122 protein-coding genes, 4 tRNA genes, 1 riboswitch and 1 other annotated feature (2 of these 128 only partly in view) are annotated in these 115,343 nt (G+C 36.9%); of the genes, 95 read left to right on the plus strand and 31 right to left on the minus strand.

Going from position 1 to position 115,343, the window contains the following annotated elements:
• The 9 genes from LEGAS_RS01980 to LEGAS_RS02020 all read left to right on the plus strand — a co-directional run.
• Positions 1–146 carry the final stretch of an anti sigma factor C-terminal domain-containing protein gene (locus LEGAS_RS01980; protein WP_013231246.1) on the plus strand. The gene continues 880 nt to the left of window position 1, outside the view, so 146 of the gene's 1,026 nt are visible here — the last part of the coding sequence; its start codon lies beyond the left edge, outside the window; it ends in the stop codon at positions 144–146.
• A gap of 51 nt (positions 147–197) precedes the next feature.
• Positions 198–908, plus strand: a complete 711-nt coding sequence (gene tsaB, locus LEGAS_RS01985; protein ID WP_010386334.1) for a tRNA (adenosine(37)-N6)-threonylcarbamoyltransferase complex dimerization subunit type 1 TsaB — start codon at positions 198–200, stop codon at positions 906–908.
• Complete coding sequence (rimI, locus tag LEGAS_RS01990; protein ID WP_010386336.1) at positions 892–1,449, plus strand: ribosomal protein S18-alanine N-acetyltransferase; 558 nt, start codon at positions 892–894, stop codon at positions 1,447–1,449. Before tsaB ends, rimI (LEGAS_RS01990) begins: the two co-directional genes overlap by 17 nt.
• Positions 1,424–1,846, plus strand: coding sequence for a ribosomal protein S18-alanine N-acetyltransferase (rimI, locus tag LEGAS_RS01995; protein WP_010386337.1), 423 nt, complete (start codon positions 1,424–1,426; stop codon positions 1,844–1,846). Before rimI (LEGAS_RS01990) ends, rimI (LEGAS_RS01995) begins: the two co-directional genes overlap by 26 nt.
• A 24-nt stretch (positions 1,847–1,870) precedes the next feature.
• Positions 1,871–2,887: a tRNA (adenosine(37)-N6)-threonylcarbamoyltransferase complex transferase subunit TsaD gene (gene tsaD, locus LEGAS_RS02000; protein WP_010386339.1), complete on the plus strand. Its 1,017-nt coding sequence runs from the start codon at positions 1,871–1,873 to the stop codon at positions 2,885–2,887.
• A 162-nt stretch (positions 2,888–3,049) separates the two neighbouring features.
• Positions 3,050–3,700, plus strand: a complete 651-nt coding sequence (locus tag LEGAS_RS02005; RefSeq protein WP_010386341.1) for a redox-sensing transcriptional repressor Rex — start codon at positions 3,050–3,052, stop codon at positions 3,698–3,700.
• 5 nt (positions 3,701–3,705) lie between these two features.
• Positions 3,706–4,743 carry a lipid II:glycine glycyltransferase FemX gene (locus LEGAS_RS02010; RefSeq protein WP_013231247.1) on the plus strand — a complete coding sequence of 346 codons (1,038 nt, stop codon included), beginning with the start codon at positions 3,706–3,708 and terminating at the stop codon, positions 4,741–4,743.
• 68 nt (positions 4,744–4,811) lie between these two features.
• Complete coding sequence (locus LEGAS_RS02015) at positions 4,812–5,240, plus strand: GtrA family protein (RefSeq protein WP_010386285.1); 429 nt, start codon at positions 4,812–4,814, stop codon at positions 5,238–5,240.
• Entirely contained in the window at positions 5,230–6,048 is an 819-nt protein-coding gene (locus tag LEGAS_RS02020) for an HAD-IIB family hydrolase (protein WP_013231248.1), read from the plus strand. The genes LEGAS_RS02015 and LEGAS_RS02020 overlap by 11 nt, the downstream gene beginning before the upstream one ends.
• A gap of 19 nt (positions 6,049–6,067) precedes the next feature.
• Here the strand turns inward: LEGAS_RS02020 and LEGAS_RS02025 are convergent, their stop codons facing one another.
• Positions 6,068–6,550 carry an FUSC family protein gene (locus LEGAS_RS02025; RefSeq protein WP_013231249.1) on the minus strand — a complete coding sequence of 161 codons (483 nt, stop codon included), beginning with the start codon at positions 6,548–6,550 and terminating at the stop codon, positions 6,068–6,070.
• Positions 6,551–6,673: 123 nt separating this feature from the next.
• Here LEGAS_RS02025 and LEGAS_RS02030 point away from each other — a divergent pair, with 123 nt between their 5' ends.
• The gene (locus tag LEGAS_RS02030) at positions 6,674–7,414 is read left to right on the plus strand and encodes a nitroreductase family protein (protein WP_010386288.1); all 741 of its coding nucleotides are present in this window, start codon (positions 6,674–6,676) and stop codon (positions 7,412–7,414) included.
• 20 nt (positions 7,415–7,434) lie between these two features.
• Here the strand turns inward: LEGAS_RS02030 and LEGAS_RS02035 are convergent, their stop codons facing one another.
• Together LEGAS_RS02035 and LEGAS_RS02040 are read right to left on the minus strand one after the other, a co-directional pair.
• Positions 7,435–7,869 (minus strand): ImmA/IrrE family metallo-endopeptidase, encoded by a 435-nt coding sequence (locus tag LEGAS_RS02035; protein ID WP_013231250.1) that lies wholly within the window; start codon positions 7,867–7,869, stop codon positions 7,435–7,437.
• A 2-nt stretch (positions 7,870–7,871) separates the two neighbouring features.
• Positions 7,872–8,252 (minus strand): helix-turn-helix domain-containing protein, encoded by a 381-nt coding sequence (locus tag LEGAS_RS02040; protein WP_013231251.1) that lies wholly within the window; start codon positions 8,250–8,252, stop codon positions 7,872–7,874.
• A gap of 150 nt (positions 8,253–8,402) precedes the next feature.
• On the opposite strand from LEGAS_RS02040, the gene LEGAS_RS02045 reads away from it, so the two are divergent.
• From LEGAS_RS02045 to LEGAS_RS02100, 11 genes are all read left to right on the plus strand, one after another.
• Positions 8,403–8,615, plus strand: coding sequence for a helix-turn-helix transcriptional regulator (locus tag LEGAS_RS02045; RefSeq protein ID WP_010386290.1), 213 nt, complete (start codon positions 8,403–8,405; stop codon positions 8,613–8,615).
• 134 nt (positions 8,616–8,749) lie between these two features.
• Complete coding sequence (locus LEGAS_RS09745; protein ID WP_013231252.1) at positions 8,750–11,698, plus strand: mucin-binding protein; 2,949 nt, start codon at positions 8,750–8,752, stop codon at positions 11,696–11,698.
• Positions 11,699–11,852: 154 nt separating this feature from the next.
• Entirely contained in the window at positions 11,853–12,833 is a 981-nt protein-coding gene (locus tag LEGAS_RS02060; RefSeq protein ID WP_010386295.1) for a type I phosphomannose isomerase catalytic subunit, read from the plus strand.
• 206 nt (positions 12,834–13,039) lie between these two features.
• Complete coding sequence (locus LEGAS_RS02065) at positions 13,040–13,990, plus strand: mannose/fructose/sorbose PTS transporter subunit IIA (protein WP_010386297.1); 951 nt, start codon at positions 13,040–13,042, stop codon at positions 13,988–13,990.
• A gap of 35 nt (positions 13,991–14,025) precedes the next feature.
• Complete coding sequence (locus LEGAS_RS02070; protein ID WP_013231253.1) at positions 14,026–14,835, plus strand: PTS mannose/fructose/sorbose transporter subunit IIC; 810 nt, start codon at positions 14,026–14,028, stop codon at positions 14,833–14,835.
• A gap of 14 nt (positions 14,836–14,849) precedes the next feature.
• A complete protein-coding gene (locus LEGAS_RS02075; protein ID WP_010389286.1) occupies positions 14,850–15,761 on the plus strand; it encodes a PTS system mannose/fructose/sorbose family transporter subunit IID in 912 nt (303 codons plus the stop codon).
• 119 nt (positions 15,762–15,880) lie between these two features.
• Positions 15,881–16,258 (plus strand): DUF956 family protein, encoded by a 378-nt coding sequence (locus tag LEGAS_RS02080; RefSeq protein ID WP_010389288.1) that lies wholly within the window; start codon positions 15,881–15,883, stop codon positions 16,256–16,258.
• Positions 16,258–17,091 carry a YitT family protein gene (locus LEGAS_RS02085; RefSeq protein WP_010389291.1) on the plus strand — a complete coding sequence of 278 codons (834 nt, stop codon included), beginning with the start codon at positions 16,258–16,260 and terminating at the stop codon, positions 17,089–17,091. Before LEGAS_RS02080 ends, LEGAS_RS02085 begins: the two co-directional genes overlap by 1 nt.
• A 170-nt stretch (positions 17,092–17,261) precedes the next feature.
• Positions 17,262–17,546, plus strand: a complete 285-nt coding sequence (gene groES / locus LEGAS_RS02090; protein WP_010389292.1) for a co-chaperone GroES — start codon at positions 17,262–17,264, stop codon at positions 17,544–17,546.
• A 65-nt stretch (positions 17,547–17,611) separates the two neighbouring features.
• Complete coding sequence (gene groL, locus LEGAS_RS02095; RefSeq protein WP_010389294.1) at positions 17,612–19,231, plus strand: chaperonin GroEL; 1,620 nt, start codon at positions 17,612–17,614, stop codon at positions 19,229–19,231.
• Between the two features lie 183 nt (positions 19,232–19,414).
• Positions 19,415–19,813, plus strand: a complete 399-nt coding sequence (locus LEGAS_RS02100) for a flavodoxin (RefSeq protein ID WP_010389297.1) — start codon at positions 19,415–19,417, stop codon at positions 19,811–19,813.
• A 12-nt stretch (positions 19,814–19,825) separates the two neighbouring features.
• Here the strand turns inward: LEGAS_RS02100 and LEGAS_RS02105 are convergent, their stop codons facing one another.
• Positions 19,826–21,163 carry a C1 family peptidase gene (locus LEGAS_RS02105; RefSeq protein ID WP_010389300.1) on the minus strand — a complete coding sequence of 446 codons (1,338 nt, stop codon included), beginning with the start codon at positions 21,161–21,163 and terminating at the stop codon, positions 19,826–19,828.
• Positions 21,164–21,384: 221 nt separating this feature from the next.
• Between LEGAS_RS02105 and LEGAS_RS02110 the strand changes: the two genes are divergently transcribed.
• Complete coding sequence (locus LEGAS_RS02110; protein WP_010389302.1) at positions 21,385–21,765, plus strand: hypothetical protein; 381 nt, start codon at positions 21,385–21,387, stop codon at positions 21,763–21,765.
• Between the two features lie 87 nt (positions 21,766–21,852).
• Positions 21,853–22,740 (plus strand): prenyltransferase, encoded by an 888-nt coding sequence (locus LEGAS_RS02115; RefSeq protein WP_010389304.1) that lies wholly within the window; start codon positions 21,853–21,855, stop codon positions 22,738–22,740.
• Between the two features lie 21 nt (positions 22,741–22,761).
• Here LEGAS_RS02115 and cbpA read toward each other — a convergent pair whose 3' ends face one another.
• Positions 22,762–23,406: a cyclic di-AMP binding protein CbpA gene (gene cbpA, locus LEGAS_RS02120; protein WP_013231255.1), complete on the minus strand. Its 645-nt coding sequence runs from the start codon at positions 23,404–23,406 to the stop codon at positions 22,762–22,764.
• Between the two features lie 119 nt (positions 23,407–23,525).
• Between cbpA and pth the strand changes: the two genes are divergently transcribed.
• The 12 genes from pth to LEGAS_RS02180 all read left to right on the plus strand — a co-directional run bounded on the left by pth (position 23,526) and on the right by LEGAS_RS02180 (position 35,490).
• On the plus strand, positions 23,526–24,095 hold the full coding sequence (gene pth / locus LEGAS_RS02125; protein WP_013231256.1) for an aminoacyl-tRNA hydrolase: 570 nt from the start codon (positions 23,526–23,528) through the stop codon (positions 24,093–24,095).
• A 59-nt stretch (positions 24,096–24,154) separates the two neighbouring features.
• Positions 24,155–27,673, plus strand: a complete 3,519-nt coding sequence (gene mfd / locus LEGAS_RS02130; RefSeq protein WP_013231257.1) for a transcription-repair coupling factor — start codon at positions 24,155–24,157, stop codon at positions 27,671–27,673.
• A gap of 41 nt (positions 27,674–27,714) precedes the next feature.
• Positions 27,715–27,999: an RNA-binding S4 domain-containing protein gene (locus tag LEGAS_RS02135; protein WP_010016338.1), complete on the plus strand. Its 285-nt coding sequence runs from the start codon at positions 27,715–27,717 to the stop codon at positions 27,997–27,999.
• Positions 28,000–28,073: 74 nt separating this feature from the next.
• A complete protein-coding gene (locus LEGAS_RS02140; RefSeq protein ID WP_010016337.1) occupies positions 28,074–28,469 on the plus strand; it encodes an FtsB family cell division protein in 396 nt (131 codons plus the stop codon).
• Positions 28,470–28,498: 29 nt separating this feature from the next.
• Complete coding sequence (gene tilS, locus LEGAS_RS02145) at positions 28,499–29,806, plus strand: tRNA lysidine(34) synthetase TilS (protein ID WP_013231258.1); 1,308 nt, start codon at positions 28,499–28,501, stop codon at positions 29,804–29,806.
• The gene (hpt, locus tag LEGAS_RS02150) at positions 29,806–30,345 is read left to right on the plus strand and encodes a hypoxanthine phosphoribosyltransferase (RefSeq protein ID WP_010385764.1); all 540 of its coding nucleotides are present in this window, start codon (positions 29,806–29,808) and stop codon (positions 30,343–30,345) included. Before tilS ends, hpt begins: the two co-directional genes overlap by 1 nt.
• 23 nt (positions 30,346–30,368) lie before the next feature.
• On the plus strand, positions 30,369–32,456 hold the full coding sequence (gene ftsH, locus LEGAS_RS02155; RefSeq protein WP_010385766.1) for an ATP-dependent zinc metalloprotease FtsH: 2,088 nt from the start codon (positions 30,369–30,371) through the stop codon (positions 32,454–32,456).
• A gap of 72 nt (positions 32,457–32,528) precedes the next feature.
• Positions 32,529–33,425, plus strand: a complete 897-nt coding sequence (gene hslO / locus LEGAS_RS02160) for an Hsp33 family molecular chaperone HslO (protein WP_010385768.1) — start codon at positions 32,529–32,531, stop codon at positions 33,423–33,425.
• A 140-nt stretch (positions 33,426–33,565) separates the two neighbouring features.
• On the plus strand, positions 33,566–35,047 hold the full coding sequence (gene lysS, locus LEGAS_RS02165) for a lysine--tRNA ligase (protein WP_010385770.1): 1,482 nt from the start codon (positions 33,566–33,568) through the stop codon (positions 35,045–35,047).
• Between the two features lie 81 nt (positions 35,048–35,128).
• A tRNA-Asn gene (locus tag LEGAS_RS02170) sits at positions 35,129–35,201 on the plus strand.
• Between the two features lie 106 nt (positions 35,202–35,307).
• Positions 35,308–35,380 (plus strand) — tRNA-Asn (locus LEGAS_RS02175).
• Positions 35,381–35,417: 37 nt separating this feature from the next.
• Positions 35,418–35,490: transfer RNA gene (locus tag LEGAS_RS02180), tRNA-Thr, on the plus strand.
• A 280-nt stretch (positions 35,491–35,770) separates the two neighbouring features.
• Here the strand turns inward: LEGAS_RS02180 and LEGAS_RS02185 are convergent.
• Entirely contained in the window at positions 35,771–36,937 is a 1,167-nt protein-coding gene (locus tag LEGAS_RS02185) for an MFS transporter (RefSeq protein WP_013231259.1), read from the minus strand.
• A gap of 296 nt (positions 36,938–37,233) precedes the next feature.
• Here LEGAS_RS02185 and LEGAS_RS02195 point away from each other — a divergent pair, with 296 nt between their 5' ends.
• From LEGAS_RS02195 to LEGAS_RS02210, 4 genes are all read left to right on the plus strand, one after another.
• On the plus strand, positions 37,234–38,556 hold the full coding sequence (locus tag LEGAS_RS02195; RefSeq protein WP_010389092.1) for an APC family permease: 1,323 nt from the start codon (positions 37,234–37,236) through the stop codon (positions 38,554–38,556).
• Positions 38,557–38,744: 188 nt separating this feature from the next.
• Positions 38,745–40,130 (plus strand): DUF2130 domain-containing protein, encoded by a 1,386-nt coding sequence (locus tag LEGAS_RS02200; RefSeq protein ID WP_010389088.1) that lies wholly within the window; start codon positions 38,745–38,747, stop codon positions 40,128–40,130.
• Positions 40,131–40,313: 183 nt separating this feature from the next.
• The gene (locus LEGAS_RS02205; RefSeq protein WP_010389086.1) at positions 40,314–41,099 is read left to right on the plus strand and encodes a hypothetical protein; all 786 of its coding nucleotides are present in this window, start codon (positions 40,314–40,316) and stop codon (positions 41,097–41,099) included.
• A gap of 16 nt (positions 41,100–41,115) precedes the next feature.
• Positions 41,116–41,769: a hypothetical protein gene (locus tag LEGAS_RS02210; RefSeq protein ID WP_013231261.1), complete on the plus strand. Its 654-nt coding sequence runs from the start codon at positions 41,116–41,118 to the stop codon at positions 41,767–41,769.
• Between the two features lie 480 nt (positions 41,770–42,249).
• Here LEGAS_RS02210 and LEGAS_RS02220 read toward each other — a convergent pair whose 3' ends face one another.
• Positions 42,250–42,552, minus strand: a complete 303-nt coding sequence (locus LEGAS_RS02220) for a winged helix-turn-helix transcriptional regulator (RefSeq protein WP_010389080.1) — start codon at positions 42,550–42,552, stop codon at positions 42,250–42,252.
• Between the two features lie 81 nt (positions 42,553–42,633).
• Here LEGAS_RS02220 and LEGAS_RS02225 point away from each other — a divergent pair, with 81 nt between their 5' ends.
• The 14 genes from LEGAS_RS02225 (at position 42,634) to LEGAS_RS02290 (ending at position 57,338) form a co-directional block, all read left to right on the plus strand.
• A complete protein-coding gene (locus tag LEGAS_RS02225; protein WP_010389077.1) occupies positions 42,634–43,389 on the plus strand; it encodes an ABC transporter ATP-binding protein in 756 nt (251 codons plus the stop codon).
• 1 nt (position 43,390) lies between these two features.
• Positions 43,391–45,604: an ABC transporter permease gene (locus LEGAS_RS02230; protein WP_013231262.1), complete on the plus strand. Its 2,214-nt coding sequence runs from the start codon at positions 43,391–43,393 to the stop codon at positions 45,602–45,604.
• Positions 45,601–46,854: a nucleotidyl transferase family protein gene (locus LEGAS_RS02235; protein ID WP_013231263.1), complete on the plus strand. Its 1,254-nt coding sequence runs from the start codon at positions 45,601–45,603 to the stop codon at positions 46,852–46,854. The genes LEGAS_RS02230 and LEGAS_RS02235 overlap by 4 nt, the downstream gene beginning before the upstream one ends.
• A 137-nt stretch (positions 46,855–46,991) precedes the next feature.
• Positions 46,992–47,414, plus strand: a complete 423-nt coding sequence (locus tag LEGAS_RS02240; RefSeq protein ID WP_010389072.1) for a helix-turn-helix domain-containing protein — start codon at positions 46,992–46,994, stop codon at positions 47,412–47,414.
• 509 nt (positions 47,415–47,923) lie between these two features.
• On the plus strand, positions 47,924–50,602 hold the full coding sequence (locus LEGAS_RS02245; RefSeq protein ID WP_013231264.1) for an AAA domain-containing protein: 2,679 nt from the start codon (positions 47,924–47,926) through the stop codon (positions 50,600–50,602).
• Between the two features lie 3 nt (positions 50,603–50,605).
• Positions 50,606–51,358: an AAA domain-containing protein gene (locus LEGAS_RS02250; protein ID WP_013231265.1), complete on the plus strand. Its 753-nt coding sequence runs from the start codon at positions 50,606–50,608 to the stop codon at positions 51,356–51,358.
• 374 nt (positions 51,359–51,732) lie between these two features.
• A complete protein-coding gene (locus LEGAS_RS02255) occupies positions 51,733–53,184 on the plus strand; it encodes an NCS2 family permease (protein WP_010389067.1) in 1,452 nt (483 codons plus the stop codon).
• A 99-nt stretch (positions 53,185–53,283) separates the two neighbouring features.
• Positions 53,284–53,412, plus strand: coding sequence for an ABC transporter (locus tag LEGAS_RS10235; protein ID WP_010389065.1), 129 nt, complete (start codon positions 53,284–53,286; stop codon positions 53,410–53,412).
• A gap of 20 nt (positions 53,413–53,432) precedes the next feature.
• Positions 53,433–54,083 (plus strand): ATP-binding cassette domain-containing protein, encoded by a 651-nt coding sequence (locus LEGAS_RS02265; protein ID WP_242821467.1) that lies wholly within the window; start codon positions 53,433–53,435, stop codon positions 54,081–54,083.
• Positions 54,080–54,808, plus strand: coding sequence for a hypothetical protein (locus tag LEGAS_RS02270; RefSeq protein ID WP_013231267.1), 729 nt, complete (start codon positions 54,080–54,082; stop codon positions 54,806–54,808). Before LEGAS_RS02265 ends, LEGAS_RS02270 begins: the two co-directional genes overlap by 4 nt.
• Entirely contained in the window at positions 54,786–55,253 is a 468-nt protein-coding gene (locus LEGAS_RS02275) for a LytTR family DNA-binding domain-containing protein (RefSeq protein ID WP_010389059.1), read from the plus strand. Before LEGAS_RS02270 ends, LEGAS_RS02275 begins: the two co-directional genes overlap by 23 nt.
• A complete protein-coding gene (locus LEGAS_RS02280) occupies positions 55,240–55,635 on the plus strand; it encodes a DUF3021 family protein (protein ID WP_013231268.1) in 396 nt (131 codons plus the stop codon). The genes LEGAS_RS02275 and LEGAS_RS02280 overlap by 14 nt, the downstream gene beginning before the upstream one ends.
• Before the next feature lie 159 nt (positions 55,636–55,794).
• Positions 55,795–56,790, plus strand: a complete 996-nt coding sequence (locus LEGAS_RS02285) for a nucleoside hydrolase (RefSeq protein WP_013231269.1) — start codon at positions 55,795–55,797, stop codon at positions 56,788–56,790.
• Complete coding sequence (locus LEGAS_RS02290) at positions 56,787–57,338, plus strand: ECF transporter S component (RefSeq protein ID WP_013231270.1); 552 nt, start codon at positions 56,787–56,789, stop codon at positions 57,336–57,338. Before LEGAS_RS02285 ends, LEGAS_RS02290 begins: the two co-directional genes overlap by 4 nt.
• Positions 57,339–57,412: 74 nt before the next feature.
• On the opposite strand, the gene LEGAS_RS02295 is transcribed toward LEGAS_RS02290, so the two are convergent.
• Positions 57,413–57,664, minus strand: a complete 252-nt coding sequence (locus tag LEGAS_RS02295; RefSeq protein WP_041771670.1) for a hypothetical protein — start codon at positions 57,662–57,664, stop codon at positions 57,413–57,415.
• Between the two features lie 154 nt (positions 57,665–57,818).
• On the opposite strand from LEGAS_RS02295, the gene LEGAS_RS02300 reads away from it, so the two are divergent.
• Positions 57,819–59,900 carry a DNA topoisomerase gene (locus tag LEGAS_RS02300; protein WP_013231271.1) on the plus strand — a complete coding sequence of 694 codons (2,082 nt, stop codon included), beginning with the start codon at positions 57,819–57,821 and terminating at the stop codon, positions 59,898–59,900.
• A 45-nt stretch (positions 59,901–59,945) separates the two neighbouring features.
• On the opposite strand, the gene LEGAS_RS02305 is transcribed toward LEGAS_RS02300, so the two are convergent.
• Entirely contained in the window at positions 59,946–60,233 is a 288-nt protein-coding gene (locus LEGAS_RS02305) for a winged helix-turn-helix transcriptional regulator (protein ID WP_029510849.1), read from the minus strand.
• Between the two features lie 474 nt (positions 60,234–60,707).
• Here LEGAS_RS02305 and LEGAS_RS02310 point away from each other — a divergent pair, with 474 nt between their 5' ends.
• The 6 genes from LEGAS_RS02310 to LEGAS_RS02335 all read left to right on the plus strand — a co-directional run bounded on the left by LEGAS_RS02310 (position 60,708) and on the right by LEGAS_RS02335 (position 65,491).
• Entirely contained in the window at positions 60,708–61,262 is a 555-nt protein-coding gene (locus tag LEGAS_RS02310) for an NAD(P)H-dependent oxidoreductase (protein WP_013231272.1), read from the plus strand.
• Positions 61,259–61,984 (plus strand): triose-phosphate isomerase, encoded by a 726-nt coding sequence (locus tag LEGAS_RS02315; protein ID WP_013231273.1) that lies wholly within the window; start codon positions 61,259–61,261, stop codon positions 61,982–61,984. Before LEGAS_RS02310 ends, LEGAS_RS02315 begins: the two co-directional genes overlap by 4 nt.
• On the plus strand, positions 61,974–63,227 hold the full coding sequence (locus LEGAS_RS02320; protein ID WP_010389044.1) for a CinA family nicotinamide mononucleotide deamidase-related protein: 1,254 nt from the start codon (positions 61,974–61,976) through the stop codon (positions 63,225–63,227). Before LEGAS_RS02315 ends, LEGAS_RS02320 begins: the two co-directional genes overlap by 11 nt.
• Before the next feature lie 20 nt (positions 63,228–63,247).
• On the plus strand, positions 63,248–63,982 hold the full coding sequence (fabG, locus tag LEGAS_RS02325; protein ID WP_010389043.1) for a 3-oxoacyl-ACP reductase FabG: 735 nt from the start codon (positions 63,248–63,250) through the stop codon (positions 63,980–63,982).
• A gap of 14 nt (positions 63,983–63,996) precedes the next feature.
• Positions 63,997–65,076 (plus strand): glycerol dehydrogenase, encoded by a 1,080-nt coding sequence (locus LEGAS_RS02330; RefSeq protein ID WP_081457738.1) that lies wholly within the window; start codon positions 63,997–63,999, stop codon positions 65,074–65,076.
• 145 nt (positions 65,077–65,221) lie between these two features.
• Complete coding sequence (locus LEGAS_RS02335; RefSeq protein WP_013231275.1) at positions 65,222–65,491, plus strand: hypothetical protein; 270 nt, start codon at positions 65,222–65,224, stop codon at positions 65,489–65,491.
• A 205-nt stretch (positions 65,492–65,696) separates the two neighbouring features.
• Here LEGAS_RS02335 and tenA read toward each other — a convergent pair whose 3' ends face one another.
• Genes tenA through LEGAS_RS02355 form a run of 4 tightly spaced genes read right to left on the minus strand, consistent with a single transcriptional unit; the run spans position 65,697 to position 69,019 of the window.
• A complete protein-coding gene (gene tenA, locus LEGAS_RS02340) occupies positions 65,697–66,365 on the minus strand; it encodes a thiaminase II (RefSeq protein WP_010389039.1) in 669 nt (222 codons plus the stop codon).
• 11 nt (positions 66,366–66,376) lie between these two features.
• The gene (locus tag LEGAS_RS02345; protein ID WP_010389038.1) at positions 66,377–67,039 is read right to left on the minus strand and encodes an energy-coupling factor transporter transmembrane component T family protein; all 663 of its coding nucleotides are present in this window, start codon (positions 67,037–67,039) and stop codon (positions 66,377–66,379) included.
• Positions 67,036–68,445, minus strand: a complete 1,410-nt coding sequence (locus LEGAS_RS02350) for an ABC transporter ATP-binding protein (RefSeq protein ID WP_013231276.1) — start codon at positions 68,443–68,445, stop codon at positions 67,036–67,038. The genes LEGAS_RS02345 and LEGAS_RS02350 overlap by 4 nt, the downstream gene beginning before the upstream one ends.
• Positions 68,438–69,019: an ECF transporter S component gene (locus tag LEGAS_RS02355; protein WP_010389036.1), complete on the minus strand. Its 582-nt coding sequence runs from the start codon at positions 69,017–69,019 to the stop codon at positions 68,438–68,440. The genes LEGAS_RS02350 and LEGAS_RS02355 overlap by 8 nt, the downstream gene beginning before the upstream one ends.
• A gap of 150 nt (positions 69,020–69,169) precedes the next feature.
• Positions 69,170–69,259: riboswitch (TPP riboswitch) on the minus strand.
• Positions 69,260–69,367: 108 nt separating this feature from the next.
• On the opposite strand from LEGAS_RS02355, the gene LEGAS_RS02360 reads away from it, so the two are divergent.
• Positions 69,368–69,901 (plus strand): dihydrofolate reductase family protein, encoded by a 534-nt coding sequence (locus LEGAS_RS02360; RefSeq protein WP_010389034.1) that lies wholly within the window; start codon positions 69,368–69,370, stop codon positions 69,899–69,901.
• 46 nt (positions 69,902–69,947) lie between these two features.
• Positions 69,948–70,091, plus strand: coding sequence for a restriction endonuclease (locus LEGAS_RS10350; protein WP_010389031.1), 144 nt, complete (start codon positions 69,948–69,950; stop codon positions 70,089–70,091).
• Here LEGAS_RS10350 and LEGAS_RS02365 read toward each other — a convergent pair.
• The 3 genes from LEGAS_RS02365 to LEGAS_RS02375 all read right to left on the minus strand — a co-directional run bounded on the left by LEGAS_RS02365 (position 70,057) and on the right by LEGAS_RS02375 (position 70,950).
• Entirely contained in the window at positions 70,057–70,581 is a 525-nt protein-coding gene (locus LEGAS_RS02365; RefSeq protein WP_010389029.1) for a GNAT family N-acetyltransferase, read from the minus strand. The two genes, LEGAS_RS10350 and LEGAS_RS02365, sit on opposite strands and share 35 nt — an antisense overlap.
• Positions 70,582–70,593: 12 nt before the next feature.
• Complete coding sequence (locus tag LEGAS_RS02370; RefSeq protein ID WP_010389026.1) at positions 70,594–70,794, minus strand: hypothetical protein; 201 nt, start codon at positions 70,792–70,794, stop codon at positions 70,594–70,596.
• Between the two features lie 85 nt (positions 70,795–70,879).
• A tRNA-Gln gene (locus tag LEGAS_RS02375) sits at positions 70,880–70,950 on the minus strand.
• A 110-nt stretch (positions 70,951–71,060) separates the two neighbouring features.
• Between LEGAS_RS02375 and LEGAS_RS02380 the strand changes: the two genes are divergently transcribed.
• From LEGAS_RS02380 to LEGAS_RS02390, 3 genes are all read left to right on the plus strand, one after another.
• The gene (locus LEGAS_RS02380; RefSeq protein ID WP_013231277.1) at positions 71,061–71,579 is read left to right on the plus strand and encodes a phosphatidylglycerophosphatase A family protein; all 519 of its coding nucleotides are present in this window, start codon (positions 71,061–71,063) and stop codon (positions 71,577–71,579) included.
• Between the two features lie 142 nt (positions 71,580–71,721).
• On the plus strand, positions 71,722–72,867 hold the full coding sequence (nagA, locus tag LEGAS_RS02385; RefSeq protein ID WP_010387631.1) for an N-acetylglucosamine-6-phosphate deacetylase: 1,146 nt from the start codon (positions 71,722–71,724) through the stop codon (positions 72,865–72,867).
• Positions 72,867–73,574, plus strand: coding sequence for a GntR family transcriptional regulator (locus LEGAS_RS02390; protein WP_010387630.1), 708 nt, complete (start codon positions 72,867–72,869; stop codon positions 73,572–73,574). Before nagA ends, LEGAS_RS02390 begins: the two co-directional genes overlap by 1 nt.
• A gap of 147 nt (positions 73,575–73,721) precedes the next feature.
• Here LEGAS_RS02390 and LEGAS_RS02395 read toward each other — a convergent pair whose 3' ends face one another.
• The 6 genes from LEGAS_RS02395 to LEGAS_RS02420 form a co-directional block, all read right to left on the minus strand.
• Positions 73,722–74,417: a methionine ABC transporter permease gene (locus tag LEGAS_RS02395; protein WP_010387629.1), complete on the minus strand. Its 696-nt coding sequence runs from the start codon at positions 74,415–74,417 to the stop codon at positions 73,722–73,724.
• Positions 74,418–74,419: 2 nt separating this feature from the next.
• Positions 74,420–75,499: a methionine ABC transporter ATP-binding protein gene (locus tag LEGAS_RS02400; RefSeq protein ID WP_013231279.1), complete on the minus strand. Its 1,080-nt coding sequence runs from the start codon at positions 75,497–75,499 to the stop codon at positions 74,420–74,422.
• A 40-nt stretch (positions 75,500–75,539) separates the two neighbouring features.
• Positions 75,540–76,871 carry a M20/M25/M40 family metallo-hydrolase gene (locus LEGAS_RS02405; RefSeq protein WP_010387627.1) on the minus strand — a complete coding sequence of 444 codons (1,332 nt, stop codon included), beginning with the start codon at positions 76,869–76,871 and terminating at the stop codon, positions 75,540–75,542.
• A 71-nt stretch (positions 76,872–76,942) separates the two neighbouring features.
• Positions 76,943–77,785: a MetQ/NlpA family ABC transporter substrate-binding protein gene (locus tag LEGAS_RS02410; RefSeq protein ID WP_010387626.1), complete on the minus strand. Its 843-nt coding sequence runs from the start codon at positions 77,783–77,785 to the stop codon at positions 76,943–76,945.
• 42 nt (positions 77,786–77,827) lie between these two features.
• Positions 77,828–78,679: a MetQ/NlpA family ABC transporter substrate-binding protein gene (locus tag LEGAS_RS02415; RefSeq protein ID WP_010387624.1), complete on the minus strand. Its 852-nt coding sequence runs from the start codon at positions 78,677–78,679 to the stop codon at positions 77,828–77,830.
• A 106-nt stretch (positions 78,680–78,785) separates the two neighbouring features.
• Positions 78,786–79,052: a binding site (T-box leader), on the minus strand.
• Positions 79,053–79,101: 49 nt separating this feature from the next.
• Positions 79,102–79,770 (minus strand): YoaK family protein, encoded by a 669-nt coding sequence (locus LEGAS_RS02420; RefSeq protein WP_013231280.1) that lies wholly within the window; start codon positions 79,768–79,770, stop codon positions 79,102–79,104.
• Between the two features lie 207 nt (positions 79,771–79,977).
• Between LEGAS_RS02420 and LEGAS_RS02425 the strand changes: the two genes are divergently transcribed.
• From LEGAS_RS02425 to LEGAS_RS02435, 3 genes are all read left to right on the plus strand, one after another.
• Entirely contained in the window at positions 79,978–81,822 is a 1,845-nt protein-coding gene (locus LEGAS_RS02425; protein ID WP_010387620.1) for a DUF2207 domain-containing protein, read from the plus strand.
• Positions 81,823–82,119: 297 nt separating this feature from the next.
• Entirely contained in the window at positions 82,120–84,783 is a 2,664-nt protein-coding gene (locus LEGAS_RS02430) for a cation-translocating P-type ATPase (RefSeq protein ID WP_010387618.1), read from the plus strand.
• 8 nt (positions 84,784–84,791) lie between these two features.
• Positions 84,792–85,235, plus strand: a complete 444-nt coding sequence (locus tag LEGAS_RS02435) for a hypothetical protein (RefSeq protein WP_013231281.1) — start codon at positions 84,792–84,794, stop codon at positions 85,233–85,235.
• Between the two features lie 97 nt (positions 85,236–85,332).
• Here LEGAS_RS02435 and LEGAS_RS02440 read toward each other — a convergent pair whose 3' ends face one another.
• The gene (locus tag LEGAS_RS02440; protein ID WP_013231282.1) at positions 85,333–85,740 is read right to left on the minus strand and encodes a Fur family transcriptional regulator; all 408 of its coding nucleotides are present in this window, start codon (positions 85,738–85,740) and stop codon (positions 85,333–85,335) included.
• Between the two features lie 120 nt (positions 85,741–85,860).
• On the opposite strand from LEGAS_RS02440, the gene LEGAS_RS02445 reads away from it, so the two are divergent.
• Genes LEGAS_RS02445 through LEGAS_RS02460 form a run of 4 tightly spaced genes read left to right on the plus strand, consistent with a single transcriptional unit; the run spans position 85,861 to position 88,809 of the window.
• Positions 85,861–86,535, plus strand: coding sequence for a VIT1/CCC1 transporter family protein (locus tag LEGAS_RS02445; RefSeq protein ID WP_010383095.1), 675 nt, complete (start codon positions 85,861–85,863; stop codon positions 86,533–86,535).
• A 47-nt stretch (positions 86,536–86,582) separates the two neighbouring features.
• On the plus strand, positions 86,583–87,287 hold the full coding sequence (locus LEGAS_RS02450; RefSeq protein ID WP_010383097.1) for a VIT1/CCC1 transporter family protein: 705 nt from the start codon (positions 86,583–86,585) through the stop codon (positions 87,285–87,287).
• Positions 87,288–87,334: 47 nt separating this feature from the next.
• Positions 87,335–88,189, plus strand: a complete 855-nt coding sequence (locus LEGAS_RS02455) for a YihY/virulence factor BrkB family protein (RefSeq protein ID WP_010383099.1) — start codon at positions 87,335–87,337, stop codon at positions 88,187–88,189.
• 20 nt (positions 88,190–88,209) lie between these two features.
• Positions 88,210–88,809 carry a DUF1054 family protein gene (locus LEGAS_RS02460; RefSeq protein WP_010383102.1) on the plus strand — a complete coding sequence of 200 codons (600 nt, stop codon included), beginning with the start codon at positions 88,210–88,212 and terminating at the stop codon, positions 88,807–88,809.
• 31 nt (positions 88,810–88,840) lie between these two features.
• On the opposite strand, the gene LEGAS_RS02465 is transcribed toward LEGAS_RS02460, so the two are convergent.
• Positions 88,841–89,665 carry a hypothetical protein gene (locus tag LEGAS_RS02465; RefSeq protein WP_010383104.1) on the minus strand — a complete coding sequence of 275 codons (825 nt, stop codon included), beginning with the start codon at positions 89,663–89,665 and terminating at the stop codon, positions 88,841–88,843.
• A gap of 378 nt (positions 89,666–90,043) precedes the next feature.
• Between LEGAS_RS02465 and metK the strand changes: the two genes are divergently transcribed.
• Positions 90,044–91,201, plus strand: coding sequence for a methionine adenosyltransferase (metK, locus tag LEGAS_RS02470; protein WP_013231283.1), 1,158 nt, complete (start codon positions 90,044–90,046; stop codon positions 91,199–91,201).
• Between the two features lie 33 nt (positions 91,202–91,234).
• On the plus strand, positions 91,235–92,173 hold the full coding sequence (locus LEGAS_RS02475; RefSeq protein ID WP_010383106.1) for an ADP-ribosylglycohydrolase family protein: 939 nt from the start codon (positions 91,235–91,237) through the stop codon (positions 92,171–92,173).
• A 52-nt stretch (positions 92,174–92,225) separates the two neighbouring features.
• Here LEGAS_RS02475 and LEGAS_RS02480 read toward each other — a convergent pair whose 3' ends face one another.
• From LEGAS_RS02480 to LEGAS_RS02495, 4 genes are all read right to left on the minus strand, one after another.
• Entirely contained in the window at positions 92,226–93,155 is a 930-nt protein-coding gene (locus tag LEGAS_RS02480) for a diacylglycerol/lipid kinase family protein (RefSeq protein WP_010383108.1), read from the minus strand.
• A gap of 78 nt (positions 93,156–93,233) precedes the next feature.
• On the minus strand, positions 93,234–94,751 hold the full coding sequence (ppcA, locus tag LEGAS_RS02485) for a phosphoenolpyruvate carboxylase (protein WP_013231284.1): 1,518 nt from the start codon (positions 94,749–94,751) through the stop codon (positions 93,234–93,236).
• A 207-nt stretch (positions 94,752–94,958) separates the two neighbouring features.
• A complete protein-coding gene (rnjA, locus tag LEGAS_RS02490; protein WP_013231285.1) occupies positions 94,959–96,641 on the minus strand; it encodes a ribonuclease J1 in 1,683 nt (560 codons plus the stop codon).
• 2 nt (positions 96,642–96,643) lie between these two features.
• Positions 96,644–96,856: a DNA-dependent RNA polymerase subunit epsilon gene (locus tag LEGAS_RS02495; protein WP_010383115.1), complete on the minus strand. Its 213-nt coding sequence runs from the start codon at positions 96,854–96,856 to the stop codon at positions 96,644–96,646.
• A gap of 154 nt (positions 96,857–97,010) precedes the next feature.
• On the opposite strand from LEGAS_RS02495, the gene LEGAS_RS02500 reads away from it, so the two are divergent.
• From LEGAS_RS02500 to LEGAS_RS02570, 15 genes are all read left to right on the plus strand, one after another.
• Positions 97,011–97,586 (plus strand): LOG family protein, encoded by a 576-nt coding sequence (locus LEGAS_RS02500; RefSeq protein WP_013231286.1) that lies wholly within the window; start codon positions 97,011–97,013, stop codon positions 97,584–97,586.
• A 22-nt stretch (positions 97,587–97,608) separates the two neighbouring features.
• Positions 97,609–98,073, plus strand: coding sequence for a MarR family winged helix-turn-helix transcriptional regulator (locus LEGAS_RS02505; protein ID WP_010383119.1), 465 nt, complete (start codon positions 97,609–97,611; stop codon positions 98,071–98,073).
• A 104-nt stretch (positions 98,074–98,177) separates the two neighbouring features.
• Positions 98,178–98,738: an elongation factor P gene (gene efp / locus LEGAS_RS02510; RefSeq protein WP_010383120.1), complete on the plus strand. Its 561-nt coding sequence runs from the start codon at positions 98,178–98,180 to the stop codon at positions 98,736–98,738.
• Positions 98,739–98,869: 131 nt separating this feature from the next.
• Positions 98,870–99,334 carry an Asp23/Gls24 family envelope stress response protein gene (locus LEGAS_RS02515; protein ID WP_010383122.1) on the plus strand — a complete coding sequence of 155 codons (465 nt, stop codon included), beginning with the start codon at positions 98,870–98,872 and terminating at the stop codon, positions 99,332–99,334.
• Positions 99,334–99,750 (plus strand): transcription antitermination factor NusB, encoded by a 417-nt coding sequence (gene nusB / locus LEGAS_RS02520; RefSeq protein ID WP_010383124.1) that lies wholly within the window; start codon positions 99,334–99,336, stop codon positions 99,748–99,750. Before LEGAS_RS02515 ends, nusB begins: the two co-directional genes overlap by 1 nt.
• 219 nt (positions 99,751–99,969) lie before the next feature.
• A complete protein-coding gene (locus tag LEGAS_RS02525; RefSeq protein WP_010383126.1) occupies positions 99,970–100,767 on the plus strand; it encodes a TatD family hydrolase in 798 nt (265 codons plus the stop codon).
• Positions 100,760–101,320, plus strand: coding sequence for a ribonuclease M5 (gene rnmV, locus LEGAS_RS02530; RefSeq protein WP_010383128.1), 561 nt, complete (start codon positions 100,760–100,762; stop codon positions 101,318–101,320). The genes LEGAS_RS02525 and rnmV overlap by 8 nt, the downstream gene beginning before the upstream one ends.
• A 4-nt stretch (positions 101,321–101,324) precedes the next feature.
• Entirely contained in the window at positions 101,325–102,212 is an 888-nt protein-coding gene (gene rsmA, locus LEGAS_RS02535) for a 16S rRNA (adenine(1518)-N(6)/adenine(1519)-N(6))-dimethyltransferase RsmA (RefSeq protein WP_013231287.1), read from the plus strand.
• 103 nt (positions 102,213–102,315) lie between these two features.
• Complete coding sequence (locus tag LEGAS_RS02540; protein ID WP_010016125.1) at positions 102,316–102,549, plus strand: Veg family protein; 234 nt, start codon at positions 102,316–102,318, stop codon at positions 102,547–102,549.
• A gap of 49 nt (positions 102,550–102,598) precedes the next feature.
• A complete protein-coding gene (locus LEGAS_RS02545; RefSeq protein WP_013231288.1) occupies positions 102,599–103,453 on the plus strand; it encodes a metal ABC transporter solute-binding protein, Zn/Mn family in 855 nt (284 codons plus the stop codon).
• On the plus strand, positions 103,453–104,154 hold the full coding sequence (locus LEGAS_RS02550; RefSeq protein WP_013231289.1) for a metal ABC transporter ATP-binding protein: 702 nt from the start codon (positions 103,453–103,455) through the stop codon (positions 104,152–104,154). Before LEGAS_RS02545 ends, LEGAS_RS02550 begins: the two co-directional genes overlap by 1 nt.
• The gene (locus LEGAS_RS02555; protein ID WP_013231290.1) at positions 104,147–104,938 is read left to right on the plus strand and encodes a metal ABC transporter permease; all 792 of its coding nucleotides are present in this window, start codon (positions 104,147–104,149) and stop codon (positions 104,936–104,938) included. The genes LEGAS_RS02550 and LEGAS_RS02555 overlap by 8 nt, the downstream gene beginning before the upstream one ends.
• Before the next feature lie 101 nt (positions 104,939–105,039).
• Complete coding sequence (purR, locus tag LEGAS_RS02560) at positions 105,040–105,873, plus strand: pur operon repressor (RefSeq protein WP_010387749.1); 834 nt, start codon at positions 105,040–105,042, stop codon at positions 105,871–105,873.
• Positions 105,874–105,879: 6 nt separating this feature from the next.
• Complete coding sequence (gene glmU, locus LEGAS_RS02565; RefSeq protein ID WP_013231291.1) at positions 105,880–107,253, plus strand: bifunctional UDP-N-acetylglucosamine diphosphorylase/glucosamine-1-phosphate N-acetyltransferase GlmU; 1,374 nt, start codon at positions 105,880–105,882, stop codon at positions 107,251–107,253.
• 173 nt (positions 107,254–107,426) lie between these two features.
• Positions 107,427–107,924, plus strand: a complete 498-nt coding sequence (locus LEGAS_RS02570; RefSeq protein ID WP_013231292.1) for a hypothetical protein — start codon at positions 107,427–107,429, stop codon at positions 107,922–107,924.
• Positions 107,925–107,938: 14 nt separating this feature from the next.
• Here the strand turns inward: LEGAS_RS02570 and LEGAS_RS02575 are convergent, their stop codons facing one another.
• Entirely contained in the window at positions 107,939–108,196 is a 258-nt protein-coding gene (locus LEGAS_RS02575; protein ID WP_010387746.1) for a hypothetical protein, read from the minus strand.
• 387 nt (positions 108,197–108,583) lie between these two features.
• Here LEGAS_RS02575 and LEGAS_RS02580 point away from each other — a divergent pair, with 387 nt between their 5' ends.
• Genes LEGAS_RS02580 through holA form a run of 3 tightly spaced genes read left to right on the plus strand, consistent with a single transcriptional unit; the run spans position 108,584 to position 112,471 of the window.
• Positions 108,584–109,213 carry a helix-hairpin-helix domain-containing protein gene (locus tag LEGAS_RS02580; protein ID WP_010387745.1) on the plus strand — a complete coding sequence of 210 codons (630 nt, stop codon included), beginning with the start codon at positions 108,584–108,586 and terminating at the stop codon, positions 109,211–109,213.
• Entirely contained in the window at positions 109,213–111,501 is a 2,289-nt protein-coding gene (locus LEGAS_RS02585) for a DNA internalization-related competence protein ComEC/Rec2 (RefSeq protein ID WP_013231293.1), read from the plus strand. The genes LEGAS_RS02580 and LEGAS_RS02585 overlap by 1 nt, the downstream gene beginning before the upstream one ends.
• Positions 111,470–112,471: a DNA polymerase III subunit delta gene (holA, locus tag LEGAS_RS02590; RefSeq protein WP_013231294.1), complete on the plus strand. Its 1,002-nt coding sequence runs from the start codon at positions 111,470–111,472 to the stop codon at positions 112,469–112,471. The genes LEGAS_RS02585 and holA overlap by 32 nt, the downstream gene beginning before the upstream one ends.
• A gap of 70 nt (positions 112,472–112,541) precedes the next feature.
• Here holA and rpsT read toward each other — a convergent pair whose 3' ends face one another.
• Positions 112,542–112,793 carry a 30S ribosomal protein S20 gene (gene rpsT, locus LEGAS_RS02595; RefSeq protein ID WP_010016113.1) on the minus strand — a complete coding sequence of 84 codons (252 nt, stop codon included), beginning with the start codon at positions 112,791–112,793 and terminating at the stop codon, positions 112,542–112,544.
• 49 nt (positions 112,794–112,842) lie between these two features.
• Positions 112,843–113,112 (minus strand): 30S ribosomal protein S15, encoded by a 270-nt coding sequence (gene rpsO / locus LEGAS_RS02600; protein ID WP_010016112.1) that lies wholly within the window; start codon positions 113,110–113,112, stop codon positions 112,843–112,845.
• 227 nt (positions 113,113–113,339) lie between these two features.
• Here rpsO and gatC point away from each other — a divergent pair, with 227 nt between their 5' ends.
• From gatC to gatB, 3 genes are all read left to right on the plus strand, one after another.
• Positions 113,340–113,648 (plus strand): Asp-tRNA(Asn)/Glu-tRNA(Gln) amidotransferase subunit GatC, encoded by a 309-nt coding sequence (gene gatC / locus LEGAS_RS02605; RefSeq protein WP_010016110.1) that lies wholly within the window; start codon positions 113,340–113,342, stop codon positions 113,646–113,648.
• A gap of 2 nt (positions 113,649–113,650) precedes the next feature.
• Positions 113,651–115,117: an Asp-tRNA(Asn)/Glu-tRNA(Gln) amidotransferase subunit GatA gene (gene gatA, locus LEGAS_RS02610; protein WP_013231295.1), complete on the plus strand. Its 1,467-nt coding sequence runs from the start codon at positions 113,651–113,653 to the stop codon at positions 115,115–115,117.
• 69 nt (positions 115,118–115,186) lie between these two features.
• A protein-coding gene (gatB, locus tag LEGAS_RS02615; RefSeq protein ID WP_013231296.1) for an Asp-tRNA(Asn)/Glu-tRNA(Gln) amidotransferase subunit GatB crosses the window boundary here: on the plus strand, positions 115,187–115,343 show its beginning. It continues 1,283 nt past the right edge of the window; 157 of the gene's 1,440 nt are visible here — the first part of the coding sequence; it begins with the start codon at positions 115,187–115,189; the stop codon falls past the right edge of the window.

Consider the following 115,343-nt stretch of genomic DNA (forward strand, 5'->3'; position numbering starts at 1 on the left):
AGAACCTCAAAACAGCAAAGTTTGCTGGTGTAATTGTGACTGGTCGGACACAGAATTTAGCTAAATTGGATAATCAAAAGTATACATTTGCGACAAATGTTGGTGTTACAACACCAATTATGCCATATCAAGCCCCTATCAAATAACTTCTATCACAACCACCGTTTGGTGGTTGTTTTTGTGTTAAAATATAACTTATGAAGATTCTAGCATTTGATACAAGTAACCAACCACTGACAGTGAGTTTGGCGGAAGATAATCAGGTAAAACGTGTTTTTTCAACCAATGAGGCGCGTAACCATTCGATTCAACTTTTACCTGCAATTCAGGAAACAATTGCAGCTCAAAATTGGACGCTGACAGATATTGATCGCATCGTAGTTGCGCAAGGTCCAGGCTCATTCACTGGCTTGCGAATTGGTATTACTGTGGCTAAAGTATTAGCTGATACTTTAAAAATAGATCTTGTTGGTGTCTCTAGTCTCGCTGTGTTAGCAGAACAAGTAACGACACAAGGGCTGATTGTGCCCTTGTTTAATGCGCGTAATGAGAATGTTTTTGCCGGTGTTTATCGCGAAGGCAACAATATTTTAGCTGACGCACATCAGCCAATTGCTAATTTATTTAACTGGTTGCAGACTTTTGATGAACCAATTATTTTTTTAGGTGATACTGATGTTTTTTCTGCGCTTATTATTGAGACATTTGGCACGCGGGCTCATATGTTAACGCCAAGTGAGAGCTTACCAGATGGCCACGGTATTGTATCGTTAGGCATACAGGCAAGCCCAGTCACCAGTATTGCTGACTTTAACCCACAATATTTGCGTAAAACACAAGCAGAGTTGAACTGGCTTGCCGCACATCCTGGTGAGGATAACCCTGAAAATTATGTTTTTGAAGTTTAATCGCAATAATAAATTACCAAAGATACTCTTTAAATTTGAACAAAAATCTGTTGATTCAAAAGGCTATTCATTTACGCTACGACGAGCTAATGTTGAAGATATTGATATTCTTGTGCATATTGAAGAGGCTGTGTATGCTGGCACTGCGCCTTGGCTACTGCGCGATTTTTTGAGTGAACTGTCACGACCAAATGTACGTTTATATTTGGTTATGGAACGTAAGGGGCAAGTGATTGGTTTTGCCGGTGTTGCCTATCAGCGTGATCAACGTGATATGCACATCACAAACATTGCAATTGTGCCAGTTTGGCAAAATAAAGGGTTAGGCACCCTGATGATCAATGAACTACTTGATTTCTCAAGAAAGCTAGGTGTTGACTCTATGAGTCTAGAAGCACGTGCTTCAAATCGTAGTGCCATTATGTTGTACTCACGATTAGGTTTTGAACAAAGTGGCATCAAAAAAAGCTATTATATCGGTGATCACGAAGATGCAATTTCAATGGTAAATAATCTTGATAGTAAAACGCGCAACAATTGAAGATAGTAATCGCATATTTAATCTCGCAAATGCTGCGTTTGTGCCATCACCTTGGCCTAAATCAGTGTTTGAACATGAATTAAAAAGTCCGCGAAGCCAGTATTTTATACTTGATGGTGGATTTTTAGGTATGACGCAGATTTTAGATGAAGTTGAAATTAATAGCCTTGCTGTTCATCCCGACAATCAGAATCAAGGCATTGCGCAACAATTATTGACAACTGTTCTTGCTTTACCAAATGTCACACGTTTTTTGTTAGAGGTAGACGAATCAAATGTAGCAGCTATTTGTCTATATGAAAAAATGGGATTCAGTGTCTACTATCATCGTGAAAAATACTATAAAAATGGCCATGCTGCTATTATGATGGAAAGGAAAGTGTCCGTAACGAATTAATTCGTTAGGTGCACGAAACATATTATGACTAAAATTATATCGTTTGAGTCAAGTGCAGATGAAACCAGCGTGGCAATTGTTGAAGATGGCTGTACAATATTAAGTAATGCGGTTGCGACACAAATTAATTCACATCAACGATTTGGCGGTATTGTGCCCGAAGTGGCTAGTCGTCATCACATTGAGTGGATAACACGTGTGTTAGATGATGCACTGCAGACAGCTCATGTTAAACCAACAGAACTGGATGCTGTGGCTGTTACCTATGGCCCAGGTTTGGTAGGGTCATTACTTGTTGGTTTGATGGGAGCAAAGACTTTTGCTTTAGCACATAACTTACCAATTATACCGGTTAATCATTTAGCAGGACATATTGCTGCTGCCAATTTTAATACACCAATTATATATCCAGCACTAGCATTAATGGTTTCTGGTGGACATACAGAGTTGGTTTTAATGCGCGAAGAAAATAGTTTCTTAGTTCTCGGAGAAACACGAGATGATGCTGCCGGAGAAAGTTTTGATAAGGTCGGGCGTTTACTTAAACTTCCCTATCCAGCAGGTAAAACAATTGACGATATGGCCCACCTTGGTCAAGCAACGATTAAATTTCCAACGGCTATGGCGCATGAGGATAATTATGATTTTAGTTTTTCTGGCCTAAAAAGCGCTGTGATTAATTATGTTCACCACGCAGAACAAAAAGGTGAAACGATTAATCGCAATGACTTGGCTACTAGTTTTCAAAATGCGGTTGTGGATGCCTTATTAGGTCGTACGCGTCGTGCGTTACAAGATTTTCCAGTGAAAAGTTTTGTTTTGGCAGGCGGGGTGGCAGCGAATTCACAATTACGCCAAACATTGTCAGAACTGTTAGAACAATTTCCAAATACACAATTTATACCTGTACCGCGACAATATACTGGAGATAATGCTGCGATGATTGGGGCAGCCGGTTATTGGAATTATAAAGAGAAAAAGTTCGCTGGATTAGACCTTAATACAAACCCTGGATTAGATTTTGAGTTACTTGAATCATAACAAGTTTGTGAATAACTCACTATCTTTTGATAAAGAGCCTGTTTTTATGGTATAATTGTTATGCAAAAGTTCACAAAGTGAATAAAACATGCAACATGAATATATGTCCGGATCTGTTAGAATTTTCTGATGAATCTGGCACACAATAAACTGGAGAAACTTATGACACAACAACCTAAAATTCCACGTGCAACAGCAAAACGATTACCTATTTATTACCGCTATTTGACGTTTTTACATGATGCTGGCACAAATCGCATTTCGTCAGCTGAACTGAGTGATGCCATTAAATTTGATGCAGCGACGATTCGTCGAGATTTCTCTTATTTTGGTGCCTTGGGTAAACGAGGTTATGGATATGACGTTAAAGCATTGCTTGATTTTTTTGCAAATGTGCTTGACCAAGATAGTTTAATTAACGTTGCTTTAATTGGTGCCGGCAACTTAGGGCAAGCTTTGATGAACTTTAACTTTCACCAATCATCAAACATGCGTATTTCTGCTGCATTTGATGTTGATGAATCACGTGCTGGTACGATTTTGGCTGGTGTACCAATATATGCCATGACTGATTTAAAAGAACAGATGACGGCACAGCGTATTAATATCGCGATTTTAACCGTTCCACAAGAAGTTGCACAAGATATCACAAATCAACTTGTTGATGCTGGTGTTAAGGGTATTTTGAACTTTACACCATTACGTGTAACTGTACCAACGGGTGTTCGTGTGCAAAACGTTGATTTAACAAACGAGTTACAAACATTGGTTTATTTTATTGATAACTACGGTTCAATTACGACAGGATTATAAATCGCATGACCATTTTAAATTTAAACGATACAGAAAAAGTTAACGCATATCAAAGTTTCGTACGTGAAGATCCACGTGGTCAAGTAACTCAAGACCCCTTGTGGGGAGAATTAAAAGCTAATTGGGGGCATGTCTATGTTTATCATGAAACAGATGGGCAAATAGATGCCGTCTTAACTGTGCTAACTGTTGAGGCTGTTCCAGGCAAACTATTGGGATACGCAGGTCGAGGCCCCATTGGAGACGTGACAAATATTGCGCTCATAAAATCGTTGCTTGAAGAAGCACTTGCGGCATTACCAGAAAATGTATTTTTAATCCGTTTAGATCCTGAAGTAGCGTACAGTGACATATTGAATGATGCTTACCAAGCAGCTGGATTTGTGACACGTAATCGCGATATTAAAAATATGCATGGTAATATACAACCTCGGAAAAATGTTGTTTTGTACTATGATGGTCGCGGAGAGGGTGCTGTACCAATTACCAATGATACTGAATTAATGACGCATTTTAAAAGAGACTATCGTAATCAAATCCGTCGTGCTGCAAAAGATGGCGTCACGGTGACGAGTGGTGATACACAAGATGATGTACGCGCATTTTTTGATACGTATGTGATGATGGCTGCTGCACAAAATATTACGCATAGACCAATAGATTACTTTCTACATATGCAAAAATTGTGGCAAAATACAGGATTGTTTAAAGTATTTTTAGCACATTTTGAAGGTCAAGTCATTGCTAGTGGTATTGGTTTTAGTTATGGAGATGAAATTTGGTATATGTATGCTGGATCTAATCGACAATACGCAAAACACTATGGCCCTTATGCGGTACAATGGGAAATGTTGAAGTGGGGATTATCACTTGGCAAAGTTGAATATGACTTTGGTGGGGTTGGTGATTTTGTACCCGAAGATGGTCTTTATAAATTCAAACATGGTTTTGCGTATCATGACCCACACGCTGAATATATTGGTGAATTAGACTGGGTAGTTGATGAAATGGGCTATCAAGAGTATCTCAAGCAATTTGATTAAGTCTGTCAGCAGTTGACGGCTTTTTTTTATGGCATATGATATAATTAATAGATTATATTGGAGCAGTTATGTTGAATTTAAAAAATATTTTTATTAAGTATCAGTCGTTTTTGTTATACGTTATATTTGGTGTATTAACAACAATTGTTAATATCATTGTTTTCTTTATATTATACAATATGCTCCATACTGGTCATAATATAGCCTATGTTGTTGCTTGGTTTTGGGCAGTTTTATTTGCTTATCTCACAAATCGAGTCTGGGTATTTCATTCGACAAGTACGACGACCGCAAGCATTATAAAAGAAGTTTGGCAGTTTTATTTAGCGCGTGTTTTGACGGGGATTATTGGTTATTTTATATTGACATTTGGCGTAGATTTGCTGCGTCAAGATGCAAATATTTGGAACATTATTCAAAATATATTTGTAATTGTTTCTAACTTTGTATTGAGTAAATTAATTATTTTTAAAAAGGACAATGAACATGACAATTAAAATGATTGCATCTGATATGGATGGCACGTTTTTGACAGCCAATGATACATACAGTCAGGGGCGGTTTGAACGCATATTGGATAACTTAAAGGCACGTGATATGAGATTTATTGCTGCGTCAGGACGTCAAGTTAAAAATTTACAAGAACTTTTTGAACCAACAATTTCGAAGGGCTATGAAATTGATTATGTTGGATCAAATGGTGCGATGGTTGCAACGCATGAAGAACAACTTTATTCAGTACATTTGTCGCCAGAACAACTGCATAAAGTCATTGATTGGAACGCTAAAAATCCAGATTCGGCCGAAAATATTATTATTATGACTGGTGATAAGGCAACCTATGTCTCAAATCATGCTACCGGACCTGTCGCAAAAATGGTATTTCAATTTTATCCAAATGTGAAACAAGTTGAAAAACTGATGACAGTTGATGATCATATTTTGGAAATCACCTTTGTATGGCCAAATGATGAAGTACAACAACATGTGTCAGAATTACGAGAGATATTTGGTGACGAGTTACATGCTACTGGTTCTGGTTTTGGCTCAGTTGATGTTTTAGGTAAAGGTGTTGATAAAGCTGCTGGTCTACAAGTATTGCAAGATTATTATAATGTGCTTGATCGTGAGGTCATGACTTTTGGTGATAACGGAAATGACCTAGAAATGCTACAGAAGTATGAGCATGGGTATGTTATGCCCAATGCAGACAACTTTATGCTTGAAGTGATACAAAAAAAAGCCCTTAACACGAACGTCAACGATGGCGTGTTAGAGACAATTGAAAACTATTTGAGTATTTGAAAGCGCACAAGCGTTTTTTTTATCGTTTTGGTTTTGGAGATGCAAATCGATTAACACCAATTGATACAAGGACACCAATAAATGTATCAATGATACGATCAATCACATAAAGTACAGTGGCACCTGCCGGAATATTTAGTGAAATCATTAGCAGAGCTGCAAGTGCACCAATGACACCACTATTGAAATTAAAGCCATCCAAAAAGACAATTGCAATAATAACAAGTAATGGCAGAAAAATCATTGATACCCACGTTGCATTATGTGTTTGTGCGTGTACTAAGAAATAAATTAAGGCGAGTAAACCACCAACTGTATTTGAAACCAGACGAATTTTTGCAAAACTCAGTGTTTTGTCCCAACTTTCACGTAACGCAAAGACAGATGCCAATGCAGCAATAAAAGGGGGCCGATGGAAAAAATAAAAAGCCGTGATAATAATCATAACGGCCAACGCTGTTTTTAAAGTACGTAGTCCTATTCGAAATCGACCAAACTGCATAACTACCTCCACTAATATTCTTGTTATTTTAGCATAAAAAAATGGTAAAATCTATGTATCATAATGGAAAGGAATTGTGACAGTCGCTATGTTCATTAGTATAACTTGTCACAAATTAAAATAATGTCAAATATAACAATAGATTTACTCAATAATCATAAGTCAATTCGCGCATTCACAGATCAACCAGTGTCTGATGAAATAGTTAAAACAATTTTGACAGCAGCGAGTGCAGGACCAAATATTAATAATTATCAACCCGTAACATTTGTTGAAATTACAGATCAAGCGCTAAAAGCTGAGATAACTACCCAAGTTGGTATGGCATACATTGAAAGTGCTATGCGTTATTTTGTCGTGACAGTAGATTTTAATAAAGATTTGATTGGTTTGACACCAGAGATACGCAAACAGGCTGAAGAGGTGTTGTCAAGTTATGCTATGCTTGAAGGCGGTATTATTTCTGCCGGGATCGCACTTGGTCGTGCACAAGTTGCAGCGGAATCACTCGGACTAGGTAGTGTGACAATGGCTGGTGCCTTACGTGCTTTTGAACTGTACGAAGAAAAGTTGCAATTACCAAAATTAGTTAAAGCCGTCATGGGATTTTCGATTGGTTATCCGGCACAGGAGCCAGGGATCAAACCTAAACTACCACTAGCTGGTACGTGGATGAAAAGTCAATACAGTCAGAAACAAATGGTAGATGCTGTTACGATTTATGATAAGACGATGATAAAATATTACGCAGCTCGTGGTATAGATAGTTCTTGGACACAAAATAATGCTAAAATGTTGACACGTAAGCAAGATTTTTCACAACTTGGAAAATATCCTAAGCGTAAAGGATTCACATTAAATTAAAAATAGTGTATGACAATTTGTCATACACTATTTTTAATTGGGTTTAATATTTTTTCAACTAAGTGCGTTAATGGCCCCAGTCCAAATGTTGAAATAAATTGAAAGCGATAGTTCCAGCGTAGTTTACCTGAAGCTATTTCTGAAAAATAAAAATTAATTAATAATTGAATGCCATCAATATTTGCTTGTTTTTCAATATCATTTTTTGTCAGTAAGCTTAAATTATAATTCTCAGATGATGTTGTGCATAAAAGGTGGGCAAGTTCGTGAGCAATACGAAATTCATAGCTAAAGTTAGATTGATAATTATTGTTAATGATAATAGCTTTTTTTTGTATATTCACGACGTCCGGATCGTATGTTGTGCCAGAAAGATGAATAATTGTAATATGGTTTAAATCTATAATATTTTCTAAATATTCACGACTAGCATTACTTTTAAAATCATATGACATGGTTAATCATTTTTTGCGTCAGGCAGTGTCTTTAAAACTGAAAGTATAGCCTGTCGGTATTTCGGAGAAAGATCTTTACCCTCAAATGATAAAAGAATATCAGTATTTTCTAGTTGTTCGCCAAGATCAATATGTGCTGATGGTGTTTCGGCAGATTTATTTTTTGTAATGCCAGCTAAATTTAAAATATCATCATTTGAAATTCGAAGGCCACTTGCAATTTTGTATAGCGTTTCTACCTTTGGAATGTTTTTATTACCATTTTCTATTTGTGATAAATAAGCAGGAGAAATATGACCTTGCATAGCGGTTTGACGCACTGTAAAACCTTTTATTTCACGTATTTTTTTAAGTTGCGAACCAAACGTTTCTTTAGTTACCATAATTTCATAAGTATCCTAATCGTATTATTGTATACAATTATAAAGGAAACATAATACAAATGTAAAACAAACACTAGGAAAAGTGTTTGACAATGTGATACACAATTTGTATAATAACAGTATCATAATAATTTTAAGAGGGTAAAGTATATGGCATTCACACTTAAGTTTCGTGATCCAGTCAATGTTAAAGGAAAAATTGCCATGAAAGGTGAAAGTGTAGCAGGATTTGCACGACGAATTGAAGTAAACTATTCACTAATGATTGAGTATCTCAATTGTAAAAAATATCCATCGCCACCTACAGCTAAAAAAATAGCCGAAGGTTTAGGATGTGAAATTGAAGACATTTTTTTCATTTGAACGTTTACTAATGTGATATATACTATTGTAATTAATATTATTATTGTGTTATAGTTGTACTTTAATTGTCAAACGTCTGCTAGGATTGTTGAAAGCAGATGTTAAGAATTTTTGTTAGGGGTAGGGGACACTAAATGGAAAAATCAAAAAAGCACTATAAGTTATACAAATCGGGGAAACTATGGATTACAGCTGCTATAGCAGTCGGTATGTTTAGCGTGACTTCTGTGACAGCACAGGCAAGTAGCAGTGCCAACGCAATGACTGCTGGTCAACCAACACAACGGGTAGTGCCAACACAGCAAGTAGATACAAAATCGCAACTTATTGATAACAAGCCGGCTGAAAATGTTAACACGAGTGATCAATCAGTTGATGATACTAAGTTAAATCAATCAGTTGATGAGGCTAAAAAAGCAAATGTAGCAGTTACCGAGGATAATAAGGCAGCAAAAACAACAGAAATCCAAGGAACTGAATCTGCTGACGCTAGTGCACAAGTGACTGCAGCACAAGCATCAGATAAAGCTGATTATGCACAACAAATTACTGATCTGAATGTAGCTAAGGAAAAAGAAGTTGCGTACGAAAAGGCCGTAAATACTGGTAAGAAGGACAATATTGATGGGAAAACACAAATTGCAACTTCTAGTAATACTCAGGCGCTGAAGTTAGATAAAAGTAAACCAGTTGATGAGAGCACCCCTACTGGGAATATCCAGCCAACCAATGTCTATTCTGGTTCAGATGAAAAAGCTTCACCTAATATGGCTAGTAGTACTAAGGTATGGGAATACTCCGGTAACCAAGTGATCGGTGCTACGATTACCAAAAATTGGGCGAAAGCTGGGACAATTGCTATTAGAGATTCGAGTGGCCAAATTGTAGAAAAATCAGTTGATTTGAATGAAACATTTCATGATTTTCAAGTTCAAAACGGGAACTGGTCAGATACATCTGATTATCATGATCAAGGGATTCCCAAAGTAACTATCAGTAGTAATGCAGTTGATAATGTTGAAATGTGGAATGTCAATTGGCAAACAACATTTTGGTTTACTTATAGTGGGACAAAGCAAATCGTCCCTATTTCCAAATTGACGGGTAGCAATGACGATCCTAAATTTTATTTTTTGAGTGCTTCTATAAGTGGTTCATTATATACTGGAGCGAAAAATCCAACACAATGGGAAGACGGTAACTGGCAACCTAATGAGCGTGAATATGTTCAGACAAATGATGCTAGTACGGTAGTTATTCAACCAAATTCTACAGTCGGGTTGGAGACGTTGGCTCAAAATGGTGTGGTGACAAATCTGCCTCATGGCATGGGATATACACAAACTGGTGCAGTATATCCAAAGACTGATGATGATGATCCCGATGTCTACGCATTACAAGAAGGCGTATCATTTGCGGACTTTAATACTGATAAACCGACACTCTATTTGGGTGCTGTACCAATTGAGAAAAGTGCACGTTGGTGGCACAGTAACCATAATATGAATTCGGATGAACTAGCCTTTGTTCAAAAACCAAAAGCGACATACCATAAAGCTAAGATTTCTCATACACAAGTACCAATAGTCACAATAAATGAAAAAATTAATTATGTAGACGAGTTTGAGAATCCTATTCATACTGTTTACGATACGAATAACGCAACGAATAAAAAATTTGTTACGATAACAAGAACAACAGCTGATGGCAACCAATATCAGGAGATGTGGGTTGCAACTGGTGAAGTAGCTAATCCTAATATCGTTAGAACAACGACTAAAGACGTTAATACTGGAAAAGATGTCATTGATGAGGTAATAACAAATACTGGTTGGACAATTGCTGATGCAGGTGTGTTTCCTGCAGTTAGAAATCCAATAATTACAGGTTACCACGTTATAAAAACGACAGATGCTGCTCAAGATTTAAATGAGACGACAAATCAAACAGTAACAAATACCGAGCCCAATCAATTACGTGAAATCACAGTTATTTATGTTCATAATAACGAAAAAGCAATAGTATCGTATATCGATGATAATACTGGTAAAACATTAGAAACAAAAGAATTAATTGGTAAATATGGTACGACAGATCAATATCGTACAGCAGGCACGATTAAAAACTATGAAGATAAAGGCTATGTTTTAAACACTGATAATCCTACAGCTGCAGATAATTATCCTCGAGATGGTATTACATATGATCAGGATGGTGTGATTCAAAGTTTTGAGGTTCACTTAAAGCATACGAGTGAAACGATCAGCCCAAGTCATCCAAAGACACCAGGGGACGCGATTAATCCGAACGATCCAGCGAGTCCAAGTTGGCCAAAGGAAACAGGTGACGTTGAACGCGCCGGCAGTCAAACGGTGAGTTATAGTGGGGCCGGTGACAAGACACCGGGCGCAGTGGTGACCACAGACGCGCATGCGTTCCAACGCGAAGTGACGGTCGATAAAGTGACTGGCGCAGTGACGCAGACGAGTGATTGGACAACGCAGACCTTTAAGAGCGTTTTGACACCAACGGTTGAAGGCTATCATGCGGATAAGGGCGTCGCCGGTGGGTTAACAGCAACCGTCGACCAGCCAGATGTGAAGGAAGCGGTGGTTTATACAGCGAATGGGAAGCTCGTGCCAGTCGATCAAGATGGGCAAGAGATTCCAGGCGCAGACCAACCCATCTATCCAACCGATCCAACGGATCCAACCAAGGTGGTACCAAATGAAGCGGTACCAGGCGTTGAAAACTACACCCCAGATGCGACCACACCGGTAACGCCAAGTGATCCGAGTGCAGATACGACAGTACCGTATCACAAGAATGGTCAAATCACGGTTACTGATAACACTAAGAACAATAATGATGTTAAACCGAACAACAAACACACTATAAACAAATCGTCTACTGTTAATCAGCAGACAAAAACGTCGAATAAAGCAAGAAATGATGAACATACAGGTAATGTCTCGTTACCAAAAACAGCAGTCGCAGAACACTCTAACAATGGTGTTCTAGGAATGATGAGTTTGGGACTTATTGGTATGATGTCGGTAATTGTTAAAAAGCGTCGTAAATAATATAATGAATAATGAAAAAGATTGTTTTTTAAATGGGTCAATATTTGAAAACAGTCTTTTTTATATGTTAAAATGAAAGCGCATACAATTTTAATAACATATTATGTCAGCATATGTAGCAAATAAGCTATTATATGAAAAGGAGAATTAGACAATGACAGTGTTGATTTTACAACCAGAACTTCATAATAAGATTTGGGGTGGTACAAATCTGAAACAATTCAATTATGATTTAGCATCTGATCATGTTGGCGAGGCGTGGGTTATTGCAGCGCATAATAATGGTGTTTCAACCGTTATTAATGGCCAATATAAGGGTAAAACATTAACCGAAATATGGAATGAACAGCCGGATTTGTTTGGTGGCCATGATGAAAATCAAGAGTTTCCATTGTTAGTTAAAATACTTGATGCACATGAAAACTTATCAATTCAAGTGCATCCAAATGATAAGCAATCCTCAGAAAATTTTGGGAAAACTGAAAGTTGGTATATCTTAGATTCAACACCCGATGCCAAATTATATTATGGTCATTATGCCACTGATCAAGCTGATCTTAAAAATCTAGTAGCAGAAAAAGCATGGGATAAACTATTACGAACAATTCCTGTTCAAAAAGGTGACTTTTTTTATGTCCCTGCTGGTACATTTCACGCGTTAGGTGCAGGTGTATTAGCTTTGGAAATTCAACAGAGTTCTGATACGACCTATCGTTTTTATGATTTTGATAGAGTAGATTTGACAACAAACAAGTTACGTCCACTGCAGATTGAAGAAGCTATCGCAGTGACAAAAGTACCGCACGTTGATCCGATTTTAAATCAACGGACCCGTATCCAAGGCAGTACAATTTTAACACGGCTTTTAACATCTCCTAAATTTACAATTGATAAATTATCAGTTCGTGGTTTAAGTAACTTCAATCAGCACCATTCTTATGAACTTTTTAATGTTATTGCCGGAGAAGTGACATTAACTGACAATGAAACAACATATTATCTCAAAAAAGGTGATAATTTTATTATGTTAAAAGACACTGGTAATTATACATTAGATGGTCATGGGGACATCATGGTTAGCTTTGTAACACCGGATAGTTATAGTAATCAAGAACTAGCCTATTTAGATAATTAAAGAATCTTGTAAATTTTCAGAAAGCTGCGTGTAATTTTTACGATTAAAGCGTGTAAAGTGTAATGAAAGCGTTTACTTTCTTTCATAACTAGCGTATACTAGTAAATGTAAATGATAGTACAATATATTATCATGAAAGCGTTTACAATTTGAGAGTACTCCGTTATAATCAATAGGTAAACAATTTATGTAGAAGGAGATTATCGATGGTTAATCTTATTGTTGCCAGTCATGGTGACTTTGCAAAAGGCATTTTAATGTCAGGTTCAATGATTTTCGGAGAACAAAAAAACGTCGAAGTCGTCACGTTTCAACCCACAGAGGGACCAGACGATTTAGATAAGCATTATCAAGAAGCATTAGCAAAGTTTGATAATGATGATGACACATTGTTTTTGGTCGATTTATGGGGAGGATCACCGTTCAACCGAGCTAGCTTAATTCAAAAGCAAGATGCAGAACATAAAGCAATTGTTGCTGGTTTGAATTTGCCCATGCTTATTGAAGCATATGGTGGTCGACTTGGGATGAACACAGCGGCCGATTTGGCCAAGTATTTAGTACCAGTTGCCAAAGATGGTGTTCGTTCTGTTCCAGAAGCGGAAGAAGAGAAGCCAAAGGCGGTTGTAAAAGCTGACGCAACAGCTGGCTTAAAAGCAGGTCACATCAATATAAAATTAGTACGGTTAGACACACGACTGTTACACGGTCAGGTTGCAACTGCTTGGACACCAGATTCAAAAGCAAACCGTATTATTGTTGTTTCCGATGCAGTTGCTCACGACGAATTGCGTAAGAGTTTGATTCAACAAGCTGCACCTAACGGAGTTCAAGCTAATATCGTACCAATTAGTAAAATGGTAGAGGTTGCTTCTGATGACCGCTTAGGTGGTGTTGATGCGTTCTTATTGTTTGAAACAGTGGAGGATGTGCTAAGAGCCGTAGAAGGTGGTGTGCCAATTAAATCGCTGAACGTTGGTTCTATGGCACATTCAGAAGGCAAAACGATGGTTAACAAAGTGTTGTCAATGGATAAAACAGATGTTGCAGCCTTTGAGAAGTTGCGTGACATGGGCGTTGTGTTCGATGTTCGTAAGGTACCAAGTGATAACAGTGCGAACTTGTTTGATTTAATTAAGAAAGCTAACGTTAAGTAATTTAAAAAACGTTTATTAGGAAAGGTGTTTAAACTATGTCTATAATCGCAATGGTTTTAGTCGTAATCATTGCCTTCTTTGCAGGTATGGAAGGTATTTTGGATGAATTTCAAATTCATCAACCATTGGTTTCGGCAACATTAATTGGATTGGTTACTGGTCATTTAACAGCAGGAATTATGCTAGGTGGTTCATTACAAATGATCGCCCTTGGTTGGGCCAACATTGGTGCCGCTGTGGCACCAGATATTGCGCTAGCCTCAGTTGCTTCGTCAATTATCATGGTTAAAGGTGGTAACTTTACGTCAACTGGTATTGGTGTTGCCGTTGCTTCAGCTATTCCATTGGCTGTTGCTGGTTTGTTCCTAACCATGATTGTTCGTACAATCGCTGTTGGTTTGACCCATGGCGCTGATGCGGCAGCCAAGGAGGGTAAGTATCAGACCATTGAACGCTTACATTTGGTTGGTATCTTGCTACAAGGTTTGCGTATTGCTATTCCGGCTGGTTTGTTAATTGCTATTCCAGCTTCTGCAGTGCAAGCGGCACTAACTGCAATGCCTGCTTGGCTTACCGGTGGTATGACAATCGGTGGTGGTATGGTTGTTGCGGTTGGTTATGCAATGGTTATTAATATGATGGCAACACGTGAAGTATGGCCATTCTTTGCTATTGGCTTTGCCTTGGCTGCTGTTAGTCAGTTAACATTAATTGCTCTTGGTGCCATTGGTGTTTCACTTGCTTTGATTTACATCAATCTATCAAAGATGGGTGGCAATAATGGCGGTGGTTCAAATGGCGGTAATTCGGGTGATCCGGTTGGCGACATTTTGAACCAGTATTAGAAGGGAGCGATACGATGACTGAAAAGATTGAACTAACACGTAATGATCGTTTGTCTGTCGCATGGCGTTCACAATTTTTACAGGGTTCATGGAACTACGAACGTATGCAAAACGTCGGCTGGGCGTATACTTTAATTCCAGCTATTAAAAAGTTATACACAACAAAAGAAGACCGTACAGCCGCTTTGAAGCGACACTTGGAATTCTTTAATACTCATCCATATGTTGCTTCACCTATTATTGGTGTGACGTTGGCTTTGGAAGAAGAACGTGCCAACGGTGCTGCAATTGATGATACTGCGATTCAAGGTGTTAAAATTGGTATGATGGGTCCTTTGGCCGGTATTGGCGATCCAGTCTTCTGGTTCACCGTTCGTCCTATATTAGGGGCACTGGGTGCTTCATTAGCACTTTCAGGAAACATATTGGGTCCAATCTTGTTCTTTGTTTTGTGGAACCTGATCCGTATGTCATTTATCTGGTATACACAAGAATTTGGTTACCGCGCTGGATCTGCTATTACACAGGATCTTTCAGGTGGCTTGTTGAAGGATATTACTAAGGGAGCGTCAATTCTTGGTATGTTTATCCTAGCAGTCTTAGTGGAACGTTGGGTTTCGATTAAATTTGCTGTTTCATTGCCAGCTAAGAAACTAGCCGAAGGTGCTTACATTAACTTCCCTAATGGTTCAGTTACTGGTGGTAAATTACAACAAATATTGGCCGATCAAGCTTCTGGATTGTCTCTGACAAAGATGGCACCCAATACGTTGCAAGCTAACTTAGATAGCTTGATTCCTGGATTGATGGGCTTGTTGTTAACATTCTTGGCTATGTGGTTGCTTAAGAAAAAAGTTTCACCAATTGTTATGATTATAGGCATCTTTATCTTTGGTATCTTGATGCGTGTACTTCACATTATGTAATTTAATAATTGAATTAATAAAGTGCGCTCGCCAATTTGACGAGCGCCTTTGTACATATTGCTTGTTTAAATAATTGTTGTCATGATACAAACAAGCATAGAAAAAAGGGGGACAAATAAATGGTACAATCTCTGAATAAAAAGGTAGAAATCACTGCGCAAGGCATCTCCTTTTTGGGTATTGGCGCACAATATGGTAAGTTCTTAATTGGTGACAAAGCTTTTGAATTTTTCAATGACAATAATGTTGATGATTTTATTCAAATTCCCTGGGATAACATCACAGCCGTGTACACCAGTGTATCTTCAAATAATAAAGTGAGTCGGCGTTTTCGAATAGAAACTGATAAAGGCAAGTTTGATTTTTCGTCAGCAGAATCTGGTCGATTATTAAAAACAGCACGTGGGCATATTGGAAATGATAAAATACTAAAAAATCCAACAGTTCTAAAGCGATTATCGATGATGTTTAAGAAGAAAAACAAGAAGGGCGTTTAATGAAATTATTGCAGAAATTTCAAGTTGTACGTTATTTAACAATTGTTATTGCCTTAGAAATTGTCGCGGTGAGTATTAATTTTTTCTATGTACCAGCGAAAGTTGCTGCAGGCGGTGCGACAGGTTTTGCCATCTTGATGTATGAGTTAGTTGGTTTTGACAGAGCAATCACAGTTTTGGTTGTCAATTTACTGATGATTATCTTGGCGGCGATCTTTTTAGATCGTGGCACAACTGCTCGTATTACGTTTGGTAGTTTAGTATTACCAATATTATTAAAATTAACACCAAGTTTTCAAATATTGACAGATCGGACTTTTGCAGTATTAGTTGGTGGGACCATTTTTGCCATAGGCGTTGCAATGCTTTATCGTGTTGATGCTTCTAGTGGTGGAACAGCCGTGCCACCTATGATTTTAAAAAAATACTTTAGAATTGCGCCGGCATTATCACTATTAGTTATTGATACCGTTGTGTCTCTTGGCAACTTATTAACAGAGGGACTCGGGGCATTAATATTGGCAATGTTTTCTTTGATCATTACAGCAGCCGTAATGAACTACATAGAAACAGGATTAGATCGTCGCAAGATGATTTATATTACGAGTAATGCACGCATCGAAGATGTGAAAGTCTATTTAACTGAAAATGAAACTAGTTATACGGTGATGGGTGTACATGGTGGCTATACAGGCGATGCGCGTGAAATGTTGATGGTTATCTTAGATAACCATGAATATAATCATTTAGTGCGCGGCCTGCATGCAGTAGATCCGCAAGCGTTCATAATTGCATATGACATAAGCGAAGCACATGGTGGGACATTTGTGTAATTAAAAGTATCACTATAAATGTGATAAAAAGCGCTTCAAATTAGTGAGATAAAACCTAACCAATTTGAGACGCTTTTTATTGACAATAAATGCCAAAGTGATATACTTAAAGTTGTATTTAGCACTCAATTAAAAAGAGTGCTAAAACTAAAAATCGGAGGTGTTTTCTCATGTTAAAGCCATTAGGTGATCGCGTGATTATTGAAGTAACAGAAGCTGCAGAACAAACGGTTGGTGGCATTGTGTTAGCAAATAATGCTAAGGATAAGCCAGTAACTGGTAAGATTGTTGCTGCAGGCACAGGATATGTATTAAATGATGGGTCTGTTCGTGAATTAGCAGTTAAAATTAACGACGAAGTATTGTTTGACAAGTATGCAGGACAAGAAGTATCCTTTGAGGGTACAGATTACCTCGCACTCCATGAAAAAGATATTGTTGCAATTGTAGAATAAATAACACAAATAATCGACGTCAAAAATTAGTATTAAATAAAAAATTCTAAAGAGGTATTTTAATAATGGCTAAAGAATTAAAGTTTTCAGAAGATGCACGTTCAAAGATGAAGGCTGGCGTTGATAAGCTAGCTGACACAGTTAAGACGACAATTGGGCCTAAGGGACGTAATGTTGTTTTGGAACAGTCATATGGCGCACCAACCATTACAAATGATGGTGTCACAATTGCCAAAGCGATCGAACTTGAAGATCACTTTGAAAATATGGGTGCAAAGCTGGTGGCTGAAGTTGCTTCAAAAACAAATGATATTGCTGGTGACGGCACAACAACGGCTACTGTTTTAACACAAGCAATTGTGGCTGAAGGTTTAAAGAACGTGACTGCTGGCGCTAATCCAGTTGGCATACGTACCGGAATTGAAAAGGCTACTGCTGCAGCTGTTAAAAAGTTGCATGAAATGTCACATACGGTTAGCACAAAAGCAGAAATTGCACAAATTGCATCAATTTCTGCTTCTAATGAAGAAGTTGGCGAATTGATTGCTGAAGCCATGGATAAAGTTGGCAATGATGGTGTGATCACAATCGAAGAATCAAAGGGTATCGAAACAACCTTAGATGTTGTTGAGGGTATGCAATTTGATCGTGGTTATATGTCACAGTACATGGTGACCGATAACGATAAAATGGAAGCCAACTTGGATAACCCATATATCTTGATCACAGATAAAAAGATTAGCAATATTCAAGATGTTTTGCCAGTATTGCAGAGTGTTGTTGAACAAGGCCGTGCATTGTTGATTATTGCTGATGATATTACTGGTGAGGCTTTGCCAACACTCGTTTTGAACAAGATGCGTGGCACATTCAGCGTTGTTGCAGTTAAGGCGCCAGGCTTTGGTGATCGTCGTAAAGCCCAATTAGAAGATATCGCAGTTTTGACTGGTGGTACTGTCATTACTGAAGATCTTGGTTTGAACTTGAAAGATGTTACTATTGATCAACTTGGACAAGCAAGTAAGGTTAATGTTTCAAAGGATAACACAACAATTGTTGAAGGTTCGGGTGACAAAAATGCGGTTGCCACACGTGTAGACATTATCAAGCAACAAATTGCTGAAACAACTTCTGACTTTGATCGTGAAAAGTTACAAGAACGTTTGGCAAAGTTGGCTGGTGGTGTTGCGGTTATCAACGTGGGTGCTGCAACTGAAACTGAATTAAAAGAACGCAAGTATCGTATTGAAGATGCTTTGAATGCCACACGTGCCGCTGTTGAAGAAGGTTTCGTTTCTGGTGGTGGTACAGCGCTAGTTAACGCTATTTCAGCTGTGACTGCTTTGTCAGAAGAAGGTGATGTTCAAACTGGTATTAATACTGTTATTAAGGCCTTAGAAGCGCCAGTTCGTCAAATTGTTGAAAATGCTGGTTTTGAAGGATCAGTGATTGTTAATAAGTTGAAAGAACAAGTTGAAGGCTTTGGTTACAATGCCGCAACAAACGAATGGGTAGATATGATTGCAGCTGGTATTGTTGATCCAACTAAAGTAACGCGTTCAGCTTTGCAAAATGCTGCATCAGTGTCAGCTTTGTTGCTAACAACAGAAGCCGTTGTAGCTGAGTTACCAAGTGATGATTCTGTACCAGCCATGCCACAAGGTGGTATGCCAGGTATGATGTAATTTAATTTTAGTTTTATTGTTGTCATTAATTATAAATATTTTAAAAACGGGTGCTAGGTTATGATACGTAGCACCCGTTTTTTGTATATAGCAGATTATGCCATATATTAAATTTGATATTATTTTCACAATAAACTATAATACTATCAATGACTTTACTATAAGATATTTACGGGAGAAATGATGATTATTTATTATTCTTTAACTGGGCATACTAAAAAAGTAGCGCTAGAAATTGCCAAAAAAACTGAAGATGAGCTTTACGAAATACAACTTGATAAACCATATAAAAGTAACCCCCTTGTTTTGGCGCGGTTTACAAGAGAAAAAGCAAAGGGTGTTATCCCAACTGCTCATAAAATTGATATAGACGACGATGTGATCTATTTAGGTTATCCTATGTGGGGAGGGGATATGTCTTTAGCGATGCAAGGATTTTTAATGGCAAATGATTTATCAGGTAAACATATTAAACCGTTCATTACAAGTGGAAAAAGTACGCTGGAAATGAGTTTAAAGACACTAAAAAAGTTAGCACCTGATGCAATGATTGATGCTAACTTTAACCCTGACATGTTATAACCACAGAATTATTTATGCTAAGGCACCCATGGGATCCCATGGTGCTAATAGTTTTGGTGTGGCATTATCGTAGATATTGACTAATTCTGGACCAAGATATTCTTTTTTGACAACAACTTGATAGGCGTATTCGCTCATCCATTCATCTGACATTGTGAAGTAACCATTTTTACCAGCTTCTTCACCCCATGAGTTTTCAACTTGCCATTTTATTGGGTGACCGTTCTCATCCAAATCAACACCCGTCAAAACCATGGCATGTGTCATTAAGCTATCACCATAGGCTAAACGTTGTGCTTTTGTCATATCTGAATGAACTTGGAATAAGTCATCTGTGGCAAAAATACCGTCAGCCATGAGACCGTTTGCACGATCGACTTGTGGACCCATGTCAACACCGAACCAGACGGATTTGCCATCTTTTAGTTGCGCGATAGCAAATGATTTCATTGTTTCAATAGGCACATTTAAATGTTTCACTTGACGTCCACCAATAACATTACCTAACATGTCAACATTGTACGTTGCATTGAAAGGCTTATCTGCGGTTGGCGCGTTAATAATTGATATATATTCTGACAAGTCCCAGTTAACAAATTTTTCAAAGTAAGTTTGTGGTGTTAACTGTCGTTCAATTTGAAATTGCTTTTCAGTATCACGGTATTCAAAATCAAAAGTGACTGGTGGTTCACCAAATGTAATCGATAGGACACGATAAATATGAGATAACATATTTTTACGAGTGCTGTCTATATCATGCTGTGATGATTTTTGAGACACAAGGTCACGTAAGATAATCGCATCATGGCGTAATAAAGTGTTAAATGTTATGTTAAACTCATGAGAATCTGATGATGCCGCTGACTCTGGGTAAACAGATTGAGGTACGACACCGTATTTTTCGATTAGTGAGACAATCATATCCCACTGACCACCATCTTGTTGTGGCGTTGCCATTAAAAAAGAAACTTGGCGTGAGTCAAGAGGAGAATTAGCAGTGTTTAGCACATTTTCGTAAAAGTAATTCGCCTTTTCAAATTTATCCCAAAAAAAAGTGTAGCTTTGAGACAATTGAAAATCACCATCTAAATGAAATAAATCTTTAATATCATGACGCATCGTATTAAGTGCGGCAAACATCCAGCAACGGCCAGATTTTTTCTGATTAGCTACTTTACCTGTGTTCAAATCAATTGAAAAAGTCGGTACATTTGCATTAACAATTTCTTGATTAAAACTTGCATTGTGAATCCCGTTTTTTGTGGTAGCACGACGAGCGATTGTCGTTAACGGTGATTGTGCTGATTGTTTAAATTCAGTGAGTTGTTGTTTTGTTATTTCTGAAGACATTATGAGCTCCTTTTTCATATAAATACAATATAACGCGATTAAGTATAAAGAACAAGTACTTGTGAAATAAAACTAATCAGGAGACACACAATGATTAAACTTGCTTTACAGCCTCGTGTTATAAGAGCTATAACTTGCAAATTTTGTAATAAGGTGCATAGTTAAGGTAGACTGTGCAAGTTGTCTGACATGGTCAAAAACTGAAAATAAGGATCATGATAATGAAAAAACACGGCTTAACTGAAAAAGAACAAGGCGAAGCATTGACTGCTGCCGCCGAAATTATTAATATTCCCTACACATTTGAAAGCCAAGCACCTTTTCGCGTATGGATTGATAAAGATGAAAACATTTACGTTGATATTAAATCAGCTGCTGTAGGCTTTCGTGCAGAGCTAAATTATGGTGATATTGGCGTTGCAACACTCAAAAATAATGTTGATGTGCCAACTTCTGATGACTTGATGTCCTTGGTGGAACAATTAATTGATGATGATGTGCAGGACTTTTTGTTAGGATTTGCTATGGACGCACCAGTGCGTGACAATGGCGAGTATGCTAGTAGTTTGCGTGAAGCTTTCCAAGCCTTCACTACTAAATAATTTGTAGTCTGTTATAAAAATTAAGATGCGAGAAACCGTTTGGGGTTGTTTTCTGGTAAAATGTTTTATTAGAGGTTTAAATTAAGAATGACACCAAAACAGTTTTTAGATTTAGTTGAAATTCGCGTGGTAATTCCTAGCGTTGCACCTTTGATGGTTGGCTTGGCGTATAGTCAATGGCAGTATGCTCGCGTTAATTGGTTGAATGCAATATTATTAATTATTGCGACCATCAGTGTACATCTGGCAGTTAATACATTTAACCGATATGAAGATGCCAAACGTCAAAAATCCAATGAATTTTTACGTGAAAAGGCGCAAGGTGAGGTAATAACTAATAAGCAAGTGCTTCATGTTGCTGAAACTTTAGCTGGTATTGCTGTGTTAGCTGGGATCGCTGTTGCGTTAAGAACGGATTATATTACGTGGATTATCGGTATTATTAGTTTTTTGATTGGCTATCTATATTCTGCTGGTCCAAAACCAATTACAAATACACCGTTTGGTGAAGTTGTGTCTGGTATAACAATGGGATATTTCATTTTTATCGCACAAGTTTACGTTAATACACGTATGGTACCCACAATAAATGTCTTGTTCCAATGGTTAATTGTTAGTTTACCTTTAACTATTTTCATTGCTGAAATTATGTTTGCTAACAACATTGCAGACCACGATGAGGATGAGGAAAATCAACGGCAAACACTTGTCCATTACCTTGGCATGGCGTCAAGTAAAAAAGTCTATATGTTTTGGACTATTGCTGCTTTTATTGAGGTTATAATTGCGACATTAGTTGGCTGGTTACCGATTACGAGCTATGCTATGGTAATATTATTGCCAATTGTCATTAAAAATGCTCGTGCATTTATTAGACGACCAGTGAAGCAAGAAACCTTTGTTTTGGCCATTAAAAACTTGGTCATTGTGATGTGCGGCATGACAATAGTTATTTTAGCTGGTATATGGTTATAAAAAAAGCCCGTTAGGGCTTTTTTAGTTAAAACGTTGTAAATTTTCAATACTGATCACTTCAAAGTGTCTTTTTTCTAAATGTTTCACGAGTTTTTGTAATGTGATGCTATCAAATACAAGTGGTAAAGTGAACATTAACGTAATGGTGCCATTTGATGGCTGTAAACTTAACACGGATTCAATATTTGAATATTTAGCTATGATTGTTGAAATTTTTTTAAGATCGCCTTGTGCCTTATGTGTTGCAACAGAGAGGGCAACACCACCAGTGCGAACAGACCAGCTTTGTGATAATAAATCCATTAATGCATCGTGCGTGAATATACCGGTAAAATGGTGATTATCATCTAATACAGCAATAAAAGGCAGATCACGGATGGCAAAAAAAACTTCATAAAATTGGCTTGTTGTATAAATAAATTTAGTCGAATTGCGCATAATAGTCGTGACTGGCAGGTTCATATCACCATTTTTAGCGATATGTTCGTAAACATGTTGCTTATAAACGTTGCCACGAAAAAGGTTGCCAGATTCATCTAAAATTGGCATAGTACGCGTATGTGACTCGCTTGGTGAATTAAATAAATCGTTCACTTGTGCAATAGTTGTATTTTCAGTCACAGTAGTTAGTTTTGACTTTGGGGTGATTAAACTTTCATGGAGCATATACTTATCCTAAAATTAATTTTTTTATCATTAAATAGCCATATATCATGATAACACAGAATTCTGTTATACTGGTAATTAAGATTGAGAATTTTAGTAAGGAAACGCGTATAATTAATATGAAATATATCATTGGATTAGGTAATATTGGTTTAGAATATGATAAAACAAGGCATAATATTGGATTTATGGCTATTGATGCCTTTGCGTCAGCGCATAGTGTGTCATTTGCACCTAGCAAACAATTTGCTACAATAGCGAAGTTAACTGTTGATGGTGAGCAAGTAGTACTTGTTAAGCCAACGACGTATATGAATGACTCTGGTAAAGCAGTTCGCGCAATATTAGATTACTATGGGGGTGACATCAACACTGATGTGATGGTGTTAGTTGATGATATGGATTTACCTTTTAGTAAATTGCGTTTTCGCGCAAAAGGGTCAGCAGGTGGTCATAATGGTTTGAAATCCATCATGGCACATACTGGTTCACAAACATTCTTACGACTTAAGTTTGGTTTAGGGCATCCAAATCATGAACAGCAGGCAGTCATTCATTATGTTCTAGGCAAATTTTCACGCGCTGAAACAGATGATGTTAATCATATGTTAGATCGTAGCACGCTGGCAATAGAAGAATGGATTCAAGGTAACAGCGTATCAGAATTGAGTAATAAATATAACGGCTAATATTTAAGAACGATTTAACGCGTATATCAAACGACTGATAGGGGAACAAGTTTTAAAGTATGTTAACTCATTTTTTAGCGCAATCAGATACAATTAAACATCTTAACGAGCAAGCAGCTGATGGTTCTTCACAGCTGCTTTTAGGCGTCAATGGTAGCGCTCGAGCTGCGAGCGTCGCAGCCTTATATGAAGCAAATCCACGTCAAATGTTAGTCGTTACAGACACACAAGTACATGCTGATCAACTATTTTCCGAGTTATCAAGTCTGATGACAAGTGTTTTTAATTTTCCGGCAGAAGAGTCTTTGGCAACAGAAATTGCTATTAGTTCACCTGACTTACGATTGCAACGAGTTGCTAGTTTATTAGCCTTGAGAAAAGGCGAGGCAAAGGTTATTGTGACAAGCTTAGCCGGAGTTGAACGTTTATTACCTAGACCAGAAACAGTTGATGCGGCGAAATTGTCATTAACAGTTGGTCAAACTTATCAGTTAAATGATATAAAAAAAACCTTAATGATGATGGGTTACACACCTACAAAATTAGTTCAAGGTGCTGGTGAATTCGCACAACGTGGTTCTATTATTGATATTTACCCATTGACTAGTGATGAGCCTATTCGTTTAGACTTTTTTGATGATGAATTGGACCAATTGAAAAATTTTGATGTATCGACACAAAAAAGTACGACTGTACTTAAAAAATATCATGTGCAGCCAGCGACTGATTTCATTGTGTCAGAGACGCAGTATGATATTGCTAAACAAACGATTGAGACGGCATTTAATAACTATCGCAAAGAGTTGACTGGTGTTGCAAAAAAACATGCGACAGAAGGATTTGCAGCAACACAACATGTGTTAAATGAGCATGGACGTGTGAACCAATTATTACCTTATGCGACCCATTTTTTTGATGGTGAAACAACTTTATTGGATTATTTTTCGGATGATGTTTTGGTCTTTGTGGATGAATTCACGCGATTAAAAGATATGCAGATCCAACAGTTAACTTATGATCAAGAATGGTTAGACAAACAGTTATCAACCTATCAACTCATTCCTGGACAAGTGTTACGCGCAGATTTTGCTGATTTGTTAACGCAAAATAAAAGTGCGGTTATTTATTTAGCAAATTTTCAACGTGGTTTGAATAATATTAAGTTTACCAATATTGAAGAAGTCACTACGCGACCGGCTAACCAATACTATGGTCAAATTGAGACACTTAGAACTGATTTACAGTATGCACAAGATGCGGGTATGACAGTTATTTTATTGATTAACGATGAAAAACAAAGCCACCATCTCAGCGAGTCTTTAAGTGATTTTAAGGTACCAATTATTGAAACCCGTCAGGTTCAACCAAATCAGGTGCAGATAATGAAAGGCAACCTGGCCATAGGATTTGAATGGCCTAAATTACATTTAATCGTATTAACAGCACATGAATTATTTACTCAAACTCGGCAAGTGGCGCCAAGACAGCGTAAAATTAATAATGCGGAGCGTTTAAAGTCATATAGTGAATTAAATGTTGGTGACTACGTTGTTCATATCAACCATGGCATTGGTCGTTATGAAGGTTTACAGACAATGACAGTCGATGGTGGCAAACAAGATTATTTATCTATTGCCTATCAAAAAAATGCTAAGATTTTTATTCCAGTCACGCAGTTGAATTTAATCCAGAAGTATATTGGTGCGTCAGATGCTGCAAAAGCACCTAAATTAAATAAACTCGGGGGTGTTGAATGGGCTAAAACTAAGCGCCAAGTTGCTGCAAAAATTGAAGATATTGCTGATGATTTATTAGAGCTTTATGCCAAGCGTGAAGCACAACAGGGCTATGCTTTTCCGCCAGATGATACAGAACAATTAAAATTTGACATGGCATTTGGTTATCCAGAAACACCAGATCAAATCCGCTCGATTGAAGAAATTAAAGTTGACATGCAAAAAGTGCGACCAATGGATCGTCTGTTAGTAGGGGATGTTGGCTTTGGCAAAACAGAGGTGGCTTTGCGTGCAGTTTTTAAAGCAGTACATGCGGGAAAACAGGTGGCGTTTTTAGCACCAACAACAATTTTGGTCCAACAACATTATGAAACGATGTTAGCACGCTTCAATGATTTTCCAAATATTAAAATTGGCGTACTCAGTCGTTTCCAGACAACTGCGCAAAATAAATTTGTAATTAAACAATTAAATGAACATCAAATTGATATTGTTGTTGGCACACATCGTTTACTGAGTAAAGATGTTGATTTTTTGGATCTTGGTCTGCTAATTATTGATGAAGAACAACGTTTTGGGGTCAAGCATAAGGAGCGTCTCAAACAATTGCGTCATAGCGTTGATGTATTAACGCTAACTGCAACACCAATTCCACGAACATTAAACATGGCGATGGTTGGTGCACGTGATTTATCAATTATCGAAACACCTCCGGCTAATCGTTATCCGATTCAAACCTATGTTCTAGAGGCAGATTGGATAATTGTGAGAAATGCCATTGAAAAGGAACTTGCCCGTGGTGGTCAGGCATTTTATTTGCATAATCGCGTAGCCGATATTGATCGTGTTGCTAGTCAAATAGAGGATTTAGTACCATCTGCACGCGTTGGTGCCATTCATGGACAAATGTCTGAAACACAGTTAGAAAGTGTTTTATACGATTTTCTAAATGGTAATTATGATGTTTTAGTCACAACAACAATTATCGAAACAGGTGTTGATATTCCCAATGCAAATACGTTAATTGTTGAAAACGCAGATCATATGGGCTTGTCACAACTATATCAACTACGTGGTCGTGTCGGCCGTTCAGCCCGTTTAGCATATGCTTACTTTACTTATCCATTTTCAAGAACGCCAAGTGAAGAAGCGGAGAAACGCCTAGAAGCCATTCGTGATTTTACAGAATTAGGTTCAGGATTTCGTATTGCCATGCGTGATTTAAGTATTCGTGGCGCAGGTGATATACTCGGTAAACAACAGCATGGGTTTATTGACTCAGTTGGCTATGATATGTATACGAAGATGTTAAAAGACGCTGTTGCTACAAAACAAGGGTACACAGTGACAACAAGCAAACCGACAGAAACAGATGCTGAATTAATTCTTGGTGTATTGGCATACTTACCAGATACTTATGTGCCCGATAATGCACAAAAAATTGAGTTATATACACGTATTCGTGAAGCACGAACAGATAAAGAATTTGAAGAGATTGAAACTGATATGCTGGACCGTTTTGGTGACATGCCAGATGAAGTGGCTAGGCTATTGCTTGTTGGTCAAATCAAACAACTGGCTGATCAGGCACGAGTAACGAATATAAGACGACAGAAACAACAGCTAGTCATAATATTTAATTCTGATGCGACGGCGGCATTGGCTGGTGAAGCAATTTTTGAAACATTAGTCAATGTGCCATTAAAGGTAGCTGTGCGAACAGAGACCGGTAATTTACAAGTTAGCATCACAGTCAATGATGTGGCTGAGAGTAGTATTTGGTTGAATATTTTACGTGATTTTTTGTTGGTCGTAATCGCACGTCAACAAGTAACGAAATAAAATTTTGTCATAAAAATTAAGAATATCAAGAGGAAAAAACTATGCGTTTAGATAAATATTTAAAAGTGTCACGCTTAATTAAGCGTCGAACTGTTGCTAAAGAAATTGCTGATCAAGGCCGCATTTCGATTAATGGTAAAGTAGCTAAATCGTCATCAGATGTTTCGACAAATGATGAACTTGAGGTGCGATTTGGAAATAAAACCTTGACAGTAAAGGTAGCTAAAATTGTTGAAACAACAAAAAAAGAGGCTTCAGCTGATATGTATGAAATTGTAAGTGAGACTTTTTCACAAGATTTCCGAGAGACTAGTGATGAAAAATAACTTAATGTTTAAACAAATCTAAAGATTGTTGAAAAAATGATAAGAACATGCGACACTAGGGATAGGTAAAATTCATGTCGACTTACAACAGAAGACAATCGCATAAACAGCGTGTTAACCCAGAGATACGAGCTATTATTCGTAATTCTGAACCGGCCAATATGCAAGCTAAAAAGCATTATCAAAGGGCACATGCTAATCGTGAGAAGAAGATTCTCTTTTTTGGTGCAGTTTTTGCAACAATATTTGCGATACAATTATTAATCAGCCAAGTTAAATTGCATACGGCAAATGTGACGTTAACCGCTTCTCAAGATCGTTTAACAGCTGTTCAAAAAACAAATAGTGACTTGAAATCTAGTCGAAAACGTTTAGATGATCCCACTTACTTACAGCAAATTTTACGTGATAAATACGGTTACACAAAGCAAGGTGAGATAATTTATAACTTGCCATCAGATAATAATTAACTCAGCACCTAATTGGTGCTTTTTCTATAATGACTAAAAAAATTCAAAAACAATTACAATTATATCATTGGGAAGCCACAGTTATTGTGGCTGTTTCTGGTGGCGTCGATTCTGTTGTGCTATTGCATACATTACGGCAACAGTTACCAGATGCAAAACTTGTTGTTGCTCATGTTAACTATCATTTACGTGAGGAAAGTGATGCGGACGAAAAATTTGTTCACCACTTAGCAGATAAATATCATGCAATATTTGAGCAAACAGCATGGCTGAATGTGCCAGATATTGCAGTAGAAAAGCAAGCACGTGATTTCCGATATCAGTTTTTTGAGCAGCTTGCTAGTAAATACCATACGACGACTGTTGTAGTTGCACATCATGCAGATGATCAAGCAGAAACGGTATTATTAAAGTTAATACGTGGTGGACAATTGATGCAATTAGCTGGAATGAGTCAACAAAACCGGCGTATTGTTAGACCTTTTTTGTGCATAACCAAGCAAGAATTGGTTAGTTATGCACAAAAGCACAACTTGAATTGGCATGAAGACAAAACAAATCATGATGCCATGTATACGCCTCGAAATTTTTTGCGACAAATCATTATCCCACAACTTAAAAAAATTAATCCCCGTGTGGTTCCTCATATTAATTCATTTGCTGAGCAAATCAAAAAACAAGATGATTTAATCACTGCTCAAGTTGAACTATATGTGCAAACAATTGAGAACAGTTGGCAAACTATTCCCAATATTTGGTTGGAGCCGACTATTAAACATTATATTCAAAAAAAGGGTATTTATCAGTTTAAACAAGCACAAATTTTGCAAGTCGTTCAGTTACTCAATAACGATAAAAAGCCCACTGGTAGGATACAATTATCGAAAAATATTAACTTTGTTAAGTCTTATCAATATATTCATCTTGAAAACAGTGCAAAAATGACAAATACACTGCAAGTTTTGCCACCAATTATGTTAAAATTAAACCAGTGGCAAAATTTCGCAGAAAACACGTTTTTGTGGACAAATTCTGAACCAAACAGTGATGAACAAAGCTTCTCATTTAATCTAGCGCAATTGCCGACGCACTTATATTTGCGTTCAGTGAAAACAAGTGATAGACTGGCACTCATATATGGACATAAAAAGTTGCGACGGTTAGCAATTGATGAGAAATTATCAACATTAGAACGTCAAGATATGCAAGTCTTGGCAAATCAAAATGATGAGGTTATCGCAGTCAAAATGCGTAAGCATTGGCGTGTGAATGTGGATTTTGTTAGCAAACAAGATGTGAAACCATATTGGTTAGCATGGCGAATTGAGGAAAAGTAGTGAATAATGATATACAAGAAGTGTTGTTTAATCAAGATAACATACACGATGCAGCAGTACGATTAGGTCAACAAATTACACAAGACTATGCTGGAGAAAAACCAGTTGTGTTGTCAGTGCTGAAGGGTGCCTATCTTTGGACAGCCGATTTATTACGCGAGGTAGATTTGTATATTGATTTAGAATTTATCAATGTTTCAAGCTATCATGGTGGTGTTAAAAGTACAGATGAAATCACCCTAGTGACTGATATTCGTTCTGATATTATGGGACGTCAAGTCATTATCTTAGAAGACATTGTAGATACTGGGCAATCTTTACTCTTTATGAAAGAGTTACTCGCAAAACGTGGTGCAGCGTCAATTAAAGTGGCCACGTTACTTGATAAAAAGGCTGGACGAAAAGTAGACATTGAGGCTGATTATGTTGGTTTCAATGTGCGCAATGAGTTTGTTGTTGGCTATGGTTTAGATTACAAAGAGTTGTATCGGAACTTGCCATATGTTGGCATTTTGAAAAAAGAAGTTTATACTAAGTAACTTCTAGAAATTGGGGAAACTTCATGAATAATAATCAAAAAGGTGGTTTCTTAAAGAGTTCTATCTTCTATGTTTTTATTTTTCTTGCTGTAGTTGGAATGATTTATGGTTTGTTTGGTAACGATAAGTCAACTTCTAAAACCTTAACATCAAGTGAATTTTTGAAAGCATTGAGTGATAAAGACCTTAAGTCAATCACAGTTCAGCCAGGTAATGGCATTTATAACATTTCTGGTGAATATAGAAAAGCAAAGACTGTTAAATCAGATAAAGGTTTTAGTATTTTACAGCAGTCACAAAAAGTCACAAAGTTTACTTCAACTGTATTACCAAATGATGCGTCATTGAAGTCAGTGACAGATACAGCTAAAACGACTAAAACTGATCTGGTAACTAAACAACAGGAATCATCTGGATTTTGGTTAAACCTCTTAGTTTCAATTGTGCCGATTATACTGATTGTTGGTGTTTTTTATCTGATGATGAGTCAAGCAGGTGGCAAGGGTGGTCAAGGCGGTATGATGAGCTTTGGTAAATCTAAAGCGAAACCGTCAGATCCAAAAGATAATAAAGTCCGTTTTTCTGATGTTGCTGGTGCAGAAGAAGAAAAACAAGAATTAGTTGAAGTTGTTGAATTCTTAAAGTCACCTAAAAAATTCGTTAGTTTGGGCGCCCGCATTCCAAAAGGTGTTTTACTTGAAGGCCCTCCGGGAACTGGTAAAACATTATTGGCAAAAGCGGTTGCCGGTGAAGCAAACGTGCCATTCTTTTCAATGTCTGGATCAGATTTCGTTGAAATGTTTGTTGGTGTTGGTGCTTCACGTGTTCGTGATTTGTTTGAAAATGCAAAGAAATCAGCGCCAGCTATTATTTTCATTGATGAAATAGATGCTGTTGGTCGTCGCCGTGGTACTGGTATGGGTGGCGGAAACGATGAACGTGAACAAACTCTGAACCAAATTTTGATTGAAATGGATGGTTTTGAAGGCTCAGAAGGTGTTATTATACTTGCTTCAACTAACCGTTCTGATGTATTAGATCCAGCCTTGCTCCGTTCAGGTCGATTTGATCGTAAAATATTGATTGGGGCACCGGATGTTAAGGGTCGTGAAGCCATACTTAATGTTCACGCCAAGAACAAGCCATTAGCTGATAATGTTGATTTGAAAGCTGTAGCGCAACAAACACCAGGTTATGTTGGTGCTGACTTGGAAAACCTTTTGAATGAAGCTGCCTTGTTGGCAGCTCGTCGTAATAAGAAAAAAGTGGATGCGGCAGATATTGATGAAGCTGAAGATCGTATCTTCCAAGGTCCAGCTAAAACAAATCGCAGCATGTCTGAAAGAGAACGGCGTACAACAGCCTATCATGAAGCAGGTCATGCTTTGGTAGGACTTATCCGTTCTGAGGCATCAATTGTTCGTAAAGTAACAATTGTACCGCGTGGCCGTATTGGTGGTTATGCTTTAATGACACCTAAGACGGATCGTTATAATTTACGCTATTCAGAGGCTAAGGAACAATTAGCTGGGTTAATGGGTGGTCGAGCAGCTGAATTATTCATGTTCAACGAAGCAAGTTCAGGTGCTTCAAATGATTTCCAACAAGCAACTGGATTGACACGTCAGATGGTTACTGCATTTGGTATGTCAGATAAATTAGGCATGGTTCAATTAGAAGGCAACGCGAGTGTTGGTTATGCTGAGCAAGCAGGAAATCGTGGCTATTCTGAAGAAACAGCGCGCTTGATTGATGAAGAAGTGCGTAGGTTATCTAAAGAGGCTTTCGAAGATGCTACAAAAATCATTTCTGAACATAAAGATAAGCTGATTGCAATTGCTGAAGCTTTGCTAGAAGTCGAAACTTTGGACGAAAAGCAAATTAAAGATATCTATGAAACAGGTAAATTTACTCGTAAAGATATTCAAGATAATGATGAGTTGGCGACAGCTAAATCATTTGATGAAGCTAAGGCAGCAGTTGACGCTAAGGATTCTGAAGCGGAAGCACGCTTTGAAAATCATGATGAAGAACCTGAAAATGATGATCATTCAGAAGCAGATCATTCAAGTGATTCTCCAAATGATGACAAAGTTGATGAAAATAAGTAAAATAAGAGTTGACGATAGCGTCAACTTTTTTATTTTAAATAATCGATAATATTTAAAAAGGAAAGGGAAAAAATGGCAGATCAATTTATTAAAACAATCACAAAAAATAAATATTTCCGTGCCTTTGCTTTGAATGGCACTAATCTTGTACGCCAAGCAACTGCAGCACATGAAACATCTCGTTTGGCCTCTGTCGTATTAGGCCGTGGCCTGTTAGCAACAAGTTTAACCGCGCAATCTGTTCTTAAAGGCGAAGAACGCATGGCAATCCAAATTAATGGCCGTGGGCCGATTGGCAATGTTGTCGTTGAAGCAGATGCCAAAGGCAGTGTACGTGGTTATGTCACAAATGACAAGCTAGCATCTATTTTTGATGAAAATAATCAATTAGATGTTGCGCAGGCGGTAGGAACTAATGGCTTTTTGCAGATTACTAAATTTGCGCCATACTCAAATCCTTATATTGGTCAAAGTCAGCTGGTATCTGGTGAAATTGGAGACGATTTCACGTATTATTTGGCCCAATCAGAACAAATTCCATCGGTTGTTGGTGTTTCTGTTTATATGAATGATGATGATTCAGTGAAATCTGCTGGAGGATTTTTAGTTCAAGCATTGCCAGATGCAACTGATGAAGCAATTGATCAACTCGAAGTAGATTTGAAAAATATGAAACCTTTGTCGGATATGTTGATTGAAAATTATACACCTTTGAAGATATTGGAAGCTATTTTTGGAGAAGGTGAAGTCGAAATTTTGCAGGTGGCGGGTGTTGGTTTAGCAGCAGAACCAACAAAAGATGCCTATAGAGAAATGTTAACAACACTACCAGCTGTTGAAATTCAAGCTATGATTGATGAAGATAATGGGGCGGAAATTGTTGGAAAGTTTTCAGGTAAACGCTATTTCTTTACACCTGAAGAACTGACAGATGTCATTTTGGAAATTAATGCCAATAATGCTGACTGATCTTTGAGATTAAGGCTGTTTTTTGGTATAGTAATTGTTAGTGAGAAATTTTAGAACTGGTCAATAGATGACGAAATAAACTGGAGGAAATGTACTCGGAACATGGTGGTTTAACGATGTATTCCAAGTGCTTTAAAAACATGGTAGAAGAAAAAGCCCTTAATGATCAAATGATGGCACGACGTCAGAAATTAGCAACGATTGTTGACGATTTACATTTAGATCCATTTGGTAAACGATTTGAACGGACAGCCAAAGCACAAGAATTGCATGATTTATATGATGATAGCAGTCTTGAAACGCTTGAAGCAGCCCAGCATGAAGTCATTATTGCTGGTCGTATGATTGCTAAGCGTGGGGCTGGGAAAGTTATTTTTGCTGATTTCAGAGATGTTTCCGGTAAAATTCAAATGTATGCCAAACGTGATGATTTAGGTGAAAATTACCCAATTATTAAACGTGCTGATTTGGGTGACTTCCTTGGTATCAAGGGTATCGTCATGAAAACAGAAGCCGGCGAATTGACAATTTTGGCAACAGAATTGACTCATTTAACAAAAGCTTTGCGGCCAATGCCCGATAAGTTTCATGGTATTGCCGATGTGGAAACACGTTACCGTAAACGCTATTTAGATTTGATTGCTAATGAAGAATCGTTTAAGAAATTTCAATTGCGTTCAAAAATCATTTCGGCTATTCGCGGCTACATGGATTCACAAGACTTTATGGAAGTTGAAACACCTATTTTACAGACTGAGGCTGGTGGTGCTGCGGCACGGCCATTTATTACACACCACAATGCTTTAAATATTGATATGTATATGCGTATTGCGACTGAACTATATTTGAAGCGTTTAGTTGTCGGTGGTTTTGAACGTGTTTATGAGATGGGGCGTATTTTCCGTAACGAGGGGATGGATCCAAAGCATAACCCAGAATTTACCACAATGGAAACCTATGCTGCCTATATGGATTTTACTGATGTGATGGATGAAACTGAGGGTATTTTCAAGGCAGCCGCGGCAGTTGTGTCTGACGATCTCAAAGTGACTTATCAAGGCACGGAAATTGATCTCGGTGTCAAGTTTGCACGCAAACACATGGTTGATTTGATTAAAGAACAAACTGGCATTGATTTTTGGCAAGAAATGACTGTTGAGGAAGCGCAAAAGTTAGCTGATGACAAACACGTTAAGTACGAAAAGTATTGGCACGTTGGTCATATTATTAACGCATTCTTTGAAGAATTTGTTGAAGATACTTTAATTCAACCAGTATTTGTTTATGGTCACCCAGTTGACGTGTCACCTTTAGCAAAGAAAAACGCTGATGATTCACGATTTACTGACCGTTTTGAGTTATTCATTATGGGTAGCGAGTACGGCAATGCCTTTACGGAATTAAACGATCCTATTGATCAACGTGCGCGTTTTGAAGCACAAGTTGCTGAACGTGAAAACGGTAATGATGAGGCTGAAAACATTGATGAAGACTTCATTGAAGCTTTGGAATACGGTATGCCACCAACAGGTGGTCTTGGCATTGGTATTGATCGCCTAGTTATGCTATTAACTGATTCTGATACAATTCGTGATGTTTTATTATTTCCAACAATGCGTTAATTGGGATTAATTAATTATCAAAAAAGCTTGACACAAACCATAGTTATTAGATATAATAATTAAGTTGTGTTAAGTAATTATTCCGACTTAGCTCAGTTGGTAGAGCACCTGACTGTTAATCAGGTTGTCGTCGGTTCGAGCCCGACAGTCGGAGTTTTATGAGAAGCAAACCTAACTGGGTTTGCTTTTTTTATGTCTTGAAAAGTATTGACAAATGAGAAGGAAACTGGCATAATTAAATAGTTGTGTTAAGCAATTATTCCGACTTAGCTCAGTTGGTAGAGCACCTGACTGTTAATCAGGTTGTCGTCGGTTCGAGCCCGACAGTCGGAGTTAGTTTTATCAGATAACTCACTGTAGTTATCTACTTGCCGATGTAGCTCAGTTGGTAGAGCACGGGTATCGTAAACCTGGGGTCGGAGGTTCGATTCCTCTCGTCGGCACTAATGACGTTATATTTGTAGAAGTAAACCTTGATTGGTTTACTTTTTTGTTTGAAGCGATAATGAACTGTTTCTGTGATATCGAAACGGCAATTTAGCATATTATGGAAATGACTTTAAGCATTCAAAGATACTAAGTTAGTTGGTGCAGTTGGAATAGATATGTTTATTAAGTGGATCAAAGCGATAACTAAAACTGAGCATAAGGTTGCATTGCCAAAACATAATTAATTTGAAAAAAGCATCTTTTTCAAGATGCTTTTAAATAGAAAATTTATTTTTATCGCTTAAAACGAATTGTAAATGTTAGTACACTAGCAGTTGCTAAAATAACCGCCACAAATGTGTAAGGTAGGTTACTACCGATATCCAAGAGGACACCACCTAACACTGGGCCAATGATATTACCGACACTGGTGAGAGACATATTCAAACCATTGATTAGTCCTTGCTGTTCTTCGTTAACATGGGACAATAAGGTTGTGATTGCCGGACGTAAGATGTCAAATCCAACGAAGGCGATGAGTGTGGCAACAAAAACTTCCCATTTACTTTGTGAAAATAAGATCCATATAATGGCTAGAAATCCTGATATAAAACTGACACGAATAACCATTAACTCACCGATATAACGTACCATTTTTTCAAAAAAGACAACCTGTATGATTAATGATAAGAAGCCGTTGACGACTAAAAACCAGGCGATTTCAGTTAAATTAAAACCGCGAACATCATGGAAATAGAGGCTAAACATGTTTTCAAATGCTGACAATCCGAATGAAGACACGAGAATCATAATGAGCAACATGATTAGCGCGACAGACCAAAATTGACCGGTTAATTTGATGTTATTATGTTGCGTTGAACTTTGTGCTATACGAATTTTTTTTTCGTCAGGCATTAAAAAAATAAAGATGAAAAAAGCAACCAGACCCAAAATCGCAGAACCAAAGAAAGGCAAGGTGTGATCGATATTCGCTAACACACCACCGATACCTGGACCCAAAATAATACCACCACTAAATGAAGCTGATAGCCAACCAATAACCCGCGCACGATTGGCACTCGTTGTCATGTTTGACGCCAGTGCAGTAATCGCTGGCATTGACAATGCTGCAGCTAATCCCCCTAAGGCACGTGCGATGTTTAGCTGCAAGAGTGAATGACCAATACCGAATGCAAACAGACCTTCTGAAACGGCAAAAAGGAGTAAACCAGCAGCAATTAGCGGTACACGCGCGAATTTGTCTGAAAAACGACCGATGATGGGTGAGGCAATAAATTGGACAGCAGCAAATAAGGCGGCCATGATGCCCATATCAGTTGCTGTGAGTGACATATCTGCTTTAATATAAGGTTCAACTGGAATAATCAAACCAATACCAAGCATAATTAAGAGTTGTGAGCCGACCAATAATATTAAGGCACGCTGTTGAATTTTTGTCATGAGAAATAAGCACGCTTTCTTTTAATTTTGTAAAAAAGTGTATAAAAAAGAGGGCGTCGCATTGACAACGCCCAGTCTACATCCACTATTGCAGGATAACGCAAACACGATTTTAATCGCGTCAGTAGCTATTACTATCTCAGAACAGAATATCATCAAAAAAAGTTGGTGTCAAGTAAATGATACTGCTGCAGTTTTAATCAGCATCGGGCAAAAAAATCAGTCAAATGATTTCTTTGCGGCACGCAAACTGGTAATATAGAAGAGTATGATTAAATGTAGTTAAAGAGGAAAAAATGGCGACAAATCAAAATCTTAATCGCACTATGACGCTAATTCCGGCAATTTCAACTGTCGTGGGAACAGTCATTGGTGCTGGTGTGTTCTATAAGGCTTCAAGTGTCGCTGATGCGACAGGCTCAACGAGCATGTCATTGTTTGTATGGTTAGTTGGTGGCTTGATTAGCTTAGCTGCAGGTTTGACAGGGGCTGAATTAGCCGCTGCATTGCCACAAACAGGTGGTATGTTGGTTTATATTGAACGCGCTTACGGTAAATTAGCCAGTTACGTACTAGGTTGGGCACAAATTATTATTTATTTTCCAGCTAGTTTGGCAGCTAAAGGCATTATTTTTGGGACGCAGGTAGCCAATCTCTTTCACTGGGGATATGTGGCTATTATTCCTTCCGGCATTGCCGCACTGGTGTCAGTTGCAGCTATTAATATGTTGGGCTCAAAAATTGCTGGTCAATTCCAATCAATTACTTTATTTTTCAAGCTAATTCCATTGGCCCTAATTATTATTTTTGGGTTATTACAGCCAGGTGGTGTTGATGTTAGTATTTTCCCAGTAACGCCAGGTCATGCGGTTGGTGGTTGGGCTTCTGCTATGGGAGCTGGATTATTAGCAACGATGTATGCTTATGATGGTTGGATTCATGTCGGTAATATTGCTGGTGAAATGAAAAATCCAACGCGTGACTTGCCGCGCGCTATTGCTGGCGGATTACTTGGTATCATGGTAATTTATTTGCTTGTGAATTATGCTTTCTTGCATGCCTTACCATTTAGTGCGATTCAAGGAAATGCTAACACTGCGATGGATGCTGCGCAACAAATTTTTGGTAGTTTCGGTGGTAAGTTGATTACAATTGGTATCTTAATTTCTATTTATGGGACGTTGAATGGCTATACAATGACCGGTATGCGCTTGCCATATGCTATGGCTTTGGAGAAAGGCTTACCTTTCTCGGCTCAGTTAGTGAAGTTAAATCGATTTCAAATACCTTATGTTGCCGGTATCTTTCAACTTGTCTTAGCGATTGGGTTAATGTTTGTTGGTGGCTTTGATATGCTAACAGATATGCTAGTTTTCGTTATTTGGTTGTTTTACACCTTGGTCTTTGTTGCAGTCATTAAGCTGCGTCATACAGAGCCTGATCTAAAGCGTCCGTATCGTGTACCATTATATCCAATTGTGCCAATTATTGCTATTTTAGGTGGTCTATTCATTATTGTGATGACACTTATGACAGAGTGGCAGTTAGCACTGATTGGTGTTGCTGCGACACTTGCAGGATTACCATTGTACTTCATCATGCAAAAGCGTCAAAAATAAATAGGTATATCAAAACGTCTTAAACTGCACCCAAAAACTGGCGTGCAGTTTAAGACGTTTTTAATTTACGTAAGTGATACAGATATTTTATTAAATTGATATGATAAAACTTAATTATTAAAACGATTTTTGTTATAATGAAGCTAATTGCGCTTGCTAAAAAGCAGCGGGTAGGAGACTAACTAGGCATGTCAAAAATTAAATTTCATATTGCGTCACAGACAGAGCTTGTCTTGGATCAAGCAGCTCAATTAGGGGATGTTGTTGATCTAACTGATGAGCAGAATATTGATACCAGTGTGATTAATGGCAAAATAGCGGAAATTCTTGAAGAGAGGTTAGCGCAGGCTAAGGAAGACTGGGAATTTCAGCAAGACAAACAAACTAAGGCCGAGTTAGCAAACCAATTACAGCAACAAAAGCAGCAGTTACAAGAAAATATTAATGATAAGGCAACACGAATCGTTGAATTAGAAACACAGCTTAAAAGTATTGCCAAACAAAATGAAGTTGAACTTAAATCACAATTAGTGCAAAAAGGCTTAGATTTACAAGAAACCATTACTAAAAAAGAATCAGAAATTGTTGCACTTGAAGCCCAGATTACTTCAATTAAGCAACAAAGCCAATCTGACTTAGAAACGCAGTTATTGAAAAAAGATGCGGCAACACAAAGTGAATTAGCGCAACGGAAACAGGAATTGTCAGAGTTAACGTCGCAATTGCAATTAAAAGACCAAGAAAAGCAGTTACAGCTCGCTAATATTCAAAGCCAGTATGAAGCCCAATTAAAGACGGCAAACGAACAGGTAGAATTCTATAAGGATTTCAAGGCACGCCAATCAACCAAAGAAATTGGTGAAAGTTTGGAACAGTATGCGATGACTGAATTCAATAAAATTCGCCCATATGCCTTTCCTAATGCTTATTTTGAAAAAGACAATACCCTATCTGAAACGAATTCAAAAGGTGACTTTATCTTCCGTGATTATCAAGATGAGACTGAATTTGTTAGTATTATGTTTGATATGAAGAACGAAGGTGACACAACAGCCTCTAAGCATAAAAATGCCGATTTCTTTAAAGAATTAGACAAGGATCGCCGTGAAAAAGAGACTGAGTACGCTGTCCTTGTCTCAATGCTTGAAGCTGATAGCGACTTATATAATACAGGGATTGTGCAAGTTAATGACTATGAAAAAATGTATGTTATTCGCCCGCAATTCTTCATTCAATTTATCGGTGTGTTGCGTAACGCTGCACTGAATACTGTTGCATATAAGCAGGAATTAGAACAAGTGCGTGAACAAAATATTGATATTACGCATTTTGAAAGTGATCTGACCAACTTTAAAAGTGCCTTTGGTAAAAACTATCAGAGTGCTTCAAAGAATTTCAAAAATGCTATTGACGAGATTGATAAATCGATTGCACGCATGGAAGCCGTTAAACGGTCATTGACGACATCTGAGAATCAATTGCGTTTAGCTAATAATAAGTTGGATGATGTGAGTGTGAAGAAGCTAACGCGTGGCAATCCGACGATGAAGGCGAAGTTTGAAGTAGAAAAATGATTGAGAACAGCACACATATTTTCAGTAAGTTGTTTAGTAATTATTCTTGGATAAAACCATTTAATGAAACTGTACAACTCTAGGGTAGTTATTTCTGATTTTAAAAAAAAGGCACTTATAATGACTAAAATAAAGATATTGTAAGTGTTTTATTAAATTCTATAATGATTTGGAGATTAGAAAATGGATATGGAAATAAAAAATAAGTGTATGTTATGCCATAATTTATCTGAAAATAGCGAACTAAGTGCTGAACATTACCCTGCCAAAAGCGTTGGAAATAATGACATTGTTGCATTAGATTTAGGTAAAATGTTTGATTTCCTATTAGACAAGGAAAATATTCAAAACTTCTTTACTGATATTGAGACAGGAAAAGAATTCAATAAGAGGTTAGACATGCTGTTTGATAATGAGCTATCTACTACACAATATCCAAGGGGAAGAGTGGCATACACACTCTGCAGAAGTTGCAATACATTTTTAGGTAAATATGATGAGGCTTACAAAAAGTTTTTTGATAGCGACGGTAATCCGAAAGTGGTAAGTGGATTTGTTAAGCAAACAAAAATAAAAATTATTAAGGCTATTTATGCTAAATTCTTATCTCTTCCAGAATGCTCCGGAATAAAATTCGACTTTATAGATTATTTAAAAAGTACTGATCAAGACTCTTATGATGGATTGTGGCAAATATATTTTTTAAAACGGAGTCAAAGTACAGATATATTAAATATGAGATCGTTAGATGTTGGTGTATTGAACTACGATGAAGGACAGGTATTTGAGCTTTCGGACGAAAAATTTATTTTTCATTTAACAAATTTTAAGCCGAAAAACAATGTGACCGGTATTAATTTGTTCTCAATACAGAATAAATACGTGCTAGTTGGGGGTGAAAACATTGATGGAAGTGGTGGATATCACGGTGAAATGATTATAAAGAAAATGTTAGATTTAGAAAATTAAATAAGGATGTATTGGTTTGAATACACGAGAATTAGCAATTGTCACATGGTTATTAATTATTATTATATGTTTTTTACTGTCTAGTAGATTTAGACCAATGTTTTGGCGAGGTATCCATACGTTACTGAAAATAGCGGTAGAACCAGCTTTCGTTTTAATTTTTATTTATCAGAGTATAATCATTGCAGGAATCATTCTATTCATTCTAAAATATAATTTGACTCTTTGGATTGTTAAGGATTATTTAATTGTCTTTTTTACAATGGTAATAACTTTTTTGGGAGAAAGTAAGTCTAAAAATTTTTTCTCATCTTTAATTCACAGTCTTGGATTTGGAGCTATATTTCAATTTTTTATATCAACATATACTTTTGATTATTGGAAAGAAATGTTTATCGTATTCGTTACTGTAGTTGTTTCTACATTATTAGTTGTAAATGAAAAACATAACTCTCCTGTTAAAAATTTATTGAACGGTTTTCTCTTAATAATGATGTTTTTAATTATGACAATTTTAATTTATAAAATTGTTAAAGATATTGCTCAATTAGGTAATCTAAATTACTGGGAAGGTTATTTTGTCGAACCAGTGTCATGGCTGATAAATATTCCGCTCATTATTTTCGCTATACCGCACAATTATTTTTGGAATAGAGTGGCTATTGAATAGTTGGTTAAAGTTTACTCATGTCAGACGGTTGGTATCTGATGTACACCAGGGTGGATTTTATCAAGCAAAGTTTCAAATATATTTGAAAGGTAATGTAACTAACAAACAAGTCAAGCAAATTACACGATTATATAAATACATGCTAGCACCTGCAAAAGATTATAAAAATCAAAAGAAAAAGATACCCATTAGAATTGAATGTCGACATGAGGAAACGCATCAACTAATTGGTGATACGTATGAGATGAGTCATCTGAAAGAAATCTATAAACAATCTATAAACAATCATGACACTAGCGTAATCGTTTGTAAAAAAATGAAATAATCAACATTTAATTAAACACAATCATTAATTAGTTCTAAAGAAAAAGTTATGTACTAGATTAGTTTGGTACATACCTTTTTGTTTATATTTATGTGAAACCATAACGGTTCATGTTGTTTTTTCGTCAAATTAAATCGCATTAAAGTATTAATTTCTCATTCATGATAATCACCATACCAAGCCTTAATTTCAGGCACGAGTTGCAATAGCTTTAATCCTTTATCTGTAAAATGATAGGCAATTTGTGGTGGAATAGTAGGCAAATGTTCCCGTGTAATGATGCCATTGGCTTCAAGGTCCTTTATCCTTGTCGCAAGTATTCTAGGATTAATAGTGGGGATCTGGTTTTTCATCGTGCCGTAATGATTATAACCATTATGAATTGCTTCTAGAATTTCAACGGTAAATTTTCCTTTAACGACAGCAATTGTGTCTTGAACTGGACAGGTAGTTGACATGGTATACTTTTTTTCCCTTATTGTGAATAATATAACTTCTGTTTATTATAGTTAATATATCACAAGAAGGGACATAAACCAATGATAGAGAAAAGTATTATCCAAGTTAAAAACTTATCTAAGCGATATGACGACAATAACCAAATTTTAGAGGGCATTGATTTAGACATTTTTGAATCGGCATTTACCGTGATTATGGGACCTTCAGGTGCAGGGAAATCAACACTACTACAAAACATATCAACCATGGATCAGCCGACAAGCGGACAAGTAATTTTTGAAGATCAGGACTTAACCAAACTCTCTGATAAATCATTATCAAGATTTAGACGCAAAGAAATTGGTTTTATTTTTCAATCATTTAACTTGATTGAACATTTGAGTGTGTTAGAAAATGTGTGTTTGCCAGGATTTCTACTGAAATCAAAGACTAAAAAGCAAGTGATACAACGTGCCAAAGATTTACTTACTGGATTGGGATTAGGAGACCATGTTAATCAAGCAATTAATCATTTATCAGGTGGCCAAAAGCAACGTGTGGCGATTGCTAGAAGTTTGATTAATCAACCGAAAATCCTCTTTGCAGATGAACCAACAGGTGCGTTGGACTCAACTTCTGGTATAGAAGTACTAGATAATCTCACTTTAAATAATCAAAACGGACAAACAATTGTCATGGTCACGCATGATCTAAAGGCAGCACTTCGTGCTGATAGAATTTTGTTCATCAAAGATGGGCAAATTTATGGTGACCGTCGTTTTACACCTTATGACGCTAGTCAACTCAAAGCTAGGCGAGCAGAAGTTGAAGCTTGGCTACTAGAGATGGGGTGGTAACATGCAAAAGATTATCAAGTCATTGATTTTAGGACAAAAAGCCTTTATGGTGACAATTGCTATTCTAACTTTTTTATCAAGCTTAACGATGATTACGGTTTTAACTGCTTATCAAGCAAATGTCTCGCACTATCAAACAGCATACCGCACTCATAAGTTACCTGATATCCTTGTCAAACAAGATACCCAACAAGATGTGGCGGCTGATTTAAAAGGTCTTAAAAATGTAAAAAGCGTGTCATCTGCGCCTAGTCTTATGACGCAAGTTGAAGGCAAAGATAAGCAAAATATTACTTTGCTGCTCTCTGATGATACCTCACATTTCAATGTACAAGCACCGTCAAACCATGAGATTGTACTTGCGTCATACCTAGAATCAACTGGTAATTTTAAGCGTGGTGATGCGATTCAAATTGGTAATAAAAGTCTGACTGTGAAGGGATTTTACGAGGATCAACTCCTTGGTAGCCCACTGTTCAAGTATAAGCAGGGCATTGTGTCACAAACGACTTTCAATACTTTGGTAGCTCAAAAAAGTAGCCAAATGACTCAGATGGCCTTTGTTAACTTAGTGAAAGCACCTAAAAATTCAGAGAAGCTGCTATCAGATTATCACGATCGACTAAAAGCAGATTTGATTTATGATAAAGGTTACATTCAGAAAGCCTACACGATGTTGCCTACTATTGTGGCTTTGGTTATTATTTTAGCTGCTATTTTCTTGTTTGGAATTTGTCAGTTTGTGATACGCTTTGCACTTGTGTCGGGCATAGCCAAGGATCGTAAAAAAATTGCGACATTCAAAACGTTAGGCATGAGTGGTCGTCAAGTTAAGTTGGCTTATGTGTCTGCTTTTTTATTGAGTAACATAGCTGGATTAGTTGTTGCTATATTGGCGAGTTTTGTGACAAGTAATTTAGCATTTAAATTTTTCTGGCACTTAAATGGCTTTACAAGTGTGAAACATATATCACTTAATATTGTTGTTGTACTTGCTATCACTTTGCTGATGTTAGGTCTCTCCATGATAATTATCCTATTCTCACTTAAAGAGACTAGTAGTATTTCGCCAGCATCAGCTTTTCAAGATGGGCAAAGTAAATCTAATCAAGGTAAATTTAATTTTGATTTGACTAAAAATTCGCTACCTCTTCAAATAGGGATTGCATTTAAAGATTATGTTCAAAAAATTGGACATTATATGACTTTTACGCTTGTGATAGGACTTTTTTTATTTTTGAGTTTGATGATTGCCAATCTCAATCAAGGCTTTAAAGGGCATGTTGACAGCCTGTTTGGATTACCAAAGGTTGATGTTGTCATGCGCACGCCAGATCACACAACACGAGGGGAAGCGTTGCAACAAATCAATGCTCTGACACCAATTAAATCAAGTGGCTATATCCAAGAGACTAAGATTCTCTTAAAAAAGGAAGTGATTCCTTTACACCGTTATAGTAAAATGCCGTCTGAAATGAAAGTATTATCAGGGCATACACCCAAAAACCAGCATGAATTATTGCTATCAAGTAATCTCATAAAAACATTAAAACTTAAAGTTGGACAAAAAGTTCATGTCAAAACGCAGCTATCTAATAACACAGAGATGACTATTGTGGGGACATATCAAACCATTAATAACCTGGGAAAAGAAGCGTACAGTTTAGTTGATATAGATTTACCAATGAACAGTACTTATGTTAACCTGAAAAGTACAAGTCAGAAAGATAAGTTATTGGCTGGGTTTCACCGAGATAATGTCCAACTGACAGATACAAGCGCAAGTTCAAAAAGTTTAATCACAACAATCCAAACGGCCGTTAAATTATTAGCCAATATGATCTTAATTTTGACACTTGTTATTTCCGGATTGTTTGTTTATCTCGTGAGTTACTTGACGATTGAAACAGAAAAACGACAGTTAGCCTTGAAAAAAATGTTAGGATTCACCAACGTCCAGTTGAAAGTGCAATATTTATTCAGAGCGGGATTTGCACTTGCTCTGGGTATTGGATTGAGCTTGATTCTTGATAAATTTATTGGATCATTTTTATTAAATGGTCTTGTTAATTTAGGTGGATTAACACAATTTTCTGTTCAGTTGCCGTTATCATATGAGATTGCCATTATTTTACTACTCGTTTTTGAAAGTAGCTTAATTGTTGTATCTGCCAGTCGCCGTATCACAAAAATTAAAATTGGAGACTTTTTATGAAAATAGTTCATAGCATTTTTTTGAAAATTGCACTGAGTATGGGATTGATCATGTACTTTGCTTATGCTGTCCCAACTGGAAAATATGCGAATCTTTATTTGATTGGCGTTAGCGTCTTTACAGCACTATTTCTACCTATTTTCACACTTATAAGTACTTATTTAGAACAAAAAGGTTTTAGGTTAACTGGTTCGATGTTCCTCAGTAAGTTAGCAAAGCTGGTATGGCAGAGTTTTTACAATTTTCTAGCTTTAGGTCTGCTCGTTAAAGGAAATATTATCGACCCTAATAATCTCAAAATGGTTGGTGGTTTAATTGGGGCTGTTTGTTTAACTTCTTTGGCATCACAAGGTTTACAATATCTGGCAATTACACTCAGTAATCATGATAAAGGCAATCGATTTGCTAATATCTTTTTTGCTTTAAGCTTGAATGTGATTATCAGCGCATTGGCAGCATTAGGATACAAGAATGTGCAAGTATTTTTCGTTATTATGGGGCTAATGCTAGGTGTCATTGGCGTACTCATCAGTTTGATAACAGATATTTGGGGGTTACTACCATCTAAAGGTGGGATTGGCTTATTTCTAGGGACGTTTAACCCCGTACACAAGTCACATGTTGCAATTTTAAAGGATTTCATTGATAAACGACAGTTAGATAAAGTTTACATTCATCCAACAGTTATTCCTAAGATTCATCAGTATCTTTTAGATAAGAAAATGATTAAGATTGTTGATCAGCGTGCTGGCAAACGTTACTATGAAAAATCAGCGATTGCTGACCCACTTGTCAATTTTTTTCCAACCGGTCAAGTTTTTTACGAGGCAGAAAATCGCTTATTCATGTTAAAAGTTGCAATCAAAGAAGCTGGGTTAGAGAATAAAGTAGAGATATTATTTGAACCTAACCTTTATCAAAAAGATGGATTTTATGCCATTATTAAAGCTATCAAAAAACGCCATCCCCATACGAAATTGCATGGCTTATTGGGAACGGATGAAGGTGGTATGTTATTACATGATATTTATGACGAAACTTGGATTAAGCCATTTGTGAAATTACGGCGAGATAATATATCTGGCACTGCCATACGCAAAGGGGAGAAAGGCATGACAACACCGAAAATAACAGCAGCATTAGATTTGTTTTCTAATTTGAAAGAAGGCCAAAGCGATCAACTATTTGGACAAACAGTGCAGTTAGTTAACAATCGTTTGGAGGTAGCCGATGATAAAATATGTTTGTAAGCGTCCCGATCTTTAAAAAAAATCTATGTGACGAGGAGAATTATTATAGCCTAAGAGCAACTCAAGCAATACTTTAGTGACAATACAAACGCTTTACTGATAAGATGATGTTATTAATTAGCAAAAGAGGAAAGCAAGTGCTTATTGGTGAAAAAATAAAAATCATACGTGAAGATAGAAAAATATCACAAGAGCAGATGGCTAAAAGTCTAAACGTATCAGGTCAAGCTGTTTCAAATTGGGAACGTGGAAAAGGTCATCCTGATATATCAAACATTATTCGTTTATCAGAAATATATGATATCTCACTCGATGAATTGATACGTGAAGATAAAAATTATAAGGAAGTGTTACTAGAAAAGAAAATCGGTAAAACAGTAGACAATATTTTCAATGTTGGTTTATTATTAACAACTATAATTGTTTTACTTTATGGATACATCACCCATGGATTCGATTCACATCAACGGTTTTATATTATTTTTGCTTTAGTGATGATTATTCATATTGGTATTTACGTATATAAACAGGTATTTGGTAAAAATATTGACACTGACTAATGAAATTTACTCAAGATAGTCTATTTTAGATTTTTGTAATAACATTATTAGTTGAATGAAAAATCAAAAGAGAGCCAATGGAAGTAGACGCATGAGGAAGTTTATTTTTTGAACTTTGGGGCCAAAGCGAGTGAATATTGCTTATTATTTATTTTTTAATTTTCCCAGCAGGAATAAGAGTAGTATTATCTGGTTAACGTTTGTTATTTCAAACGACTTTAAGTGTTCAGTAATATGTCTATGGTATGAGCTTTATATTCTTTATCTGTAAAATGATAGACAATTTGTGGTGGAATAGTGGGTAAGTTTTTTTGATAACATTAATTTTATGTTGTACAAGACATATAGATCTATCAACACTATATTTCTCCTTCTTGTGAAAAACGTTTGTTGTTTATGTTTCAACTAGGTTGTAAAATATAACTTAATAGTTATAAAATTTGTAGAGGGTTTAATGTTGATTATCTAGCAACATTTAATTTAATTAATTTTTAAACGAAGGGGACTAGATGGCAAGCGATGAACAACGTGTAAGGATTATTAAAGCATTAAAGCTGATTGATCAGATAGGTGAGTCGTTATTACCTGACAAAATTGGTATTGATTCTAACAAAATCTCTCAGTTGGATTTCGATTCAATTAAAACCGTAAATTCATCATTTTTTGAGACACTGTTTCCTAATAAGATTGATAAGATATTAACAAGTAATCAAACTAAGCATCGGCATGAAAAAACTGAAGATTTAATTTTTCCAGTTTTCTTTGGGATATATAAAGGGCAAGAACTTCGAGATCTTATCAAATCAGATGATTCAGCTGATGTCGTTGAGCCAGACCTAAGTAAAAATTTTTCGGCAATGTTGGCTTTTAATGAAAAATTTGAAGTTGTTCAAGGTACTACGTTTGTGCCAGCTAATACTGTGTTATTGAATAATATTAATGATGTATCCGAAAAAATTAAAGATTTTGAACAAAAACTTGAAACGGTATATCAAGATTTCATTGATGATAATTTGAGTTTCACTGAAAAATTGAAGGAAATAAATAAGTTCATCCGTAGCCATTTTGCAGCGGCATCTGAAGAAATTGATTACGCAATGCCTATTCATAAAGATAACTTGACGAATTTACATTCATTTTTTGCCAACGATATTCAGTTGATTTTAGCGGCTGGTAGTGAACGTTATGGTAATGTTAAGCGATATATTGATGGTTTTGACGCACAGAAACGAATCAATTTAGAAGGTGAAGACAAATCAATTTTTAATGATATCTTGAATCCTGTTAACTTTCCGGATGGCCGTTGGCCTTCTAAGCCAGCATATACTTTATCATTTATGCAACAAGTTGCGGTGAATTTGGCAATCAATGATAAAAATAATATTAGATCGGTGAATGGACCACCAGGAACTGGTAAGACAACACTACTAAAAGATGTTTTTGCAGATATGATGGTTAAGCAATCTGAGCAGTTGGCGCATTTCACTGACCCTAAAGAAGCAATAATTAAAGGGGAACACTTTGCATGGGATGAGGAGAATCCGCAATTTCATATTGATTATCATTTAGCGCCTGAATTGATGGGTTATGGTGTGGTCGTAGCTAGTTCAAATAATTCAGCAGTAGAGAATATTTCAAAAGAATTACCTGAAGAACCAGATTTATCTACTGATGAATATATGATTGATTATTTCAAAGAAGCTTATTCAAATCAATATGATAAACCAGTGCCTGAAAAAACATGGGGTTTTTTCTCAGCTGCTGGTGGCAATTCAACCAATCGCGATAACTTAATGACTGGATTAGAAGGAATTATTGATTCTGCGACTGAAGCAGAAGATGGTGGTGATTGGCAGACCACGCGAATGGAATTTTTAGCAACGTTGAATGAAGTACGGGATATTAAACAGCGTACAGCACAATATTTTTTGGACATTCAAGCATACGAAAATTCTAAAGAAACGACTACAACTAACAGTGTAAAAAGTGAATTAGATAGTTTAGAAAACAAGTTATCTATTGCTCAGGAAGATGTCATTGCGAGCGAGAGCGAGTCGACAGAAAATGGCAATAAAATTAGTACGTTAAATAGTCAGATTCAGAATGAAAAAGCTGGGAAACCATCTGGATTTCTAATATTTAAGAAGCAGCGAATAGAAGCAAAAAAAATAGAATTATATATTCGTACACTAAACAGAGATATTCGTGATTTACTCGTTAAACAAGACGTTGCCAATCAGAAAAAAATTCATGGAAATATTCTTGTTAAACAAATTGAACAACAAATGCAATTGTTGAAAGAAAAAAATCAACATAATAGAGCGAAAGAATTAAAATTAAAAACAGCATATAATACAGCAATGTCCTATTTTAAAAGTTTAAAAAATGTTAAAGCTTTGAATCGTGAATTTTGGGATAAAGAAACTAATGAACAAATTCAACTTTCAATTTTGTGGTTTGATGATGAATTTCGCGCTTTACAAACTCGAGCATTCGTAGAAGCAATGAAGGTTCGTAAACTGACAATTATCCAAATTGTTCAAGATAAAAAAAATAATCCTTTCACACACGTATTGAATCAGACGTGGCCTAAAAAACATTTAATCAAGGCTAAACATCCAGAAGTAATCAATCACTCTTGGGCATTAATACAATTTTTAGTACCAGTAATCAGTTCAACTTTTGCCTCGTTTGGTTCTTTTTTCGGAGATATGGCTGAAGAAAGTATTGATAATCTGTTCATTGATGAAGCAGGACAAGCTTTACCTGTTCAAGCACTTGGTGCCTTTTGGCGTGCAAAACGGGTGATGGTTGTCGGAGATCCTTCACAGATCGCGCCTGTGCAGGTAACTGAAGAATCGATGTTAGACCAAATTAAAAATTATTATGGTATTAAAACGGCTATTTTTACGAAGCCAGAATCGTCAGTGCAAACCATTGTTGACCGAGCAAGCCAGTTTGGTGCGAATTTAGAAAATGGTTGGGTTGGTGTACCGTTATGGGTGCATCGACGTTGTTTGGATCCAATGTTTTCAATTGCGAACTGTATTGCATATAATAATAAGATGGTTCAAGGTAGCAGTCGTGATATAGGTGCGGCGTACTGGTTTGATGCGAATGGCGTTGCAACTGATCAACAATTTGTGCCAAATCACAGAGATTGGCTAGAAGCAGCCATTCAACAGTGACTGATGATTTCGAAAGAAAATAATCTTGAAAATAGTCAAGCAATTAACGAAGCTAATTTAATAACACTTTCTGATATTTATGTTATTTCGCCATTTAGAATTGTGGCAAAAGAAATGAAACGGATAAAACAGCCAACTGGTATAGAGGAAGAAGAGTTTAAACGGTGGAAAGAAAATAATGTTGGTACGGTGCATAAATTTCAAGGTAAAGAAGCTAAAGCTGTATTTTTCATACTTGGTGCTGATGAAAACAGTGCGGGATCGGTAACATGGGCTACACGAGAACCAAACTTGCTAAATGTAGCTGTCACAAGAGCCAAAAAAGAATTTTATCTCATTGGAGATAAAAAAGCTTTTGCTAAATTCAAAAATTTGGATGTTGTAGCTGAGTGTATGTCATTTAATGCAAGCCCGGAATGGCAGATTGTACAATCTGGGATGGTACATACTGAATTGGTAAAACCAGAACCAACAGTAATAGATGTATCAGCAAGACGTGAACATAATAATAGTATGAATTTAGAAAGCAATGTGAAACAAATAGTGATTGGTAGTGTGAATTATTGGGTTAAAAGTAATTACCATAGAATATATGTGAAAATTTTAAGTGTACCGCATACTAATAAGTTTTTTTATGATTTAGATGAATTGGCTTGGTCTATTGATCCTGATTCTGAATTTACAGATTATCAAATTGAGACAGCAGTTTTGGCATTTAAGCATGTCAACAAGATGGGGGATTTAGATGAACGATAAGTAACGACAGTTAATTTAATATATTGTTTTGATTTTAAAATAACTTACTATTTATAGCCCGTCAGAGAGTCAATCTCTTTATTTCGTCGTGAAAGGGCAGCGCCTTAAACATTTATTAACATTTTTCATTAACAAATTATTAGTAATTGGATTTAAACTCTTGTTATTTTGGAATATCAATGCTAAACTATTCTATGTGAAATTTAGCTGATATAGTATCGAATAATGGTCGATTGTTTCTAGCCAGCACCCATGTTGGAACTATCATAAATAAATTACTGAATTGATCGCCATATGTGCGTCAATTTTTTATTTTCCATTAATATATTCATACAAATTGGCTGTTAATTGACATCATTGTATAGGAGAAAATAATGGAGAAATTATTTCAATTAAAAGAGAATAAAACGACTGTTCGTCGTGAAATTGTTGCCGGAATTACGACATTTGTGTCAATGGCCTATATTTTCTTTTTAAACCCTCAAATTTTAGGACAGACCGGCATACCAACTCAAGCTGTATTTTTAGCAGCTATTTTAGTGGCGGTCTTTGGTACATTATTCATGGGTCTGTTTGCTAACGTGCCATTTGCGTTGGCACCAGGTATTGGTATGCAAGCCTACTTTACGTATACCATTGTATTCGGGTTTGGCTTTACTTGGCAACAGGCATTGGCTATTGTATTTTTAGTTGGCCTAGTCGATATTGTGATTACGTTGACACACGGCCGACGGGCCATCGTTCAAGGAATTCCATCTGAATTAAAAGCAGCTATTGGCGGTGGGATTGGACTTTTTGTAACCTATATTGGTTTGAAAAATGCTGGCTTTATTAACTTTATTGTTGATCCGGGAAATATCATCACATTAAATGGCAAACCTTTTACTGGCGAAGTACATGGTGCGTTGAATAGTATTTTGGCTAACGGTAGTGTGACGCCAGAATTAACTAAGTTCAATAGTTCAAGTACGATACTAGCATTAATTGGTTTTATTATTTTAATTGTATTAGTCATGCGACGCGTTCCGGGTGCTTTTCTGATATCGTTGATAGTAACCACACTAATTGGGATTCCAATGGGCGTTACGAATACGCACATTGGTGCTGGTACGTCAGTTGGTCATGCATTTGGTGAATTAGGGCATGTTTTTGGTCAATCATTAGGGGCACAAGGATTAGGTAGCTTATTTAATAATTGGCATAATACGTCATTGGCGTTGGTTACGATTTTCGCTATGGGACTTAGCGGGTTGTTTGATGCCATTGGCACATTAATTGGTATTGGGAATCAGACAGGTATTTTTTCAAAACAAGATCAAAAAGCTTTTGATTCTAGTAATGGTTTCAATTCCAAAATGGATCGTGCGTTAATTGTTGATACGTTTACAACAGCTTTAGCTGGTATTGTCGGGACATCAAATACAACAACGTTTATTGAATCAGCATCTGGTGTGGCTGCGGGAGCAAGAACTGGATTGGCAAATATTGTCACAGCCATAGGCTTTGCTTTGATGATATTATTTGCACCTTTCGTGGGTGTTGTGCCGACAGCAGCTACGTCACCATTGCTTATTTTAGTTGGTATTATGATGATGGGCGAATTTAAGAAAATTTCATGGAAATCATTGGAGGTTGCTATACCAGCATTCTTTACTTCTGTGTTTATGGCTTTTAGTTACTCAATTTCTTATGGAATTGCGGCTGGCTTCATCTTCTTTATCATTGTGAAGCTTGCCTTAGGTAAATTTAAAGAAGTCTCACCTGTACTATTAATCGTATCTGTTTTCTTTTTGATTAATTTCGTTGTTCTTGCATTTATACATTAAACAGAAATTTTATAGCTTGTATGTAACCGCTTATCACAAAAGCGGTTTTTTTGATGTCTTCAATTGCTATAATAAAGCCAGTAAGAGAAGGGAGATACTATGTTAGAAATTAAGAATTTGAGCGTAACTTATGGTAGTAAAGTTGCCTTGACAGTACCGAATTTAACCATCAATAAAGGTGAGATTATTGGCGTGATGGGGAATCAGGATCTGGGAAATCAACGTTAGTGAATAGTTGTTTGGGATTAGTGCGATTTAAGGGGCAAGTAACACTTGAGACTGATAATCTAGGAGTATTAATGCAGGAGCAGCACTACGTTGATACCATGACGAATCAAAAAATAATAGAAGGATTACTAAATACACGTATTAAGCGAGATGAAAAGTTGGCTGAACTAATTAATTTTTTTGATTTTGGATCACAATTGTCTTTGCATTTTAAGAATTTATCTGGTGGACAAAAACAACGTATGAGTTTAATCATGGTCCTTTATCAAGAACCAGAATTACTATTTTTAGATGAAATGACGACTGGACTTGATTTTGAAAGCCGACAGGCACTCATTAATCATTTAAAAGTATATTTCAAACAACATCAAACAACTGTTATTATGGTGACGCACTATGCACAAGAGATTGAACAGTTAGCTGATAAATTATTAATTATTCATGATGGACAAGTGAAGGCATTTGATAAACCAAAGAATCTGTTCAATCAATATATCGGCTATTCAGCTTTTATTGTCGGCAATAATGCAGAAAAAAGTATTAGCATACACCGGCCGGAGGAAGAGTATTCAGTCGCGCGACAACTTATTGATAGTGGTGATGATTTTAGACGAACACAAGGCGATATTGAATTAGTTTATACGGCAATAACGAAGGGACAACGCGCATGATTAAAAAAAGAAAATTAATTTTTGAATGTCAAAATTTATTAGGCAATATGATAACATTATTTTTTGGATTTATGTTTGCGCCAATGATGGCATTCGTGTTTGGTAGTAGTTATTCTAATGTACCGCAGGCACTGAATCAAGTTTACTTGACTTTCTTTTGTACGATACCACTTTCAATGGTACTTGTTGGGTTTAGTTCATTATTTTCGCAAGAAGTTGAACAAGGATTCACTTTACGCGCTGAACTCTTTGGTTACTCACGTATATCACAAGCTATACACAAATTTATAGCATTAACAGGATTTGTTTTATTGTCCAGCATCATATACTCTTGGATTTTTCTATCACATTTTAACTTGTCGATACCAAGTCAATCAATAATGATTCAAATGGGTATTTTTCAAGTTTTAAATGCGGCTATATATTTTATGGTTGTATTTTTACTCACAACATTTTTGAAGAAATTTTCGCGTGTTTATGGTATTTCTATGATTAGCTATTTTGTTATTATGATTGTTTCGGGAATTATGGGTAATATGAACGTTGGTAAGTTAGGGCATTATTTGCCAATTAAATTATTTATAACTGATTATACAAATCGTCTCAATGACACGGATTATATATCTGGTAAAATAGGGTTATATCTATTTATTTTATTGGGTATTCTTAGCGTAATTATGAAAGTGGTTGTGGGCAATAATAATGGAAATAAACATCAATATTGATGACAAACTAGAAGATGTTCAAGTGCTTATTTCAGGTAGTGATATTGAACAATTAGCGGATATAGCACGGTACCTTAAATCCAAAAATACATCATCACGTCAACTTGCTATTAAAACGGCTGACAATATTCGAGTTGTGGATAAGGCAGACATTATTGTCGTTGAAAGTTTTGGCAATGATCTAACATTTACGTTAAAAAATAACCAGAAATTAACGACTAGAAAGACACTAGAAAAATTTTTAGAAGAAAATTCAAAATATGATTTTGTGCAAATTTCTAAATCTGAAGTCATGAATTTGTCGTATTTGTCAAAGATGGAATCTGCATTTTCCGGTAACTATTATGCTTTTTTGACAAATCAGACACGCGTTACTGTGTCTAGACGGTTTATTAAGGGTATTCTAAGTAGATTGGAAGGGAGCGCAGAAGATGAAATACTTTAAAAAATCAATAACCTATCTATTAGTTGGCATTGGCGTTGGATCATTTATCTCATTATTATCGTTTACTTTAAATCAAGGCACACCAACAATGAAGCAATTTTACTTGTTAATGACCATGAGTGCAATTATGGGCTTACTATCTCTCATATTTGAGTATGACAAAATAACGTTTATGGCACAGCTTATTAGTCATTTCATTTTGGAAATGTTAACATATGGCCTTTTCATCTGGTTAACTTTTGGAAGCCATGTGATTACGATTACTAATATACCAACATTCTTGATTACCTATATCATTATTTTTATCTATTTCAGAAAACAAGGACACGATAATGCGCGTCGTATTAATCAAGCATTAACGCAAAGGGATCATAAAAAATAACTTTAAATATATCGTATAAAATGATCATTTAAGCAGTATTCTCACAAAAGATTTGTTATACTTAATACGCATTTATCAAAATCAATAAATTGTTTATTGGACTGGTTCGTAAACTGCCCAGGATAAAAAACCAAGTAACCTTGAAAGGTAGGAGAGATAATGCGAAAACAAAAAGTGATCATTGATGCTGATCCAGGCATTGACGATAGTTTGGCGATGCTTGTGGCTTTACGGTCACAACCATTGGATGTCATTGGTATTAGCATTGTTGAAGGCAATGTGCCTACAGCAATTGGTGTTCAGAATGCATTGAAAGTATTACGTGAAGCCAATCGACTTGATATTCCAGTTTTTTCCGGTGCAGAATCACCATTAAAGCATGATTATGTTAGTGCACAGGATACGCATGGCGACGATGGTCTTGGTGAAAGTAACATGACATTAGTGACTGACGTGAAGCCGAGCCAACGCGATGCCCAGGCAGGGTACGCCAAGTTGTTATCTGAAAATGAGGATGTCTGGTTCTTAGCCTTAGGGCCGCTGACTAACGTGGCTCTAGCACTTAAGCAACAACCAGATATTTGGCAACAGGTGTCACGCTTAATTGTGATGGGTGGTGCTGACCAGACTAATGGCAATACATCCCCTGTAGCGGAATATAATTTCTGGGTCGATCCTGACGCAGCTGATTATGTTTTCCAAAATAGTCCATTGAATATTGAGCTTGTGCCACTAGATGTAACGCGCAAACTAGAATTTACGCCAAATATGCTCCAGATGATGCAATATTTGGATGCAGAAAAATCCGCATTTGTTGCTCAAATTATCCAATTTTATTTTGATTTTCATTGGCAACAAGAGCATGTTTTAGGGGCTGTTATCAATGATCCATTAGTAATTATTTATGCATTACACCCTGAACTTGTACAGAGCATCGACAAATATGTAACAGTTGTAACTGAAGGGGTTGCCCTTGGACAAAGCATTGTCGACCGTGAAAATTTTTGGCAAAAAAAACCGAACGCAACGATTTTGCAAGCTGTGGATGCTAAAGCTGTCATGTCACACATTATTAGTGGCCTACTGATTAGGGATGCCGCTGACATTGAAAAAGAGTTAGATAATATTGCGACCAACTTGGAGCGATTATCATGACAAAACATGTCTCAGCACAAAAAATTGCGTTAATTGCATTATTTATTGTGATTAACATTGTCGGTGGTCACCTTGCGTTGTATGCACGTTTACCTATTTATTTGGATACGATTGGAACTTTGCTAGGGAGTGCCTTTTTTGGACCTATTGGTGGTCTATTTACTGGCATTCTAACGGCGTTAATTAATGGTACTACTGGAGATCTTTTCTCAATCTACTTTATGCCCAGTCAAATAGCGACTGCGCTAGTATCTGGATTTGTTTATAAAAAAATTAAACCAACAGATTTTAAAAATATTTGGTGGGTTGCCCTTGTCATCTCTATACCAGCTACGATTATTAGTACAATTATCACAGTGATCTTGTTTCATGGTATCACATCATCTGGATCAAGCATGATTGTTCAAGTCCTACATGGTTTTGGCTTGAGTCAATCAATTTCAGTTTTCTTGGTGCAGGTGGGTACAGATTATTTAGATCGTATGATTGGGGTATATGTTGTTGCCATTGTGTACCGCACCTTGTTGTCACGAATTAAACTGGTGTAATCTTATTCATTTTTAAAAATAAAAAAGGTGTGTCTCTAAAATGTTACTTAACATTTTAGAGACACACCATCTTTTTATTTAACGATCTTTTTTAATTTTCTGTTTATGATCATCGCAATAAGGCCAATTAAAATGAAGCCAACTGGTAGAATGAACATCTCATTACCCCATGTATTGCATACGACATAGATTAACCATGATAAGCCAATCAGTATAAGAACATAACCACGATAAGCTGCAATTGTCAGTGCAAATTTTGAATTTTTATAAGTTTTACTATTAACGAAATAAATGAAAAATATTAGTAGTATTAGTTTGTATGACATATTATTACTTATCCTCAGTGTACTATAGTTTATGACTAATTGTAGCATAAATAAAAGTAACCTTACAAATGAAGTGTGTAGCAGTTCATTCCTGAATGACATCTAATCTGTTAAAATGAAAGATAAGAATACAAGAAAGACACTCAAAAAACTTATGACAAACTATCTCATTTTAACTGAAAAGCCATCGGCGGCTGCCAATTTTACGAAAGCACTTGGTGGTAAGACCGGTGTATTTAACGATTTCACTTACAAAATAGCAAATTTGCGTGGTCATGTCATGACGTTAAAAGACCCTGAAGCAATGGTTGCCGAAGAATTAAAAAAGCAATACAAATCTTGGTTGGTGAAACATTTGCCATGGAATTTGTCTGATTTTTCATGGGCACGGACGTATATTCGTCAACGTAATATGCGTACAGGTAAGGTGGAATCAACAAAAAAATTAATTGATGACTTAAAGAAGGAATCAAAATCAGGGTACGATGCGATTGTCATTGCAACTGATACTGACCCTTCTGGTGAGGGTGAGTTACTTGCCTGGGAGGCTTTGGATGCGATTGGCTGGCGGGGTCAAGTGCTACGTGCGAACTTTATGGATGAGTCAGTATCGGGTATTCAAAAGGCCATGCATCAATTACGAGATGTTTCGGATAAGATGGCTGATGGTGAATATGTTAAAGGTGAAAGCCGTAATCGGTGGGACTTTGCTTCAATGCAACTCACTCGAATTGCAACCACTGCAGCTAAAAAAGCAGGCTTTAAAGTAGTCGCGCGTGAAGGTCGGTTGAAATCTGTCATTATTTGGCGTGTTTATCAACAACTTGATGCGATTAAAAATTATGTCAAAACACCATATTTTGAAGTGAAATTTAAGGATCCCGCAGAACATGTTTTTGGCAGAGTGACACCCCAAGGAGATGTGATTCCGTGGCGGTTTGCGACGAAAGAAGAAGCAGAAATTGATTTCAGTCAGTATCATAAGACCGACGTTATCAATGAAAAACATCAAACGCGAACGCAAGCACCCGGAAAGCTACTAGATTTAGCCGGATTGGCTTCAATATTAGCGCCGCGTGGTTTTTCTTCAAAAGAAGTGCTAAGTACTTACCAAAAAATGTATGAAGCACAAATTGTTTCATATCCACGTACAGAAGACAAGACCGTAACTCCAGAGCAATTTAATGAATTACTACCGTTGATTGATCAGATCGCGGATGTTGTTGGTGTCGACAAGATGTTGTTAACACACCGTTCTCCACGGACAACGCATGTTAAATCACAAGGTGCGCACGGAGCCAATCGGCCCGGCGAAAATTTACCAAAAACAACACAATCTTTGGTAAAATTTGGTGCCAGTGGACCAGCAATCTATGAAGTTTTGGCTAAAAACTATTTAGCAATGCTGGCAGAAGATTATGTGTACGATCATGTGACGGCTAATTTGAAAGATTACCCGGAATTTAAAACGGCGTTTAATAGACCACTTAAGATGAATTTTAAGTTAGTGTATGATTCACAAAAAGCCATTAAGGTTGAAGAAGAGGAAGAAGAAAATTCAACTGCATCACAATTAGGACCGCAAGCAAGGCCTTATTTGCATGAAGGAGCGAATCCAAAGCCACAAACACCAACGACTAAATGGATTATGGCTTTTTTGGAAAAACATAATGTTGGTACTGGTGCAACACGTGTGTCAACATTATCTGAGATGTCTCGTGGTATTAAAGCGATGTTAACTGAAACGCGTGGTAAATTAGGATTGACAGAAACTGGGCAAGTGTCTGCTATTATGGTGAAAGATACGTGGATTGCTTCGCCTAAAATCACCAAACGTTTATTTGAAATGATGGATCAAGTTGGCCAATTTGACATGACAATGGACCAAGTGCTAGATTCAGTAACAAAGGTGGTTGAACATGATATGCCGATTATGTTAGACAATGCAGAGCAACTAGAAACCTTGCTTGGTAAACCAAAACAAGTACCAAAGAAAAAAGTAACAGAAAAAATGACTGGCCTATTCAAAGGCGAAGAAATTACTTTTGCTCGTGAATGGAGTGGGCATATTTTTACTGATGATGAACTAACCAAAATGTTAAATGGTGCTGAAATCAGTTTTCAATCGAAGTCTAAACGTGGGAAAATCTACACGGCGACCGGTAAATTAGCAAAACAAACATTTAAAGGTAGTACATTTTATGGCTTTAAATTGAATCCGAAAGCAAAAAAATAAAGCATTTGAAAATGGGAGCACATTTTCAGATGCTTTTTGATTTGATCAATCATTTAATTGTTCTAACATCGTCAGTATAGAAAGCCCTTTTGGTGAAATTTTATAGATCACCCTTAAGGGAATACGTTCAACTATGGTACGACTAACTAAACAATGAGTAACCAGTTCTTTTAAACGATCAGTTAGCACCTTGTGTGAGATACTAGAAAGTTCTTGCTGTAATTGATTGAAACCGGTGACTTGTAAAGTTGAGATAGTCAGCAAAATTTCAATAGACCATTTAGATCCCATGAGCTTTATGATTTGTTTTGTAGACATTGAAATAGTAGGCATTTTTCCTCGATTAATAACTAACGCACAAAATAGTGCGTTATGTGCAATTTTAAAAATATATAGTAAAATAATTCACATAGTTAATTATAATCTATGCAATATTGTTTGGCAATATCTTAGAAGAATTGATAATTTTGTACAAAAAGTGATAATGGATAAATGTTATCACTGGATGTTAACCAATTATTAACACATTATCTATGAATTATTGGTGCTACAGATAGTGGTAAAGCGATATCTTTACGAGAATACTAATTTGGAAGTATTCTATCCCATCAAGTAAATGAACAAATTGAAATTTCAAGTATGCTGTTATAGCAAGCAGAATACACAGAAAAACATCAAAATTTAATGCTTGGAGGGAGATTTATTAAATTAAACTGAACGACAAAAACTTATTTTTGTCGTATTCCTAAACCAAGTACTAGACACATTATCAAATCACTAAAATTTAGTTAAAATAAGGAAAAATAAATGAATATATTAATTATTAATGGTTTTGAAAAACATGTTGATGCGAATGGCCAATTAAACAACCGCTTGTTTACAGAATATGTTAGGCAATTCAAGGATAAACATGACACGAAAATCACGGTTATCGAAGATTATAAACGAATAGAGGAAATCAATAAATGGTTATGGGCCGATCTAATTATTATACAGTTTCCCATCTATTGGTTTAATGTGCCTGGCGCTTTAAAAAGTTATTTTGATGATGTGTTTGCTTATGGCATATTTTACGGTTTAGATTACACAAAGTATGGGCAGGGTGGACGTTTATTTGGTAAAAAATTTATGTTATCTACAACATGGAATGCACCCACTGCAGCATTTAATGATAATAATCAATTTTTTAATGGTATGAGTGTATCGGACATATTGCAACCCACTATAAAAGCATTAGAGTTTATTGGATTGACTAGTTGGTCTCAAGATGGTGTTATATCGTGTCATGATGTGATTCATAATCCAGAGATAGAATTATATTTATCTGAACAAAAACAATTTATTGAAGAGGTTAATGTATGATTTGTATTGTTAATTTTAAAAATATGATGCATTATGAAAAACAGTTAAAATGGTTACAAGATATTGAGCGTGAATTTCTTGATTTTAAATTATTAGTTGCACCCACGCTACCAGAACACAATAGGTATCACAATTATGAAATTGTTGCGCAAAACATTAGTTTAGTGCAACGTACAGTGGGGGAAGTCTCTGCTAGCGTATTGAATGGATTAAAGATTCAATATGCTTTTGTAGGTCATTTAGAGCGCAGAAGACTGCTAAATGAAACAACAGATATGATTAATGAACGCTTAATCAATTGTCTTCACAATCATATTGTGCCAATTATATGTTTAGGAATTCATAGTGGGCCGGATTTAGTTATCCGTGAATTAAAATCTATTTTAAAAAATAGTGATTTGAGTGACCAACGCGTGATTATAGCTTATGAATCTTTGAAATCAACACAGTCCAATCAACCTGTCTATTCCTATGTAGAGATGGAGGCAGTATATCTGAAATTAAAACAATATATGGATGAACTAACTAATAGTAGCGGATTATCAGCATATCATTTAGTGATGGGCGGACATATCAACGAAGAGGGCATTAATGTGGCTGAAAAAATCGGATATGATGGCGTGTTAATTGGTGATCGTTATCAAGAAGTGACGTCATTTCAACCGCTGATCAAAACATTAAATCGAATCAAAAGAGAAAGATTATTGACTCATGGAAGCTGAAATCATATCTGTGGGAACAGGATTGTTGTTGGGACAAATAACTGATACTAATCGCCCATATATTGCGCGTGCATTGCACGATATGGGCATTGACTCTCACCATCAATCTATTGTAGGCGACAATGAAAAGAGCATTCATGCAGCATTGAATTTGGCCGTTAGTCGTGCCAAATTGATTATTATGATTGGTGGCCTAGGACCTACAACAGATGATCTAACGAAGCAAGTTGTTTCTCAATTTATCAATCAGCCATTGATACCAGATTCATATACGCTATCGAAATTAAAAAAGTGGCATGATGATGTTGGTATTGAGATGGCAGATAATAATTATCGTCAGGCACTTTTTTTAAAAGATGCTGTGCCCCTGAAAAATGATTTTGGGTTTGCTGTGGGCAGTTTTTATCAAAATACTATTGGACCGGATTTTTTATTATTACCTGGTCCACCATGGGAAATGGAACCAATGTTTGATCAATATGTGTTGCCATTATTTACAAAAACGTATTGCAATGGTCAAGCACTAAGTTCGTTAGTTATGCGTTATTTTGGCATTGGTGAATCAAGATTATCGCAATTAATTAATGGTTTAATTGTCAATCAAACGAATCCAACAATTAAAACTTATGCCCAAAAACATGAAGTGGTCATAAGACTTAAGGCAACTTCATCATCAGAGAATAAAGCAAACAATCTGAATAAAAAAATGGCAACGCAAATTAATCAATTAGTTGGTGATTATTTTTATGGTGTGGGTGAGCATAGTACCTTAGAGAAAGTTGTCGCACAATTATTACAAGAAGAAGAGAAAACAATTGCCATGACAGAAGTATTTACGCGTGGGTTGGTTCAATCAACATTACAAAACGTTGTATCAAATACGGAGTTAGTAACTGGTGGTTTTAACGGTATGAGTGCCTTGCTTGATTTAACAGATGATGAGATTGAATTATCAGGTGATAATGGTGCTGAATTAGTTAAACGCTTAGCAGAATTAACACAAAAGAGATTAGGCGCTAACATTGGGTTGGCAATTTTAGCAGAAAAACCGGAAAGCATTGGTCATCAAGAATATGTTAATGAGAAAGTTTGGTTTGGTTTATTTGATAATCAGCAACAATTGATGGTTACATCACAAATATTTGCAAAAGATCATCAAGATAATATTGAAGAGGCGATATTTGTCGCACTAGATTTAGTTCGACGACACTTAATACACCAAGATTTAGTTGAACGGGCATAATAGTAAATGGGGATGAGCGTATGGTAGAACAGATACAAGGGAAAACAGTGTTAATAACAGGATCTTCAAGGGGAATTGGCTTAGCCATTGCTAAGCATTTTGATCAACTTGGTGCACAAGTTGTATTACATTCTCGTCATGGTATAGATGAGAAAATCAAGTCTCAATTTAACTTGCCACCACTGGAAGTAAAATTTGAATTGACTCATCAGCAAGCAATTAATCGCGCAATAACAGATTTATATCAAACGAATGAATTTAAAGGTGTTGATATTTTAATTAATAACGCGGGTATCACAGCGGATCAATTGGCTGTTAATATGTCTTCAGAAAATTTCACACAAGTTATTCATGCGAATTTAATTGGTACATTTAATGTGACACAGCCAGTTTTGAAACATATGTTAAAGTCCAAATCTGGTTGTATTATTAATATGAGTTCTATTGTAGGTTTGCATGGCAATATAGGTCAGGTTAATTATGCGGCTAGTAAAGCAGGGTTAATTGGTATGACAAAAACATTAGCCAAAGAAGCAGCAAGACGGCAGGTCCGTGTTAATGCTATTGCACCAGGTATGTTTAAATCTGATATGACAGATGTGTTATCTGATAAGATTAAAGAACGTATATTAGAGACTATCCCAATGAAGCGTTTTGGAAATGTCACAGAATTAGCTGAGGTTGCAGAATTTTTAGCAGAAAGTTCCTACATGACAGGGCAAACCATTGTAATAGATGGTGGTCAAAGCATTTAATTTAGAAAGGCAGCATGATGAAAAGTTTTTCCAGTCCATCTTTGTATATACAAGGGCAAGATATTTTATTAAATCATTGCGATCAAATGAAACGCCTCGGGAAACGTGCGGTTATTCTTAGTAACGGTGTTGCTATTGATATTGCAGCAAATCCGCTATCTGATAAACTTAATGAACAACATCTGTTTAGTGAAGTTCTCACTATTAGTGATGATTTTGATGATTATGCGTTGTCATGTTTGTGCCAAAAAATACGTCATTCAAATGCTGGTATTGTCATTGCAGTTGGGGGCGGGAAAGTCATTGATACTGCAAAAATTATTGCTGCACAAGTTGAATGTCGACTTGTTGTTATCCCGACTTTAGCATCGACAGATGCGCCTACATCAAGGTTATCAGCTAAATATAATAGGCAAGGGAATTTTGAGAGATATATTTTTTTTGATGATAGTCCAGCTTTGGTTATGGTTGATACTAGCATCATTGTTAACGCACCAACACGTACTTTAATTGCTGGTATCGCAGATGCGCTTGCCACATTTATAGAGTATCGTGCCGTTCAATGTGGTAACGGTCATAATATGTTTGGGGATAGGCAAACAATAACTGCAGGTGTATTAGCGGAACAAGCGAGTAAAACAATATTTCAAAATGCTGAGTTAGCTATTGAAGCAAATAACGCACACGTTGTCGATAATTATTTTGAAGCTGTTGTTGAGGCTAATATTTTGATGAGTGGATTAGGTTTTGAAAGTGGTGGGGAAGCAGCAGCACACAGTATTGCTAATGGATTAACGACATTTATATCTCCAGCTATTATGCATGGTGAAAAGGTTGCCTTTGGTCTGTTAGGGCAACTTATACTTTCAAAATCATCAGATATTACCTATAAAAAATATTTAGATTTTCAACGTTTATTAGGTCTTCCGGTATGTTTGAAAGACTTAGGCATAATGAATGATCAGAACATCTTGCGTCAAATTGCACGAGAAATATTACGTCCACATGAGACGATACATCAAATGAATTTATCTTTCACAGAGGAAGATATTGTGAATATGTTATTACAGATAGATAGTTATGCGAAAAAATAGATTATGCAGATACCAATTAAAAAATGAACATAACGATGTGAACCCCAATAGTTGGACAAAATAGAATTAATTAATTAACAGACTCAGTGGTGAGTTGAATTGGCAGCGATGAACTGGTATGGTATTGATAGAGGGAAAGTAAAACATGACACTTTTTAAAAAGCAACATGACTTATTATCTTACTTAGAAACGATTCATTTAGATGACAGTGTCGAGCAAGCGATGGTTGAACGTGCAATTTCACAATTAAAAAAGAAAACCTATGAGCACAAAGTTATTGTGGCACTTGCAGCCGAATTTCGCAAGCTAGCCTTAGAACAACAAATTTCTAAAGCAGGATTGGCACTATATATGAAATTACAGGAGCCAAACATCGGAGATGATGTTGGCTTAACTGTGGGCTTATGGTTTTAAAAATACGATACGAGATATTTGAACACCTTCTGCTGTAGCAGAAGGTGTTTTATTTGTGTGACTTGATGATATAACTTGTTATTCAAGCAAAATCTAGGTAGATCCTGTTTCCGCTATGAGAAAAAATAAAAACAGGTTAGTGTGTTTAAACTGATGATAAGCACATTAATCTGTTTTTATTGACCTTTTAATTGTGGGTGTTACTTTAAAAATCAAACCGCCATTGTGTTTGATTCCAGGCAGCTTCCCAGAAACGCCATTCCATTTCTAAACTCTTCAAAAATGTTTGAATAACATGTTCTTTTTGGCTATCGTTGAGATTAGCAACGGCACGTTCTAAAGCATCAAACCGCCAAGCATTGTAATCAATCTCATCATTTGCTTGTGGTGAATAGATTTCAATCCATTCTTTAAGTGGGTTGGCGTCATTGTTTGCACCTTGTGCAACAAGTTCACGGCCAATCACGCCATAACTCCAAGCACATGGCAACAAAACAGCAAGTGCATCAGCATAAGTGCCATGATAAGCTGATGTATACATATGATCCGTGTAGCGTTGTGTATCTGGACTACGACGCCAATTTTCCACATGATGACCAGTAATATTTAACATAATTTCATGTGCTTTTGACTCGTTACTAATAAATTGTGCTGTTTCTAGGAGGCGCGCAATATCATTTGTATCGTTTGTTTTTGTTACTGTGAGTGCAGTGACTTGCAAATAATCTTTTAAATAATGTTCATCTTGCTCAACATAATAATTTAAAATGTCATCAGGCACGTTACCAGTTGCGATACCTTTAACAAATGGGTGCACCATAATGGTATCCATGATTGGTTGTGCACGGGTTAATATATCTTGTGAAAAAGTCATAAAGTATCTCCTCAATACCAATTGGGTAGTAATAATAATTGAAAAGCAATTAAGATAATGATCAACAAGAACCAGTCACGTCGTTTAATGGTAACGACTTGTAAGTGTGTTCGGGCCGCGCCTTCAGTAAATCCGTGGCTAACCATACCTTCAGCTAGATTTTGTGACCAACGAATGGCCGCCAAAATAGCTTTAAAATAGAGTTGAGGCTGCCAAATATGCAGTGTTTGACCACGCATTTGCGAAGCGACACGAATGGTTTTCATTTCTTGGCTAACGGCCGGCATGAAATTCAAAACACCAACTAACGCGTAAACAAATGTTGCGCTAAGTTTGGCCTTTTGCTCTAAAGTAGCTAAGAAAACATCACGTTCATCGTTAAGTTTTAATGTAAACAAACCACCTAACCATAGATAGGCGAAAACACGTGATAACATAATCCAAGCCATGTGTTCATGGTCCCCAGTACCAAAATACATCAACGAAAACCAAGAACCTAGTCCAGGTAATAAGGGTAATATAAACAACCATAACCATTGACGCCAATGGAGTTTAAGAAATAGATATAAAAAACCACTAACGCCAATAACAATAACATTGAGTGTCACGCTTTTTATAAAAGTAAGCTCCAAAGCAATAACCATAACTGTTGTAAACTTAATCAATGGGTTCATGAGGCATCACCGATATAATTAAGCTGTTGATTGTCAAATTTCAGGTGATAATCAAACCAATCTGTAACAGCGTGTAATTGATGACTAATCATGATGACTGTTTGATGTTGACGTCTGGTAAAGTCGGCAATGACATCAAGCAGATGCTGCTGTGATGCACTATCAAGTCCTGCTAATGGTTCGTCAAACAATAACGTTGGGGTACCAATTATTAGCATCAATAATACCTGTAATTTTTTCTGTTGGCCGCCAGACAACTGATAAACAATATGGTCACGAAGGTCATGAAGATTTAGCTGTGTTAAGACGGTAATGATTGTATCATCAGACCAAAGTTCAGGAGAATGGCTTAATGCCTGCGCCTGTGTCAGTTCTTCTTGAACGGTCATGGCAACAAATTGTTGTTCAGCATTTTGAAAAACAAGTGCGATGTCTTGCACATGTTTTGCTATTTTACGCTTAGCAATATCTTCTTGTTGGTAGGTAATTGTACCGCCATAAGGATATAATTTAACCAAAGCAGACAGTAGCGTTGATTTACCCACACCGTTTGGACCAGTAATGAGAATTCTTTTTCCTCTGGGGAATAGACGATTTGTAGTTGATAGCAGCGTACGTTTGCCATTTTTTAATGTCACCGATTCAAGTGTAATAATACCTTCTTTTTCGTTAGGTAGGCTTGTATGAATGGCCGGTTGATTTGGTAATTTGGCTAAAATTTGTTGCTGCTCATCTGATGATGCGTTATGTAGCTTACCAGCGGTCATGACAAAAATATCATCAATCGCATCTGTATAACCACTCCAATCGTGATCTGTTATTAAAATTGTTTTGCCTTCATTTTGATAGGCTTTGATAACGTCGATGAGTTGTAATCTTGCAACGGGATCAACATTAGCAAATGGTTCGTCTAACAATAAATAATCACTATCTGCAGCTAAAACGGTGGCTAGTGCAACTTTTTGTTTTTCACCACCAGATAAATTCATTAAGTCATGGTGCATAAATGCTGTCATACCAACACTTTCCATGGCATTTGTAATACGTTTTTCAATATCTTCAGGCTTAACTTGTAAATTTTCAAGGCTAAATCGTAATTCTTCAAAGGGCGTTCTCATAACAAATTGACGTGTTGGATTTTGAAATAGGTAGCCAATATGTGTGACACGTTGATAAGGAACAATATCATGAATATCATAGCCATCGAGAGTTAATTCACCCGTCAATGTACCATCACTAAATGTTGGATATAAGCCGGATAATAATTTAAGCAATGTAGACTTACCACTACCACTTGGACCGATGAGTAAATTAAAACTATTCGGTCGTAATTTGAGTGAAATATCGGTTAACACTGGTGTTTCGCGATAAGCAAAATTCACATTGTCAACCACTAAATCAGTCACGATGCAAAACACCAGCCTTTTCTATTAGTTTTTGGATGGCAACAACTAAGACACCACCAAAGAACAAAAGTGAAATAAAGCGTGTGATAAACAAGGCGATTAATAGACCGATATGGTAAGAACTGTAACCATCACGGAAGGTAGACCAGATAAAAGTCACAATTGTTCCGGTGATTGCTGAGGCAAAGATACCACGCCAGCCCCAGTTTTTGTAACCTAAAACGGCAAATCCTGCTTCGCTACCGATACCTTGTACGAGGCCAGATAACAAAGTTGCGACTCCCCATTGACCGCCAAGTAGCATTTCAACAGCAGCAGCAAATAATTCACCTAAAACACCAGCTCCTGCTTGGCGAATCAAAATACTAGCAAGTGGAGCAGCCATCATCCAGCCACCAATTAGCAGTTCATTTGCAAAAGGCGCTAAACCCAATGGTGTTAAAGCAGCTGATAATAAATTATAAATTGGGCCGAGTACCCAAAAAATAAAACCGATAAAAACAGCGACGAATGCCAATAACAACACATCACGAAGTGCCCAACGTGTTGACTTTGACTTTGAAATAGTTTGCATAATAGTATGCCTCCAAGAATTTTTTTGTAGTTGTTATTTTATGTCTGGTATACAAAATGGTTTAAAATCGCAATCTTTTTTTGTAATACGTTTTCTAAGCTAATAAAAAACTCTTGGTTCATTTATGAGCCAAGAGTTTGCCTAGTACAACGTCAAAAAAAGCAATTCTCCCTTCGCTGGTATTAACCAGATCAGGTTCAATGGGTGTTTCTCAGCCACGTGGCACCCCAGATTGTTAAATATTAAACTACAAGTTAAACTTAACATAATTTTTTTGATTATGCAACTATGTTAAAATTAGCATTGACAATGAATAACTGTGATTTTAAGCAAAGAGAGGTGTGGTTTATGCGTCAAGTAGTGTTTTATGGTGCCATAAGTTTGGATGGCTTTTTGTCTGATGAAAATGATGATTTGCAATGGTTATTTGATACTAATTTAAATGGTCAATCAACTTATGAAACATTTGAAAAACAGATTAGTACATTTGTAATGGGACGAAAAACATTTGAAGTGGCACAGAAGCTTATGAGTGAAGCAACGTTTTATGCAGGTAAAGAAAAAGTTGTTTTTTCGCGTGGTAAGCATCTAAGTCAAACAGATACGACTTATGTTTCAGGGAATGTTGTCGATATTATTAAAGATTATCAAAAACAAGCGGGTAATGATATCTGGGTTGTTGGCGGTGGTAGCATTTTAAAGCCGTTACTTGAAGCCAATATGGTTGACGAATTTTGGATACAAATTGTGCCTGTGTTACTTGGACAGGGTAAGCGGTTGTTTGAGCCTGGCAGATATCGCTATCGTTTACAGGTAATTGAGACAACACAATTGGGTGAAATGACAGAAATTCACCTTAAAAGCGCAAGTGCCATAAAGTAGTCGCTTATCTAAAATTAAATGTTGGTTGCCCAGAGATCTAATCACTGTGGCGCATACTCGTGGTATTTTTGTTACGACATCTACATTTTCAGCAGAAGCTATTGAGTCTGCTAGAAAAAGAAATAACACTGTGCAATTAATTGATGATGAATTTTTTACGCAAACTCAGCACGCAAAACACCATACTTAACAGAGTCATAATAAGCGCCTTGCCAATAGCGTACTGATCGTATTGTGCCTTCATGTACAAAGCCGACTTTTTCACTAACGCGTATCATACCGATATTGCCAGACCAGGTTGTTAGACCAATATGTGGTAGTTTTTCATGTTGTGAAAATAATTCTGCGAGCCAAATTTTTAGGGCAATGCTGGCGATACCTTTACCCCAATCACTTTTTTGATAAATGATGATACCAACTTCTAACCAATGTTGGAGCTTGCCATCAATCCAATGTGCAGAAACTTCACCGACGATACGGTCGTTATACCAAATTAAACGATGGTACGCATTATCAATTAACTCAGGCATTTTTTGTTGAAATTCATGCCATGTTGGGATGGGATCTCGAAAATAAGGGCCATTAAAAGCCATCCAGGTGCGATCGGCTAATATACCATATTCAACGTCATAAACGTATTTAATATCTGATTTTGAAAAAGGTTTAAGATTGACGGTCATACTATCTCCTAATTATTCGCACTGGCGCTGGGATTGAATTGTACATATATGTTCATCTGAAACAGTAAGTGTTGTAGCAGACCACGGCATGAAGCGAGACAATGTTTCGCGGTCATGCGTGATCGCTGCAAATAGCGCTTCTGCATGATTTTCTTCTGGGAAAGAAAGTATGACTTCGTGGACACCAACTATAAATTTTGAAAAATAAAACATGTATTCCCTCCTGATAAAGATTATTATACGCGTCTATCATTAACAGGGGTAATAAAAAAAGCGATCAATTTGATCGCTTTTTTTATTGCCCCTGCTGGATTCGAACCAACGATAGTGGCACCAGAAGCCACCGCCTTACCGCTTGGCCAAGGGGCAATTACTCTAACTATTTTACAGAAGTTTAGTGAGTTTTGCAAGTCTAAAAATGACCTTTGTTAAATATTCTTTTTTTGTATATACTAGATAAAACAGTAGGGGGAGAAATTATGCAATATGCAACATACGAGAACACAGTTGAAAAATTAAACAGGCATCATATCACGCTCCGTGAAATTGCTATAATTGGGTATGACAGTGAAAAATCCTATGTACCAGGGTTAACTATTGAACAAGTTGAGGAAGCTGTCATTAGTGTCTTACATAAGCGTGTCGTTCAGCATCAGATATGGGTTGCTCTGGAGTTAGATCGTTTGGCGGAAGCGCACTTGTTAGAATCACCATTACAAGATTTGGTTGAAAATGATGATACGTTGTTTGGTGTGGACGAAACATTGGGCACTGCGATTGCCATGTCTTTTGATACAATTGGTGTAACAAACTATGGTTATATCGATAAAATAAAAGTCGGGTTAGTTGGCGAATTAGATCGCAAAGGAAAAACAACGGCAGCAGTGACGACATTTGCAGATGATATCGTTGGTGCATTAGCTGCGGCTGCAGCCTCAAAAGTTGCCCATAAGTATGCAGCTGGGACCAATCGTACAGTCAGTAATCTAGATGATTAGAATTTATTTTGATTTTTTGATTGATTAAATTTGCAAAATCGGTCTATACCAATTATAATTAGAGTTAAGAATAAATAGGAGGAATGGCAAACACTGTTTTGTTACTCACAATGAGTGTATCGTGCTTGCTAATATTTATATCATGGCTAAATTATTAAAAAATATTGATCTCTATACAGGTTCAAAGCATATAAAAGATGCCTTTATACGCTTCACAGATGTTATTGATGATGTCGGCTATATGATTGACTTTACACCAAGAGACGATGATGAACTGATCACAGAAGCAACTGGGAAGCTCATTGTGCCTGGTTTTATTGATGTGCATAAGCATGGTGGTTACGGATTGGATACCATGGATGGTGATGCTGAAAAACTCAACGACATGGTTAATAAAATGGTTACTGAGGGTATTACATCACTCTTTCCAACAACAATAACGCAATCACCTGAAAATATCGAACGTGCCTTGGTAACCATTAATGAAGTTGCTAAAACTAATCCTGTTATTCAGGGTATTCATTTGGAAGGACCATTCATTAACAAGGTATTTATGGGTGCGCAACCGGAAGAGTACATTATTGATCCAGATACTGAGCTGCTTAAAAAGTGGTATGCGTTATCTGGTGAGCGTATCAGATTAGTAACCTATGCACCGGAAAACGGTGGCATACCTGATTTTGAAGAATTTATGTTAAAGCATCATATCATCCCATCAATTGGTCATTCAAACGCTACGCGTGAACAATTGATACATTCACGTGCGTCGCATATTACACATCTGTACAATGCGCAAAGACCCTTACATCATCGTGAGCCCGGTGTTACTGGTCATGGTATGCTAGAAACATCAATTACAGGAGAACTAATCGCCGATGGTTTTCATATTGTCCCTGATATGTTGGAAATTGCCTTTCGCTTAAAGGGTGCGCATCAATTAGAACTTGTGACAGATTCAATGCGTGCTGAAGGCTTAGGAGATGGTGTCTCAGAACTTGGTGGGCAAAAAGTGGTTGTTAAGGATAAACAAGCACGTCTTGAAAATGGGCATTTAGCTGGTTCAGTACTAGCTTATGATGATGCATTTCGTAATATACAACGGTTTACATCAGCTGATATTCATGATGCTGTGCAAATGACTTCAGTCAATCAAGCGCGTGAGTTTGGATTAACGCAAAAAGGCGACTTGTCTGCTGGTAAAGATGCCGACTTTAATATTTTTAATAAGGAAGATATGCAACTACAGGCGACTTATTCATTGGGACGTCGCTTTGCACGGAAAAATTAATGACAAAACCCGCCATACCACGTTATATTCAAATTCATAATCAAATAAAATCACGTATTGAAGCCGGAGAGTGGCAATCGCAGAAACGGTTACCTGCTGAACGCGAGTTGTCAGAAACTTTTAATGTGTCGCGTATGACGCTACGACAAGCTATTCAGACACTTGTTGATGAAGGCTTATTAGAACGAAAAGTTGGTTCTGGTACTTATGTGGCTGAGAAAAAAGTATCTGAGCGTGCATTAGGCATGACGAGTTTTACAGAACTAATGGCTAATACTGGCCGTATTTCAAAAACACAGACAGTTAGTTATAAAATAACGTCACCATCTGCATCAGAAATTATGCACCTGCAATTAGCAGATGATGATGATATTTTGGTGATGGAACGTTTGCGTATGGGCGACAATGAACCTATCTTACTTGAAAGAACAACATTACCGGCAAAATTAATTAGTCATTTTTCACGCCATGATTTGACCGAATCTTTGTATGCGACATTAGAAAAAGCAGGAATTCAACCTGGACGTGCGGAACAAACGATTTCAGCAACTTTGGCGAATGAACGCTTGTCAGAACTTTTGAAAATTAGACGTGGGGATGCCATATTGAATGTGCGTCAAGTATCTTTTGATCAAAATGAGCAACCATTTGAATATGTACGTTCCTACTATGTTGGTGAACGTTTTGAATTTACGTTAACACGGTAAAATCATGTGCTAAAGCCTGAACGCTTTTAGTGACCTTTATATATTATATTTTGAACAGGTAATTACCAAATAAAAAATAAACACTTTGAAAGTTATTGTAACTTTCAAAGTGTTTATTTTTTGTAACAAAGGCGAATATTTGAAAACTTATTTATGACTAAATTTTTTGGCTAAATAATCACCAATCAGTTGAACAACAAGGACAAAAATCAAAACGAGTAATGTTGCCACAAGTGTTGTATCTGTCGCAAAACGATTGTAACCGTAAGCAATTGCCATATTACCAAGTCCACCAGCACCTATGGCACCAGCCATGGCAGTTAATCCGATTAAACTAATCAAAGTAACTGTCGACACACGAGCAATTTCAGAGCGACCTTCACGTAAATAAACGCCAAAGACAATGTCCCAAAACGAGGCACCCACTGACTGAGCAGCCTCAACAATACCACTATCAACTTCTGCTAAAGCGACTTGTATTTGTCGCGCGTAAAATGGAAAAACGCCAAGGGCTAAAGGCACTAAAGCTGCGGTTGTTCCGATTTGAGTACCAACAATTAACTTTGTAAAAGGTGCAATGAATGCTAATAAAATAATGAAGGGCACTGCACGAAAGACAGAAACAATTTTATCAAAGAACCAGAACAATAATTTATTTGGCGCAATGCCATTTGGTGCTGTAATAATTAAACCAATACCAAAGATTAATCCTAGAATACCACCAAAAATAGCTGACCAAAAAGTCATATAAAATGTCTGAACAATAGAGGTCCACCAGCCTGTATCACCAGTCCAACCTTGATAAACGACGTTTGGGAATGTATTTGAAAACCATTTTGTCATAGTTATTTACCGCCTTTTAGTATTTCAATTTCAACATGATGATCGGCTAAAGTTGATGTTGCTGCCTTAATTTGCTCATCTGTGCCTGATAGAATAACAAGTAGGGAACCAACTGGCGTGTTTTGTAAAATTTCAACATTGCCATATAAGATATTAGCTGTGACTTGGAAATCACGAAATAAACCAGCAATTAAAGGCTCATCTGTTGTTGCGCCGACATAGGACAAACGGATGAATAGTTCATTATCGTTAAGATTTTTGACCAAAGGTTGCGCAGAAATTGTTGCAATAGCTTTATCAATATTTGTTGCTGTTTCAATGAACTCTTTGGTTAGCTGTTGTGTTGGCTGAGCAAATATATCAAGTAGTGAGCCACGTTCAATAATTTCACCATTTTGCATCACAGCAACTTTATTGGCAATTTCTTTCACAGCTTGCATTTCATGGGTGATTAAAACAATTGTTAAACCAAGTTTTTCATTGAGCTTTTTTAATAAACTTAGAATTTGATTCGTAGTTTTGGGGTCTAATGCGGAAGTTGCCTCATCAGATATTAAAATTTCAGGATCATTTGCTAGTGCTCGCGCAATGGCAACACGCTGTTTTTGACCACCTGATAGTTGTGACGGATATTGTTCAGCACGGTCTGTTAAGTCAACTAATTTTAATAATTCTGTGACTTTTAACTTTTTTTGATCCTGAGTTAACTTGCTGTGTTGTAAGGCAAAAGCCACGTTTTCAGTGACAGTGCGTTCATTGAGTAAATTAAAGTGTTGAAAAATCATACCAATTTTTCGCCTACGATTACGCAAATCATTTGCCTTGATACGTACTTTTTTGTTTTTATCGTTATCAGCTTGAAAGAATGTTTCACCATTAATAATAACAGAACCACTAGTAGGCTCTTGTAATAGGTTGATGACACGAACTAATGTTGATTTTCCGGCACCAGAATAGCCGACTATGCCATAAACATCCCCACGATTGATTGTGATAGAAACGTCTTTGACGGCTGTAATTGTACGCTTTTTTTGATAAAATGTAACATCGATATGATTCAGTGAAATTATGGGGTTACTCATTTATTGACTCCTTTTTAAAACCAATGGATAAGATACTTAATTACAGCTCGTAGCGCTTTATGAGTGCTTTAATGACATCAATATGCTGGTTATAATCCGATAAGCGGATGTTTTCATTGGGGGCATGATCTTTTGTCCCAGCGTAACCAACGCCAAAGCTTGCAATAGGCGCTTGTAAACTTTGGTGAATAATTGCCATAGGGCCTGTACCAGGGGACGTCGGCAGTACCACCGGTGAGACATGATAATAATTAGCTACGACATCTATTACACGTAATATCTCAGGATCAGACATATCACTACGATAGCCGGGTTGGCCAAGTGTCTTGGTGATCACTATATCGGATAAACCAGCTGCCTGTAGGTGATCAGATATACGTTGTAAAGTTAAGTCTGGGGACATATTTGGTACCAAGCGTGATTCTAATTTAGCGGTAGCTGTGGCAGGTAAAACTGTTTTAACACCATTACCATTATAACCTGATGTGATACCTTCGATGTTAATTGTTGGTTTAAAATATAATGTTTCCTTGAGATTGTCACCATTCCGATCAGAATAGAGTGGGACTGTTAAGCCGTGCTGTGCAATAAGTGATTCTCTGGTCAATGGTAATGCTTGTACAAGTGCCTTTTCGCGGTCGTTTGGTTCAACAACATCATCGTAAAAATGTGGCACAGCAATATTTCCAAGTGAATCAAACAACGTGGCAATGGCACGAGATAGGCGCATTGGCGCAGAATCTACAATTGCAGCCAGAGATGAATGTAAGTCATTAGCTGCAGTTGTGACAGATAGATCAAAGGTAACAATGCCTTTATTGCCACCAAATATTTCAATAATATCTTCGGCATTTTTACCACCAGATTCCCAAATAACGAGATCAGCTTGTAATTGATCTTGATATTTAGCCAGATATGCTGTTAAATAGCGTGATGCAGTTTCCTCTGATCCTTCAACGATAAAAGTGATATTTATGGGCAGTTCCTGGTTATTTTCAATTAAATATTCTGCTATAGCAGCTAATCTTGCCGTGAGATTACCCTTATCATCATCAACACCACGTCCATACAATTTACCATCATGTGCAGTTAAACGCCAAGGATCAGACTGCCATAAGTTTAATGGTTCAGCTGGTTGAACATCATAATGATTGTAAATAACCAGCGTTTTAGCATTGGGATTGCGACTTAAAAATTTAGCGAGAATAAAGGGTGCAAAATAAGTATCATCGTAAATAACCTGTGCGCCGAGTTTTCGAAATTCATTTGCAATAATAGTCGCAATTTCTGGCAGATGAGTTTCCATAGCCGAGACGCTAGGTATTGCGACGAGTTGTTCCAGGAGTGTCATGTATTGTTGACGAATGTTCATCGTATTTTCTCCTATAAGACATTATGTACCTGCAAAATGAATTGCAGATTGCTGCTTAGTTAATCAATGATTTATTTTTTATAGTCCCAGACAGTAAGTTGTGCTGTACCATAAAACTTTTTCACAAGTGATTTTGTTTTATCTGTTTGTAGTGATTTGACAACGTCCTGATAAACTGGATTATTTTTATCCTTTTTATTAGCTGCAATAAAGTTAAAGTATTGTTGAGAGTCTTTATTTAACTTTTCAATGTAGATGGCTGAGTTAACATCTAGTTTAGCTGACTTTGCGAAGTTTGTGTTGATAACAGATGCACCAATAGTTGGATCCGTTAGAGAAGAAGCTGTTTGTGAACCATCGACTGGGGTTATCTTAAGATTTTTTGGATTTTCAGTAATATCTTTTGGTGTTGCCTTTGTTGTATCCTTAATTTTAATTAAACCAGCTTCGGCCAATAGGTGTAGACCACGATTTTCGTTGGTTGGATCATTAGCGATTGTAATTTTGTCACCTGACTTGATATTTGAAACTTTTTTATATTTATCTGAATAAATTCGAAGTGGTGTCGTCCAAGTATCACCTATTGCGACAATATTTGTTTTATATTGTTCATTCCAGTTAGCCAAATAGGGGTAGTTTTGGAAAGCATTTAAATCAATATCACCAGCAGAAAGTGCTTTGTTTGGTTGGAGATAATCGGTAAATTTTTTGGTCTTTAATGTAATGCCATACTTATCTTTAGCAGTTTTACTGACCGACTTCCAAATCTCATCTTCATTTTTATCACCAGCCATGACACCAATTGTGACAGTTTTTGCAGAAGATTTGTTGCTGTGATGACCAAAAGTTAAGTAGGCACCAGCAGCTATAACAATAACGATACCACCGATAATCCAATTTGTTTTCTTACTCATAAGTAGTCTCCATTTTAAATGTCTAAGTTAAGTGAGGAACGATTATTTACTAAAATCAGTGTCCCAGGCAGCAAGTTCAACGCCATCATAGGCTTTATTTATAGCATCTTTAGTTGCTTGTGTATGATATGATTTAACAACATCTTTCAAGACTTGTTTGTTCTTATCAGAGTTTTTAGCTGCTATAATATTAACCCATTGGTGAGAATTTTTATTGATTGGTTCAACAAATATTGCTTTTTTATAGTCTAATCCAGCAGTATCCGCATACGTTCCGTTGACGACTGCACCTTGTACATCTGTTAACGACCGTGCTGTTTGATCGGCCGCTAATTCTTTAATTTTTAATGATTTTGGGTTTTTGGTAATGTCTTTCACCGTTGCTGTGGTTAAACCAGATTTCAGATCAATCAATCCAGCAGCCTTCAAGACATATAATGACCGACTTTCATTTGATGTATCATTTGGTACAACAATAGTATCTCCTGTTTTATATTCTGACACCTTTTTGTAGGTATTTGAATATAAACGAATAGGTGAGATAACGGTATCGCCTATTGCAACAATTTTATCGCCAGTTGCCTTGTTTGATGCTGCTAGGAAAGCATAGTGTTGGAAGGCATTAATGTCAATATCACCAGCAGCCAAGGCTTTATTTGGCTGATTGTAGTCTGAAAACTGCTTGAATTTTAGGGTAATACCATATTTATCTTTGGCTGTTTTAGACACTGACTTCCAAATGTCAGTATCTTGCTTTGATCCTGACATAATACCAACCGTTACAATTTTGTTATTTGATTTCTCAGCAGATTTGTGTCCAAAGGTTGCATAGGCAATGCCGCCAATGGCGATGACAGCTACGCCACCAATAACCCAATTTGTTAATTTACTCATAATTCTTCTCCCAAATAGTTTGTGTAATGGTACGACATAGATTTTAAAAATAAACAAGCAAAATATAGTGATTATCACACAAAAAAGCCGCTACTGTAGATTTAAATACAGAAGCGGCTAAAAAGCGCGTTACCATTCTGAGTTGTAAGCTAATATTACTAATAGCTTGCTCACTAACCATCGGGCATCGGGAGATGATCCTAGCCGAATGGTGTGCCCAGTAACGCGGGCCAAAACGTTGTCAACTAAATGGTAAACCAATTCGTTAACACCAATCACAGGTCATTTTCACAATTTTACGCACGCTAATTTTCATCAACCATTAGCTTTCTATGCTTTGCTTAACTGTTACTTTTCTGTTCAACTTGTTTATTTCTAAAATCGTTAAACTCTATAATACTCATAAGCTTAAGATTTGTCAACTATTTTTTTGAATAATCAAAAAGTAAGCCGAAAATAGTCATTAAGATAACACTAGAACCGAGTAATGTGAAGTGTTTAAGATAGGTTGATAATAATGCGGATATAAAGGCGCCAAATAAAAATGCTAGAATAATTAATGAAAATAGGCTAGCATTTTGCAAGGCTGTTCTATTTTTTGTATAAAAATAAGTGATTAAATTAGCACCGACATTACGTAAATTGCCTGTTGACATGACACTGGTAAAAGGTAACCCTTGCACTTTTGGAAAGGCATCTAATTGAATAGCTAAGAAAAAAGACAATAATGTGATGAAAACGGTACTAGATATTTGTGTGCGAATAAAGACAACTAAACTGATGCCAATTATTTCAATAATCAAACTATGCTGTTGGGTGGATAATTTTCTGGCTTTGAATTGATGTTTGATAATATTGTTAAACGCTGCGCCTAATAAGAAGAACAGAATTGGCAATAGAAAGCTTGAGGCATAATTAAATTGGCCTCTGGCAAGTGAGATACCTGCTTGAATAATATTACCTGTCTGTAAACTAGCAAAGCGTTCGCCGTGATACTGAAAAGTGTAAGCATCAACGAAACCGGAATTGGTAGCCAGCAAGAGGGCAATTGGTAGGCGTTCTTGAATAGGATGTGTGCTGATTTCAGACATGATAAAAAGTGTAAGCAAGATCATCAGTGATGATGATCTTGTTGTTCCTTCCAAATAAAATTTACTTTTTTATTTTACGCTATTTTGACAAGTGACGTTGGCTTTTTTTGAATGGCCGATCGTTTTTAAATAAAACAACTGTCAGGCAGGTAAATTCATTGGTTTGAGGGCCAGTTTTTGTTATAATATGAGCAATAAGGGGAAAATATGAGGACATTTATTAAGTTTATAATTGCCGCAATACTGACATCATTGATCGGTTTGGAAATTGTACAAGCAGATTATCGCGTGACAAACTACCAACAAGAAGTCCATATTACAAAAAATGGTACGGCGGATATTGATAAGACCGTGACTTACAAGTTTGATGATGATATGAATGGCATATACCTAAAAGAAAGTTTAACAAAACCTATTGATGGGAATAAGCCATACCAGTGGGGAGGACTACAAACGATTACCGTTGCTCGTAATGGTGAAAAGGCCCGACCAATTGCGCCAAGAGTTGGTGACGAAAATATTGGGTATGTGACGTCAGAGACGCCTTCAAGTGTGCAGGAAAAAGTCTATTATCCAATTAAAGCAAACGACGACATTACGGTCAGATATACCTATCGGTTAAAAGATCTCATTATAAATTGGGACGATGTCTCTGAACTTAATTGGCGGATTATTTCAAATTGGGATCAAGCATTAGAAAATGTTAAAATTACTGTGTTCTTACCTAAACAACCGGCAAAGATATTCAAAGGTTGGGTGCACAGCAGCTCAATTGGTCATCTGACTATCAATAAAAAGCGTGCAGAATTGCGTGTAACAACAGCACGCGTTAAAGCAAATCATACGTTAGAGTTACATACCTATTTTGATAAGTCGCAAACGCCATTGAACACAAATATTCAGCCAGGTCATCGCGCAAAAATCATATCGCAATCAGAAGCAGAACGGACAATCAAGCATAATAAAACATTGCGAATGATTGCTATTTGTGGTTTTATTGTGCTGCCGATTGCTTTTATAGCGCTGTTTGCATTAATTGTGTGGTACAAGTTCCGTATTCGAAGTCAATTACGTCATGCACAGCAAAAGAGTGGCATAAATATAGAAACTGTTCACATTTATGACATACCAAATGACTTGGGACCAGCATTAATTAACGCCCGCATTAAGCAACAAGCTGATGTATCTAAAGTTATAGTAGCCACTTTAATGGACTTAATCGCCCGAAAAAAAGTTATGATTACTTATCAGAATGTTAGTGATGTGGATCATGCAGTTTATCGTGTAGTCGACGACAGCGGTTTACGTCAATTTGAAAGTTTGTTAATTGACATGATTTTTGGCAAAAAACGAGTAGATGTGTATCAATATGAGTTTCAAAAACCAGAATCACGTGTGTCAAAACGTATTCATAACGGTATCGCTAGTTTTCAACGCGAAATTAGCGCTGCTGAAGCTAAGGACAGCATCATTGATTCAGTGACGACAAATAAAGTGTCCAGTACTAAAATTTTGATGATGTCATTATTAGTTATTGTTGGCGGTAGTGCTATCATTGGGCTGTTATTCATGGCAAACTATAGTAACATTTGGCAATTATGGTTAGTTGCGGGTGGTATGTTTATTATGAGCCTTGTAGGTTTACTAATTTTAAAACAACAATCAACGACATTTTTCACTGTTCCTGAAGGTGTCACCGAAAAATGGCAGTGGACAGGTTTTGCAGCGATGCTACATGATATTGCAAATCTTGATAATAAAACAGTACTTGATGTACAGCTATGGGACAAATTACTTGCTTATGCCGTTATTTTTGGTGAAGCAAATCAGGTAGCAAAGACACTTAAACTTTGGTCTGAAGATGCTAATATATCAGTGATTAATTTACCAGTATATATGATATATAGTAGTTTTGGAGCTAACTGGTCAGTAAATTTGGCTAATAATATTCAAACTAATGCTGGTTTTGAGAGCAATGTTTCCGGCAACGGTGGTAGTTTTTCTGGTGGTTATTCCGGCGGCGGTGGCGGCGGTGGCGGTGGTGCCTTTTAAAATTTGCCAGTCCGTATTATCAGGATAGTGAGCAGTCAAAACTTGCGTCTAGCCGTGTGTTTTGGTACAATAAATTTATAATATTTCCTGAGGGAGTAACTGGCGGATTTTCCGCGATAATACCGTCAAAGCGAGCAATACTTTATTGCTTATATCGAACGACTTGTTCCGGTACTATCTTAAATGGTGAGACTCATGTAAATGGCTGGCACAAATTTGTTCAGTTACATTTGCATGAGTCTTTTTATTTGAAGTAACCCACAGAGTATAAGGACGCAATATGCGTAGGAGGAAATTATGGCAGAACAGCCATTATATAATCAAGATGTCACGAAAGTGTTGTCTGATTTACGAACAGATGAAAAGAACGGTTTGACACAAGTCGAAGCGAACCAGCGGTTTCTTGCTGATGGTCCGAATCAACTTAAAGAGGCTGTTTCAACAACACTTTTTCAAAAATTCATTAATCAATTTAAAGATTTTATGATTGCGATTCTATTAGTAGCAGCTGTTGTAGCAGCTTTTACTGGTGAACTAGTGGATGCCATCTTTATTTTGGCAATTGTAATTATCAATGCCGTTTTTGGTGTATTTCAAGAAGCTAAGGCAGAAGATGCGATTAATGCCTTAAAGGAAATGTCTACGCCCAATGCTAATGTCATTCGTGATGGCAAAGATATGTCTGTCAAATCAACAGAGTTGGTAACAGGAGATGTGGTCCGCTTAGAAGCAGGTGACATTGTACCTGCTGATATTCGTATTATCGAATCGGCCTCATTACAAATAGAAGAAGCATCGTTAACAGGGGAATCTGTCCCAGTTGATAAAGTAGCTACGACCTTAACAGCGACTGATTTACCATTGGGAGATCGTGCAAATCTTGGCTTTATGAATACAAATGTCACTTATGGTCGGGGTATTGGTGTTGTTGTCGGTGTAGGTATGGCAACTGAAATGGGCCATATTGCGGGTATGTTGGAATCTTCAGATGACACTAAAACACCATTACAAGAAAACCTGATCAAATTGGGTCGTATATTAACCTACTTGATTTTATTCATTGCTGCTATTACTTTTGTTGTTGGCTTAGCACGTGGCCGCGAGACAATTATTGATATGCTTTTGACGTCAATTTCACTAGCTGTGGCGGCTATTCCTGAAGGATTGCCTGCCATTGTAACAATTACCCTAGCACTTGGTACAACACGTATGGCAGCACGTAATGCTTTGATACGTAAATTACCAGCCGTTGAAACATTGGGATCAACTGATATTATTGGTTCCGATAAAACAGGGACATTGACTCAGAACAAAATGACAGTTGAAAAGATTGTTGTTAATGCAGAAATATCCGATGCAGCCACTACTGAACCACTATCAGGTACATTTGGTCGTTTGGCAGATATTTTAGCTCTAAATAATGATACGAAACGGACTGAAAATGGCTATATCGGTGATCCAACAGAAACAGCCTTAATTGCCTTCAATGAAAACCATCAGCGTGATATTGACACATTATTTAGGGAGATGCCACGTTTAGCGGAGATACCCTTTGATTCAGAGCGTAAGCTAATGTCCACAGTTCACCCAGCACCAAATGGGTATATTATAACTGTTAAAGGCGCCCCAGATGAGCTGTTGAAGCGGGCCACAAAGATCGAAATGGCTGGCAACATTGTGGCTCTTTCAGATGACATTCGTGCCAAGTTATTATCAATTAATTCAGAATTAGCAACACAAGCTTTACGTGTATTAGGGTTTGCTTACAAATTGACTGATGCAGTACCAGAAGAGATGAGATCAGAGTTAGTCGAAAATGAGTTAGTCTTTACTGGATTTACGGGGTTGATTGATCCAGAACGTCCAGAAGTTGCACAAGCTGTGGCTGAGGCTAAAAAAGCGGGTATTCGCTCTATGATGATCACAGGAGATCATCGCGATACGGCTGCCGCCATTGCGATTCGCCTAGGTATTTTGGATGAAAAAGACAAAGAAACAGCTGTCATTTCAGGATCCGACTTGGACAATATGACTGAAAACGAGTTCGCAGCAAATGTGCATAAATACAGTGTTTATGCACGTGTTGCACCAGAACATAAGGTTAAAATTGTGAGCGCTTGGCAAAAGAAGGGTAAAGTTGTAGCGATGACTGGTGATGGTGTTAATGACGCACCAGCACTGAAAACAGCAGACATTGGTATTGCCATGGGTATCACAGGCACAGAAGTATCAAAGGGTGCTTCAGATATGGTCTTGGCTGACGATAACTTTGCAACAATAGTCCATGCTGTTGAAGAGGGACGAAAAGTATTTGCTAACATACAAAAGGCACTTCAGTACTTGTTAGCATCTAATTTAGCTGAAGTAATTTCAATTTTTGTGATGACACTTTTAGGTTGGCATATCTTAGCACCAATCATGATTTTGTGGATTAATTTAGTCACGGATACGTTGCCGGCCATTGCTTTAGGTGTTGAGCCAGCACAAAAAGATGTGATGACACAAAAACCACGAGGACGTAGTGCAAGCTTTTTGTCGGGCGGCGTCGGCGCAGCAATTGTTTGGCAAGGCATTTTGCAAGCTGTGATTGTATTATCAGTTTATGGCTTTGCTTTAGCTTATCCAGTTCACCTAGCCGATGCAGAAGCACACCGTGATGCATTGACAATGTCATTTATGACATTGGGTCTGATGCAGATGTTTAACGCCATTAACGTGAAGTCAGTTTATGGTTCAATGCTTGGAAAACAAGCTTTCCAAAACAAATTATTTAATTGGGCACTACTTGGTTCACTAATTGTTATGGCAGCAGTAGTTATTATTCCAGCGCTAAACCCAGTGTTCCATGTTTCTCATTTAGATAGTTATCAATGGGCAATCGTGTTATTTGCGGGAATAAGTATTATAATTATTGTTGAGATAGTAAAACTCATACAACGAAAAATTTTTAAAAAAGGATAATCAAGACATTGGCAAAATTCAACCCAAAACAGGCACAAATTTATATTCAGACGTTACAAAACGTTCTAACAAATACTGAAGAAACAGCAACGCGTGTGACGCCATTCTTTACAAAGTTAGACGATGCGAAACAAGCTGATAAAATTGCAGAGATACCAACAGCAGAGTTCGCTGAAATTAAGGCGGAATTTGAAGATACGGTAGAAAGCTATAAAAATAACGCAACACAACTTACCTCTGCATCAGCACCCATTCGTTTACTTGGTGTGCACAAATCGTTAACATCAGCTTATGTGAAGTATGCTGAGGCCACACAGTTAATGGCTGATGCGGTGATTGTTGCTGATCAAAAAATTGATGTCCAAAAATATGAAAAATCAGAACAAGATCAATCAGTATATCTTGAAAAAATTCATACAGCCGTCGCTAAAATTATGAATTCAAGTATGTAATATGAGCGTGTTTTTCGTATAAGTTAGGTGATAGTAGTCAATAATAATAAAAGCGTCAACAGATTTTAAATCTGTTGACGCTTTTATATGGTTATCATTATTTAGCCTGATCGGGATCAACACCATAAATTTCAATATGAAAGCCAGTAATATTTAAACCGCTGACTTGACGTGCAGCTTCAAAAAGTGGTGCGACATCGAAATTATCTGCATCGATAATTTCATTTGTGTTGCTATTAATAATATGATAATGCGGTTCACCATAATAATCATAATGGCGTTTATCGTCTTTTAAGGTATCAATGACAATAATAATGCCAACATCAACTAGTTTATCAAGAGTGTTATATATGGTTGCAAGACTAATATTGCTGAGGTCGACATGAATCATTTCTGCTGTTGGATGCGTTTCATGTGTCATTAAGTATTCTAAAATTGATAATCGCTGAAAAGTTGCTTTTAAGCCATGGGCTTGTAGTATGTCACGTAATGTTTTGTCTACCATAATATAACCTCCTATATCATAAAATATTATACCACGTACTATAGAATGTTTCTAATTAACTTGATTTTTAGTCTGAAATCTGGTATAACTAAATTAGAATAATTCTAAAAGAGGGAAATGATGGATAAACAAAGTTTAATGCAACGTAACAATTTAATTAGAGCAGCAGTTATGGGTGCAAACGATGGTATTTTATCAGTATCTGGTATTGTTTTAGGTGTAGCTGGGGCTACAAGTCATACTGGTACAATTTTACTAGCCGGGTTTGCGGGAATGCTAGCAGGTACTGTATCGATGGCAATGGGTGAGTATGTGTCAGTTAGTTCACAACATGATGCGCAAGAAAAGGTAAGACGTGTTCAAACCGAGGCGTTAGCAACAAATTATGACGACGAATTTTCTTATGTTGAAGACAAATATGTGTCTGATGGCATCTCGCCACATTTAGCGCAACAGGCTACTGAAGAGATGATGACCAAAGATGCTTTGACAACTACTGTACGTGAGCGTTACGGCTTTTCACTAGATCATGAATTAAGTGCAGGTGGGGCAGCGTTAGCGTCGCTAATCAGCTTTCCAATTGGCTCAATTTTACCAATGGTAGCTATTTCGTTAATGCCAAGGGATATGCGTGAAGTAGCTACTTTTATTGCAGTGATTGTTGCATTGGCCATCACAGGATATGCAGCAGCATCTCTAAATGGTGCTAATAAAAAGCGCGTGGCCCTAAGAAACGTTGTTGCCGGTATATTTACAATGATTGTTACCTATGCAATTGGATCGTTATTTAGATGAGAGGAGGGTGCTTATAGTACGTTAAAAATTATAAGCACAGTTAAAACATGGATATAAAGCTTAAAAAGGAACACGTCAAAAAAGAACAGGCGACAATGGATGAACGGTTAAATGCTATTCGTGCAGGTGTTTTGGGTTCAAATGATGGTATTTTAACGGTTGTTGGAGTTCTATTTTCGGTTGCAGCGGCAACAACAAACAATTTTGCTATTTTCATTGCAGGTTTAGCTGATTTAATGGCATGTGCCTTATCAATGGCTTCTGGTGAATATGCTTCGGTGAGTTCACAGTCTGACAGCGAAAAGGTTGTTGTTGAACAAGAACGTGAGTTATTAAAAACAGATTTTGCTGGACAACATCAATCAGTTGAGAACTTTTATGTTGATCGTGGAGTAACACGCGCAACAGCTAAATCAATTGCAGATGAATTACTGAGTAAAAAGCCATTGGAAACAATGTTGAGTACTAAGTACGATATTACTTTAGGTCATTATATGAATCCTTGGTCTGCAGCTTGGGCTTCACTATTTAGTGCAGCAATTGGTGGTGTATTTCCATTAGCAGCATTAATTTTGTCACCTACACGTTACCAATTTATTGCCACGATAGCAGCTACGGTAGTGGCTGTTGGTTTAACAGGTTTGTTGAGTGCTAAAATGTCTAACGGCTTGGTTAAGCGTGCAATGATTCGTAATGTGATTATTGGTTTGTTAACCATTGCAATACATTATGGCATTGGAAAACTATTTTAAGATAATTTTTTAATACGCGCATCACAAAAATTTGGCATAATAGAGTTATGTTAAATCAATTGAAAGAACTTTGGCAAAAAATAGATAAAAAGTTAAAACTCTCTACTTTGGGGACACTTTTTTTACGTGCACAAGTTGGTTATGTTGGGCCAACTTTTGCTTATTTTGCGTTGCTAACCGTCTTTCCTATGTTAATAGCAATAGCAATTATTATCTCAATCACGAATGTCAGTGAAACAAACATCATCTCATTGATACAAAGTGTGTTGCCACGAGATATTGAAAAAATTGTATTACCTATTTTACAATCAGTTTTATCCTCTAAGAGCACCTCTCTACTCTCTTTTTCTGTGCTACTTACTTTGTGGACAGTATCGAGAGTGATCGCAGTTTTTAGAGTATCATTTAATCGTATTGCTGATGTAGAAGATCGTATTAGTAATTTATTATCCCGATTTTGGTCATTTGTCTGGTTGTTGATTATTATTGCTGCTTTTGGTGTTTTAATGATTAGTAGTAATATATTAACAATCGTCTTGCAACAAATCCCGATTAATCAATGGACGTCTTTTTTACAGCATCAAACAAAATGGTTGATTTGGCTTGGTATGTGGTTGGCACTGATAATGATGAACTATTTATTACCAACAAAAGAAGGCCGTGCGCCGCTTAGATTTGTTGCTATCGGCAGTCTTATAGAAGTTGGTGCACTAAATATCTTGAATATTGGTTTTACTTGGTACGCTAATTTAGCGGTTAAACAGTATGGATTTTACCAATCAATGAGCGCTATTATTGTGCTACTGATTTGGTTAAATTTAATTGCCACTATCTTGGTGACAGGTTATGTTTTGATTCAATGGTTGACCGTATTAAAGCAAGAAAAAGTAATCAACATTTAGAAAGTCTTAGGGTATAAATAATGTTTAAAGATAGTGATTTTGAGATATTTAATGTTGCATCATTAACTGATAGAATGAAACTTATTAGGACTATCATTGATCCAAAATTCGAGCAGTCTGCTGAAGCAATTTTACCAATATTAAATACGAATGGGCAACAGTGGTATGCACATGTTGCCAAACATTTACGTCGGACAACAAACGCGCCGGACAACACATGGGTAGCTTTTGCACCAAATAAGCGTGGTTATAAAATGATGCCACATTTTGAACTTGGTATTTGGGCCGATCATGTTTATCTTTACCTCGCAGTAGAAGAGAACATGAAGCCAAAAGAAACAGCAGCGATTGTCGCTAAAATGACATCAGCCAGGGATATAATTGCAAAATTATCAAATGATTTTGTACTGAGTTCAGACCATATGGTTAATACTTCAAACGCATTGACTTTGTCAACGTATGATGATGCCGTTCAGCGTTTTGCTAACATAAAGCATAGTGAGGTGCTAGTTGGGATTAAGCTGTTACGTGGAGACAAACACTTTGAAGAAGACACAGACTTATTTCAAATAACAACTGTCCTGGCATTGCTATTACCACTATATGATAAACTAAAATAAAAGTTCGCTACATCATCATGTAGCGAACTTTTTAATGATAGATTAGTAGCATGGACAAAGCCATTAAAAGTACATAGCCCATATGTTGCCAATTACCAATTTTTGCTTTAACAAATTGTAAAATGAAAGCCATTAAGCTAAAAATAATAATAAATACTGTGCTAATACCGACGTTATGACTCAGTATTGTGACCCAAAATAATCCTAACGTTAAAATGCTTAATTTACGACCATCGGGATTTGGCATTAAAATTGGTGTGAAATAAAAGCCAAATCCAAACAACATTGGCAAGAGTTGCCATATAAAGCGTTGCGTTAAGAAATTATTTGTGACATAGAAAATACTAATAGGAATAGCAAAAGTTGCCAACACACTGAACAATAGTAATCCAAGCCAATTCTGTAGGCCAAACCAGGTTTGCTGTATGGCAATGAAAAAAGCAGTGAACAAGAGGAGTAAGGTAAATATTTCATGTCGTGTTTGAATCAGTGAACTAAATGTGAAGAGGATACTAAGTGCTAAGAATAAATAACTTAAGATACTACGGAAATTTTGGGTCATCATCAGTGTCATTGCAATCGCAATGGTGATAGTATAACCAAATAATGGGATAAGCTGCCAAGTTAGAGCAGCACCTGATAATGCTTTTGTATGTAATAAGGGTTGACGCCACCAAACGATATTTAAACTGATAACGATAACTAATAATGGGACCCAGCGGCGCCAGTCAAAAAAACCTGCTGGTGTAAAATTTTCGTAGTGACGTTTTTCTTGCGGGTTAGTCGTGATACGTCGCGGAATTGGCCGACCATCAGGTAGTAGATGTGATTGTTGTTGGTTAGTTTGACTGTTCATAATTAATATTGTACCTTAAATTTAAGTTATTGCGTACTGTTTTTATGAATATAAGATCTTTGATTATCACTTTTACAATGTTTGTTTTTATATAACATGCTGTTTGACTAATAAAAATTAAACAACAATTTGATTTGCATTTTGTCTATACGTCTGCTATTCTAAAGATACAATTTAAAACAGCTATCAAGAGTAGGCGAGTGATACAGCACAATAACCCTACACCAACCGGTCAAATATGGAAACATATTTCAGCACGGTGGTCCATCTGTACAGATAGTCGTCACGTTAGCGCGTACCGACTAATCGTTGGTGTGCGCTTTTTCATTTGCGACCAGTAGCTTTTTATTTTGAATTTTTAAGGAGGTCATGTTTCACATGACAAAGTATTTTACATCAGAATCAGTTTCCGCAGGTCATCCTGACAAAATAGCCGACCAAATAGCCGACGCTATTTTAGATGCAGTGCTCGAACAAGATCCACATGCACGTTCAGCCGTCGAAGTGACTACGTCAACTGGTGATGTGTCGATTTTTGGTGAATTATCAACATCAGCATATGTTAACGTTAGACAAATTGCAACGGATACGATTCGCGAGATTGGTTATAATAAGGCTGAACTTGGTTTCACAGCAGATTCTGTTAATGTGTCAAATAAAATTGTTGAGCAATCAGGTGATATTTCACAGGCAGTTGATAATGCTGACGATGATCCTGAACAATTGGGTGCTGGCGATCAAGGCATGGTTTTTGGTTATGCAACGAATGAAACTGATAGCTATATCCCATTAACATTGGCTTTGTCACATCGCTTGATGCGAAAAATTCGTGATGTGCGCGAAGCAGGGACCGTATCTTATTTACGTCCGGATGCTAAAGCTGAAGTGAGTGTTGAATTAGATGATAACGATAAGGTTATACGTATTGCCGCAGTTGTTTTGTCAACGCAACATGATGAAGATGTGACGCTTGATCAATTACGATCTGATATCCGCCAATTAGTTATCGATGAGGTGCTGCCACAAGATTTAGTTGATGAAAATACAATCTATTATATTAATCCTTCTGGCCGCTTTGTATTAGGTGGACCACAAGCTGATTCTGGCCTAACTGGCAGAAAAATAATTGTTGATACCTATGGTGGGGCTGCGCATCATGGTGGTGGCGCATTTTCGGGTAAGGATGCAACAAAGGTTGACCGTTCAGCTGCATATTTTGCACGATACGTCGCTAAAAATTTGGTTGCAGCTGGTGTGGCTGACAAATTAGAGTTACAAGTTGCATATGCTATTGGTGTTGCGCAACCAGTATCGCTAAATATCGATACTTTTGGCACGTCAACAGTCGCTGACACAAAGATTCGTGAAATTACAGCACAATTATTTGATTTTCGACCATTAGCAATTATCAATCATTTAAACTTACGTCGTCCAATATATAAGCAAACAGCTGCGTTTGGTCATTTTGGTCGAACAGATATTGATTTACCTTGGGAAGCATTAGACAAAGTTGATGAAATTAAGGCGCTATTGTAATTTTTAAAAATAGCTTGTATGTTAAAATAAGATATGGTGAAAAAGCAAGCAACAATAGAACTTTTAATGTTTGGTATGGCGGTAGGTGAAAGTATGACGCAACTATCTAACAGCCAGCAGGATGAGTTATTACAAGATCCGATTCAATTTACTGAAGAGCTAAGTTGGGGATCACAAACAAGCCTTTCTTTAACAACAATTGCCAGTTTGTCACGTGGTTATCAATTAACTGATGTGATGAATCATTTTCAAAATTGGTATAAAAGGCGTCAGTTTGTACCTGAAAATACAGTACAACATGTTGACGCAATCACAAAAAAAGCAATGGATAACTATACTAAGAACAGGGATACGCTAGCCTCTGGTGTCCTTGAAGATATCGCCGATAGTGAAAATATATTGGTACGGATGTTACCAGTGGCACTTTATTTACATCATGAATATGGGGTATCATTTATTAATGATGAAACAGCCATGTTGACGTTACATCGCATTGCTGGATTGACACACAATGATGAAGGAGCACTGGTCAGTGTTGGCATGCTTAGTCTCATTATTAGTCAAATATTAGATGGACAAAGCCTGCGAGATGCTGTAGAAAATGGTTTGGCCTTCGGTTTTGAATATTATTCACGGCATAAGGTTTTTGAATCAGAACTAATTGCATTTGAAGAGCTGAATTTACCTGATTTTGCTAATATTCCAGTTAATCATATTAAGCTAGATGGCCGTAGCGCAAGTACTTTGGAAGCGATTATTTGGTCATTACTTAACAGTAATAGTTATGTACAAGCCATGCAAAATGCTTTTTTACATGGTCATGCCAATAGTATTATTCCAACAGCAGTGAGTGCTATTGCGGCCGTTTTTTATGACGATGATCTAGTTTTACAGGCTAGTCAACATTTGATTTCACGAAAATTAATTGTGAGTGTCACGCGTCAAGCAGAAAGATTAGGGCGTTTTAATTAACAAAAAGGTTTAGCTATCAGGAACTAACTGATAGCTAAACCTTTTTTAATTTTTATAACCAAAATGGATAAGTTTGATAATCGATGTTAAAAGAAAATGTACCATTGCCTAGTTCTTCGCCATCTATTTGACCGGGTTGAATATCACGAACGTGAATTTTGGCACCTCGAGCCAATGAAATTTTATGGACAGATTTGAATTGTAAATGACCACCATTTTTTTTGAGAGAGGCAAACATAACTAAAAATTGAATGAAGGACATTTTATCAGCAACTACCATATCAAGTTCGTTTTGATGGACATCTGCACCTGGTAAAATGGCGATGCCGCCACCAAAGTAGACTTGATTTGTCAAGGTTACAAGAAATGCGTGGGGCATTTGAATATAATCCTCACCATTCATCAGTGTCATTTGAAAATCATGCTGTTTGAAAAAAACGCATAAGACAGACAGCAAATAGCTGAGAGAACCACATCCTAATTTATTTAAACGTCTTTTTAAAGCCGTTTGATTTGTCTGTGCAACAACTGCAGCATCAAATCCGATGCCAATACTGTTGACAAAGTATTTCGTTATATGATGTGGCGCATCGCCATTAATTTTTCCGATGTTAAGCAATTGAGTCTGAGTCACACGTTTAAGGTGACTAAATGCCTGTTCAGCGGTCCCGAGATTAATGCCGCGAGCAAAGTCATTACCTGAACCTGTGGGTATATAGGCAATAGGTAGTTTAACAGCACGCTTAAATTGTAGTAGCCCATTTAACACCTCGTTTAATGTGCCATCACCACCGATAACGAGAACAACCGCGGTAGGATCATCAATTGTTTTAGCTAGTTTTTTGGCTAAATACATAGCATGTCCAGCATAATCGGTATCATGCCATGCGGCAATATTTGGTGTTTTTTTGATGTTGATGACAATATTTGAGTGAACGCCATTACCAGCGGAAGGGTTATTAATGACAAAATAATTAGGCATGATTTGCTATTTCTTTCAAAAAATAAATTAGTTTCATTGTATCAAAAAAAGCCCCTAAGGGCTATGAACAATATGATATTAACCTAAGAAGTGTCGGAGTTGTGCCATGCGATTGATTAAAGCTGTGGTAGCAACTGGGGCACCATCTTTGATTTGAACAACTTGTAGTGCAATTTCTGCGTGTTGTTGTTGTTCGCGGTTGTGAGGACCAATTTCAAGATTAAAAATGGCCTTGAGTGTCATAATATCTTGTTCAACCTCTGCCCAGGCAGGACTTTGAGTTTTCAAAATTTCTAAGGCATCTAAATTAATATAGCCTGCTAATTCACGGAAATCTTTTTTCATGCTAGGATAGTTCCGGACAAAAACTGATAAATGATCAGCGTTTAGATTTGCTAATGCACGACCAAAACCAATAAATTCAGGCGGGATACCAATGGAATAAAATGATCCTGTAAAGTTAATAGCACGGGGGAGCTCAATGCCATCAACTGATCGTGAATAACCAAGAACGCCAACGTGTTGGCGACGATCGCGACGCTTAGGAAAAGCTTTGAATATAGGTTGCATGTCGGGAATTAATTGATCTAGTGTATCTGCATAAAATCGAGCAGATTCTTCAGCCACTTCTGCTAGGATTTTTTGATCATTAGCAGAAATTTTTAATGGTTCAGCATTTGGCAGTTTTTCTTTTAACTCTGTGATGGCTTGTTGTACATCTGCCAATGGAAAATCATAACGGAAAGCGGACTGGACAGTCGCAGTGCGTACACCTGGGAATTCTGTGACATAGCGGTCAATACGATGTGGTGATAAACCACCACGGAAAATAGCTGAACCTGTTCCAGAAATGGGATAAACATCGATATTTTCTTCTTTTGCAAATTCATGTAATCTTGCAATGGCAAGTTTATTACCTGTGATTGAACTCATAAATCCAGCAGTTAATGCAGAGTCAGATCCTGCTAAGAAGACACGCAGATATTTTGGTCGAAAACCAAAGTGTTCTTCATGTAATTTGAGGTATTCTTTCAAAATTTCAGGCGCGTGTAATTGGGTATTAAAATCCTCAAACAGAGGAATCATTTCAATATAGGGTGTGTTTTTGTCAGTTTTTGTGAATTCAACTGACTTAAAGTTGGCTAATTTTTCAAACAATATCTGCATTTCAAGTAATTGATCTGCACGTTGTGCCATTGGTAATATGGCTTCAAACAAAGGGCGTTGATCAAATCCAAGATCATGAGCAAAATCCTCTGAACTTAAAATAGCAGTCATTGCTTGCATTAAGCTATAGCCTTTTTCTTCCCAAATATTTGGGAAACGGAAAGTCAGAAATTTATCACGACCAATTTGATTCGTTTTGAAGTAGTCATATTCGGTACTAAATAGGCGATCGATGACAGCTGCATCGGCATGCTTACCTTCCCAGTCCCACATGTACTCATCAACGTTTAATTCACTAAAATTTTCAAAAGCTTCATTCATCTCGTTATATGCGCTGATAAATGGTTGTTGCGAGGCGTCCCAAAATGGTGCATTGGCATTATCAGGATGTTGCGTACCCATAATAGTAGGGAATTTTCGTTGTGTCATGACGGCTCCTTTGTTTTGTACTTATACTATTTTAGCATACTGATAGGCGTTTAAAAATGGCAATTTGAATTTTTATATAATAAAATACGTGAAAATCGAAAGAATGTTCGGAAATTATGATATTACTTGTCATATAATCAGCTGTTGGATTAGATAAAATATGAACAAAAAAGCCAAGCACTGAATGAAAAGTGCTTGACTACTTATTCAAATCATAATTAACATTGGTAAGACCATAGGTTTACGTGCAGTCTCTTTATATAAAAATCTAGAAAGATCATCAATAACCGCTTGACGAATATCTGCTTCGTTAACATTTGGATTACTCATCACACGACGCATTGTTCCAAAAATAACACGGCGGCCTTCATTAATCAAATCACCAGATTCACGCATGTAAACGAATCCACGAGATAAAATATCTGGACCAGACAAAATTTCTTTTTCTTTTAAATCAATTGTTGCAGTTACGACAACTAAGCCGTCCTGAGACAATTTTTGACGATCATGTAATACAACTGAACCAATATCTCCGATACCCGATCCATCAATGTAGGTATCGTCACCGGGAAAATGACCAGCAACACGGGCATTTTCGCCATCTAAAGCCAAAACATCACCATTTTCTAAAATAAAAGTGTGATCTTTTGGCACATCAAGTTCTTGCGCTAATGATGCATGAACCTTAAGCATACGATACTCACCGTGGACCGGCATGAAGAATTTTGGTTTCATCAAGGCAATCATCAATTTTTCTTCTTCTTGACCACCGTGACCAGATGTGTGGATGTTATTGACTTTACCATAAATAACATTAGCGCCGCCTTCTTCTAACTTATTGATTACTTGATTGACGGAAGCTGTATTACCAGGGATAGGTGAGGAAGAAAAAATAACGTTATCTTTAGGCTTTAGACGAATTTGTTTATGAGTTCCTTCAGCAATTCGCGCTAAAGCTGCCATTGGTTCACCTTGAGAACCAGTGGATAAGATTAATAACTCATCATCTGGAATATGTTTGATTTCTGATTGCTCAACAAGCATATTATCTGGGATATTCAAATAACCTAGCGCGCGACCGTTAGTTACAGCTGATTCCATTGAACGACCAAAGACAGCAATTTTACGACCATGTGCAATGGCAGCATCAGTTGCCATACGAACACGATTCATATTAGAAGCGAATGTAGCAAAAATAATGCGGCCATGTTCAATTTTATCAAAAATACGATTGACTGATTTGGCGACCCAAGCTTCTGATTTTGTCCATTCAGGACGTTCAGCGTTAGTTGAATCACTCATCATGAGTAAGACACCATTTTCGCCAATACGAGCCATTGACCAGAGGTTAGGTGGCTGTTTTGTTGTGGGTGTCAGATCAAATTTAAAATCACCGGTCTCAACAATTGTACCAACAGGGGTATGGATAGCAACACCAAACACATCAGGTATTGAGTGCGTTGTTCGGAAAAATTCAACACTTAATTTATCAAACTCAAGTACTGAACCATCTGTAATTTCGTGCAGCTCAACACGATTTAACATTTGCTTTTCTTCAAGTTTATTCTTGATCAAAGCCATGGCTAAAGGACCAGCATAGACTGGAACATTAACTGATTGTAAAAAGTAGGAGATGGCACCGATATGGTCTTCGTGTCCGTGCGTAATAACCAATGCCTTGACGCGATCGATGTTGTCGACTAAATAAGTATAGTCAGGAATAACATAGTCAATGCCGAGTAAATCATCTTCCGGGAACTTAATACCCGCGTCGACGACAATGATTTCATTTTGATACTCAATACCGTATGTGTTCTTACCGATCTCGCCTAATCCACCTAGCGCATATACTGCGACTTCATTAGGTTTAATATCTACAGAATATGTCATAATTAGAATGTTGTAATTTCGAAGTCAGGGTTGGCTTTTTCGTAAGTTAATGCCTTATCTGTTAATTCTTCGATAGCTTCCACATTATAAGTTGTGTTTTCTTCAATAATTTCCCGTGCTTGTGGCAAACTGTCTGCCGTTAAGTAGAGTGAAACCGTTGTTTCACGCTTGGGATTGCGTTCTGGGTGTTCTTGGTAATAAACTTTGTAAATCATAATGCCTCCAAAATATAGTAGTTTAATTTAATTTTTCACGAACGAAAACCTATATAATAGTGTACCACATAGCTTATACAAACGGGGGAATTGTCAAAATTATTGCTTGATTATTGTGTATAATATTGTTAGATTTATAGAAAGGAATAATCAAATGACAGTTCAATCTATTGCCGTTTTCATGGGCGCACAATTTGGAAATGATCCAGAATATACTATAATAGCCGAGAAGCTTGGCCAATTAATTGCTGAAAAGAAATTAAAATTGGTTTATGGTGGCGGTAGGGATGGTTTAATGGGGGCAACTGCGCTCAGCACAATGGCCCACGGTGGCGAGGTTATTGGCATAACCCCAAACAATCTCGCCGAAGATGCCATTTCACCAGAGCAAGTGACGCGGTTAATTGAGGTTGATAGTATGTCAGAACGTAAAGACCTTATGATGCGCTATGCGGATGCTTTTGTTGTGCTTCCAGGTGGTTTTGGTACTTTAGAAGAATTGGCACAAGTACTGAGTTGGGCAAAGATAGGCTTACATGATAAGCCACTTGTCTTATTAAACATTAATGGTTTTTATGATAGTTTATGGGCTTGGCTAAAAGAAACTGTGACCAAAGGTTTTGTAGCTGAACACGAATTACAACATGTACAGCTCTTTGACAATATTGATGATACATTAATCTATATTAATCAATTTAACGTGCTAATCCATGAAACAAACGACTATTAATTGTGTATGAGTAGGAGAAAAAATGGTGAATTCTGATTTAATGGCTGAGTTTATTAGTGTCTATATGTCATCACTAAAAAATTTAGAGAAGTTAATTTCACAACCAACAAGTCAGTTTGGTATATCTTTTGAACAATGGTTAATTATGACTGCAGTGGTGAATAGTGATCAGGACAAGCTACTAACGATGACCAAAATTGCCGCCGAGCGTGGCGTGACAAAGGGCGCAATCGCGCGACAACTTAAACCGTTGTTTGAACAAGGCTACCTTGAGCAAGTGCGAGATGAGCAGGATCATAGACGTATTTTATTAAACGCAACACTTGAGGGGCAACGCGTGGAATCAATTATTACACGATGTGTGAACAGTCGTTTTAATGGTTGGCTGGATACATACGGCTTAGTTGAGGGACAGGCATTATTAAGTACATTACGTCGATTAGACGCATTGATTGTGCAACCAGAATTAAATAAAGAGAAACATTGATATATCAACATATTTGTGGTAGAATTCTATCTTGTGTGAAGACTGCAAATATAGCAGTTTTCTGTTATAATAAACTATATTATTAATAAAAGAGGATATTAATCATGGCTATTGGCATGAATGATTTAAAAAATGGTTTGACAATTGAGTATACAAACGGTTTATGGCGTGTTTTGGACTTCCAACACGTGAAGCCTGGTAAGGGTGGTGCTTTTGTTCGTTCAAAGTTGAAGAACTTACGTACTGGTGCTGTTAATGAAGTGACATTCCGTCCTGGAGATAAGTTTGAACAGGCAGACATTACAACACGTCCTATGTCTTATTTGTATGCTGAAAACGATGGTCGTGTTTTCATGGATGTTGAAACATATGAACAAGTCAATTTGCCAGATGATAAGATTGCATCAGCCTTAAAGTTTTTGCTTGAAGGTATGGAAGTCAAGGTTACGATGTATGGTAACGAAATTCTTGGTGCTGAATTGCCATCAACAGTACCCTTGAAAATTACTGAAACACAACCCGGTATTAAAGGTGCAACTGCAACCGGTTCAGGGAAGCCAGCAACTTTGGAAACAGGCGCAACTATAACAGTGCCTGATTTTATTAACGAAGGTGAAACAATCATCGTCAATACAGAAGACGGTGCATATAAAGGCCGTGCTTAATAAAAAAGCATGACATTAAAACGTCATGTATTTAATTTTACAGTATGAGTGTTTGAGTAATAGGGAACACGTCTCAAAAAGTTCCCCCTGTGGAACTTTTTATTTTAAAGAATATTTTCGAGGATTAAATAATGGCCAGAGAAATTAAGCGTAATAAGCAGACTGCAAAAAACATTATATTGGCAACTGAAAATTCAGTTGTTGGTGGAACGACACAAGTAACGCCAGAAGTCATCGAAGTGGTTGCCCAAATTGCGACGCAAGAGGTACCTGGTGTTTATTCAATGCGAGGCACATTGTCAGATCGCTTTACAAATGCATTTGGATCTAACGCACGTGGAAAAGGTGTAGAATTATCCCATACTGAGGAAGGCTTAGTCATTGACGCCTATGTCTTTTTGCAGTATGGGGTTGTTGTGCCCAAAGTTGCGCTTGAAATTCAACATGCAATTCAATCTCAGATTTCATCAATGACGGATTTGCAGGTCACTCAAATAAATGTTCACGTGACTGGTATTGTACCAGAAAAAATTTCTAGTAGCATTGATCCTGATAATTTATTTGGTGAATCTGGTACAACTGAGGTAGTTAAGTAATGTCTAATTTGACACGGCACGAATCACGTCAAGCAGCGTTTCAAGTTCTGTTTGCGTTAGAAAAAGATCCAAAAAGTAATAACATTGATAAACTATATGACATTGTGTTGGAAGGCAAAGATTATGATGATTACCTGCCACGACTAGTTAATGGTGTTTTGGGTACAAAATCAGAATTAGACGAGCAAATTACTGCCCATTTAGCGAATGGATGGGCAATTAATCGTATTAATAAAGCTGATCTTATTATTTTACGGTTGGCAATATATGAGCTATTAAATAATTTGGTTCCTTATAAGGTGGCCATTGATGAAGCTCTGATATTAACTAAAACTTTTTCGGATGAAGAAAGTCGTAAGTTTGTTAATGGCTTGTTGAAAAACTTTACACCAGCAGTTGCACCAAAAGTTGAGTAAGTCATTATAAGTCGCATGGCGGCTTTTTTTCTTAATGACATTCAAATATTAAATGATGATTTTATGATTGAAAAATAGCGAATGGTTCATTGATTACGCCCTAAATATCTAAAAATAGGAGGAATAGCTCGGAGAACTGTTTGCAAGACGTTGTATAACGAATAGTAATGTTTGTTTTCTAAAAACGTTAACGCATAGCTTCTTTGTGCATTTTAAAATATGGCAATTTATGATTTAACAAAAACACCGGCAGATAGTTATGATACGCATACGCACTTAAATGATGATAAATTATTTCACGATGTGCCAGCTTATATTGGTCGTGCACATGAGTTTCGCGTGATGGAAATGAATATTGTTGGTTATGATGCTAAAGGCAATGAAAGAGCTTTAGAAATTGCACAAGCACATGATAATATCTATGCAGTTTTGGGCTTTCAACCAGAAGACACCGGCGATTTTGATGCTGTTGCTGCTGAAAAGTTAGAAAAGCAATTGCAACAAAGTAAAGTGGTTGGTGTCGGTGAAACCGGTTTGGATTATTATTGGGAGACAACAGCACACGATGTTCAAAAAAAAGCTTTTCAAACACATTTAGCATTGGCTAAAAAGTATGATTTACCAATTATTATTCATAACCGTGATGCATTTGAAGATGTTTACGCCATGTTGAAAGATAGCGGGGTCACAAAAGGCGTAATGCATAGTTTTTCTGGTACACCAGAACAGGCAATGGCGTTTGTTAATTTGGGGATGCATATCTCATTTAGTGGTGTCGTGACATTTAAAAAAGCTGAAGATGTCCGTGAAGCAGCCAAATCTGTACCCTTAAACCGTCTATTAGTTGAAACTGATGCGCCATATTTAGCACCAACGCCATTTAGAGGAAAAGATAATGAACCGGCACTTGTAAAATACATTGTTGATTCGTTGGCAGAAACGCTTAATATGACACCAAAAGAAATATCAGATATCACACGTCAAAACGCGCATCGTCTTTTCTTAAATCATGATTGAACGACCACATATTAATGAAATGATTGTTGTCGAAGGTAAATCTGACACACAAAATTTAGCCCGTGCAGTAGTTGCTGATACAATTGAAACTGGTGGTAGTGCTGTTAATGGCGATGCTATCAAGCGTGCGCAATATGCAGCAAAAACACGTGGTGTCATTATTCTAACGGATCCTGACTTTAATGGGCAACGTATTCGTCAAATTATGACCACAGCCGTCCCTTTAGCGAAGCAGGCATATATTACGCAAAGTGAGGGTCGCGCGCAGAAAGATAATTGGCATAAGTCTCTGGGCGTCGAACATGCTGAACCAAATATACTACGGCAAGCATTAGCATTTGTTATGACGCCTAAAATTGATATAGTAACTGATGTAGATCAGCAATTTTTGATACAAAGTGGGCTATTAAATGGTCAAGATGCTCGAAAGCGTCGCGAAATAGTTGGTGAGTCATTACATATTGGTTATACAAATGGTAAACAATTGTTAAAACGTGTGCAGCAATTTGGAATTACGCAGGCACAAATTTTGACAGTATTGAAAGGTAAGTGACTAAATGGCAGAGATAATAGATATTGCAAATCCAACACGAACACAAGCAATTTTAAATGCATATGGTTTGCATGCTAAGAAAAAATTCGGACAAAATTTTTTAACTGACTTAGATGTGTTGCATGGGATTGTTGATACTGCAGATATAACGAATGAAGATTATGTTATTGAAATTGGACCAGGAATTGGATCTTTAACCGAACAAATAGCACGCGCAGCAAAAAAAGTCCTAGCTTTTGAAATTGATACACAAATGGTCAAAGTTTTAGGGGAAACCTTAAAAGACTATGATAATGTTAAGGTCATTTCAGGTGATATTTTAGAGATGAACTTGCCTCAAATTATTACCGAAGAATTTGGTGAAACGGCTCATGTTAAAGTGGTTGCAAACTTACCTTATTACATAACGACACCAATTTTGATGCAGTTATTGCGTACTAACATTACATGGGATAATATTGTGGTCATGATGCAGCGTGAAGTAGCTGATCGATTAAATGCTGAAGTGGGAACAAAAGCTTATGGGGTACTAACTTTAACGGTTCAGTATTTTGCAAATGCTCAGTTAGCGATAGAAGTGCCGGCAACAGCGTTTAATCCAGCGCCTAAAGTTGAATCAGCAGTAGTCAAATTGACACCGTTAGTACCGCAAGTTATTGTTGACCAACCTGAGAGATTATTTGGTGTGATTAAAGGTAGTTTTTCACATCGGCGTAAAAGCCTTTGGAATAACATGTTGCAAACTTATGGCAAAGACACATATATTAAGGAAAAAATAACAGCAGCCTTAAAACAAGCGACTATTGATCCATCCATACGTGCAGAACGTTTAGATTTAACACAATTAACAACATTATATCTAGCTTTACGTGAACAAGAGTTAACGCAATAACTGTATATTTTTTCATTATTTAGTTTGATTATACAGTCGAGTTTGCAATTAAAGCTTATTTGTGTTATACTTAAATAAGTTTTTCACGAAAGGTGGTATAAAAATGCCAAGTAGTTTGCAAGACATTAAGATTAAACTCGACGCCCACGTTGGCGAAGCCGTTACAGTAGTTGCACAAGCCGGACGTAAAAAGATTACAGAACGAACCGGTGTGCTACGTTCAACGTTTCCTTCTCTGTTTGTTGTCGAACTAGATGAAGAAGCTAAGTTTGAGCGCGCGTCATACAGTTATACTGACATTTTAACGAATAATATTGATATTACTTTTGCTGAATAAATAAAATGCCCTATTGGGCTTTTTTTGTAGTTGTGAGATAATTTAGGTTATGAAAAAACAAGTGTTTTATGCTATCTTAACGATTTCTCTGATACCAATTGGTATTTTTTTAATTGGCATGAAAATGACGGTTGCAACCCACCCAACACACCATGTACCTGTTCAAATTGTGACTGACAATGTGGCTTATCAACAAATAGCACAGGCGGTTGCTAATACAAGCGGACATGTGTCATTGTTGTCAGGTAATTTAGCACAAAATAATGAAAAATCAATTTTCAAACAAGCAGAAATTCTCGTTACTGATAGCCATCAAAATCAATTATTAACGCAAAGACGTAATTTAAAGTTACATTCTAAATTATTAGTAGCAAGCGATGTGGTCAAAAATCAAGCTTATGCCAATTATTGGTTAAGTCCAGAGATCACTTTGAAAACAATTGCACGATTGTCTGATTTGCTGAGTGATTTAGATCCTAGAAATCGCAATAATTATATCAATAATAGTCAAAAATTAAATGAGCAAACACAAGCATTGTCTCAAGGCATTGAATCTTTAAAACAAGAAAAAAACGTGCATTATATTGCGACAAATAATGCACAACAAGTGTTCATGACACAACTAAACTATACTTCAGATGTCTCAAATATCGAAATTACCTCAGATAAAGATTTTGACAAATTGACCAAACGAATACGTGACAAACAAATTCGCTTTGTATTAACTGCAAGTCAGGATCAATCTGATCGAGATCAACATTTAGTGGCGTTAGCAAAAAGTGCTAACATACCAGTAATTACTTTTAATCAAGTATTACCATCGAATCAAAAAGTATGGCAATGGCAGTTGACATTTGTTGAACAGCTGCAGGCAGTTTTTAAACCAGTAGAAAGTGGTAAATAATGAGTATCATACGGACAAAAGACTTTGGTATTCACTATGGTGAAAAAAAAATACTAACGCATGCTACTATTGATATACCAGCGGGACGTTTTTTTGCTTTATTAGGCGAAAATGGTGCTGGAAAGACAAGTTTTGTTAAAGCGCTTATTGGGCAAAATCAGCAAACTGATGGTGAACTAAAGTTAAATACAAATCGCGTCGGATTTGTACCTCAATTTCGTGATATAACACGTGACTTTCCTTTAAATATAGCTGAATTTGTGGCTTTAAATTATAATAAAGGTTGGCGTTTGTGGCTGAATAAACGCGAGAAATCAGCAGTAGAGTCAGCACTAAAATTGATGGATTTGGCAGATATGAGTGACAAACGATTGGGTTTAGCATCCGGTGGTCAAAAGCAACGTGCATTTGTGGCACAAGCACTTGTTCAACAACCAGATTTGTTAATATTAGATGAATCTACCGCAAGTTTAGATCATGAACATAAAATACAATTATTACAGACTGTTAAGCAGTTACAAAAAACACAACATTTAACAATTTTATTTATTACACATGAATTAGAATTAGTCGCGCAGTTTGCCGATGGTTATTTACTTTTTGAAAATGGGCATGTAACCCAAGGGGGAGTGGATGAATTGCAGTCGTTAACCATGAAAATGACACATATTCATGCGGAAGATGAGGTGCGCCATGTTTAGTTACGATTTTATGCAAAATGCTTTTATGGCAGGAACAGTTGTCAGCATTGTTGCGGGTATTGTTGGTACATTTGCTGTCGCCCGCAACTATGCTTTTCTAACACATACTTTAAGTGAAATTGGATTTGCCGGTGCGGCTTTTGGTTTATTTGCTGGTTGGCCAGCACTACTTGGCATGATGATTGCAACAAGTGGGGCATCTATAGCGATCGGGGCATTAGAATCAGGGTACACAAAACGTGATAATGTCACAAGCGCAATCTCGGCATTGGCTATTGGGTTGGGAATTTTATTTTTAGCACTCGGACATACTAGTACGACAGCCGCTACTGGAATTTTATTTGGGTCCGTGTTAGGTATTAGTCGACAAAATTTGTTATTGTTAATTGTGTTAGCAATTTTTGTTATGGTTACGTTACTGATTAATTATCGGTCATTACGACAATTGGCATTTGATGAAGCTGGTATTTTCCTACAAAGTGGGCGTCAAAAAGCAGTACGTTATATTTTTTTAGTGATTATTGCTTTGTCGGTCAGTATTTCATCACAACTTGTTGGATCATTGTTAATTTTTGTATTGGTAACATTGCCTGCTGCAAGTGCTAAATACTATGCAACAGCAACGACAAGATTAATGGGTCTAGCCGTTATCTTTGCTTTATTTGGTACTTGGTCTGGCTTAACATTGGCCTATTTAACAAATTTACCAGCCAGTTTTTTTATTGCAGTGATTGAAGTTTTAATTTATTTAGTTTCTGTTTGGCAGTTTCAAAAAAGTGCTTAAATACCGAACGTTAATATTTTAAAAGTGTTATAATTAATGTTAAATACTAATATTTATAAAGGAGAATACGTGCTGATTTGTTTATAGCACGTTTATACATCATGAAAACACGTCGTTCGGATCGCCTTGTTGATATGGCGCGCTACATGCTTGAGCGCCCTCGTACACTCATTTCTTTGTCCTATTTTGCTAAGCGGTATGATTCTGCTAAGTCTTCTATTTCTGAAGACTTATCCATTTTAAAAAGAACATTTCAGGAACGCGGAACAGGTTTACTCGAAACTGTCCCTGGTGCGGCTGGTGGTGCACGTTTTATACCATTCATGGCCGAGGATGAAGCAAAAAGCTTTATTGAAGAAATACGTCAATATGTCAATGACGAAACACGTGTATTACCTGGTGGATATGTTTATTTGTCAGATTTGTTAGGTCGCCCAGATATTTTACGTCAAGTGGGTCGATTGATTGCCACACAGTATTTACGTGACAACATTGATGCAGTTATGACGGCAGCTACTAAAGGTGTGCCACTAGCACAGGCAGTTGCCGAGCAATTAAATGTTCCTTTTGTGATTGTGCGTGATGATGCTAAAGTAACAGAGGGACCAACAGTTTCTGTGAACTATTTGACAGGATCTTCAAAACGTGTTGAAAAAATGGAATTATCTCGTCGTTCGTTACGTACAGGATCTCGTGTCTTAATCGTTGATGATTTTATGAAGGCTGGTGGTACCATTCAGGGTATGCAAACACTTGTCAGTGAGTTTGATGGCACAGTTGTTGGTACAGCTGTGTTTGCTGAAGGTAGGTCGGCAACACGCTTGCTTGATCGCTTTACATCGTTACTACATGTGGATACAAATCTTAAAAATGGTGATCCGATTATAGTTACTGCTGGTAATTATGCAAAAGAAATTTATAAACGCGAGGCATAGTTAGTTATGATTGATGAAGTAAATGTTTTAGTATTGGCGGCTGGTAATGGGTCGCGTATGAAGTCAAGCGCCCCAAAAGTGTTGCATGAGGTTGCTGGCCAAATGATGATCGACTGGGTGTTAGATGCCGTTGAACCACTTTCAAAAAATAAACCAATCACAGTTATCGGTGTTGGCGCTGACAGTGTTCAGGCGCATGTTGGGTCGCGTAGTGAATTTGTTTTGCAGTCTGAACAACTTGGTACTGGTCATGCTGTTCAGCAAGCCCAGTCACAACTTGAGTCAAGTCATGGTGTGACACTTATTATGTCAGGTGATACGCCGATGTTTCGTTCTGAAACGCTGTCAGAATTTATCGACGAACATAAGAGGTCTAACAACGCAGTAACTGTCTTGACTGCTATTGCAGATGATCCGACTGGTTATGGTCGAATCGTACGCGCAGATGATGATACTGTGATCAAGATAGTCGAACAAAAGGATGCTAGCGTGACGGAGCGCCGTATCCGAGAAGTCAACACGGGCGTGTATATTTTTGATAATCAATTATTATTTGAATCACTATCACAAGTAAAAAATAATAATGCGCAGGGTGAGTATTATTTGCCAGACACGTTAGATATTTTGCGTCAGTCTGGTCATCAAATTGGTGCCTATACTTTACAGAATTTTACCGAATCGCAAGGTGTCAACGACCGTGTAGCTTTATCTGTTGCAAATCAAGTCATGCATGAACGTATTAATCATCAATTGATGATTGCAGGCGTTGAACTGGTAGATCCAGCTAGTACATTTATCGACGCAACAGTGATTATTGGCCAAGATACAGTGATTGAAGGCGGCGTAACCATTTTAGGGCAAACGGTAATTGGGAAAAATAACTTGATAACCCAAGGGTCACGCATTTCTGATAGTTTTATTGGTGATGATAGCGTGATTACCTCATCACACTTAGAAAGTGCGCGGTTAGCTAATGGCGTTACCGTTGGTCCATACGCACATTTGCGGCCACAAACAAATCTAGGTGATCACGTGCATATTGGTAACTTTGTGGAAGTCAAACAAGCAACAGTGGCCGCTAATACTAAGGCGGGTCATTTGACATATATAGGAAATGCAACTATTGGCGAGGACGTCAATATTGGTGCGGGCACAATTTTTGTTAATTATGATGGCGTTAATAAATTCACTACAGTAGTTGGTGATCGCGCCTTTATTGGTTCAAATACGAAAATTGTTGCACCAGTGAATATTGCAACTGAGGCTATCACGGCAGCTGGGTCAACTATTACAAATGATGTACCTGGTCATGCTATGGCAATTGCTCGAGCTCGTCAAATTAACAAGGAAAATTTTTGGGATCATATGCCACATAAATAATATTCAAATATAATGTTTAAAAATAAAAAGCACGACTATGTCATCTGAACATAATATAGTGCTTTTTTCGTATAATAATTTAAGAATCATGCCACTTGAATGTTTGGTTGTAACCTTGTTCAATATCTATTCTATGGTAAACTAATATTGACATAATTTAAAAGGATGAGACCATGCAAATTACAGGTGAAAAGGCGTTAGAAAACATTTTGGAAGATGCTATTTATTTTTATAAAGATACTATTTTGGATAGCGATCATATTGCCTTAGATAATCTTTTTATGATATTAGATAAACATATTCATGATGACAATTTTATACATATTACCGGTGAAATTAACGGTGGTATAACCGAAGGTGGCACAACGTTAACTTTAGAAACTAATATTGTGAACTTACCATTGCGCTACACAAACCAATTAAAAAAATTGATTTGGCCGGAAAAAGAGGATAATCAAGTTAATATATACATGATTATTGAAAATGTCGATGTGAGTCAATCAAACTTGAAAATTGCATTGGCAAGTTCAGTTGCTGCATATTTAGATGATGCTGCTAGCGTTAAAATAAAAATTTCACAGTGGTTTGATGAACAATTGGCTAATATTGTGATTGCACAAAATAAAGTTGAAGAGAATGACGATCCAGAAAATAAAACAAGCGATAATTAAGATTATCGCTTGTTTTATGCATCGTATTCAATTTTACCTGTAATCCGTGATTGCTGTTCACCATTCAAATAAGTAAAGTCTAATATATGGTGCGATACAGTCGATTTTACACCATAAAGTTCACCTAAATCATAGGCTTCAATGATGTATTTTGCCATCATTTTTTTAGAGCCAGCGTTAGAATCTGGTACATAAATGTCAGCAAAATCAGTGTATTTAGGATTAGCAACGCGGCTAATATCGTGTTTTTCTAGTTTTGTTAATTTTATCATGTGTCTATTATAACAGGTTATACGACATGGATGAGTGGCATGATGTATTGAGATGAACTTGTTTTTGACTATTACTGAAAAATTTGATATACTAACTATATGCGATGAGTCGAAGCGCTTGAAAAATTAGCGCCGAAGGCGGCCTGCCGTGTTAAATCACAAGTCTCGTATAGACGCAGGTGTTAATGGTGGTTGTGGAACCCCATTTTCTCACTATGACTAACAGTGCTTGCACTGCAGTGACGCGACTTTACTACTGATGTGACAATTAGTAGTCGCCCGCAGGAGCGAATCCTGCATGCCAAACTAACACCTAACAATAATTTGTTAGGTGTTTTTTAGTGACATGATCTGTTTAAACGTATTATGTTATTAGAGGTGATACACGTGATAGATAAGTTTGATGTAATCAAAGAGAAATTAGCAGTCTATAAAATTTGGTTATTGTTTGGTGGTGTTATTTTGATTGGCTGTACAGCTATGATTGTCGTCAAGCAACCTAAATCAGTAGAAATGCCAACTGCATACAGTATGAGTAGCACAAGTAGTTCAGCTGCCACCACTTCAATTAGTTCCAAGGCAGCGGTTATGATTGATGTCAAGGGTGCTGTTAAAAATCCAGGTGTGTATGATATTGTCAACTCACCACGTGCACAAACTGCTATTGCAAAAGCAGGTGGATTGATGCATGAAGCTGATACGCTAAAGTTAAATTTGGCTCAAAAATTATCTGATGGACAAATGCTGTATGTGCCAGTAATTGGTGAAGCAGCCTCAAATAAAGTGGCCATTGGTCAATCAGGAACTGAATCAAATCAAGAAATAACTAAAATTAATTTAAATACTGCGACTGTTGAAGAATTGCAGACACTAGAAGGTGTCGGTGAAAAAAAAGCGGAACAAATTATTGCTTATCGTGAAGCGCATGATGGTTTTAAAAAATTAGATGAAATTAAAGAAGTTTCTGGTATAGGAGCAAAACGTTTTGAAACACTGCAGGATAAGATAACAATATAATGATTAATCGATCCTTTTTGATAGTGAGTTTGCTTATTGCGACCGTGGGTGGCTGTATTTATCGCTTCAATAGTGTAACGATTGTTTTGTTAGTATTAGTGATTGTCATTTCTTGTTTTAACTTGAATAAGTGGTTTATGATGATTGTCATCATCTTAGGAACACCTTTTTTGCTTTACTTTATCCATGATGCACATGAGCTACGCATACAGTCGTTAGAACCAGATCAAGAATCTGCTCAAATTAGTGGTGTTATTTTACCTGATGAAATTACCATTGATGGTGATAATTTAATGACTAATGCACGTTTAGATGTCAATAAACATATTGTTAGATTGTATGCTAAACTAACTTCTGAATCTGAAAAACAAGCGTGGTTATCTGAAAAAAATATTGTTCATTTTGAAGCCACAAGCGACTTATCACGTATTAAACCGCCAACAAATTTTAACCAGTTTGATGCACAAAGATATTATGAGACAAAGCATATTACGCACCAAGTAACTATCAAATCATGGCAAGTGAAACCAATAAATTCAAAGAAAATTTGGCAGAAATGTCGCTATCAATTACATATATGGCATGCACAGGGCATTCAAAATGCAGCAAAGTTACCGCAACCGTTAAGTGATTATGCACAGGCACTCATTTTAGGAACGGCATCGCAATCACTTTATGGTAATAACCCAGGTGTACAAACGTTGGGACTAATTCATTTGTTTAGTGTGTCTGGATTTCATGTATCCTATGTATTAATGCTTCTCATGGCGGTTCTACGACGACTTTATGTACCACAAGAAGTATCTGCTTGGTTGGGTGCACTACTTTTGGTTAATTATTTTGTGTTTGCTGGTGAGCCCGCAGTGCTTGTACGTGCTTTAATTGCTGGACTAATTATGATGACGCGTTTGGCAGGTTGTCGACGTATACCAATTGAAAGCGTTTGGGCAGTCAGTTTATTAGGCAGCCTAATCTATGAGCCGGGTATTTTATTCACACTAGGAGGCCAACTATCTTTTGCCATGACATTTTGTTTACTATTCACGACAAAATTAAATTTTTGGCAGGTTAACTTATTATTAAGTGCGGTCAGTTTGCCACTCATTGTCAGCCAACAATATACATGGCATGTCTTGCAAACCTTTGTGAATTTTGCGGCAATACCAATATTTAGTGTCGTCATTGTGCCTGCAGTAATTGTCGGTTTTATTGGGCAAACGGTACCATTTGTGACTCATTTAATGAACAGCATTATTGGTTTATTTGCTCATAGCGTTGATTTTATTGCGACACTACCTGGTAATCTAATTATTGGTAAGCTATCTTGGTTTGTATCAATTATTCTGTTTTTAGTGGCGTTATTATTATTTGTAACAGAAAAAAAGATTGCTCAAGTTGCAAGAGTGTCGTGGATAACGCTACTAGGTAGTGTGTTACTTTGGACACGGTTTCCAGTACATGGTGAATTTTCAATTTTTGATATTGGACAAGGGGATGCTACATTGATTTGTGAACCCTTTAAGCGTTCCGTCACTTTGATTGATACAGGCGGGCAAGTAATGTTTGGTTCAAAGCAAAAGTGGCAAGAGCAAGCTTTTCAGAGAACCAAAGGTGAAACAGTTATTGTGAATTACTTGCATAGCCAAGGGATTAGTCATATAGATAACCTTGTATTAACACACCAAGATTTTGATCATATTGGTGATGCGAAAATAATACTACAAAAAATTAGAGTTAATCATATTATTATTCCGGCAGGTATGGCTGAACAACAAGCATTTGCAAAAGAAATAAAGCCATATCTTAAGAAAACGCACGTTATTGAGGTTACTCAAGGTATGATGATACCAAAAATGCCATTGCATATTGTTCATCCGTTTCAAGTAGGAAAAGCAGAAAACGAAGATTCCATTGCACTATATGGTAACATTGGCGGTCAAAATATTTTTACGGCAGGTGATTTAAATCAAGCAGGGGAGTCAGCAATTGCTGCTAAATATCCTAATATGCGTGTCGATATTTTAAAATTAGGACACCATGGTTCTAAAACGTCTTCTAATCCAACTGTTATCAAACAATGGCAACCTAAAGTAGGCATCGTGTCAGCAGGTCGTAATAATAGGTATCATCATCCACATATGGAGACACTAAAAACAATTCAAGATCAACAGATGACACTGTTTAATACACAAACTCATGGTATGATTAGATATAATTATACAAGGAAAAAAGGTCAGTTTGAGGTGAAATTAAATCATGAACTTGCAACAACTACAACAACAAATTAAAAATAAGGCCTTAGCTAATTTTTATGTCGTGACTGGAAATGAAGACGTTCTCATTTACCGTGCACAACAGGCTTTTAGACAACTTATTCAATTGGCAGATCGTGATATGAATTATTCGCAATTTGACCTGATTGATCAGGCTTTAGATGAGGTTATTAATGATGCTATGTCAATGCCTTTTTTTGGTGATCGCCGTGTTGTAGTTGTTCAAAATCCTGAATTTTTGACAGCTAAGGGTAAAATTTCTGTTCAAAATCAAGAACAACTTGTCAAATTATTAGAAAAACCGATTGCTGAAAATATTGTTGTTTTTTTTATTAATGACTTAAAAATTGATAAACGTAAAAAAATTACTAAAACGCTATTAAAATACGCAGAAAATATTGAATTACCAGCATTAAATGAATCACAATCAAGACAAGCAATTACCCAAGAGCTACAGCAACGCGCCTATAAAATTGAACAGGATGCCTTGCAGGAATTAATTTTGCGAACAAATGCGCACTATACTGCAATGAAAAATGAATTACCTAAATTGATCGCATATGCAACACATACCAAAAATATTTCATTGGAGGCAGTAACGACTTTAGTACCCAAGACTTTAACAGCGACTATTTTTGATCTCGTCGATGCTGTAATGACAAGACAATCTAAAAAAGCTTTGTTAATTTATAGAGATTTATTACAAAATGGGGAACCCGCTTTGCGGATTAATGCGGTACTGACGGGGCAATTCCGATTATTGTTACAAATTGCAGGTTTGAAGGGTACGGAACAAGATATGAGTAAGCAATTAGGGATACATCCATACCGTATTAAACTAGCACACCAAATGTTAAAGAAATATTTGCTCGCATCACTTAGAGATAGCTATCTGGGTATGGTGGGTATTGAGGTGAAATTAAAATCAACAAATCAAGAACCAGCGTTACTATTTGAACGTTTTATATTAAAAAACACCTTATAAGAGAACAAAAAAACGACTTAACTGTCACGCCAAATTAGGCATGATGTTGAAAGTCGTTTTTTTATTATTTTTACTTAACATACTTAGCTAAACGTGACTTCTCACGTGAAGCTTTGTTCTTCTTGATCAAACCCTTTGAATAGGCGTGGTCAATAGCAGAAGAAGCAGTCTTGTATAATTCTGCTAAATTGTCTTCACCAGCAGCTGAAGCTTTTTCAAAACGCTTAACAGCTGTACGGTAAGCACTAAGTTGTGGTTCGTTACGATCGTGTTGCTTTTTCGTTAGACGAACACGTTGAATTGCTGATTCAATAACAGGCATATGTCTTTTCTCCTTAAATTTGATACGAGGCTTTCATGTAATCCTAAGATTAACGACGCAAACCTAAGCGTTGGATTAATTCACGGTAACGTTGAATGTCAGTATTTCGGAGGTAACGTAATAAGTTACGACGACTACCAATCTTCTTCATCAAACCACGTTGTGAGTGGAAATCATGCTTGTGAATTGCCATGTGTGTGTTCAACTCGTTAATGTCAGCAGTTAAAACTGCGACTTGTACTTCAGCTGAACCTGTATCGCCTTCGTGACGAGCATATTCATTGATGATTTCGTTCTTACGTTCTTGTGTAAGGGCCATATTAATATCCACCTTTCTAAAATGTCGCCAAAGACTGTGTGAAGCGACGGTGAGACGCTAGACAAAGTACTTGGTCATGTTGTTTTTACAACAAATTTAATTATACGCGAATATTCGTAAAATGCAAGCGTAGAGAGGGTCAGAGTTATGGTAAAATAAATAGGTATATATTGTCATGTGCGTTGTACATGTAGTTAAACAACAAACACGCTTAAAGGAGTAAGTAAATGTCTGAAACAACAATTTCAAAATCAGAAGTTGCACACGTTGCTAATTTAGCCAAATTAGCGTTCGATGACGCTGAATTAGTGCAATTCACAACCCAGTTAGATAATATTTTAAATATTTTTGATACATTGGGTGAGGTTAACACAGATGGTGTCGCGCCAACATATTCGGTAACTGAAAATGTGAATCATTTACGTGAAGATGTGGCAGATAATTGGCATCAGAAGCAAGCACTATTAAAGAATGCACCACTAGAGGCAGCAGACTTGATTAAAGTGCCTGCAATCTTAGATGGCGAGGGAGAATAATCATGACAATTAATTTTTTTGATAATGACTTAACTTCTTTGCATGAAAAATTAGTTAACAACGATATCAGTACTGTTGATTTGACTCAAGCAACTTTAGAAAATATTGAAAAAACAGATAGTGAATTACAAGCCTTCATTCGAACTAACTCGGATGAAGCTTTACTACAAGCAAAAAAAATTGATGCGCAACATGATTTTTCTAATATATTATCTGGCTTGCCATTGGCATTTAAAGATAATTTGGCAACAAATGGTATTGAAACAACGGGTGCGTCACATATTTTAGAAGGTTTTAAACCAGTTTATGATGCGACTGTTGTTTCTAAGTTGAGCACAGTAGGCGCAATTTCTGTTGGTAAAACTAACATGGATGAATTTGCTATGGGTGGCTCAACAGAGACGTCATATTATAAAAAAACAACAAACGCATGGGATCATACGAAAGTTCCTGGTGGCTCATCTGGTGGTTCAGCGTCAGCAGTTGCTGGTGGGCAGATCCCCTTTGCTTTAGGATCTGATACAGGTGGTTCAATTCGCCAACCGGCAGCATTCAATGGTATCGTGGGCTTAAAACCAACTTACGGACGGGTTTCACGTTGGGGACTGTTTGCCATGGCTTCATCTCTAGATCAAATTGGCCCTTTTACACGAACTGTTAAAGATAATGCTTTAGTTTTAAATACGATTGCTGGCTTTGATGAAAAAGATTCAACGTCATCAAAACGTGATGTACCTGATTTTACTTCGAAGTTAACAGGTGATGTCAAAGGTTTGAAAATTGCAGTACCAAAAGAATATTTTGGTGAAGGAATTGATCCCAAAGTTGCGACAACAGTTAAAGCAGCTATTGCTCAACTTGAAGCAATGGGTGCAACAGTTGACGAAGTTAGTTTACCACACACTAAGTATGGTGTAGCTGCATATTATATCATTATGTCTTCTGAGGCTTCTTCAAACTTGCAACGTTATGATGGTGTCCGCTATGGTTTTCGGGCAGATGATGTCAAAAACTTAGAAGATTTGTATATTAAGACACGCTCTGAAGGGTTTGGAGATGAAGTTAAGCGTCGTATTATGCTTGGCACATTTTCACTTTCAGCAGGGGCGTATGATGCGTTCTTTAAAAAAGCAGCAAAAATAAGAACGTTATTAATTGAAGACTTTAACAAGGTTTTTGCCGATTATGATGTGATTGTTGGACCAACAGCACCAACAGTGGCTTATGGTTTGGGTGAAGAAATTGATGACCCAACGGCAATGTATTTAGCAGATGTCTTAACCATTCCAGTTAATTTGGCTGGACTACCTGGTTTGTCAGTAAATGCTGGATTCGTCGATGGCTTACCAGTTGGTTTGCAAATCATTGGTAAACCATTTGATGAAGCAACAGTTTATCAAACAGGTTATGCTTTTGAACAGGCTAGTCGTTTGTTTGAACAACGACCAAATATTGCTAAGAAATATTAAGCTAAGAGGGAGGAAACGTCTTTACTAAACAAGAACGTATGATGATGTTATAGTAAAGGCTCTAAAATTATGGCAACAGGAAATTTTGAAACGACGATAGGACTTGAAGTCCACGTTGAAATGCAAACGAACTCAAAGCTCATGTCACCGTCACCAGTACATTATGGTGATAAACCTAATGAAAATACCAATGTGATTGATTTTGGTTATCCAGGTGTTTTGCCTG

This window comes from Leuconostoc gasicomitatum LMG 18811, from assembly GCF_000196855.1.
Classification (GTDB): domain Bacteria; phylum Bacillota; class Bacilli; order Lactobacillales; family Lactobacillaceae; genus Leuconostoc; species Leuconostoc gasicomitatum.

Bases quoted from the DNA above. Each gene is read 5' to 3' on its own strand.
- tsaB (WP_010386334.1), top strand. From the start codon at position 198: ATGAAGATTCTAGCATTTGATACAAGTAACCAACCACTGACAGTGAGT.
- rimI (WP_010386336.1), top strand. From the start codon at position 892: ATGTTTTTGAAGTTTAATCGCAATAATAAATTACCAAAGATACTCTTT.
- tsaD (WP_010386339.1), top strand. From the start codon at position 1,871: ATGACTAAAATTATATCGTTTGAGTCAAGTGCAGATGAAACCAGCGTG.
- LEGAS_RS02005 (WP_010386341.1), top strand. From the start codon at position 3,050: ATGACACAACAACCTAAAATTCCACGTGCAACAGCAAAACGATTACCT.
- LEGAS_RS02010 (WP_013231247.1), top strand. From the start codon at position 3,706: ATGACCATTTTAAATTTAAACGATACAGAAAAAGTTAACGCATATCAA.
- LEGAS_RS02015 (WP_010386285.1), top strand. From the start codon at position 4,812: ATGTTGAATTTAAAAAATATTTTTATTAAGTATCAGTCGTTTTTGTTA.
- LEGAS_RS02020 (WP_013231248.1), top strand. From the start codon at position 5,230: ATGACAATTAAAATGATTGCATCTGATATGGATGGCACGTTTTTGACA.
- LEGAS_RS02025 (WP_013231249.1), bottom strand. From the start codon at position 6,550: ATGCAGTTTGGTCGATTTCGAATAGGACTACGTACTTTAAAAACAGCG.
- LEGAS_RS02030 (WP_010386288.1), top strand. From the start codon at position 6,674: ATGTCAAATATAACAATAGATTTACTCAATAATCATAAGTCAATTCGC.
- LEGAS_RS02035 (WP_013231250.1), bottom strand. From the start codon at position 7,869: ATGTCATATGATTTTAAAAGTAATGCTAGTCGTGAATATTTAGAAAAT.
- LEGAS_RS02040 (WP_013231251.1), bottom strand. From the start codon at position 8,252: ATGGTAACTAAAGAAACGTTTGGTTCGCAACTTAAAAAAATACGTGAA.
- LEGAS_RS02045 (WP_010386290.1), top strand. From the start codon at position 8,403: ATGGCATTCACACTTAAGTTTCGTGATCCAGTCAATGTTAAAGGAAAA.
- LEGAS_RS09745 (WP_013231252.1), top strand. From the start codon at position 8,750: ATGGAAAAATCAAAAAAGCACTATAAGTTATACAAATCGGGGAAACTA.
- LEGAS_RS02060 (WP_010386295.1), top strand. From the start codon at position 11,853: ATGACAGTGTTGATTTTACAACCAGAACTTCATAATAAGATTTGGGGT.
- LEGAS_RS02065 (WP_010386297.1), top strand. From the start codon at position 13,040: ATGGTTAATCTTATTGTTGCCAGTCATGGTGACTTTGCAAAAGGCATT.
- LEGAS_RS02070 (WP_013231253.1), top strand. From the start codon at position 14,026: ATGTCTATAATCGCAATGGTTTTAGTCGTAATCATTGCCTTCTTTGCA.
- LEGAS_RS02075 (WP_010389286.1), top strand. From the start codon at position 14,850: ATGACTGAAAAGATTGAACTAACACGTAATGATCGTTTGTCTGTCGCA.
- LEGAS_RS02080 (WP_010389288.1), top strand. From the start codon at position 15,881: ATGGTACAATCTCTGAATAAAAAGGTAGAAATCACTGCGCAAGGCATC.
- LEGAS_RS02085 (WP_010389291.1), top strand. From the start codon at position 16,258: ATGAAATTATTGCAGAAATTTCAAGTTGTACGTTATTTAACAATTGTT.
- groES (WP_010389292.1), top strand. From the start codon at position 17,262: ATGTTAAAGCCATTAGGTGATCGCGTGATTATTGAAGTAACAGAAGCT.
- groL (WP_010389294.1), top strand. From the start codon at position 17,612: ATGGCTAAAGAATTAAAGTTTTCAGAAGATGCACGTTCAAAGATGAAG.
- LEGAS_RS02100 (WP_010389297.1), top strand. From the start codon at position 19,415: ATGATTATTTATTATTCTTTAACTGGGCATACTAAAAAAGTAGCGCTA.
- LEGAS_RS02105 (WP_010389300.1), bottom strand. From the start codon at position 21,163: ATGTCTTCAGAAATAACAAAACAACAACTCACTGAATTTAAACAATCA.
- LEGAS_RS02110 (WP_010389302.1), top strand. From the start codon at position 21,385: ATGAAAAAACACGGCTTAACTGAAAAAGAACAAGGCGAAGCATTGACT.
- LEGAS_RS02115 (WP_010389304.1), top strand. From the start codon at position 21,853: ATGACACCAAAACAGTTTTTAGATTTAGTTGAAATTCGCGTGGTAATT.
- cbpA (WP_013231255.1), bottom strand. From the start codon at position 23,406: ATGCTCCATGAAAGTTTAATCACCCCAAAGTCAAAACTAACTACTGTG.
- pth (WP_013231256.1), top strand. From the start codon at position 23,526: ATGAAATATATCATTGGATTAGGTAATATTGGTTTAGAATATGATAAA.
- mfd (WP_013231257.1), top strand. From the start codon at position 24,155: ATGTTAACTCATTTTTTAGCGCAATCAGATACAATTAAACATCTTAAC.
- LEGAS_RS02135 (WP_010016338.1), top strand. From the start codon at position 27,715: ATGCGTTTAGATAAATATTTAAAAGTGTCACGCTTAATTAAGCGTCGA.
- LEGAS_RS02140 (WP_010016337.1), top strand. From the start codon at position 28,074: ATGTCGACTTACAACAGAAGACAATCGCATAAACAGCGTGTTAACCCA.
- tilS (WP_013231258.1), top strand. From the start codon at position 28,499: ATGACTAAAAAAATTCAAAAACAATTACAATTATATCATTGGGAAGCC.
- ftsH (WP_010385766.1), top strand. From the start codon at position 30,369: ATGAATAATAATCAAAAAGGTGGTTTCTTAAAGAGTTCTATCTTCTAT.
- hslO (WP_010385768.1), top strand. From the start codon at position 32,529: ATGGCAGATCAATTTATTAAAACAATCACAAAAAATAAATATTTCCGT.
- lysS (WP_010385770.1), top strand. From the start codon at position 33,566: ATGGTAGAAGAAAAAGCCCTTAATGATCAAATGATGGCACGACGTCAG.
- LEGAS_RS02185 (WP_013231259.1), bottom strand. From the start codon at position 36,937: ATGACAAAAATTCAACAGCGTGCCTTAATATTATTGGTCGGCTCACAA.
- LEGAS_RS02195 (WP_010389092.1), top strand. From the start codon at position 37,234: ATGGCGACAAATCAAAATCTTAATCGCACTATGACGCTAATTCCGGCA.
- LEGAS_RS02200 (WP_010389088.1), top strand. From the start codon at position 38,745: ATGTCAAAAATTAAATTTCATATTGCGTCACAGACAGAGCTTGTCTTG.
- LEGAS_RS02205 (WP_010389086.1), top strand. From the start codon at position 40,314: ATGGATATGGAAATAAAAAATAAGTGTATGTTATGCCATAATTTATCT.
- LEGAS_RS02220 (WP_010389080.1), bottom strand. From the start codon at position 42,552: ATGTCAACTACCTGTCCAGTTCAAGACACAATTGCTGTCGTTAAAGGA.
- LEGAS_RS02225 (WP_010389077.1), top strand. From the start codon at position 42,634: ATGATAGAGAAAAGTATTATCCAAGTTAAAAACTTATCTAAGCGATAT.
- LEGAS_RS02230 (WP_013231262.1), top strand. From the start codon at position 43,391: ATGCAAAAGATTATCAAGTCATTGATTTTAGGACAAAAAGCCTTTATG.
- LEGAS_RS02235 (WP_013231263.1), top strand. From the start codon at position 45,601: ATGAAAATAGTTCATAGCATTTTTTTGAAAATTGCACTGAGTATGGGA.
- LEGAS_RS02245 (WP_013231264.1), top strand. From the start codon at position 47,924: ATGGCAAGCGATGAACAACGTGTAAGGATTATTAAAGCATTAAAGCTG.
- LEGAS_RS02250 (WP_013231265.1), top strand. From the start codon at position 50,606: ATGATTTCGAAAGAAAATAATCTTGAAAATAGTCAAGCAATTAACGAA.
- LEGAS_RS02255 (WP_010389067.1), top strand. From the start codon at position 51,733: ATGGAGAAATTATTTCAATTAAAAGAGAATAAAACGACTGTTCGTCGT.
- LEGAS_RS10235 (WP_010389065.1), top strand. From the start codon at position 53,284: ATGTTAGAAATTAAGAATTTGAGCGTAACTTATGGTAGTAAAGTTGCC.
- LEGAS_RS02270 (WP_013231267.1), top strand. From the start codon at position 54,080: ATGATTAAAAAAAGAAAATTAATTTTTGAATGTCAAAATTTATTAGGC.
- LEGAS_RS02275 (WP_010389059.1), top strand. From the start codon at position 54,786: ATGGAAATAAACATCAATATTGATGACAAACTAGAAGATGTTCAAGTG.
- LEGAS_RS02280 (WP_013231268.1), top strand. From the start codon at position 55,240: ATGAAATACTTTAAAAAATCAATAACCTATCTATTAGTTGGCATTGGC.
- LEGAS_RS02285 (WP_013231269.1), top strand. From the start codon at position 55,795: ATGCGAAAACAAAAAGTGATCATTGATGCTGATCCAGGCATTGACGAT.
- LEGAS_RS02290 (WP_013231270.1), top strand. From the start codon at position 56,787: ATGACAAAACATGTCTCAGCACAAAAAATTGCGTTAATTGCATTATTT.
- LEGAS_RS02295 (WP_041771670.1), bottom strand. From the start codon at position 57,664: ATGTCATACAAACTAATACTACTAATATTTTTCATTTATTTCGTTAAT.
- LEGAS_RS02300 (WP_013231271.1), top strand. From the start codon at position 57,819: ATGACAAACTATCTCATTTTAACTGAAAAGCCATCGGCGGCTGCCAAT.
- LEGAS_RS02305 (WP_029510849.1), bottom strand. From the start codon at position 60,233: ATGCCTACTATTTCAATGTCTACAAAACAAATCATAAAGCTCATGGGA.
- LEGAS_RS02310 (WP_013231272.1), top strand. From the start codon at position 60,708: ATGAATATATTAATTATTAATGGTTTTGAAAAACATGTTGATGCGAAT.
- LEGAS_RS02315 (WP_013231273.1), top strand. From the start codon at position 61,259: ATGATTTGTATTGTTAATTTTAAAAATATGATGCATTATGAAAAACAG.
- LEGAS_RS02320 (WP_010389044.1), top strand. From the start codon at position 61,974: ATGGAAGCTGAAATCATATCTGTGGGAACAGGATTGTTGTTGGGACAA.
- fabG (WP_010389043.1), top strand. From the start codon at position 63,248: ATGGTAGAACAGATACAAGGGAAAACAGTGTTAATAACAGGATCTTCA.
- LEGAS_RS02330 (WP_081457738.1), top strand. From the start codon at position 63,997: ATGATGAAAAGTTTTTCCAGTCCATCTTTGTATATACAAGGGCAAGAT.
- LEGAS_RS02335 (WP_013231275.1), top strand. From the start codon at position 65,222: ATGACACTTTTTAAAAAGCAACATGACTTATTATCTTACTTAGAAACG.
- tenA (WP_010389039.1), bottom strand. From the start codon at position 66,365: ATGACTTTTTCACAAGATATATTAACCCGTGCACAACCAATCATGGAT.
- LEGAS_RS02345 (WP_010389038.1), bottom strand. From the start codon at position 67,039: ATGAACCCATTGATTAAGTTTACAACAGTTATGGTTATTGCTTTGGAG.
- LEGAS_RS02355 (WP_010389036.1), bottom strand. From the start codon at position 69,019: ATGCAAACTATTTCAAAGTCAAAGTCAACACGTTGGGCACTTCGTGAT.
- LEGAS_RS02360 (WP_010389034.1), top strand. From the start codon at position 69,368: ATGCGTCAAGTAGTGTTTTATGGTGCCATAAGTTTGGATGGCTTTTTG.
- LEGAS_RS02365 (WP_010389029.1), bottom strand. From the start codon at position 70,581: ATGACCGTCAATCTTAAACCTTTTTCAAAATCAGATATTAAATACGTT.
- LEGAS_RS02370 (WP_010389026.1), bottom strand. From the start codon at position 70,794: ATGTTTTATTTTTCAAAATTTATAGTTGGTGTCCACGAAGTCATACTT.
- LEGAS_RS02380 (WP_013231277.1), top strand. From the start codon at position 71,061: ATGCAATATGCAACATACGAGAACACAGTTGAAAAATTAAACAGGCAT.
- nagA (WP_010387631.1), top strand. From the start codon at position 71,722: ATGGCTAAATTATTAAAAAATATTGATCTCTATACAGGTTCAAAGCAT.
- LEGAS_RS02390 (WP_010387630.1), top strand. From the start codon at position 72,867: ATGACAAAACCCGCCATACCACGTTATATTCAAATTCATAATCAAATA.
- LEGAS_RS02395 (WP_010387629.1), bottom strand. From the start codon at position 74,417: ATGACAAAATGGTTTTCAAATACATTCCCAAACGTCGTTTATCAAGGT.
- LEGAS_RS02400 (WP_013231279.1), bottom strand. From the start codon at position 75,499: ATGAGTAACCCCATAATTTCACTGAATCATATCGATGTTACATTTTAT.
- LEGAS_RS02405 (WP_010387627.1), bottom strand. From the start codon at position 76,871: ATGAACATTCGTCAACAATACATGACACTCCTGGAACAACTCGTCGCA.
- LEGAS_RS02410 (WP_010387626.1), bottom strand. From the start codon at position 77,785: ATGAGTAAGAAAACAAATTGGATTATCGGTGGTATCGTTATTGTTATA.
- LEGAS_RS02415 (WP_010387624.1), bottom strand. From the start codon at position 78,679: ATGAGTAAATTAACAAATTGGGTTATTGGTGGCGTAGCTGTCATCGCC.
- LEGAS_RS02420 (WP_013231280.1), bottom strand. From the start codon at position 79,770: ATGTCTGAAATCAGCACACATCCTATTCAAGAACGCCTACCAATTGCC.
- LEGAS_RS02425 (WP_010387620.1), top strand. From the start codon at position 79,978: ATGAGGACATTTATTAAGTTTATAATTGCCGCAATACTGACATCATTG.
- LEGAS_RS02430 (WP_010387618.1), top strand. From the start codon at position 82,120: ATGGCAGAACAGCCATTATATAATCAAGATGTCACGAAAGTGTTGTCT.
- LEGAS_RS02440 (WP_013231282.1), bottom strand. From the start codon at position 85,740: ATGGTAGACAAAACATTACGTGACATACTACAAGCCCATGGCTTAAAA.
- LEGAS_RS02445 (WP_010383095.1), top strand. From the start codon at position 85,861: ATGGATAAACAAAGTTTAATGCAACGTAACAATTTAATTAGAGCAGCA.
- LEGAS_RS02450 (WP_010383097.1), top strand. From the start codon at position 86,583: ATGGATATAAAGCTTAAAAAGGAACACGTCAAAAAAGAACAGGCGACA.
- LEGAS_RS02455 (WP_010383099.1), top strand. From the start codon at position 87,335: ATGTTAAATCAATTGAAAGAACTTTGGCAAAAAATAGATAAAAAGTTA.
- LEGAS_RS02460 (WP_010383102.1), top strand. From the start codon at position 88,210: ATGTTTAAAGATAGTGATTTTGAGATATTTAATGTTGCATCATTAACT.
- LEGAS_RS02465 (WP_010383104.1), bottom strand. From the start codon at position 89,665: ATGAACAGTCAAACTAACCAACAACAATCACATCTACTACCTGATGGT.
- metK (WP_013231283.1), top strand. From the start codon at position 90,044: ATGACAAAGTATTTTACATCAGAATCAGTTTCCGCAGGTCATCCTGAC.
- LEGAS_RS02475 (WP_010383106.1), top strand. From the start codon at position 91,235: ATGGTGAAAAAGCAAGCAACAATAGAACTTTTAATGTTTGGTATGGCG.
- LEGAS_RS02480 (WP_010383108.1), bottom strand. From the start codon at position 93,155: ATGCCTAATTATTTTGTCATTAATAACCCTTCCGCTGGTAATGGCGTT.
- ppcA (WP_013231284.1), bottom strand. From the start codon at position 94,751: ATGACACAACGAAAATTCCCTACTATTATGGGTACGCAACATCCTGAT.
- rnjA (WP_013231285.1), bottom strand. From the start codon at position 96,641: ATGACATATTCTGTAGATATTAAACCTAATGAAGTCGCAGTATATGCG.
- LEGAS_RS02495 (WP_010383115.1), bottom strand. From the start codon at position 96,856: ATGATTTACAAAGTTTATTACCAAGAACACCCAGAACGCAATCCCAAG.
- LEGAS_RS02500 (WP_013231286.1), top strand. From the start codon at position 97,011: ATGACAGTTCAATCTATTGCCGTTTTCATGGGCGCACAATTTGGAAAT.
- LEGAS_RS02505 (WP_010383119.1), top strand. From the start codon at position 97,609: ATGGTGAATTCTGATTTAATGGCTGAGTTTATTAGTGTCTATATGTCA.
- efp (WP_010383120.1), top strand. From the start codon at position 98,178: ATGGCTATTGGCATGAATGATTTAAAAAATGGTTTGACAATTGAGTAT.
- LEGAS_RS02515 (WP_010383122.1), top strand. From the start codon at position 98,870: ATGGCCAGAGAAATTAAGCGTAATAAGCAGACTGCAAAAAACATTATA.
- nusB (WP_010383124.1), top strand. From the start codon at position 99,334: ATGTCTAATTTGACACGGCACGAATCACGTCAAGCAGCGTTTCAAGTT.
- LEGAS_RS02525 (WP_010383126.1), top strand. From the start codon at position 99,970: ATGGCAATTTATGATTTAACAAAAACACCGGCAGATAGTTATGATACG.
- rnmV (WP_010383128.1), top strand. From the start codon at position 100,760: ATGATTGAACGACCACATATTAATGAAATGATTGTTGTCGAAGGTAAA.
- rsmA (WP_013231287.1), top strand. From the start codon at position 101,325: ATGGCAGAGATAATAGATATTGCAAATCCAACACGAACACAAGCAATT.
- LEGAS_RS02540 (WP_010016125.1), top strand. From the start codon at position 102,316: ATGCCAAGTAGTTTGCAAGACATTAAGATTAAACTCGACGCCCACGTT.
- LEGAS_RS02545 (WP_013231288.1), top strand. From the start codon at position 102,599: ATGAAAAAACAAGTGTTTTATGCTATCTTAACGATTTCTCTGATACCA.
- LEGAS_RS02550 (WP_013231289.1), top strand. From the start codon at position 103,453: ATGAGTATCATACGGACAAAAGACTTTGGTATTCACTATGGTGAAAAA.
- LEGAS_RS02555 (WP_013231290.1), top strand. From the start codon at position 104,147: ATGTTTAGTTACGATTTTATGCAAAATGCTTTTATGGCAGGAACAGTT.
- purR (WP_010387749.1), top strand. From the start codon at position 105,040: ATGAAAACACGTCGTTCGGATCGCCTTGTTGATATGGCGCGCTACATG.
- glmU (WP_013231291.1), top strand. From the start codon at position 105,880: ATGATTGATGAAGTAAATGTTTTAGTATTGGCGGCTGGTAATGGGTCG.
- LEGAS_RS02570 (WP_013231292.1), top strand. From the start codon at position 107,427: ATGCAAATTACAGGTGAAAAGGCGTTAGAAAACATTTTGGAAGATGCT.
- LEGAS_RS02575 (WP_010387746.1), bottom strand. From the start codon at position 108,196: ATGATAAAATTAACAAAACTAGAAAAACACGATATTAGCCGCGTTGCT.
- LEGAS_RS02585 (WP_013231293.1), top strand. From the start codon at position 109,213: ATGATTAATCGATCCTTTTTGATAGTGAGTTTGCTTATTGCGACCGTG.
- holA (WP_013231294.1), top strand. From the start codon at position 111,470: ATGAACTTGCAACAACTACAACAACAAATTAAAAATAAGGCCTTAGCT.
- rpsT (WP_010016113.1), bottom strand. From the start codon at position 112,793: ATGCCTGTTATTGAATCAGCAATTCAACGTGTTCGTCTAACGAAAAAG.
- rpsO (WP_010016112.1), bottom strand. From the start codon at position 113,112: ATGGCCCTTACACAAGAACGTAAGAACGAAATCATCAATGAATATGCT.
- gatC (WP_010016110.1), top strand. From the start codon at position 113,340: ATGTCTGAAACAACAATTTCAAAATCAGAAGTTGCACACGTTGCTAAT.
- gatA (WP_013231295.1), top strand. From the start codon at position 113,651: ATGACAATTAATTTTTTTGATAATGACTTAACTTCTTTGCATGAAAAA.